Genomic DNA, 112,334 nt, shown 5'->3' with positions numbered 1-112,334 from the left:
GAAAGCGCTGCGAGAACTCCTCCAGCAGCACGCCGAGCGTTTCCTCGGGATAGAGCTCGTCCACCGCCAGCGTCAGGCGCGACTCCACGCCCTCCCCCAGGCTCTTGGCCACGCCGCGAAAATGTTCGCAGCGCTCCAGGATCACGCGCGCTTCCACCAGCAGGCGCTCGCCGGCCGGCGTCAGCACCGGGTAGCGGGCACTGCGGTCGAACAGCGCGTTGTCGAGGTCGATCTCCAGGTTGGCCACGGCGGCGCTGATCACCGATTGCGCCTTGCCGAGCTGCCGGGCGGCGGCGGAAAACGAACCGCTCTCGGCGGCCGCCACAAAGGCTTGCAGCTGATCGATAGACAGGCTCATGTGCGCACTCCTTTGCATTTCCCGCAAACCATCGGTTTTGGCGATGGTATCCAACTTGTGTCCAGCTGTCTCGCCGATAGAATGGCACCCATTGTTTGACGTTCCATGCCACCCCGCTTTAACGCCGTAATCGGCAGGAGAGATCCATGCGCACCACCGGAGACCGGATTCGCCACACCATTGGCTTCGAGCTGATCGGGCTGATGGCCTTCGCCCCGCTGGCCAGCTGGGTGTTCGGCTTCGCGCTGCACCAGATGGGCCTGATCGGCGCCGTGGCGTCGCTGATCGCCGCAATCTGGAACTACGTCTACAACCTGATGTTCGACAAGGCGATGCTGCGCGTCACCGGCCAGCTCAGGAAGACGCCAGCCATCCGCGTGTTGCACGCGATCCTGTTCGAAGGCGGCCTGCTGCTGGTGTTCCTGCCGGGGGTGGCCTGGTACCTCGACATCAGCCTGATCGATGCCTTCATCATGGACATCGCAGTGGCCGGCTTCTACATGGTCTACGCGCTGATCTACAACTGGGTCTACGACGCGATCTTCCCGATCCCGAACGCCACGCCGCGCGACTGCCAGTCGGTCAGCTAGGCATCCGCGCCGCGCGGCGCGGCGTGTGGCCGACTTCGTTGTCGAATTGAACCGCGAAGCCCCCGTATTACGTCATCCGCGCGGCACGAGGCATGCGTTAACATGCTCGCCATGCCAAATCGCCCGTCCTTGTTCCGCCGCAGCCTGACGCCCGTCGTCACGGCCACCCTGCTGCTCGCCTTCGGCCTCTCCGCCGCGCAAGCCAAGCCTCCCGCCCACGCCGTCAAGGCCTCCGCCACCGCCAAGTCCGCATCCGTCCAGCGCGTCAGCGCCACCGAAGCCGCCGATCCGGCGGCCTCGCGGACCGGCCTGCCCGCTGCGGTCACTGCCGGGCTGCGCCGTGCCCACGTGCCGCTGTCGGCCGCCAGCTTCTACGTCGTCAAGGTCGGCGCGCCGCAGGCGCGGGTGAGCTGGAATGCGGAAACGCCGATGAATCCGGCCTCGACGATGAAGCTGGTCACGACGTTCGCCGGCCTGCAGTTGCTGGGGCCCGACTACCGCTGGCTGACCTCGCTGTATGCCGACAACCAGCCGGGGGCCGACGGCACCGTCAACGGCAACGTCTACCTGCGCGGTCGTGGCGACCCGAAGCTCGTGCCGGAAGAAATGGCCAAGCTGGTGACCACCGCGCGCAATGCCGGCGCGACGACCATCAATGGCGACCTCGTGCTGGACCGCAGCTTCTTTGCCGATGGCACTGACGGCACGTACACCATCGACGGCGAGACCCAGCGCGCCTACAACGTCAATCCGGACGCGCTGCTGTACGCCTTCAAGACGCTCTCCTTCACGATTACGCCCGACGCGGCCAATCGCACGGTCGATGTCGCGGTCACGCCGGCACTCGCGCAACTGCGCGTCGACAATCGCCTGACGCTGACCAATGGGCGTTGCGGCGACTGGCGCACGCGCGCCAACCCGAATATCACGCCGCAGCCGGACGGCTCCATCGTCGCCGCGTTTGACGGCAGCTACTCGACGGACTGCGGCGAGCACATCATCAACCTAGCCACGCTGTCGCACAGCGACTTTATCTGGGGCGGATTCGTGGCCGAATGGCAGCAGGCCGGCGGCCGCTTCACGCACCAGCCGGCGCTGCGCAGCGGCGCGGTGCCGCGCAACGCCTTCCTGCTGGCCCGCCACTACGGGCTGCCGCTGGGCGATATCGTCCGCGACATCAACAAGTACTCGAACAACGTGATGGCGCGCCAGCTGTTCCTGACCATCGGCGCGGAGATCGATCGCAGCGGCCCGGCCAGCACGGCGCGTTCTTCACGCGTGATCCAGCGCTGGCTGACGCGGCAGGGACTGGACATGCCGGGACTGGTGCTGGAAAACGGCTCGGGCCTGTCGCGCGAGGAACGGATCAGCGCCTACGACATGGCGCGCCTGCTGCAGCAGGCGCTGGCCAGCAACGTCGGCCCGACACTGCTGGATTCCCTGCCGATCCTCGGCGTGGATGGCACGCTGCGCAACCGCCTGACGCGCGCCAATGCGGCCGGCAATGCCTACCTGAAGACCGGCACGCTGCAGGACGTGCGCGCGCTGGCCGGATATGTCGACGCACTGAACGGGGAACGCTACGTGGTGGTGGCCTACATCAACCACCCGAACGCCTCGGCCGCGCAGGAAGCGCATGATGCGTTGATGCAGTGGGTGTATCGCGGCGCGCCCTGAGGGCGGGGAGAAGTCGGGCCGGCGGCAGCGGCGATCCGCTGCGCCAGCCCGGGCGAGGCGATTACGCCTCGAACGCCGCCGCGGCGCGGCCCAGCCGGTCGCGCACGCCATCCCATTCGGGCGTATCGGGCAGCGGCTCGAATACCAGGCGGTTGAATCCTTCCTTGTCGAGCCGGCGTAGCAGGCGGTAGAGCTCATGCGCGTAGGCGTCCGGCGTGGCCGGTGCCTGCACGAACACGCAGCGCGCATCGTCGCTGGCCGCCGCGCGGCCCACCCAGGCCAGGCGGCCATCGGCGGGTAGCGCGTGCAGGTAGTCGGGCAGCGATGTGGCCTGCGCCAGCGTCAGCGTGGTGCGCGGCGCGTAGTGGGCCTTGAGCGTGCCCGATGCGCGCGGCGCGGCGGCATCGGGCGGCAACGGCAACGTGCCGAGCACCTCGGCCATCATCGCCGCCGTGATCGCGCCGGGACGCAGCAAGACCGGCCCCACCTCGTCCAGACGCGACAGGTCGACGATCGACGATTCGATCCCGACATCCACGCCGTCCCCTTCCAGCACATAGACCGTACCGGCGAATTCATCACGCACGTGCTCGGCCGTGGTTGGGCTGACCTGGCCGAACTTGTTGGCGGACGGCGCCGCAATGCCGCCGCGGCCACGGCGAAAGCGCGACAGCAGGGCCTGCGCGACCGGATGCGACGGGCAGCGCAGCCCCAGGCTGTCCTGGCCGCCAGCCACCGCCGCGGGGATGTGCGCGGCGCGCTTGAGGATGATCGTCAGCGGACCGGGCCAGAAGGCATCGATCAGCTTTTGCGCGGCCTCGGGCACGACTTCGGCCCAGTAGCCCACGTCGGCGCCATCCACCACGTGCACGATGACGGGATGGTTGGACGGCCGGCCCTTTGCGGCAAAAATGCGCGCCACGGCCTCGGGGTTCTCGGCATCAGCGCCGAGCCCGTAGACGGTTTCGGTCGGAAAGGCGACCAGCTGGCCCGCCTCGAGCAGGCGGACGGCTTCGTCCAGCTCGGCGGCCGTGGGCATGCGTGAAGACATCGAAAGCTCTCAGAGCGGAATATGAAGTGCCTGCGCGGCGGCGGCGAAGGCCAGCTCCGCCGCTTCGGCATGATCGCCCACGCAGTTCACATGGCCCATCTTGCGCGACGGGCGCGCATCGTTCTTGCCGTACAGGTGCAGCTTGGTGCCCGGCTTGGCCACCACTTCGTCCCAGGCGGGCGTGCGCTCCAGGCCAAACTCGAACCACGCATCGCCCAGCAGGTTCAGCATCTTGCCGGACGAGTGCTGGCGCGTGCTGCCCAGCGGCAGGCGGGCCATCGCGCGGACCTGCTGCTCGAACTGGCTGGTCTCGCAGGCATCCATGGTGATGTGCCCCGAGTTGTGCGGGCGCGGGGCCATCTCGTTGGCCACCAGCGTGCCATCGGTCAGCACGAAGAATTCGATGCAGAGCACGCCGACGTAACCCATTTCCGAAGCGATCGTCGCGGCAGCCGCGCGCGCGCGGGTCGCGATGTCGGCGGAGACGCTCTCGGACGGCATCGTCGTCGAGAACAGGATGCCGTCGCGGTGCACGTTCTCGGCCAGCGGCCAGGTCGCGGTCGTGCCGTCGGCAGCGCGCGCGGCCAGCACCGACACCTCGTAGGCCAGCGGCAGCATCTGCTCCAGCACGCACGGCACGTGCTGCATGGCATTCCATGCGGCGCGCACGTCCTCGCGCGTCTTCACGCGGGCCTGGCCCTTGCCGTCGTAACCCATGCGCGCGGTCTTCAGGATGCCGGGCAGCACGTGGTCGGGCACCTGGTCCACATCGGCATCATGCTGGATGACCCAGTGCGGGGCCGGCGGCACGCCGGTGCGGTCCGCGCACGCCGCGAAGAACTTCTTTTCGCCGATGCGGTTCTGCGCGATCGACACGCAATAGCCGCGCGGCGCCACGAACGCACCCAACTGCTCGAGCCGGTCCAGCGACAGCGACGGCACGTTCTCGAACTCCGTGCTCACCGCCTGGCACAGCTTCCCCATCTCCGCCAGCGCGGCCTCGTCGGTATAGGTGGCGCAGATATGACGGTCGGCCACTGCGCCGGCCGGGCTGTCCTGGTCCGGATCGAGCACGCAGACGCGATAGCCCATCGCCTGCGCCGCATGCGTGAACATGCGGCCAAGCTGGCCGCCGCCGAGCATGCCGAGCCAGGCACCCGGCAGGATCGGCGCGCTCGGGTTATCGACACCGAATTCGGCGCGCGACTCCGGCGTGTGGGCTTCGGACAGGTAGGGATGGATATCGGTCGGCATGCGGATAACTTCCGGCGGCGGTGAATACGGGAAAAATCAGACGGGCAGCGTCATGGCGCGCGCGGCCTCGGTCTGCTTCGCGCGGAACGCTTCGAGTGCGGTGGCCAGTGCCTCGTCGGTCGTGGCCAGCGTGGCGATGGCGTGCAGCGCCGCGTTGGCCGCGCCGGCTTCACCAATCGCGAACGTGGCCACCGGCACACCCTTGGGCATCTGCACGATCGACAGCAGCGAATCCTCGCCGCGCAGGTACTTCGACGGCACGGGCACGCCGAACACCGGCACGATCGTCTTGGCGGCGATCATGCCCGGCAGGTGCGCGGCACCGCCGGCACCGGCGATGATCGCGCGGATGCCGCGGCTGCGCGCCGATTCGGCGTAGCGGAACATGTCGTCGGCCATGCGATGCGCGGAGACCACCTGGGCCTCGAACGGCACGCCAAAGTCCTTGAGCATGGCCACGGCGTGCTGCATGACGTCCCAGTCGGAACTGCTGCCCATCACCACGCCGACCACCGGCTTCGATACATTGCTCACTTCGGTCTTCCTTACTGGAGTTCTTCGCCGGTCAGGCGCGTCAGCGCCTCGCGGTACTTGTCGGCGGTCTTCTGCACCACGTCTTCCGGCAGCTTGGGCGCCGGGGCGGTCTTCGGCCAGGGCTTGCCGTCGATGCGCACGGCCTCGAGCCAGTCGCGCACGAACTGCTTGTCGAACGACGGCGGGTTGGTGCCCACCTGATACGAATCCGCCGGCCAGAAGCGCGACGAATCGGCAGTCAGCACTTCATCCATCAGCGTCAGCGTGCCGTTCTCGTCCAGGCCGAACTCGAACTTGGTGTCGGCGATGATGATGCCGCGCGTGGCGGCGTAGTCGGCTGCTTCCTTGTACAGGCGGATCGAGATGTCGCGCATCTGCGCCGCCAGGTCCTTGCCGATACGGGCTTCGACTTCGGCGTACGAGATGTTCTCGTCGTGCTCGCCCATCTCGGCCTTGGCCGCCGGCGTGAAAATCGGTTCGGGCAGCTTCTGCGCGTTCTGCAGGCCGGCTGGCAGTTCGATGCCGCAGACCTTGCCCGTGGCCTGGTAATCCTTCCAGCCGCTGCCGGCCAGGTAGCCGCGCACCACGGCTTCCACCAGGATCGGCTTCAGGCGCTTGACCACCACGGCGCGGCCTTCCACCTGGGCCACCTCGCCCGGCGCCACCACGCTCTCGGCGCTGATCCCGGTCTCGTGGTTCGGCACGATATGCGCCAGCTTCCGGAACCAGAAGTTCGCCATCTGGTTCAGCACACGGCCCTTGGCCGGGATCGGCTCGCCCAGGATGACGTCGAAGGCCGACAGGCGATCGGTCGTGACGATCAGCAGCTTGTCATCGCCGACGGCGTAGTTGTCGCGGACCTTGCCGTGGCCGAGCAGCGGCAGGGACTTGATGGAGGATTCGTAGAGGGCGTCGGACATGATGAGAGTGCGGCAGCGGCTGAAAACAAGCGGGGCTTCGTGCGCGATGCGAAGCCCCATGAAGAACGATCGCCCCGTGCGCGAACGACGCGCAACGGGGCGGCACTACGATTACTGCACGACCTGGGCGAGCTTGCCGGCCTTGTACTGGCCAGCGACATCGACCAGCGTCACCGGCTTGATCTTGCTGGCCTGGCCTTCGCAGCCGAATGCCACGTAGCGGGCCTTGCACACCAGCTTGGCGGCTTCGCGGGCCGGCTTCAGGAACTCGCGCGGGTCGAACTTGCTCGGGTTTTCCGCGAAGAAGCGGCGGACCGCGCCGGTCATCGCCAGACGGATATCCGTGTCGATGTTGATCTTGCGGACGCCGTACTTGATGGCTTCCTGGATCTCTTCCACGGGCACGCCGTACGTTTCCTTCATGTCGCCACCGAACTTGCGGATTTCTTCCAGCAGTTCCTGCGGCACCGACGACGAACCGTGCATCACCAGATGGGTGTTGGGGATGCGGGCGTGGATTTCCTTGATGCGGCTGATCGCCAGGATGTCGCCCGTGGGCTTGCGCGTGAACTTGTAGGCGCCGTGCGACGTGCCGATGGCGATGGCGAGAGCGTCCAGCTGGGTGGCCTTGACGAAGTCGGCGGCCTGCTCCGGGTCCGTCAGCAGCATGGAGTGGTCCAGCTTGCCTTCGGCGCCGATGCCGTCTTCCTCGCCGGCTTCACCGGTTTCCAGCGAGCCCAGGCAGCCCAGTTCGCCTTCCACGGTCACGCCCACGGCGTGGGCCAGTTGCACGACCTTGCGGGTCACGTCCACGTTGTAGTCGTAGTCGGCCGGGGTCTTGCCGTCTTCGCGCAGCGATCCATCCATCATCACCGACGAGAAGCCCAGGTCGATGGCGCCCTGGCAGATGGCCGGCGACTGGCCGTGATCCTGGTGCATGACCACCGGGATGTGCGGGTAGGCTTCCACGGCGGCTTCGATCAGGTGGCGCAGGAAATGCTCGCCGGCGTATTTGCGCGCGCCAGCCGAGGCCTGCATGATCACCGGGGCATTGACCTCGTCGGCGGCCTGCATGATGGCCTGCACCTGCTCGAGGTTGTTCACGTTGAACGCCGGCAGCGCGTAGTTGTTCTCGGCAGCATGGTCCAGTAGCTGGCGCATGGAAACGAGTGGCATGTCAAACTCCTGAATAAAAAATTGGGGTGTCTCGGTATTCTTCTGGATGCGGTTTTCGTGTGCTGCGCCAGCAGGTTCGCGCACACCCGTGCGCCGCGTCTGTCCGGCGCACCACATCGGGCGGCCGGTGCCTAGCTTCCCACCCTCACGATCTTGAGGGTGTTGGTGCCGCCCGGCTGGCCCATCGGCTCGCCGATCGTCAGCACGATGAAATCGCCGCGCTGCACCACGCCTTGCGCCAGCAGCAGTTCCTCGGCCTGTTCCAGCGCCACGTCGCGGTCCGAGCTGGACTGCAGCGGCAGCGGCACCACATTGCGGTACAGCTGCATCTTGCGTTGCGAGGCCAAGTTCGGCGTCATCGCGTAGATCGGCACGTGGATACGGTGGCGGCTCATCCAAAGGGCGGTCGCGCCGGAATCGGTCAGCGCCGCAATCGCCTTCACTCCCAAATGATAGGCGGTGAACAGCGCACCCATGGCGATCGACTGGTCGATGCGCGAGAAGGTCTGGTTGAGGAAGTCGGTATCGAGCTGCACGACTTCGGATTTTTCCGCCTCCAGGCAGATGGCGGCCATGGCCTCCACCGTTTCGATCGGATAGCGGCCCGCGGCGGTCTCGGCCGACGTCATCACGGCATCGGTGCCGTCCAGCACGGCGTTGGCCACGTCGGACACCTCGGCGCGCGTCGGCACCGGGTTCACGATCATGCTCTCCATCATCTGCGTGGCGGTGATCGTCAGCTTGTTGGCCTCGCGCGCCAGCCGGATCATGCGCTTCTGCAGAGCGGGCACGGCGGCATTGCCGACTTCCACCGCCAGGTCGCCGCGCGCCACCATGATGCCGTCGGACGCCTGCAGGATCTCTTCCAGCACGCCCGGGCGGATGGCCTCTGCGCGCTCGATCTTGGCGATCATGCGCGCCCTGTGCCCATGCGGCTGGCCGGCCACGGCGGCCAGCTGGCGCGCCATTTCCATGTCGGTGGCGTTCTTCGGGAAGCTGACGGCGACGTAGTCGGCGCCCAGGGCCATGGCGGTCTTGATGTCCTCCATGTCCTTGGCGGTCAGCGCCGGCGCGGACAGGCCGCCGCCCTGGCGGTTGATGCCCTTGTTGTTGGACAGGTCGCCGCCCACACGCACCGTGGTGAATATCTCGGTGCCGATCACGCGGTCCACCACCAGCACGATCAGGCCGTCATTGAGCAACAGCACATCGCCGGGGCCCACGTCGCGCGGCAGGTCCTCGTAGTCGAGGCCCGCACGCTCCTGATTGCCCATCGTGCAGGAGGAGTCGAGGACGAAGGGGTCCCCGGGCTTCAGCGTGACCTTGCCGTTCTCGAACTTGCCCACGCGGATCTTGGGACCCTGCAGATCGGCCATGATGGCCACCTCGCGCCCACACGCCCGGGCTGCCTCGCGCACCATGCTGGCGCGATCGATATGGTCCTGCGCGGTGCCGTGGGAGAAATTCAGGCGCACCACGTCGACACCGGCCGCGATCATGCGGGTCAGTACATCCAGCGTGCTGGAGGCGGGTCCGATGGTGGCGACGATCTTGGTGGAGCGGGTCATGCGTGCGGTTTCCTTCAGTCGGTGGGCGTACTCGGGACTTCGCTGTCATTCGGGCCGGCCGGGTCGCACCCGCAGGCCCCTTGGGGCATCAGGCTGCGGCGCGCTGTTCCAGCACTTCGAACGCGGGCAGCTTCTTGCCTTCCAGGAATTCCAGGAAAGCGCCGCCGCCGGTGGAGATGTAGCCCACGCGGTCGGCAATGCCGTACTTGGCGATGGCGGCCAGCGTGTCGCCGCCACCGGCGATCGAGAATGCATTGGAATCGGCAATCGCCTGGGCCAGCACCTTGGTGCCATTGCCAAACTGGTCGAATTCGAACACGCCCACGGGGCCGTTCCAGACGATGGTGCCGGCGGCCTTGAGCTGCTCGGCCAGTTGCGCGGCGGTCTTCGGGCCGATGTCCAGGATCATGTCGTCGTCGGTCACATCCTTGACGTCCTTGACGGTCGCGGCGGCGTTGGCGCTGAATTCCTTGGCGCACACCACGTCCACGGGAATGGGCACCGAGGCGCCGCGGGCGGCCATGATGTCGATGATGCTGCGGGCGTCGGCCACGAGGTCGGCCTCCGCCAGCGACTTGCCGATCTTCAGGCCGGCGGCCAGCATGAACGTGTTGGCAATGCCGCCGCCGACGATCAGTTGGTCGACCTTGTCAGCCAGCGACTTCAGGATGGTCAGCTTGGTCGACACCTTGGAGCCGGCCACGATGGCCACCAGCGGACGAGCCGGCTGGCCCAGGGACTTGCCGAGCGCGTCGATTTCGGCGGCCAGCAACGGGCCGGCGCAGGCAACCGGGGCGTATTTGGCGATGCCGTGCGTGGTGGCTTCCGCGCGGTGGGCGGTGCCGAACGCGTCGTTGACATAGACATCGCACAGCCTGGCCATCTTTTGCGCCAGTTCGTCGCTGTTCTTCTTCTCGCCCTTGTTCACGCGGCAGTTTTCCAGAAGCACGACCTGGCCCGGCGCCACGTCCACGTCATCCACCCAGTTCTGCACCAGCCGCACGGGCTTGCCCAGCAGTTCGGACAGGCGCGTCGCGATCGGCGCCAGCGAGTCTTCCGGCTTGAATTCGCCTTCGGTCGGGCGACCCAGGTGCGACGTCACCATCACGGCGGCGCCAGCGTCCAGGCAGGCCTGGATGGCCGGCACGGAGGCGCGGATACGGGTGTCTTCGGTGATGTTGCCCGCGTCATCCTGCGGCACGTTCAGGTCGGCACGGATAAACACGCGTTTGCCGGAGATTTTGCCTTGGGAGATGAGATCGGTAAGACGCAGGACAGAGGTCATGGCGATAAGAGCGAGACGAGGACGACAGAAAGCCGTCGGGAAATTCGGGGAAGCCGGCATTTTACCTGATCGCCGTCACGGTTTTACGCGATCCCGCCCTGAAATGCCGGAAACGTCACTACCGCCCAAAAACGTGGCAGACGACGTTTCCCCGAAGCGTTGCAACCTGGCCAGACTCCACCGAAGCGGGGTGCAGGGAAGTGCGCACCCGCCGTGGCTTGGGTTAATGTACGCACCAATGTACTAAACGTATGCATGGCCAGACACTTGAGTGCGTTTTGGCGTTTTTAGTACAGGACGACGAAAGCCGGCAACGATCGGCGATAAAAAAATCACTTCCCGGCCAGGGCAACCGGCACGGCAAGGAAAAACGTTGTCGCGAATGCAAAGGGGTAGTCATGAATCAGGCGAGCATGCACGGGGTCATCCGTGGCTTGTACGAAGGCATACTGGATCCCGGCGCCTGGCAGCACAGCCTGCGCGCGCTCACGGAAATGGCTGGGACCGCGCACGCGTCCATGATGGTGTGGGATACCGTTCGCGACCAGGTCACCGTCAACGAAATCGTCAATCCGGTGGAAGAATTGTTTTCCACCTACGAGAACGATTTCCAGGCCATCGACCCGGCCAAGGCCTTCGCACCGCGCCTGGTGCCCGGCGCCTGGTATATCGACGCGCGCGACCTCGGCCCGCAGGCCATGGCACGGCACCCGTTCTACTGCGACTTCTTCAACCGCTTCGAATTGCGCTCCTACGTGGCATGCCTGGTCGAGCGCCAGCCGCACTACGAGGTCTATTTCTCGATGCAGCGCGCGCTATCGCAGGAAGCCTTTTCCGGCGAGGACACCCGCGCGCTGGACTGGGTGATCCCGCACATGCGCAGCGCCATCGCCATGCGCGACCGCACGCTTGGCCTGTCCACGCTGGCCGCCCTGTCGGCGCGACTGCTGGAACGACTGGCCTTCGCGGTGGCCGTCTACACGCCGGACCGCCGCATGCTGCTGGCCAATACCGCCGGCGAACGCTGGGCGCGCCGGCTCGATCCCGCCGGCAAGACCGGCGACTGGCACCTGTCGCGCGGCTTTGCCGATATGCTCCAGGCCGCCTGCAACCCCGGGCGCCCCGTGGCCGCGCAGGCCGCGCGCGCCACGGACGCCGGCGGCGCCCAGGCGCAGGTCCTGGTGCTGCCGCTGCCGCCCACCCACATCCTGGCATCGCACTGGCAGCAGCCCGCGGCGGTCGTCGTGGTCCATGAGGCCGATGCCCCCTCCATCCTGCTCGAGACGGTCCTACGCGACCTGTACGCGCTGACGCCGGCCGAAACGCGCCTGGCGACGCGACTGGCCACGGGAGAAGGCCTGCCAGATGCCAGCCGGCAGCTGCGCATCCGGCACGAGACCGCGCGCACCCAGCTCAAATCCATCTTCCTGAAGACCGGCTGTGGCAGCCAGGCGCAACTCACGCACCTGCTGTCGCGGCTGGCCGCCACGCTCGAGGGAAACTGACAACAACAGCCTCCCCGAGGCGTTCCATAAAGAGCCTGCGGTTCACCACACGACTTGCAGGCAAGCGACCCGGCTCGCCACGGCTATCCGCCGTGCGCGCGCACGAGAGAACACGCAAGAAGGAAGACCAGGTCATGAACGACAGTGAGATGCACGAGACCATTCGCGGTCTCTATCAAGGCATTTTCGAACCCGATGCATGGCAACGCAGCCTGGCCGCGCTCCGCGACGTCAGCGGCAGCGCGCACGCCGCGTTGCTGGTCCTCGACACCGAGCAAGACAGGGTGCTGGTCAGCCAGGCCGCCCATCCCGCCACGAATGAAGCGGCTGCACATGACGCGCGCCCCCATCGCCCGGACCCTGGCCTGCCGTTTGCCGAACGCCTGGCCGTGGGCGACTGGTATATCGACCGGCGCGATGCGGGCGAGGCCGGCACGCGCCGGCCGGCCTACGGCGAGTTCTTCCACGATTTCGAGTTGTCGTCGATCATGGCCTGCCTGATCGACCGCCGCCCGACCTACGAAGTCTACCTGTCGCTGCAACGGCCCGCCGGGCGCGAAGGCTACTCCGAGGCGGATGCGCGCGCGCTGGACTGGGCCATCCCGCACCTGCGCGAAGCCATCGCCCTGCGCGAGCGGACGCATGCCGTGGCGGCACATGGCCATGTCTCGGCGGATCTGCTGAACCGGCTGCCGTTTGGCGTGGTGGTGTTTTCCCAGTCGGGCAAGGCCATGCTGACCAATCCCGCGGGCGAACCGTGGGTGCGCCGCCTGGTGCCGGTGGCAGGCGCCGGCGCGGCGGACACGCCGCCGCTGAATGGCAACGGCTGGCGGCTGTCGCGCCCGTTCGCCGAGGTCATCCGCAGCGTTTGCGATGCGGCCACCTCGCAATCGGTGCAGGCGATCCAGGCGTTCGGCACGGATGGGCGCAGCGTCCAGATCGTGGCCATGGCGCTGACCCCCGCCCTCCGACTCGACGCCGACTGGCACGGGCAGGCGGTGCTGGTGGCGATCCATGAAGGCGCTGGCACGCCGCGTGCGATCACCGCGGTGCTGCGCGACCTCTACGGGCTCACACCGGCGGAGACACGCCTGGCGATGCTGCTGACCACGGGCATGGGCCTGCCCGATGCCTGCGCGCAGCTTGGCATCAAACGCGAAACCAGCCGCACCCAGCTCAAGTCCGTCTTCACGAAGACCAACACCGGCACGCAGGCCCAGCTCGCCCACCTGCTGACGCGGCTGGGCACCGTGCTGACGGAATCGGCCCGCTTCTGACTTGCTGACTTGCTGACTTGCTGACTGCTGACTTGCTGACTTGCTGATGCGCTGACGTATCGACGTGCCGACGTGCTCTCCGGGCTGGACTCAGCCCAGGAAACGCAGCGCGGTGTAGACCGCCATCCCCGCCAGGATCATGCCGACCATGCGGCGCGTGAGCAGGTAGAACACCGTGGCCGCGATACCCGCCATCAGCTTGTCGTTGACCGGGGAGAGCGTGAAATGCCCCTGCCAGGTCAGGAAGTCCGGCAGGATGATCGCCGCCAGCGCGGCGGCCGGCGCGTAGCGCAGCGCGCGCTGGATGCGGTCCGGCACCGTGACGCGCTCGCCCGCCATCAGGAACAGCGCGCGGCTGAAGATGGTCACCACGGCCATGCCGACGATGGCGATCCAGGTTTCGAGGTGGCTCATGCCCGGTCTCCCGTCTGCGGATGCGTGGCCTTGCGGGCGCGGATCGCGCGCAGCGTGGCGCGCGCGGCCAGCTCGTCGCTGGCCATGCCGGCGGCAATGGCCCCCACCACGGCCACCACCAGACTGAGCCGGTACGGCAGGTCGAAGCACAACAGCGCCAGCACCGCGGACACCACCACCGCCATCAGCGTCGAGCGCGAATTGATGGTGGCGATCATCACCGGGATCAGCGCCATCGTTCCCGCCAGGCCCAGGCCCCAGCTATCGGGGAAGAGGCTGGCCAGCACGATGCCGATGATCGACGACACCTGCCACGTCATGGCGTTGATCAGCGCCATGCCCCAGAAATAGCCTTCCTTGCCGGGCGCGTAGCCGGGCTCGGTGTAGCGCTGCATGAAGTAGACGAAGTGCAGGTCGCCGTTGAAGAACCCCAGCGCGGTGCGCCGCCATAGCGGCAGGTAGCTGAAGTGCGGCTGCAGCGCCGCGCTGAAGATCACGAAGCGCAGGTTGACCACGGCGGCGGTGAGCCACACGGTCCAGATCGGCAGCCCGGCGGCGAACAGCGGCAGCACCGCCAGTTGCGCGGAGCCCGCATAGACCAGCAGCGACATGCCGATGGCCTCCGGCACGGTCAGCGCCGATTTGCTCATGGCCACCCCGGTGACCAGCCCCCACGAAAACACGGCGGGCAGGGAAGGCGCGAAAAAGCGCGCGCCGGCGAGAAAGCTGTTGCGCTCCACCTCGGCAAAGCGATGCCAGAGGCGCAACCACACCGGGGACGACTGTCGGGGAGTCATGTCGAAGAACAAAAAACGCTGAATGAGGGGGCAAGGCTACGGCGGCGCCACGTTTGTACGGTTCGCGTGTGTATCGAACGTATCGTGCGTATCGTGCAAAAGGGCCAGGCCGTCGGGGGGCACCTTCGGCCGCGCGGGCGCGCGTCCGAAGGCAAAGCAGCCATTATAGGCGTGGGAGGGTCGCTGGTAAGCGACGACTTAAAAGTGTTGTTTCGCGGTAAATCGACTCATGAATCGGCACACGGATCGACCCACTGATCGGCACATCAACGCCGCCTGAGGGCGATTGACTCGACGGAAAGCCGGAACGCCCACGCAGGGCGTCCGCGCGGGAACCCTCCTCAGGCCGGACGCCCCGTCGGCGTCAGGGTGGCCGGCTCCGCCGTCACTTCCGGCACCTTGTGTTCGTCGCCGCCGCCAGCCTCGCCCAGGTCGATGCCCGAGGTCTCCGGCAGCAACGCGGCCGACACCATCACCACGGCGTAGCCGACCCCTGCCACCATCGCGATGGCCAGCGCCAGCGACGTCCGCCCGCTGTTGAGCCAGCCCACCGCCAGCGGGAAGAACGACCCGATCACCCGGCCCAGGTTGTACGACACGCCGTAGCCCGTGGCGCGGACGCTGCTCGGGTAGGACTCCGAGATCGTGGCGCCGATCCCCGCGAACACGCCCTGCATCAGCACGCCCAGCGGAAAGCCCAGGAACAGCATCGACGTGTTGGACACCGGGATCACCATGTAGACCATCGCCATGACGAAGGCGCCCGCCGCGAACACGATGTACGTCAGGCGGCGCCCCCAGCGGTCCGTCGCGTAGGCACCGGCCACGTAGCCGACCAGCGAACCGAGGATCGTCACGGCCAGGTAGGAACTCGTGCCAAACACCGACAGGCCGCGTTCGGTCTTGAGAAAGGTCGGCAACCAGGTGGCAATCGCGTAGTAGGCGCCCAGCATCCCGCCCGACAGCAGGCTGCACAGCACGGTCTTGCGCAGCAGCGGGCGGCGGAACACGCGCGCGAGATCGGCGCCGGGCGAGACCTTGCCACGCTCGGCCCGGCTCTTCAGGAACACCTCCGGCTCCTGCAGGTTGCGGCGCAGGTAGACCACCGCCAGCGCCGGCAGGATGCCCAGGAAGAAGCAGACGCGCCACGCCACCTCCGGCTCGAACAGGTTGAACGTGATCGCGTACGCGATGGCCGCGCCGCCCCAGCCGAACGAATAGCTGCTGGCGGTAAAGCCCGAGTACTTGCCGCGATGCGCCGGATTGCGGATCAGCTCCGTCACCAGCACCATGCACAGCGACGACTCGCCGCCAAACCCGAGCCCCTGCAGCATCCGGAACGCCATCAGCTGCTCCGGCGAATTGGCCATGCCGCACAGGAAGCACGACACCGCGAACACCAGAATCGTCCAGCGCAGCACACGCACGCGGCCGAAGCGGTCGGCCAGCAGCCCGGCGCCGATCGCGCCCACCAGAGACGACACCAGCGTCCACGTGACGATGGCGCCGGCCATCGACTTGCTCATGCCCCATTGCGCCAGCAACGTGGAAATGAGGAACGAATAGATCATGAAGTCGAACACGTCGACCGCATGGCCGAGGAACGCTCCATAGAACCCCTTGCGCTCGGCGCGCGACAGCTCCCTGAACCAGCTCAGCATGATCCCCTCCTCCTGTCAGACGTCGTGATGGTGATTGGTCGTGGGCGGCGTGCCAGGTGCGCCCTTTGACGGGCGGCCCGGTCGGTGACGCAGCGGCTCACCCGGCGGCTGAAACGCGTAGCCGGCGTCTTCCAGCCGTTGCGCGAAGCCGAGCGAGGTCAGGTCGCCGTGGCGGCGCGCGACGATCTGCACGCCAACCGGCAGGCCGTCGCACGCGGGGCCGATCGGGGCCACCGTCGATGGCAGTCCGCACAGGCCGGAATGGCCGGCCCAGAACAACTGCGACGTCAGCGGCCACGGGCGTCCGTTGACCTGCAACGTGCGCTGCCAGGGCTCGCCGGTTTCGTCGATCGGGAACGCCGTCGTTGTGGCGGCCGGGCACAGCAGCACGTCGTAATCGGCAAAGAAGCGCTGCCACGCTCGCGCGAACTGTTCGCGGGCCGTTTGCAGGCGCAGCCAGTCGCGGTGCGTGAGCACGGCACCTTCGAACTGGAGCGACGCGTAGTCGTCACTGCCGCCACTCGCTTGCGCACGCGACAGGGCGTCGGCGAACGCGGCGTCATCCATGTGGAGCGATGTCGTCGCGCGCAGCAGCAGCACGTAGACGCGCCACAGCGCCGCGGGATCGAAGTCGGGGCGCACGCTCCAGCTGACCTGCGCACCCTGCGCCTCGAGCCAGTGCCCCAGCCGTTCGATCTCGCCGCTCACGGCCGCGTCGGCCTCCGCCAGCGGGTGGGTCGGCAGCACCGCCACGCGGAAGTCGGACAGGCGCGCGGGACCGCACGGCGGCAGATCGAGCCGCCATGCCGACGCCTCGTCGCCAACCGGCCCCGCAATGGCGCGCAGCACCAGCTCCAGGTCATGCGCGCTGCGCGCCACCGGCCCCGCCACATTGATGTCCTGCGCGACAAACCCGGCCTCGGCATTGCCATGCCCGCGCAGCGGCACCAGCCCGTGGCTGCTCTTGTGCGAGAAGACGCCGCAGTAGTGCGCGGGATTGCGCAGCGACGAGCCGATGTCCGAGCCGATGTCGAAGAAACTCATGCCGGCGCAGACCGCCGCCGCGCTCCCGCCCGACGATCCGCCCGGGGTACGGGCGAGGTCGCGCGGATTGCGCGTGGTGCCGTAGATCGCGTTGTAGCTCTGCCAGTCGCGCAGGCCGAGTGGCACGTTGGTCTTGTCGAGCAGCACGGCGCCTTGCGCGCGCAGCCGCGCCACGACCACGGCATCGGCCGCCGCCCGATGGTCACGCCGCGCGGGACTGCCGCACGTGGTGGGCCAGCCGGCCACATCGAACGACTCCTTGACCGAGAACGGGATGCCATCGAGCGCGCCACGTGCGCATCCGGAGAGGCGGCGCTGGTCGCTCTGCCGCGCCGCCTCGCGCGCGGCCTCGAAGTCGGCCAGCACCATCGCATTGATCTCGCCGTTATGCGCGGACCAGGCGGTCTGGCAGGCATCGACCAGCGCCATGGCGGTGGTTTCGCCGCGGGCGAGTTGCCCGGCGGCTTGCCAGAGCAGCAAAAAGGGCGCCTCCGGCCGAGGAGTGTCGGCCGGCATGAGGTCGGGCAGGGTCACAGTCGCTCCGTATTGTCGTGGGCCGGCAGTTGGCTCGGGCCGGCCTGTGGGGGGCTATCGGGAAGCAGTATTCGGTATACTATATTCACAAATCCGCGAAGTACAAGGCAGCATTTGTGCCAGCTTGAATGCACTGCAACAAGGCAAAATTAGGGAAAGTGCTGCTTTCAGGCGGCCCGAGCGCGGCAGTGCGCACCATCTGCGGGACGCATTTGGTATACCGTTTGGTGCAACACCGCTCAGCGGCGCAGCAAACCCACGAGTTCGTCGATATCCGGCAGCGGCACGTCGCGGCCAGTCACCTCGCCGTCCGTGGCGTCCAGCACGCCATCAGCCAGCGCGCGCTTGCCCTGATGGAGCTCGACGATCCGCTCCTCGATCGTTCCGGCCGCGATCAATCGGTAGACCGTGACCGGGCGCTGCTGGCCGATCCGGTGCGCACGGCCCATCGCCTGATCCTCGGCGGCGGGATTCCACCACGGGTCGGCGATCACGATGTAGTCGGCGGCGGTCAGGTTCAGGCCGAAACCGCCGGCCTTGAGGCTGATCAGGAAGACATCGCCCTCCCCCGCCTGGAACGCCGCCACGCGACGCGTGCGTTCGCCGGCCGGCGTGGCGCCGTCCAGGTATTGATATGTCAGGCCGGTATCGTCCAGCGCCTGCCGCAGCAATCGCAGGAAATCGACAAACTGGCTGAAGACCAGCGTCTTGTGACCATTGGCCGCCAGCGTGGCGGCCAGCTCGGCGAACGCGCGGACCTTGGCCCCGGGCTGGCCGACTTCCGGCGTGACCAGGCGCGGATCGCAGGCCGCGCGACGCATGCGCATCAGTTGGGCCAGCACATGGATGCGCGCCTCGGGCTCCACCGGCTTCGGGCGCCCCTTCTTGCCCCGGGCCGGCCGCAGCAGGGCGCGTTCGGCCTCGGACAGCGCCTGGCGGCGCAGCGCTTCGTAGTGCGCGGCCTCCGTGGGTTCCGGTTCCACGCGGATGACCAGCTCGGTGCGCGGCGGCAGCTCGTCCAGCACCTGCGCCTTGGTCCGGCGCAGCACGAAGGGCGCGATCATGCGCCGCAGCCGCAGGCGCGGGTCCCGCGCGCCGTTGCGCTCGATCGGGTTCGCGAAATGCTCGTTGAAGCGGACCAGCGACCCGAGCAGCCCCGGATTGCAGAAGCGCATCACGGCCCAGAGTTCGGCCAGCCGGTTTTCCACCGGCGTGCCCGACAGCGCCAGCCGGCCATCGGCCTGCAGCGCGAACATCGCCTGGGCACGCCGTGACGACGGATTCTTGAACGACTGCGCCTCGTCAGCGACCACGGTATGCCAGTGCCGGCCGCAGAAATCCTTGCGCGCCTGTTGCAGCAGGTTGTACGACACGATGACCAGATCGTGCGCGCCCGCCTGCCCGACGATGGCCTCGCGGTCCCCCTCGGCATAGACATGCACGCGCAGCGATGGCGCGAAGCGACGGGCCTCGGCCGCCCAGTTGCCGCAGACGGAAGTCGGGGCGACCACCAGCGCGGCCCCGCCCGCCGCGCGCGCCAGCATCACGGCCAGCGACTGCAGCGTCTTGCCGAGCCCCATGTCATCGGCCAGGCAGGCGCCGAAGCCGGCCTCGACCAGCGCCATCATCCAGCGGTAGCCCTCTTCCTGATACGGGCGAAGATCGGCCGCCAGCGTGGCCGGAACCGCAGCATCGACGTCGCGCGCGGCACGCAGGCGCGCCACGCGCGTGCGGAAGTGCGCATCGGGATCGACACCCACGCCGGCCAGCACGTCGTCCAGCCACGGCGCAGCCACCAGCGGCACGCGGATGCCGTCGCGCAGACCGTCTCCCACGCCGGCCAGGTCACGCAGCCGCCCGCGCAACTGGCGCGTCAGCGCCACGTAGACGCCCTGCCCCATCGGCATGAAGCGGCCGGCGTGCCCGTGCGCCCATGCCACGAGCTTTTCCAGCGACATCACCAGCCCCTCGGCCACGCGCAGTTCGCCGACGAGCTTGAACCACTCGCTGCCCGTCTCCACGCTGACGGCCAGTTGCGGGATATCGGCTGCAATCAGGCGGATCTCGCGGCCGCGCGGCCATTCGAGGTCGATCACACCGGCGAGCCCGGGCAGCACCTCCACGGCCGTCAGCGCGTCTTCGGGATCGTCGAGCGTCCATGTGTATTCGCCGCTGGCCGGTGCCTGCTCCACGAGGAACGGCAGGGCCTGGAACACCTCGGCCATGTGAGCCAGCTCAGCGTCGACATCGCGATGCGTGACGAGGGTCTCGCCGCCGACCGTCGCCATCAACCGGGCCCGGCCGCTGCCCGGCGCCAGACGGGGACCGAGCGGCCCCAGCGGCGTGACCACCAGCCGCAGGCTGATGCCGCGACCGACCGGCGCCACCTCGGCGCGCAACCGGCCCTCGGGCGCGCGCTCACGCGCTTCGCCCGATGCATCGGCATGGATCTGGAAATGGCCGGCAAGCGCCCGCAGCGTGCTGTCCAGTCTGGCCTGGGCATTGGCCGGCACGGCCAGCCCGTCGGCGATCAGGCGCGCGGCGCCCTGCTGGGCCGGCGTGAAGCGGATCACCCGCAGGCGGCGCGGGCCGTCCTGCAGGACGGAAATCTGGCGCAGTGCCTCGGCTTCCAGCCGGGCAGCGGCGGGCAGGAAGTCCTCCATCGCCGGCGCCTCGCGCAGCGGCGGCACGATGCGCAACACGTAGCGGTCCCCTTCGCGCACGGCTTCCAGCGTCGGCGCCGCCTCCACCACCTCCATCGGAACCGTGGGTGCATGGGACAGGACCACGCCCGGATGGCCGACCAGCGCCATCACGGCGGCGGCACGATCGATCACGTGGCGGCGATTGCGCGACTGGTCGCGGCGGATGGCGCGCGCCACGCGGGCATCCCACGGCGCCAGCGTGTCGTCGTCGGCCACACGCGCCAGCGGCAGCGGACGCGGCTTGCTCCAGCCGCGCGGGCCGTGGGTCTGCTCCATCGCCTCGACCGTCCCGACCACGCCGTCCGCGTCGATCGTCAGCGCCCAGAGCAGACGCCGGCCATCGACAGCGCCCGTGGCCTCGCCGCCGGCAAGCGCCGCCAGCGCGCCTAGCGCGTCCTGCCAGCGGTCGTCGTCGGGAACATCCCCGTCTTCAGCGGGGTGGATTGCGGGCACGGGCGAGAGATTGAAGTCGAAGGGTGGGTCGGAGGTGCGATTGTAGAACGCGGCGGCGCCCAAGCCACCCGCCGCGCGTTGGCACGTCAGGGCGCGCGGCTTACAATGGCGTCTTTGCGACTTTTCTTGGTGCACAGGGAGACAACCATGTCGATGGCGGATCGCGACGGCAAGATCTGGATGGACGGCAAGCTCATTGAGTGGCGCGATGCCAAGATTCACGTACTGACGCACACCCTGCACTACGGCATGGGCGTATTCGAAGGTGTGCGCGCCTACAAGACGCCGGACGGCACCGCGATTTTCCGCCTGAAAGAGCACACGCGCCGCCTGTTCAATTCGGCCAAGATCTTCCAGATGGCCATGCCGTTCGATGAAGCCACGCTCGAGGCCGCCCAGCGCGAAGTCGTGCGGGCCAACAACCTCGAATCGTGCTACATCCGCCCGCTGGTGTGGATCGGCTCGGAAAAGCTCGGCGTTTCCGCCCGGGGCAACACGATCCACGTGGCCATCGCCGCCTGGCCGTGGGGCGCCTACCTGGGCGAGGAAGGCATGGAACGCGGCATCCGTGTGAAGACGTCGTCGTTCACGCGCCACCATGTCAACGTGTCGCTGGTGCGTGCCAAGGCCAGCGGCTACTACATCAACTCGATCCTGGCCAACCAGGAGGCCACCGGCCTCGGCTACGACGAAGCGCTGCTGCTGGACACCGACGGCTACGTGAGCGAAGGCTCCGGCGAGAACGTGTTCATCGTGCGCAATGGCGTGATCTACACGCCAGACCTGGCCTCGTGCCTGGACGGCATCACGCGCGACGCCACGCTGACGATCGCCCGCGACCTCGGCATCGAGGTGCGCGAAAAGCGCATCACGCGCGACGAGATGTACTGCGCCGACGAAGCGTTCTTCACCGGCACCGCCGCCGAAGTGACCCCGATCCGCGAGCTGGACGACCGCGTGATTGGCGAAGGCCGCCGTGGCCCGATCACCAAGCGCATCCAGGACACGTTCTTTGCCGCCGTGGGCGGCACGGACGAGAAGTACAAGAAATGGCTGACGCCGGTCTGAGCGACGGCGCCATCCCGCATTACCCATAAATCACCCGCAAGACAACGCAACACCATGACCCAAACCGCATCCGTCGTCGAAATCGGCGCAGAAGACATTCCGCTGCATTGCCCCACGGGCAACACGCCCGCCTGGAACTACCACCCCCGCGTCTTCCTGGACGTCGTGGACACCGGCGAGGTCAAGTGCCCATACTGCGGCACCGTGTACAAGCTCAAGCCGGGCACCGTGCTCAAGGGTCACCACTGACACACCCGGCCCAAGCCACTTTCCGTCGGATCATCAAGACGCCCCGGGCCGCCCCGCGCCCCGGGGCGTTGGCATACGCGGCGTCCGCCTGTGACGCCGGCCCCGCTCCGGGCACCGTACTACAGGGCCACGCAACACCCACAATATGAAAAAAGCCCTCGTCATCGCCCCCAACTGGATCGGCGACGCCCTGATGGCGCAGCCGCTGTTCGCGCTGCTCAAGGCTCGCAACCCTCGACTGGTCATCGACGCCCTGGCGCCCAAGTGGGTCGCCCCGGTGCTGGCGCGCATGCCGGAAATCAGCACTGTGTTCCCGAGCGAGCTCGCGCACGGCAAGCTGCAACTGTCCGCCCGGCTGTTGTTCGCGCAACAGCTCAAGCATGAAGGCTACGACGTGGCCTACGTGCTGCCGAATTCGCTGAAATCGTCGCTGATTCCGTTCCTCGCTGGCATTCCGCTGCGCGTCGGCTATCGCGGCGAAGCGCGCTTCGGCATGCTCAATGTGCGCCACGCCAATCCGCCGCGCGACAAGCGCCCGCCGATGGTGGAGCACTACGCCCGGCTGGCGGTGAAGCCGGGTGGCAGGCTGCCGGAGTCGATCCCCGACCCGAAGCTCAAGACCGATCCGGTACGCATGGCCGCCACCGCGGAACGCTTCGGCATCCCGCCGCAGACGCGCGTGATCGCGTTTTGCCCGGGCGCCGAATTCGGCCCGGCCAAGCGCTGGCCCGCTGCGCACTTTGCCGAACTGGCGCAAATGCTGCGGCGTTCGTTCCCCTACGCACAGATCATCGCGCTGGGGTCGGGCAAGGATGCCGAGATCGCCGACGAGATCGTCAAGGGGGCACCGTTCGTGCGCAACCTGTGCGGCCAGACCTCGCTGGACGACGCCGTGGACCTGCTGGCGCTGTCCGAGGCCGCGGTCTGCAACGATTCCGGCCTGATGCACGTGACCGCCGCGCTGAACCGGCCCCAGGTGGCCGTCTTCGGTTCGAGTGATCCCCGCCACACGCCCCCGCTGTCACAGGCAGCGAGTATCATGTGGCTGCAACTCGAGTGCAGTCCCTGCTTCAAGCGGGAGTGCCCGCTCGGCCACCTGCGCTGCCTGAAGGAAATCGAACCCGAAATGGTGTTCGTCGAGTTGCGCCAGCTTCTGCACCGTCCCTGACCACGCCAACATGCCTCGTTTCGCCCGCCTGTTCGATTCCGCCGAAGACATCGTCGATGCCTTCCGTGAAGCCATGAAGTTGCGTGACGCCGACGGCGCGCTGCGGCTGTGGCTGGACGAAGACTCGGTCACCTGCGTGATGCCTGACGGCCAGCGCCTGATCGGACACGAGCACCTGCGCCAGGCCTTTGCGCAACTGCTGGAAGAGCAGCCGGTGCTGATCGACGCCATCGAGACCAGCAGCCACGCCACGCTTGGCGTGTCGATCTTCGACGTCACCGAGGCCCTGCGCTTTGGCGACGATCGCGTGGAAGCCGATCTCTACGTGCACACCACCTACGTGCTGATGCAGAACCACGAGGGCTGGCGCCTTGCCCACATCCACTGCAGCCCGGCCAACGCGGTGCAGGTGGCCGCCGTGGCCGCCGCACCGGGCCAGGCGCTGCACTGACTGGCCGCACCGCCATGCTGTTCGGCGAGGCCTTCCACACCCCGTGGTGGCTGCGCGGCGGCCATGCGCAAACCATCCTTGCCGCACGCTTCACGCGATACCGCCGCGTCACCTTCCGGCGGGAACGCTGGGATACGCCGGACGGCGATTTCATCGACCTGGACTGGACCACGCACCCGGTTGCGCCCGGCGCACCGCTGGTCATCATGTTCCACGGCCTGGAAGGCGACTCCCGCAGCCACTACGCGCAGACGCTGATGCACGCGTTGCGCGAGCGCGGCTGGCAAGGCGTGATTCCACATTTCCGTGGCTGCTCGGGCGAACTGAACCGCGCGCCGCGCTTCTATCATTCAGGCGATTCGGCCGAGATCCGCTGGGTGCTGGAGCGCCTGCGCAAGCAGGTCCACGCCGCGGAACCGGATCGGCATATGCTGGCGGTAGGCATCTCGCTGGGTGGCAATGCGCTGCTGCGCTACCTGGGCGAGGAAGGCCGCGGTGCGGGCTTCCTGTCCGCCGCGGCAGCGATCTCCGCCCCGGTGGACCTGGCTGCCGGTGGCGCGGCGCTATCGAGCGGTTTCAACCTGATCTATACGCGGATGTTCCTGCAGACGCTCAAGCGCAAGTCGCTGGCCAAGCTGGATCAGTTTCCGAACCTGTTCGACCGCGCCACGATGCTGGCCAGCCGCGACCTGTACGCATTCGACAACGTCGTGACCGCACCGCTGCATGGCTTTCGCGATACCGACGACTACTGGGCCCGCGCGGCCAGCAAACCCATCCTCGGCGAAATCCGCATTCCCACGCTGGTGCTGAACGCGCGCAACGACCCGTTCCTGCCGGAACATCACCTGCCGGGCCCCGCCGACGTCAGTACGGACGTGTTGCTGGAGCAGCCCGAACACGGCGGCCACGTCGGCTTCATGACGCCGCGCGGCGGCATGCTGGGGCAGATGCCGCTGCTGCCGGTGGCGGGCCACATCGAATGGCTGCCCGCGCGCATCCTCGATTTCTTCGACAGCGTGGGCTGACCCCGCGCGCGGCATAAAGCGCGGGATGCCGCGTGACGGAAGGAGACAACGACCATGGACGAGATCGTCAAGCAAGCGATGGCCCGCTGGCCCAACGTGCCCAACTGCTACGGCTGGCTGGCATTGGACCGGCGCGGGCAATGGCGCATGCGCAATGAATTCGCGCAGCAGCATGGCCTGTCCGGCGACCCGATCCGGCATGACGCCCTGGTCGGTTTTATCGAGCGCAACTATGTGCAGGATGCGCGCGGCGGATGGTTCTTCCAGAACGGGCCGCAACGCGTGTTCGTCTCGCTGGCCTATGCGCCATGGATCGTGCGGTTGCACGAGGGGCGGCTGACCACCACCACGCAACGGCCGTTCGCGCTGGAGGCCTGCCATGCCGACGAGCACGGCAACGTGGTGCTGGCGGGCAAGGTTGAGGGCCTGAGCGGCGATGCGGCACGGACGCAGGCCGCGCTGCTGCACGACCATGATCTCGATGCCTTCAGCAGCGCCTGCACATGGCACGGCGAGGCATGCGGCGCCGTGCTCGGCGTGTTCCATCACGCAGGGCGCGACATCGATATCGAACCGATCGTGGAAGACGAGGTGCCGAAGCGTTTCGGCTTTGTCCGGATGCCGGAGCCCGAACCGGGCTGATCCCCGCTGGCGTGCCCCGGGGACATGCCAGCCTAGTTCGGCATCCCCTTGTTGTCCTGCCGCTCCTCGCGGTACTGCAGCTGCAACTGGTGCAGCCGCGCATCGACCTCGGACAACGTATAGAAGTCGCCATCGCCGGCCTTGCGGGCGATCTGCAGTTGCTCGATGGCGGCCTGGTACGAGCCATCCATCGCATATTTCTCAGCCAGCGCCTGGTGTTGCTTCAGGCGCTTGCCCTGCGCCGCATACGCGCGCGCCAGCAAATCCCACCATTCACTGCGCGCGGTTTCCTCGCGCGTCCGGGAACGCAGGAAGGTGACGGCGTCGTCGAGCTTGCCCGCCGCCACCAGCGAATCGGCATAGGTCAGCGCCACGGCGTGCGACAGCGGAAACGCGCGCAGCGATGCCGTGGCCTGGGCCAGCGCATCCTGCGGGCGGCCTTCGGCGCGCGCCAGCTCGATCGCCATGACGTCGAGCATCGGGCTGCCCGACGACGCGCCAGGAATATTGCCGTAGAGGCGGCGCGCCTCCGCCAGCGCCTGGTCGGCCGCCGGGTAACGGCCCAGCCGCTGGTTGGCGAACGCGATGCCGTAGTACACCGCCGGCAGGCGCATGGCCGGCGCCCCGTTCAACTGGGCCTGGAGGGCCGCCAGCGCATCGCGTTGATCGTTTGGCGTGGTCGCCTGGATGACCCGCGCCCGCACCCGGGCAAATTCATATTCGGGTGTGTTGGCGACCTTGCGCGCCATCACGTGACGCACACGGTCCTGCATGTCTGCGATTCGCTCCGACGTCAGCGGGTGCGTCCGCACGTAGGTCGGCACCGAGTTGTCCGAGATACCCGTCACGCGCTGCAGGCGCGAGAAGAAATCGGGCATGCCCTGCGGATCAAACCCGGCCGCCGTCATGATCTGGAAGCCGACGCGGTCCGCCTCGCGTTCCGCGCCGCGCGAAAACGACAACTGGTTGGCCGCCGCCGCGCCCTGCCCGCCCATCGCCAGCGCCGCCGCGGCATCGCCGCTCTTGGTCGCGGCCAGTCCGGCCAGCACCATCGAGGCCAGCGCGATCCACATCGACTGGTCCTGATTGGTGATGCCGCGCGCGATGTGACGCTGCATCACGTGGCCGATTTCATGGCCGAGCACCGAGGCCAGTTCTGATTCGGTGTCGGACTGGACCAGCAGGCCGGTATGCACACCGATATAGCCGCCGGGCAGCGCGAATGCGTTGATCGACCGGTCGCGCACGCCGAATAGTTCGAAACCGGTGGCAAAGGTGCCCGAGCCGTTGGAACCCGAAATGTTCTGCTTGCGAGCCGCCTGCACCAGGCGATAGCCCAGCATATTGAGATAGTCGTTCAGCAACGCATCGGACACGAAATCCGGATCGCGCCGGATATCGCGCATGATGCGGTCGCCCAGGCGCTTTTCCATGTCCGGCGACAACGCCGCGGTGGACGGGTCGCCGAGATCCGGCAACTGGACGCCGCCGCCTTCCACCACCGCATTGTTGGTGCGCAAGCCAAATTCGGACTTCTGGCCAGCCTTCACGCTACGGTTGAGGTTGTCGTAGACCTGGTCGCTGGCGTCACCGGACAGCGTCGGGACCGGTGCCGCGCCGAGTGCCGGGCTGGAGATGGCGGTCGGCGTCGCGCTGGATGTCGGGCTGGATGTCGGGCTGGCGGATTTCAGCCGCGCGGGCGGCACGCCCTGCGGCCAGGCCGGTGCTGCCAACGTCAGCACGAGCACGGCCGCCAGCAGCCGCGCGCAATGTGACGCTCGGACGGCGGGAATTCCGGGATCGGTATCGCGGGCACTTGCCGGATCGGGCAGGCGGCGAGGCCATGATGTCTTGGGCATATTGCTATGATAGCGGCCTCCGGAACAGCTTCCCATCGGGCGCGCCCCGGCCCCTGCCGGCCAACGCGATTTCGCAACTCCGAACGCCCATCAGCCGCAAATTGCCATGAGCCAGTTCACCCACTTCGACAACGCCGGACAAGCCCACATGGTGGATGTCGGCAACAAGGCCAGCACCCACCGCGTGGCGGTAGCCACGGGCACGATCACGATGCAGCCCGCCACCTTCGCGCTGGTCCGTGACGGCAACGCCAAGAAAGGCGATGTACTCGGCATTGCCCGCGTGGCCGCCATCATGGCCACCAAGCGCACATCCGACCTGATCCCGCTCTGCCACCCAATCGGCCTGACCAAGGTGGCCGTCGACTTCACGCTGGACGCACCGAGCTCCACCATCGCCTGCGTGGTCCGCACCGAGACCCACGGCCAGACCGGCGTGGAAATGGAGGCGCTGACCGGCGTACAGGTCGCCCTGCTGACCATCTACGACATGTGCAAGGCGGTAGATCGGGGGATGGTGATGGGGAATGTGAAGCTGCTGGAAAAGCATGGGGGGAAGTCGGGGGATTGGGTGGCGGAGTAATAGCTGGCCCGAGGCCAGGTAAGCGGGCCAGATAAGCGAATCCTCACCCGGCGTTACCGCCCGCGACACAGAAGCGCCCCCGCCTTGTCCCGCCCGTAATAAAGGTAACGCCACATTTCCAAGTCCCCCGCGCCGGCGCCGCTTGCGGCAAATTGGTATTGAATACCAGTCAAGGCCGCACGCGGTGCACGGGTTCGCCGCGCGAGCCGTTAATCCAGACGGGTTCGGTAACAGGATGCCAGCGCGACGTTTCACGTGACGCGTCCGGCATGTAGGCAGTAACTTGGGGTACACATCATGAACGGGCGCAAGCTCTGCCAGATCGCCCTGGCATTCACCGCGCTGGCCGCGACCGTCGCCAGCACATCCGCGTTGGCAGGCGGCCACGGCGGCTACTATCACTCGCGGGCCCGTGTGGGCGTGGGCGTCTATGTCGGTCCCGGCTGGGGCTGGGGCCCCGGTTGGGGTCCGGGGTGGGGCTACCCATATGGCTACGGCCCCTACTACCCCGGCTATCCCGGCTACTATCCGGCGCCGGCGGTGGTTAGCGTGCCGTCCGATCCGCCGCAGTACATCGAGCAAGGTTCGGATGGCAATCCAGCCATGACGGACGGTTCCTCGCCCAATGCCTGGTGGTATCACTGCGACCGTCCAGAGGGCTACTACCCATATGTCAAGAACTGCCCGGGCGGCTGGCAACGCGTGCCGGCGCAGCCGCCGTCGTCGTGATGCAGGAGCAGACGCCATGAAGTTCCGATCCCTACCCCTCCTGCTGACCTGCGCCACCCTGGGCGCCTGCGCCGTGATGCCGTCCGGCCCCAGCGTGATGGTGCTGCCGGGCACCAACAAGACCTTCGACCAGTTTCGTGGCGACGACTACAACTGCCGCCAGTTCGCGTTCGGCCAGGTGGGCGGCGTGAGCGCCCAGCAGGCTTCCAACGCGTCCGCGGTGGGTAGCGCGGCCGTCGGCACGGCCCTCGGCGCGGCCGCAGGCGCGGCATTCGATGGCGGTGCGGGCGCGGCAGTCGGTGCGGGCGTCGGCCTGCTGACCGGTGCGGCCGTCGGCGCGGGCAATTCGTATAACGCAGGCTACGGTACGCAACGGCAGTACGACGCCGCGTACATCCAATGCATGTATGCCAGCGGCAACCGCGTGCCCGTCTATGGGCAGATGACATCGTCGCCGCCGCGCTCCTCCGCCTCGGCGCCGCCGTCCAACTATCAGCCTTACTACCCACCGCCCCCGCCGCCGGGATACGTGCGCTGAGGGTAGCGCTGAGGTAGCGATGATCGTGGGCTAGCGCAGGGGGACTTAGCTGTGCCCCCGTCGCGCGCGCATGCGGACCCATGCGCAGAACTCGTGCGGACGAATGTCCGGCTCGACTTCATCGCAATCGCGGTCCAGCGCGTTGAACTGCGCCACTTCGTCACCCTGATAGTAGTAACGCAGGCGCTCCATCCACAGCCGCGCGCGGGCGGGCTCATCCGTCAGCGCCAGCAGCCATGCGGTGCGACGGATCAGGTTCGGCGTCGGCAGCAGGTGCAGTGCGGCGATATGCTCCGGCAGCAGGCCGGCGGCATTGTCGGGCGTGATGACGGCGCGCTCGGTGACGTCCGACGCGGCATGCTGGCGGAACCAGTGTTCCGGTAGCGGCAGGCTGTCGCGACGTTCGTCGCTCGCGTATTCGCGCGCCTCCACCCGGCGGTAGTCTTGCCAAAGTGTGACCAGCACGAATCCGGAAAGGACGACGAACGCGGTACCCACCGCCACCGACAACGTCTTCGGCCATCGCACCTTGCCAAAGCCCGCCGGTTCCAGCCATGCCAGCAGGAAACAGAACGGCAGGAAGAAATACAGGTAGTGCAGCGGGTACTCAAGCATCGAGTGGGCGCCGATCATCGCCAGCCAGACCAGCACGAGCACTGTTTGCGCGCGATCCGCATGGGTGGCATGCCAGAGTCGCGCACGGGCGACGCGCCAGAACCACCCTGCCAGCACCAGCGCGACACCCCCTGCCCCCACTACGCCAGTCTTGGCCAGCAGATCGAGGATGGCGTTGTGTGAGTGGAGCGACATCTCCGTCGTCACGCGCAGTTGCGACATCTGCTGGAACTGGGCCCAGCCAAATTCTCCATAGCCGACGCCGAGCAAGGGATGCGTGCGGAACATCGCCAGCGCATGGGCCCAGAGCGCGCCGCGCGCCGAGACCTGATCACCCGCCTTCAGTTGCGCGACGGTATCGAACAAATGCCAATCGAAGGCCTGCCCGGCAGCCTTGATCGCCGGCTGGAGGAAGACGATACCGACCACCATCACCACTGCCGCTACGATCAGCGCGGGCGCGCGCTGCATCGTGCTGTGCATCGACCTGGCGCCGCGTGACGCATTCCGAGCCATGAAGGCAGCGATCAACGTATAGATCGCTGCCAATCCAACATGGACCAGTCCCGTGCGCGAGCCCGACAGCACGATGCCCGACTCCAGCAGTAACGCGGCGGTCAGCCATGCCGGAAATCGCAGCCGGCCGCGCGACGCCAGCCAGACGCTGGCCGCCAGCGCCAGCCCTTGCACCGTTGCCTGATGGTTGGGCTGATTCAAATTGCCCCAGAGCCGCCGGTTGTCGTCGTAGAAGTAGGCTGACACCAACCCGAACGCTTGGTCTTCCATGTGGAAAACCTGGATCCATTGCGCGAGCGTGCCCAACAGGCCGGCGACGACGAAGGCAATCGCCAGGGCGTCGACAACATCGACGCGCTCATCGGTGGAGAGACCCTGCCCGGTCCGCCATGCGGCGAACATCATGGCGGCGCCGAGGGCCAGGACGATCTGGGTGGTAAAGCGGCTGCCGGAGACGTCTTCCATGCCGGTGGCCGCCTGCAGGATCGTCGTGGCAATCAGCCACAACGGCAGGAGCGCGATCCACGGGAGGAAGCGTGAGCTATCGGATGGTGGCGCGGATCGGTGGAAAGCGAGGAGAAGGACAAGCGCCGCGCCGAGCATACCAGCAGTCCATTCGCCATAGAAGGTGGCGAGGGGAAGCGTGTGCTTCGAGACCAGCAGCGGGAGAGTGAAGGCTACGACAATCGCCGTCGCCGGGAGCGAGACCCTGGATGGCGGCATGCACGCAGGAAGTGGGACAAAGGCGCCATCATAGCGTGGAGCACATGCAAAGAAAAAGGCCCTGCGGAAAGTTCAGGGCCTCTTCACAAAACGCTCAGGCTAAATTACAGGCAGCCGGCAGGCTTGTAGCTGGCCTTCCAGGCGGCATTCGCTGCGCCGTTGACCGTGCAAGTCCACGTACCGGCCGCGTCACGGGCGATGTTAATGGTCGCACCTGCGACTGCCGCGGTGGCGTTCTTGGGCGGGTTCGCACCGGCGTTGCTCGTCAAGGTGGCGGTATAGCTGACCACGCCACCAGCAGCGACGGCAGTAGGCGTAGCGGGATCGGCGTACAGGTTCGATGCCACAAAGCCCAGTTCGGCGTTGGTGATGCTGGTCGAGCCCTGGTTGATGCGGTCTTCAAAGGCCGTCTTGTATGCCGAGATTTCGCCCACAGCACGTGCCACCTGCGACTTGGCCACGTAATCTTGATACTGCGGAATGGCGATAGCTGCCAGGATACCGATGATCGCGACCACGATCATCAGTTCGATCAGCGTGAAGCCCTTTTGGACTTGACGGCCCATTTTCTTGATTTGTTGTACCCGTTGCATAAGGATTGACCCCTCGATGAGATTTTCGTTACAGAAAGAAACATCTTGTAGCATGTGATGCATTACCCCTAAAGCAGGGAGCGTGCCAGGCACAAGATGGCCGTAAATCTCGTCGGGACATGACAATTTTTGCCAGCAATTACGCAATTGCCGGGGGTCGTAGGGCAGAAATTGTCACTTAGGTGTGGCGAAGTTCGTCAGTTTGTTGCATTGAGGGCCTCCTCTCTTGCGGCCAACAAAAAAGCGCCCAATCGGGCGCTTTTTTGTAGCTGGTTTGTACCTTGCCGTTGCCTTAGCTCTTTTTGGCGTACCCGCAAGACTGAGGCAGATACTTGGCCAACGCCGACGACGTGCAATTCCAGCCCACAGACCCCTTGTCAGCATTGACCATGGTGAGCACCACATTCTGATTGATCAGGCCCTTCGCGATGCCTGTCGATCTGAAGTTGGTCGTAATGGTGCAGCCGCCACGATCGTTGGACACCCCACCCGTCACCACGCTGGCGACATAGTTACCGGTAATTTCGCCGCTCGCCGGAATGCAGGAGCCAGCGCCTGCATTGCTAGGGGGGCAGATGCCCGAATTGGCATACACCTCGGTGACGGCAATCTTCTGCCCTGACGCCAGGCTCAACGCTTCCGAAAACTGCGCGCGCGCCACGTAGTCCTGATATTGCGGAATCGCGATACCCGCCAGAATGCCGATGATCGCCACCACAATCATCAGTTCGATCAACGTAAAGCCATCCCTGCGGGATATCCGGTGGAGCGAAACCCGGTCGGACGACGGGCAGCGATGTTTGCGTTGCATATGACCCCCTTGAATCGATATTGGAAATGGATGCTGCGGCGCCCAGCAAAGACACTGTGGTCGCCAAGCAAGGGGGCATCATCGGGGCCGTGTTCCACTCCAAATTTGATGCCGCGCAACCCGCCAAAATTTGGCGCAATTCGGGGTAAATCGCCCGAAATTCCGACGTTTTCCGGCTCCTCGGAACCTTCGCGGAAGCGGACCAGAGTTTTCCGGTCCGCCCCACTACGCTTCGGTCATCACGCCCGCGGGGCTAGCCTGCCGCCCCAAGTTGCTCACAGGCTTTCGGCAAGTACTTCCTGTCGGCGGACGACTGGCAGCGCCACGTGACTGAGCCCTTGTCCGCATTGCCCATCGTCAGCTTCAGGGTCCGGCCGACCAGACCCTTGGCGATGCCGCTGTCCTTGAAGTTGGCCGTGATCGTGCGGCCCCCCTCGGCCCACGCCGTGCCGCCCACGACCACGCTCTTGATGTAGCTGCCGTTGATGGCGGTCGACACAGGAATACCTTCGGCCGCTGCGCTCGCGTTATCCGGGCAGTTGCCCGAATGCGAGAACGATTCAGTGACCATCGGCTTCTGCCCGGAAGCCAGACTGAGCCCCTCCGAGAACTGCGACCGCGCCACGTAGTCCTGGTACTGCGGAATCGCGATGCCGGCCAGGATGCCGATGATCGCCACCACGATCATCAGCTCGATTAGCGTAAAGCCGTGCGCTTTGGCGGAGACGGGAGCCGTCCCTGCGAGAGGCGCCCGGCACGAAGGCTGGCAGATGGATCGGCGGCAGGACGGCCGGCGATCCCTGTCAGATGACCCCGAAGCCGACTCGAAATCCGGCGAGCACGACGACTCGCAGGATGCGCCACAGGACGGCCCGCAAGGCTCGCCGTTGGTTTGATGTCTGGTTTGCATATGGACCCCTTCATTCATTGAGATGGAAGCAATGCGTGCCGCGCGACGAGAGATCGCAGGCACGGGGGTCATCATCGGAATGCAGGCACGAGGTCGCGATTGACCTCGGACAATTCCGATCGGCTTGTCGGAATTGCTTGGAAAACGGCAGGAATCCGTTGCGTGGCCGCGCCAGGGCGACTGTTGCGGCAATGCTACGGACGAAAAAAGGGCGGCCAAGCGGCCGCCCTTCCTGATGCTCTTGATGCAGACAATCTTCTCGCAACCAGCAGGTTCTGAAAAACCTGCCCGCCGCTTGCAATCCGGCTATCGCAGATCCCTGGCGGGACCGTTCAGGCCGTCTGTGCGGTACGTCGCGACAACATCTTGCCGACCAGCACCACCAGCACGGCGCCCACAACGCCAAACACCAGATGGGCATGCGGCACATGCACCTGGAACCACTCGGCATCCACAGGATCGCTCACCAACATTTCGCCGGCCAGATAGCCCAGCAGCGCAGCACCCAGCACGATGATGATCGGGAAGCGCTCCATGACCTTCAGCAGGATGGTGCTGCCGAACACGATCAGCGGAATCGACAGGCCCAGGCCCAGGACCAGCAGCATCAGTTGGCTACCCTCGGGGCCCTTCTGGGCGGCGGCGGCGACGGCCACCACGTTGTCCAGCGACATCACCAGGTCGGCAATCAGGATGGTACGGATGGCCGCCCAGATGTTTTCCTTGGCGTCATGGCCTTCCTCGTCGTCGTCGCCGGTCAGCAATTGCACGCCGATGTAGACGAGCAGCAAGGCGCCCACGATCTTGAGGTAAGGCAGGGTCAGCAGCTTGACGGCTGCTACGGTCAGCACCACCCGCATGATGATGGCGGCGGCGCTGCCCCAGAAAATGGCTTTCTTCTGCTGGGCAGGGGGCAGGTTGCGCGATGCAAGGGCGATCACGACCGCGTTGTCGCCCGACAGGACGATATTGGTCAGGATGATCGATCCCAGCGCGATCCAGAATGCGCTGCTGGACAACAATTCCACGGCAAGACTCCTCGAATTTCTAGGTGATGTTTCAGGCCTGCGGTGCTCACCACTGCGGGCTTTTGGATGTCTGAATTTCCAGACATGAAGATTTATCGTACGAACCTTTCGATTCGGTTTCAATCTCCCTGTCCAACGCCTTGGGACATACCCTAAGGGGCGCGTCACCAGAATGACGATGCCCCCGCACACGGACGGGGGCAACGAGATTGCGGCGATTCGCGCCAGAGAAGGCCGCTCGCCGCGGGTACAGCCGCCGTGGCGTGCTGTATGCCGATCAGGGCACACTCACGCCGCGGCGTATGCAGCACTACTTACAGCATGGCCTTCAACAGACGGGCCATTTCCGACGGGTTCTTGGTAACCGTGATACCGCAGGCTTCCATGATTTCCAGCTTGGCCTGGGCGGTATCGGCACCGCCCGAGATCAGCGCTCCAGCGTGGCCCATGCGCTTGCCCGGAGGCGCCGTCACGCCGGCGATGAAGCCAACCACCGGCTTCTTCATGTTTTCCTTGATCCAGTAAGCCGCGTTGGCTTCGTCCGGACCGCCGATTTCACCGATCATTACCACGGCGTCCGTATCCGGATCGTCGTTGAACATCTTCATCACGTCGATGTGCTTCAGGCCGTTGATGGGGTCGCCACCAATGCCGACTGCCGACGACTGGCCCAGGCCCAGCGCCGTCAGCTGGCCCACGGCTTCGTACGTCAGGGTGCCCGAACGCGACACCACGCCGATGCGGCCCTTGCGGTGGATGTGACCCGGCATGATGCCGATCTTGATTTCGTCCGGCGTGATCAGGCCCGGGCAGTTCGGTCCCAGCAGCAGAGTCTTCTTGTTCTGCTTACGCATCTTGTCCTTGACTTCCATCATGTCGCGGACGGGGATGCCTTCGGTGATGCAGACCACCAGGTCTAGGTCAGCGTCGACGGCTTCCCAGATGGCGGCAGCGGCGCCGGCGGGCGGCACGTAGATCACGGAAACGGTGGCGCCGGTTTGTTCCTTGGCGTCCTTCACGCTGGCGTAGATGGGAATGCCCTCGAAGTCCTCGCCGGCCTTCTTCGGGTTCACGCCCGCCACGTAGGCGTTCTTGCCGTTGGCGTAGTCGCGGCAGCCACGGGTGTGGAACTGGCCGGTCTTGCCGGTAATGCCCTGGGTGATGACTTTGGTGTCTTTGTTAATCAGAATCGACATGCTGTAATCCTTTGCTTGGCGTCGCGCAGCGCGGGCAACACCCACGCGCTGCGTGCACGCATGTGTTTGCGTATCGGCTTACTTGCCAGCGGCAGCGGCCACGACCTTCTGGGCGGCCTCTTCCATCGTGTCTGCCGAGATGATCGGCAGGCCCGATTCGGCCAGCATCTTCTTGCCCAGGTCTTCGTTGGTGCCCTTCATGCGGACCACCAGCGGCACGCCCAGCTTCACGGCCTTCGACGCCGAGATCACGCCTTCGGCGATCACGTCGCAACGCATGATGCCGCCGAAGATGTTGACCAGGATGGCCTGCACGTTCGGGTTCTTCAGCATCAGCTTGAAGGCTTCGGTCACCTTCTCGGTGGTGGCACCGCCGCCCACGTCCAGGAAGTTGGCCGGCTCGCCGCCGAACAGCTTGATGGTGTCCATGGTGGCCATGGCCAGGCCGGCGCCGTTCACCAGGCAGCCGATGTTGCCGTCCAGCGAGATGTAGGCCAGGTCGAACTTCGAGGCTTCGATTTCGTTGGCGTCTTCTTCATCCAGGTCGCGGTAGGCCACGATTTCCGGGTGACGGAACAGCGCGTTGGAGTCGAAGTTGAACTTGGCGTCCAGCGCGATCACCTTGCCGTCGCCGGTCAGGATCAGCGGGTTGATTTCGGCCAGCGAAGCGTCGGTTTCCCAGAACGCCTTGTACAGGCCTTGCAGGGCCTGGCGGGCTTGTGCAACGCTCGCGTCGGGCACGCCGATCTTGCGGGCGATGTCGTCGGCGTCAGCGTCCTTCAGGCCTTCGGCCGGATCGACGATCAGCGTGTGGATCTTTTCCGGGCTATGGGCAGCGACTTCTTCGATGTCCATGCCGCCTTCGCTGGAGGCCATCAGGGCCACCTTCTGCGAAACGCGGTCCACCACCAGCGAAACGTACAGTTCCTTCTTGATGTCGGCGCCTTCTTCGATCAGCAGGCGGTTGACCTTCTTGCCTTCCGGACCGGTCTGGTGCGTGACGAGCTGCATGCCCAGGATGTTGGTGGCGTAGGTCTTCACCTCGTCGATGCTCTTGGCCACCTTCACGCCGCCGCCCTTGCCGCGGCCACCTGCGTGGATCTGTGCCTTGACGACCCACACCGGACCGCCGAGCTGTTCTGCAGCCTTCAGGGCTTCTTCAACCGAGAAAGCCGGGATGCCGCGCGGAACCGGCACATTGTATTTGCGCAGGATTTCCTTGCCTTGGTACTCATGGATATTCATGCGTGTTTCCTTTCGGGTAGGCGTAAAGGGGATGGGAAAAATTTGGGGGAGACGAACTCTCGCCTGTTCCTGTGGGCCGGCCGTGACGGTCAGCCCGAGGTACCGTTGGGCCGGTCGGCCAGGGTGTCTTCGCCACCTGATGCCAGGGCATCGGCGCGTGACGCGGTCTGGGGGGACGACGCCCGTGCGCCGGCTTTGGGTTTCGGCTGGTGACCATACCAGCGCGGGTAAAACTGGCGAACCACCTCGCCCTCGAAATGGAGCGCATGGCATCCATGGAGTTGGTAGGGTGGTTCGGGATTGGGATCGTCGGCGGCGCCTTCGCGCACCTTGAAGACATCGCCCGCAAAGGCCTGGATCGCCGTGGTTGGCAGCACGCCGGCCAGTTCGGTCAGGTGGGTGCATCCCGCCACGCCGGACAGCCGCTCTCGTACGGCCTTGCGGAATCCCTTCATCAGGTTCAGGCCGATCAGCGCCTTGTAGGCCGGGCCGATGGTGTCGCAATGCGTCGGGTACGGCACCCAGTCGGAGCAGGCTTCGGCGTCCACGATGTTCATGCGCAGATCGATCGTCACTCGCAGCCACAGGTCATGCAATGGCTGGCCGATCGACCGGACGCCACCGCCAGCCAGCGGAATCTCGCGTGGCTTGGTGTCGGTCAGGCGCGCCTCGATGTCCCACAGGCCATCTTCCCGCAAATACGCTTCCGCCGTAATGGCACGGCGATGACGCAAGGCACGGTTGACGGGCGGGGAGAGTGGCATGACACCAGGGGCAGACGCGGCAGGAAGTTGAGGCTGTAACCGGGGGCAAAATGTCGCGGCGCGGGCGGGTCGGCGGATCGCCGCACGGCCACCTTGGCCGGAAAACCCGAAGAGTTTAACATGCCGCGCCGCTTTGACCGGGAACATACTGTGTCCACAACTGTCGGGGTCGAATTGTTGCAGCGGCAACAACAGCAAACCCAGACCCGACAAGGGCTGCACGGCAGCCGCACGGCACGCTGCTGCAGCGCAGCCAAGGGGGACGCGGCCCGAAATCCCCTCCTGCGCACGCAGGTATACAGATGTCTGCATCACATCCGGATTTGGGCGTTGGCGAGCTCGGCGGCGTTACCCTGCGGGATCAACCCTCGCTGCCATCCCCATCACCGAAGTCATCGTCCTCCGCGCCACGGATGATCCTGCCGACCACGGCCCGGGAGAAGCCTCGCGCGACCATGAAGCGGATCTGCTTCGCCCGCGCCTCCGGCGATTCGGGGGCGGTGCCGAAGCGCTTGCGCCAGACTTCGCGCGCGCGCTCGAACTCGGATTCGCGCAAGCGGTCCTGCAGCGCATGCAGTTGATCGTTGGCCAGTTGATGCGTCTTGGCCTCCTGCATCACACGCGCCGCGCCATAGCGGCTGGCGCGCCGGTGGACAAGGCTGTCGACAAAACGCGCGTTGGACAGCCAGTTTTCCCGTTCCAGCGCATCCAGCAACGTCTCGACTTCCTCGGCCGACTCGGCATGTGGCGCCAGCTTGCGCGCCAGTTCCGCGCGGCTGTGCTCGCGCCGGGAGAGGTAGCCAACGGCGCGGGCCTTCAGGGAAAGAGGAGGACGTGAGCCAGCCATCGGGAGTCGTCAGGAAGTCGTCAAAAAGAAAAAAAGCCGCCGCACTGTCATGCGACGGCCTTTGGTCACCGGGGAAGCGTGTCTCAGCCTTCGATCTCAGCCGGGGCGGCACTTGCGGTGTTGTTCAGCAGGGCCACGCCCAGCGCCGCGCGGACCTTGTTTTCGATCTCGTCGGCGATATCCGGGTTCTCGCGCAGGTACTCGCGGGCGTTGTCCTTGCCCTGGCCGATCTTCTCGCCGTTGTAGCTGTACCACGCGCCGGCCTTCTCGACGATCTTGGCGTCCACGCCGAGGTCGATGATCTCGCCCTGGCGAGAGATGCCCTGGCCGTACAGGATGTCGAAGAACGCCTCGCGGAACGGGGGCGATACCTTGTTCTTCACCACCTTGACCTTGGTCTCGTTGCCGACCACCTCGTCGCCCTTCTTGATCGAGCCGATGCGGCGGATGTCCAGTCGGACCGAAGCGTAGAACTTCAGCGCGTTACCGCCGGTGGTGGTTTCGGGTGAACCAAACATCACGCCGATCTTCATGCGGATCTGGTTGATGAAGATCACCAGGCAGTTGGTGCGCTTGATCGTGCCGGTCAGCTTGCGCAGCGCCTGGCTCATCAGGCGGGCCTGCAGGCCGGGCAGCGAATCGCCCATTTCGCCTTCGATTTCAGCCTTCGGCACCAGCGCGGCCACGGAGTCGATCACGATCATGTCGATCGAACCCGAGCGCACCAGCGCGTCGGTGATCTCCAGCGCCTGCTCGCCCGTGTCCGGCTGCGAAATCAGCAGGTCGTTGACGTTCACGCCCAGCTTGCCGGCGTAGTTGACGTCCAGCGCATGCTCGGCGTCGATGAAGGCGCAGGTGCCGCCCAGCTTCTGCATCTCGGCCACCACCTGCAGTGTCAGCGTGGTCTTGCCAGACGATTCCGGACCGTAGATCTCGACCACGCGGCCGCGCGGCAGGCCGCCGACGCCCAATGCGATATCCAGGCCCAGCGAGCCGGTGGAGACCACCTGGATGTCCTGCTCGATGTCCCCATCGCCCAGGCGCATGATCGAACCCTTGCCGAACTGCTTCTCGATCTGGGAGAGCGCGGCGGCAAGCGCCTTCTGCTTCTCAGCGCTCACGCCGGCGCCGGCCTTCTTGTCGTCCATGGTCGTCCTTGAGTCAATGGTGTATAAATAGGCCGCATATGCGGCGCGTGCCTGATTTTTAAGCATTTTCCGAGATCAGGCGAGATCGGACGAGCTTTGATACGGGATCCCGGAGGGACTCCGGCGATCTCTGGTACGCGACCCGGCGCCTGCGCAAACTGCCTTCTGCGGCAGCGCCTGCGGAATGTCGGGTACTGTATAAAAAAACAGTATGCTTGGCAAGCCCCACCGGCACCGCGGCCGGCGGGCGGCGATGCCGGCCACGGGTGGAGACAACCATGCGGATTCTGATCGCCGAAGACGACGATGTGCTGGCAGACGGCCTCACGCGTTCCCTGCGCCATTCCGGCTATGCCGTCGACCACGTCGCCAATGGCGTGGAGGCCGATTCGGCCCTGTCGACCCAGAATTTCGATCTGCTGATCCTGGATCTGGGTCTGCCGCGCATGCCCGGACTGGAAGTGCTCAAGCGGCTGCGCGCCCGGGGCGCCATGCTCCCGGTGATGATACTGACCGCAGCCGACGGCGTGGATGAACGCGTCAAGGGCCTGGATCTTGGCGCCGACGACTATATGGCCAAGCCCTTTGCCCTGTCGGAACTCGAGGCGCGCGTGCGCGCGCTCGTCCGGCGCGGCGCGGGCGGCGGCGCCACGCTGATGCGCCACGGTCCGCTGGCGTTCGACCAGGTCGGCCGCATCGCCTACCTGAACGAGCAGTTACTGGACCTGTCGGCACGCGAGATCGGCCTGCTGGAGATCCTGCTCACGCGCTGCGGGCGGCTGGTGTCCAAGGAACAGTTGGTGGACCACCTGTGCGAATGGGGCGAGGAAGTCAGCAACAACGCGATCGAGGTCTATGTGCACCGCCTGCGCAAGAAGATCGAGATCGGCGGCATCCGTATTGCCACCGTGCGCGGACTGGGCTACTGCCTCGAGAAATTCCAGCCGGCGGTGGCGACGCATGGATAAGCCGGGGGCGGCATGAGCCTGCTGCGATTGCCCTGGCGGCGCCACGCCGCCGGTGCTGCCCGTCCAGTCGAACCGCCACGGCCCACGCTGGCCGATGCGGCGGCGGAAGATGCGGCGCTGGCCGACGCGCTTCCCCACCTGGAAGAGTCGGCCGCGCATCCGGCGCCACGCTCGCTGTTCGGCGAGATCCTGGACTGGATGCTCGCGCCGCTGCTGCTGCTCTGGCCGATGAGCATCGCAGTCACCTACCTGGTCGCCAAATCCATTGCCAACGGCCCCTTCGACCGTTCGCTGGAAGCCAGCGCCATCGTGCTGTCGCAACAGGTACGCGAGGTCAACGGCCGCGTGACGCTGCAACTGCCGCTGTCCGCGCGCGAGATCCTGCGTGCCGACGAAACCGACAATATCTACTACCAGGTCGTCGGCAAGCACGGCGAATATGTGGCGGGCGATCACGACCTGCCGCTGCCGTCCGAGGAAGATCAGGGCCACGCCGGCCTGGTGTCCCTGCGCGACGAGCGCGTCGCCGGCAACGACGTGCGCGTGGCCTACACCTACGTGGACCTGAAGAATGTGGGCGGCACGCAGCCAGTGCTGGTGCAGGTGGCCGAAACGCTCGACAAGCGCGCGCGGCTGGCCAACGAAATCATCAAAGGCGTGATCCTGCCGCAGTTCGTGATCCTGCCGCTGGCCGTGGTGCTGGTGTGGTTCGGACTCACGCGGGGGCTGGCACCGCTTACCGCGATCCAGCAGCGCATTCGCGCACGCAACCCCGGCGACACCAGCCCCATCGACGAAAGTGCCGCGCCGCAAGAAATCACGCCGCTGGTGGCCTCGTTCAATGACCTGCTCGCGCAGCTCGACCTGTCCGTGCAGACCCAGAAGCGATTCATCGCCGATGCAGCGCACCAGATGAAGACGCCGCTGGCCGGCCTGCGCATGCAGGCCGAACTGGCCCAGCGCGAACAATCGCCCGAGGAATTGCGCAGGTCGCTGGCGCAGATCGCCGGCAGTTCGGAGCGCACCGCGCACCTGGTCACGCAGCTGCTGTCACTGGCACGCATGGAGAATCTGGCCGGCGCGGGCGGCATGGCGTCGCTGGACCTGGCGGCGCTGGCGCGCGAGGTGGTCAAGGACTGGCTGCCGCAGGCGTGGGCGCGCAAGATCGACCTGGGGCTGGAGGCGGACGATCACCCGGTGATGGTGACCGGCAACCGCCTGATGCTGACCGAGATGTTGAACAACCTCGTCGACAACGCCATTCGCTACACACCGACCGGCGGCCATGCCACGGTACGCGTCGTCGCGGATGCCTTCGAGCCGTTCGCCTATCTGGACGTGGAAGACACCGGGCCCGGCATCGCGCCCGCGGAGCGCGAGCGCGTGATGGAACGCTTCTATCGCGTGCTGGGCACCAACACCGAGGGCAGCGGCCTTGGCCTGGCCATCGTCCGGGAAATCGTCCAGCAACATGGGGGCGAAGTGCGCATCGACGACCACGTCTACCAGGCGTCGCCGCGCCTGGCCGGTACGCGCCTGCGCGTGACGCTGCGCCGCACCACCGAGGAATTGCCGGCATGAAGGCCACGTCGAACCGCATGACGCCGCAGGAGCGCCGCGCGTGGCACCACAACCTGCGCTGGATTGTCGGCCTGCTGGCGGTCTGGTTCGGGGTGACGTTCGTCATCGCCTGGTTTGCGCGGGAGCTGCGCTTCGATTTCTTTGGCTGGCCGTTTTCGTTCTGGGTGGGCGCGCAGGGCGCGCTGATCATCTACGTGCTGATGGCCGCGCTCTACGCCTGGCGCATGAACCGCGCGGACCGGGAAGCCGAACCTGACGCGCACCCCGTGCCGCCCATCGGGGTCGACCACGGCGGGGACCACGGCACCTCAGGCCCGGCCACCACCGATGCTGCATAGCAAGAATCGCGCGCATCCGCCTGGCGCGGCGCCGCGTACGCTCGCTGACGCGGCATCGCAGCATTTTCCGGGCCGGATTTCACCCGGGCCGGCTAGCGTATACCCCGACGGTTTCAGGCCGTTCCGCAGGGAATCTGTCAGAACGCAGTAAGTTTCGCCACCCACAATCGTCTCCAACTTCGGTGCACAGGTCCGCACGCGCACGGCTATAGGTTGCGCATGACGTGGCCAGACATCGGGGGCCCTTTCGACAGACGGAGGAGACAATAATGGGTAACGCGCAAAACGTGGCAATGCCGGGAGGCACTGCCCACAACGCGCCGATGACGCGCGAGGAAAAAAAGGTCATCTTTGCCTCTTCACTCGGCACAGTGTTCGAGTGGTATGACTTTTATCTCTACGGTTCGCTGGCGGCAGTAATCGCCAAACAGTTCTTTGCGGGCCTGGATCCGACGTCCGCCTTCATCTTCGCCCTGCTGGCGTTCGCCGCCGGCTTCATCGTGCGCCCGTTCGGCGCGCTGGTGTTTGGCCGCCTGGGCGACATGATCGGCCGCAAGTACACCTTCCTGGTGACGATCCTGATCATGGGCATGTCGACGTTCATCGTCGGCCTGCTGCCCGGCTACGCCACCATTGGCTGGGCCGCGCCGATCATCCTGATCGCGCTGCGCATGCTGCAGGGCCTGGCGCTCGGCGGCGAGTACGGCGGTGCCGCCACGTACGTGGCCGAGCACTCGCCGCACGGCAGGCGCGGTGCCTACACGGCGTGGATCCAGACCACGGCCACGCTGGGCCTGTTCCTGTCGCTGATCGTGATCCTGCTGTGCCGCGAGCTCACGGGCCCGAACTTCGACACCTGGGGCTGGCGCATCCCGTTCCTGGTCTCGATCCTGCTGCTGGCCATGTCCGTCTACATCCGCCTGTCGATGAGCGAATCGCCGGCGTTCCAGCGCATGAAGGCCGAGGGCAAGACCTCCAAGGCCCCGCTGACCGAAGCCTTCGGCCAGTGGCGCAACCTGAAGATCGTGATCCTGGCGCTGCTGGGCCTGACCGCCGGCCAGGCCGTGGTCTGGTACACGGGCCAGTTCTACTCGCTGTTCTTCCTGACGCAGGTGCTGAAGGTGGACGCGAAGACGGCCAACCTGCTGATCGCCGGCGCACTGGTGATCGGCACGCCGTTCTTCATCTTCTTCGGTTCGCTGTCGGACAAGATCGGCCGCAAGTGGATCATCATGCTGGGCTGCGCGCTGGCCGTGCTGACCTACTTCCCGCTGTTCAAGGCGCTGACGCACTACGCCAACCCGGCGCTGGAGCGTGCGCAGCAGACCGCGCAGATCGTCGTCACCGCCGACCCGAAGACCTGCTCGTTCCAGGGCAGCCCGATCGCCCGCGAGATCGACTTCCGCAGCTCGTGCGACATCGTCAAGCGTACCCTGGCGCAGGCCTCGGCCAGCTATGAAGTGGTGGAAGCTGCGGCCGGCACCGTCGCATCGGTGAAGATCGGCGACAAGGAGATCAAGGCATTCAACGCGACGGTCACCGGCGGCCACAGCTTCGACGACGCGAGCAAGAAGCAGATCGCCGCGTTCAAGAAGGAGGTGGGCGAGTCGATGGCCTCCGCCGGCTACCCGACCAAGGCCGACCCGGCCCAGATGAACACGATCATGGTGCTGGTGGTCCTGGTCATCCTGGTGATCTACGTGACGATGGTCTACGGCCCGATTGCCGCCATGCTGGTGGAACTGTTCCCGACGCGCATCCGCTACTCGTCGATGTCGCTGCCGTATCACATCGGCAACGGCTGGTTTGGCGGCCTGCTGCCGACGATCTCGTTCGCCCTGGTGGCTCAGAACGGCAACATCTACTACGGCCTCTGGTACCCGATCATCATCGCCGCCTTCACCTTCGTGATTGGCGCGCTGTTTGTCCGGGAAACCAAGGACGTTGACATCTACGCCAACGACTAAGGCAACCTCGCTCAGGAAAGACCGATCCGGTAATGTCGGTCGCTCCTTCTCACGGCAGGCCCCAGGGCCTGCCTTTTTTTCGGGCACCGCGAAAGCGTGCACAAGGCTGTCACAAAGGTGTTGACAGGTCCCAAACGGTAGGTATAATTGCGGTCTTCGTTGGCGAATTAGCTCAGTCGGTTAGAGCGACGGAATCATAATCCGCAGGTCCGGGGTTCGAGTCCCTGATTCGCCACCATCTATTTGAAAAGCCGCGATCCCGCAAGGGTTCGCGGCTTTTTGCTTTGGGGCATCGGGCCGTCACGTCCTTGTACGCGCCCTCCCCCATCAACTTGCCAATAATGGGTTCCTGCGCCTTGCAGGTCGGGCACCAGCTCGCGTGAACCGCGACCAGTACAGGCTTCCCTTCATGCGTGAGCTTGTCGAACTGGGCCTGACTGTAGGGCTTGATCTCGCCCGCCATCGACAGGGAGACAAAGGTGGAGAGGACGAACAACTGACGAACTTCATGGCGGATCCTTTTCAGAGAGAGTCCTGGTTAGCTACCAGCAGCCGCCTGCACATCGGGACGATGGTCAGCGCGGCAGTCTCTTGGTCGGGGCCAAGCGCTTTTCCTTACACTCGCTTCTGATCTTTTCAATCCCACCCGCCAATCCATCCGAATTGGCGATTCAGCCTGTCGCGCAGCCGCTCACCAGCGCAGCAGTCGTGGCCCGAGGAGGGCTCCGGCGATGGCCGGGACCATCATGCCGAGCACGTACCAGACGCCCCAGAAGGCAACCCCCATTTCCGGACAATGCAGACAGTAGGCGAGCGTTGCGATGGCGCCGGACAGCAAGCCGCCGGCGGCGCCAGTCAACACCAGGCGCGTGGGCGCCAGGCCGCGAAGCGCCCAGAAGACCGCAATGAACACGGGCACCGACAGCACCGCGATGTTGAGAGGACAAACCCGCCACGTCTGCCCCAGCACCGCCGCAAGCCGGTCAACCGATGGTGTTTGTGCGAGGGTGTAGAGCGCCGCGAACCAGACTGCGCCCAGTGGCAGGGCGATGCCCAGCCAACTCATGCCGGGCCCGACGCCCGGACGCGCGAGCCGCGCCGTCATCCACAGGCTGCCCAGCATCAGCGTCAATGGCAGCGCCACCTTGCCCCAGAACAGCGGGGTCGATGCGACCACGGCCAGATCGGCACGGAACCGCAGCATGACGATCATCAACGCTGTCGCGGCCAGCGCACCAGTCAGTCCCGCGATCCCAATGCGCCTGCCGATGGCGTGTCGATCCACGGGGGTCTCGCCAGCGGCCAGCAGGGAAATCAGCTCATCCGTTCTCATCGCGATCCTCGCATCTTTGCCGCCAGCGCCTTCAATCCGCGATGCACACCAATCTTCACTGCCGATTCCGACAGCCCGGTAATCCGCGCAGTCTCCGAAACAGAGAGACCTTCCAGCTTTACATGCACAATCGGCAGGCGCTGACGATCGGGCAGTTGTTCGAGTAGCAACGCCAGGTCGCGTCGAGCCTGTGCGGGCTCAAGATCGGACGATGCAAGCAGTTCCCACTCATCGTCCAGCGGGTCGTTCATGCCGTCGTGCCGCGCGTACGCCCGGAAATGATCCGCGAGCTTATAGCGGGCAATGGCGTGGACCCATGCTGTCAGCGGCTGGCCCGGCAGATAGGTATGCCGCGCGTTGTGCACCGCCAGCAAGACTTCCTGTGTCAGATCCTCGACATCGCCAGCCTGCCATTGCAGCCGCTTGCGAAAAAAACCGCGTAGCAACGCACCCAACTCGGTCAGGAAGCGCCGGTATGCCGCCTGATCACCAGCCAGGCTGCGCGTCATCAGGTCATGCAGCTGCGCCTCCCGAGTTTGCAGTGCGTCCTGATCGGGAATTCGGTCCATCGCTCGCGTCGGTTACACCCCGCCCCAATTTCATTTGCGCGGATTCTACGCCGACACCTCCGGTGTGTGTAGTTCTGGCAACTCCGCCTCCGCGGCCGGAGGATTGCCGCAGGAAGTGCCGCTATTACATTGTCACCGACAAAAAAACCGGCTGGCTGTAACCAGTTTGCCGTCGATGGCGAATTCCCGATCAGACACGCACAAACGGGGTGTCAGACCGGCGCTCGCCGACCACGGCCAGCCGCGACGTTCGAAGCCCGGAAGTCTCCGGGCAATCTCATAGTCAACAAGGAGTCACAATGAAACAAATCGCAATCGCCGCGCTTGCTGCCGCTGCCCTGGTATGTGGAACCTCGGCGTTCGCGCAGACGAACAGCGGCATGGCAAAGGATTCGATGTCCAAGGACGCCATGACCAAGGATGCAATGTCCAAGGACGGCATGCACAAGGACAAGATGGGCAAGGACGCGATGTCCAAGGATGGCATGCACAAGGACAAGATGAGCAAGGACGCGATGTCCAAGGACAAGATGGGTAAGGACGCAATGTCCGACGGCATGAAGAAGTAATCGCGTACCAGGATGGTGGCGGCATGGCACATCGGGACTTTCCGGTAGCCGGTAGCCGCCATCCGTGCCGGCTGTATTCCGATCACTGGCACGCCAATGGCAACCTATTTGCGGATCGCAAGGTCCAGTCGATGGCCATTGGCACATTTGCAATATGGGGGTTGAGATGGAAACAACTCAGGGTGCCGCGGCGCCCCGCGCGACCAAGCGTGCAATTCAACCCGCCTGGGTGCGGATCTCCCACTGGCTCAATGCACTGGCAGCAATAGTGCTGATGCTGTCGGGCTGGCGCATCTACAACGCGTCCCCGGTCTTTTCCGGCCTCGTCATTCCGCGCGACATCACCTTGGGCGGGTGGCTCGGCGGCGCCTTGCAGTGGCATTTCGCCGCCATGTGGCTGCTGTTTTTCAACGGCCTGTTCTATCTGGCGATGAATATCGTCACCGGCCGCATCGCTTCCAAGTTCTTTCCGCTTGGCCCTCGCGCGGTGATACGCGATCTGGCCGATGCCCTGAGGGGGCGTCTGCAACATGCTGATCTCAGCCGCTACAACGCGGTGCAGAAGTTCGCCTATCTGTTCGTGATACTCGATCTCATCGTGCTGGTGCTGTCAGGTATCGCCATCTGGAAGTCGGTGCAGTTTCCGTTAGTGCGAACGCTGATGGGCGGCTACGATTTCGCGCGCGTTGTCCACTTCTTCGCGATGTCTCTGCTGGCAGCATTCATCGTTGTTCATCTGGTGATGGTCGCGCTGGTTCCACGTAGCCTGCTAACCATGATTCGCGGGCGTTAGTACGCGGCCAACCACACTGGAGACTGATCGTGAACCCGAAATCTCCCAAGCGCATCGCCGTCGATCGCGCATCCCTCATCATCGACGTACGTCGCGAACTCGACCTGCCTTCGCGCCGTCTGTTCGGCAAACGCATCCTCACCCTCGGCGGCCTGGCGATGCTCACCGGTTGCAGCCTGACCGATGATTCATCAGTCGAAACCTTCCTGGGTCGTGTATCGCAGATGAATGACCGGGTGCAGGCCTGGCTGTTCGATCCGAACCGGCTTGCACCGACGTACACGCAAGCGGAGATCACGCGTCCGTTTCCGTTCAATGCCTTCTATGGCCTCGACGAAGTGCCTGCGGTCAATGGCGACGACTTCAGGCTCGAGGTTGGCGGGCTGGTGCGTGACAAGCAAAGCTGGACGCTCGATGCGCTTTACGCGCTGCCGCAGGCGGAGCAGATCACCCGGCATATCTGCGTGGAAGGCTGGAGCGCGATCGGACGCTGGGGCGGAACGCCTTTCGCCGAATTCCTCCGGCGAATCGGCGCGGACACCACCGCAAAATACGTGGGGTTCAAGTGTGCCGACGACTACTACGAAAGCATCGACATGCCGACGGCGCTACACCCGCAGACCTTGCTGACATTCACCTATGACGGTCAGCGCCTGCCGCCGAAGTATGGCTATCCCATGAAGCTCCGGATGCCCACCAAGCTTGGCTACAAGAATCCCAAGCACATCATGGAGATCTTCGTGACCAACTCGTACCCCGGTGGCTATTGGGTGGATCAGGGATACAACTGGTTTGGCGGTTCGTGACAAACGCGGAGCGACCAACTGCGCGAGCAGCCAGCCAGAGGTTCACATCGGAGATTCGGTTGGATCGCGTCGTTGTTGGCGTAGCCGGCGCGCACGCGTATCAGGCCACACTGGCGTCTTCCGGCGCTGCCTCCCCCTTCACCATTCGTCGAATCGCCTGCGGCGGCTGCCCGAACGCCCGCAAGAACGCTCGCCGCATCCGCTCCCGATCACCAAAGCCCGTGTCCCGCGCCACGATGTCGATCGGATGCCGGCTTGACTCCATCATCAGTCGCGCAGCCTCCACGCGCAGATGCTCAACCGCCTTGGCCGGTGTCTGGCCCGTCTCCTCGCGAAACGCCCGCGCAAACTGGCGCGGGCTAAGGTGTGCCGCGTCGGCCAGCTGATCTACCGAGAGTTCCAGCTGCAAGTTCTGGCGAGCAAAATCCAATGCCGCCTGGATGCGGTCCGAGCGTGGCTCCAGTTCCAGCAGCGCGGAGAACTGCGACTGCCCACCCGCGCGCCGGTGGTACACCACCAGCTTCTTGGCCACGTCGCGCGCCACTGCCGCACCGACGTCCTTTTCCACCAACGCCAGCGTCAGGTCGATGCAAGCCGTCATCCCCGCTGACGTCCACACCGGGCCGTCGATGATGAAGATGCGATCCTCCTCCATCGTCACGCCGGGATAGCGCCGACGAAACTGCGCCGCGTGATACCAGTGGGTCGTGGCCCGTCGCCCCTCGAGCACGCCAGCTTCCGCCAGATTGAAGGCCCCCGTGCACGTCGCGCCGATCCGCCGCGACGTGCGGGCGGCACGCCGCACAAAGTCCACCAGCGCAGGCGGCGTGGGCATCACGTTGTTGTCCCCCACCACGAGCACCGTATCGAAGCGGCGCTTGCCGAATGCCTCGGTGCTCACGGCAAAGCCACCCGAACACATGATCGGCCCGCCATGTTCGGACAGCAGATGCACCTGATACAGGGGCGCATCAAGTGTCTGGTTGGCGAATTCCAGCACCGTCGTGACCGCAAGGTTCAGGACCTGGAAGCCCGGGTAGAGGGCAAGGGCGACATGCAGCATTTCAATCACTTTCCTGACGCTGCCAGTGGATGGCAGAAAAGGTGGCATCTACGACATAGGCGCCATCGCATTGTGCCCCTAATCTTCGTTTCATGCAGTCGGCAATGTTGATGTGATGCCCGCCGGCGGCAAGGCATTCCCCTCCCCGAATCCAACGTCTCGAAACGGAGTATCGACATGAACACCACCACACACCCGGGCACGGCCCTGATTACCGGTGCTTCCTCCGGCATCGGCGCCATCTATGCCGACCGTCTGGCACGCCGTGGCTACGACCTGATCCTTGTGGCACGCAATCGCCAGCGACTGGAAACGCTAGCCCGCGGCATCACTGACAAGACCGGCCGGTCGGTCGAGATCGTGACGGCCGATCTTGGCCAGCCCGCGGATGTGCAGCGGATTGAAGCGCTGCTGCGCAGCGATGCAAGCATCACGATGCTCGTCAATAACGCCGGTGTCGGTGGTGCTGCGCCGCTGCTGCAATCGGACGTCGACAAGATGCAGGCAATGATCGAACTCAACGTCACCGCACTGACGCGCCTGACTTATGCCGTTGCGCCAGCCTTCGTCGCTCGCGGCCACGGCACCATCATCAACATTGCCTCCATCGTCGCCGTGGCGCCCACGCTGCTGAACGGTGTGTATGGCGCCTCCAAGGCATTCGTGCTCGCGTTCACGCAAACGCTGCAGCACGAACTTGCCGACAAGGGCGTACGCGTGCAGGCCGTATTGCCGGGCGCGACGCGTACCGAGTTCTGGGATATCGCCGGCCACTCGGTGGACAACCTGCCCCAGGCGTGGGTAATGAGCGGCGATGATCTTGTCGACGCCGCACTGGCCGGCCTCGACAAGGGCGAGGTGATCACGCTGCCATCGTTGCCGGACGCGGCGGACTGGCACGCCTTCGAGTCCGCACGCGCGGCGCTGGGGCCCAATCTGTCGCATGACCGCCCCGCAGCGCGATTTGGCGTGGCGCGCTGATCATCGCCACCCGATGCGCCGGCGGCCTCAGCTCAGCAGCTGATGCCGCCGCGCAAACTCGCCCAGGTCGATCAGGGAACCAAAGCCAAGCTTGGCCATGATGCTGGTCTTGTGCGAGCTGACCGTCTTGTTGCTGATGCACAGCACATCGGAGATGGTCTTGTTCGAATAGCCGGATGTCAGGAAACGCAGTACCGTGAGTTCACGCTTGCTCAAGAGGCTCAACAGGTCGCCTTGCGTAGCCGTCTGGCGGATCGACTGAAGCAGCTTCACCGGGAATACCGCATAGCCGGCCATGACCGCACGTATCGCGTGCATCAGTTCCTGGAGCCCCTCCTGCTTGGCCACGTAGCCATGGGCACTGCCGTGCATGGCGCGCTCGCCCGCGCCGGGCATCGCCGACAGCACCAGCACGCGTGCGGCGGGATAGCGTGATGCCGCCTCTTCGAGCACGGCATCGCCGGCAACACCCGGCAGATCCAGATCCACGATGATCAGGTCCGTCACACCTCGTCGCAAAACCTGCAGCGCATCGGGGCCGTTGGAGGCTTCCCGGATCTCGTCGAAGCCCAGGTCACACATCAGCTGATTGCCGACGGCGAGCCGGATGGCGGGGTGGTCGTCGACGACGAGGGCTGTGGGCATGGCAAGACTCCGACGCAATGATGATGAGCCGAGAATAGGCCGTCCGATACTTCCCGGGATACAGAAATGGCTGGGAAAGTCATGCGAATCTTCCGGCGTTTCAGCGGAAAATTCAGCTGTTGCGAATATGTGTCCGCCAGGATGCGTTCGATGGATGACGGCCGCACCACGCCCAATCACATTTGTCGCAACATGACAATCATGCAATCACGAAATACTTTGGGTCGATTTGATTTAAGTTTCGGTATGGGCACCGGAGACCTGCCATGATCACCGGTATCCCTCTCGCAGTTTCCAACCGGAGATCGAAGCCATGCCCCATATCGTCCTTCCCACCGACGGTTCCAGCTTCAGCGATGCCGCCGCCCGTTTCCTGACCGAAGGCAAGCTGCTGCAACCCGGCTTTACTGTCCATGTGCTGCACGTCACGCCCGAACTGACCGGCCAGGTCCGGGCCTTCGTCAGCAAGGAAACCATCGACGCGTGGCACAACGAGGCCAGCGAAAAAGCCATGGCATCGGTCTGCGACATCCTGGCAACGGCCAATGTGCCGTTTGAGCGCCACGCGCAGCACGGTTTTGCGCCGGAGAAGATCGTGAGTTATGCGAAGTCGGTGAATGCCGGCGCCATCGTGATGGGCACACACGGCCGCGGGGCGTTTTTCGACGCGGTGATCGGATCGGTGGCCGGCCGCGTGCTGGCGCAGGCGGAATGCCCGGTGATCATGGTCAAGGCGGAGAAGGCTGCCTGATGCGCCGGCGGATCGCCAGGCGCTGACCTGGATTGAACGGCAGCCGGCGCGACGCGCCGGCCCTCAGCCCCAGAGCGGCGGCTCGTCCATGAGCGCGATCTGCTCGCGCAACTCCAGGATGCGGTCCTGCCAGTAGCGTGCGCCCCCGAACCACGGGAAGGCGGCCGGGAAGGCGGGATCACCCCAGCGGCTGGCCAGCCACGCGCTGTAGTGCAGCAGGCGCAGCGTACGCAGCGCCTCCACCAGCCAGAGTTCGCGCGTCTCGAACGCTACAAAATCTTCATAGCCCGCGACGATGTCGGCCAGCTGGTCCTGCATCGCCGCGCGGTCTCCCTCCAGCAACATCCAGAGATCCTGCACCGCCGGACCCATGCGGCTGTCGTCGAAGTCCACGAAATGCGGACCCGGCGCGCCGCGGCCTCGCGCATCATCCTCGTCGATCCACAGTACGTTGCCGCGATGGCAATCGCCATGCAGGCGCAACAGACGGATATCGCCGGCCCGGTCGTAGCAGCGACGCACGCCGTCGAGGGCGAGATCGACCGCCGCGCGCCACGGCGCCAGCAGGTCGGCGGGGATGCAGTCGTTTGCCAGCAGCCAATCGCGCGCGGCGACGCCGAATGTTTCCACGTCGAGCGTCGGACGAGCCTGGTACGGCACCACGGCCCCCACGGCATGGATCCGGCCAATGAATCGGCCAAGCCAGGTCAGGGTATCTGACTTGTCGAGTGCCGGTTCGCGGCCGCCGCAGCGCGGAAAAACGGCAAAACGGAAACCTTCGTGCGCAAGCAGTGTGCTGGGTTGCGTGCCGATCGACGCAGTCATTGCCGGCACGGCGGGAATCTCCGCGTCGGCAAGCTGTTGCACGAACGCGTGCTCTTCAAGAATGGCCGCATCGGTCCATCGGCCAGGCCGATAGAACTTGGCGATGACCGGAGACGCGTCCTCGATGCCCACCTGCCAGACGCGGTTCTCGTAGCTATTGAGCGCCAGCAGGCGCCCGTCCGGACGAAATCCCGCAGCCTCCAGCGCATCGAGGATGCGCTCCGGCGTCAGGCCGGCGTAGGGCACGTCATCCGACGATGCCGTGCCGGGGAGGTCTTGGGACGGGGCCATGGCCGCGTGGATCCGGTTCGGTCAGGGCGTAGGCTTGCGGCTGCCGCCAAGCAGCGCCGCCTGCGGAGCCGGGCGACGATTGCGCGCGGGCGACGCGCCCGCCGCATCCTGTGCCGGCCGCGCTTGCGCAGCGCGCCCGTTGTTGCCATTGGCATTGCCATTGCCTGCGGCATTGCCGCCGGTTTTGCCGGCACCGTTGCCACCCCGGCTCCGGTTACCGTTGCCGTTGGCATTGCCGCCGGCTCCGTTTGCACCATTCGCGCCGTTGCCGCGTGCTTCGCCGCGCGCGGGCTGGGCCGGACGATTGCGCGGAGCTTCCTGGCGCTGGCCGTCCGGACGCGGACCGGTCGGGCGCGCCGTTTGAGGTGCGCGTTCCTGGCGACGCTCGCCGCCATTGCCGCCATTCCCGCCGTTGCCACGTGCCTGACCCTGGGCCGGCGCGCGACCGCCACGGCCGCCGCCTTGCCCGCCACCCTGGCCGCCGCGCTGCTGGCGTCCCTTCTGGATCGGTTCGGCAACGATGCTCGGGTCCACTTCAAACCCGGGAAGAATCGTTTGTTCGATCTGGCGCTTGATCAGGCGCTCGATGTCGCGCAACAACGCATGTTCGTCGACGCACACCAGCGAAATCGCCTCGCCCTCGGCCCCGGCACGACCCGTCCGGCCGATGCGGTGCACATAGTCCTCCGGCACGTTGGGCAGGTCGAAATTCACCACATGGGGCAGCTGGTCGATGTCGATGCCGCGTGCGGCGATATCGGTCGCCACCAGCAGGCGCAGCGTGCCAGCCTTGAACTCGGTCAGCGCGCGTGTGCGGGCCGACTGGCTCTTGTTGCCGTGAATCGCCAGCGCGGACAGGCCGTCCTTGGCCAATTGCTCGGCCAGGCGGTTGGCGCCGTGCTTGGTGCGCGTGAACACCAGCACCTGGTGCCAGTCGTGCTGGCGCACCAGGTGAGCCAGCAGTTCGCGCTTGCGTTCGCGGTCCACCGGGTACACGCGCTGCGCCACGGTCTCGGCCGTGGTGTTGCGCCGTGCCACCTCGATCGATGCCGGGTTGTTCAGCAGGCGGTCCGCCAGCGCGCGGATATCGTCCGAGAACGTCGCCGAGAACAACAGGTTCTGGCGCTTGGCCGGCAGGATGTTCAGGATCTTGCGGATATCGTGGATGAAGCCCATGTCCAGCATGCGGTCGGCTTCATCCAGTACCAGCATTTCCACCTGCGACAGGTCGATCGTGCGCTGCGAGACATGGTCCAGCAGGCGGCCCGGCGTGGCCACGACGATGTCGACGCCGCGCTTCAACGCTTCGATCTGCGGGTTGATGCCAACCCCGCCGAACATCACCATCGAGCGGAGCTTCAGGTACTTGCCGTAGTTGCGGACGCTTTCCTCGACCTGGGCCGCGAGTTCGCGGGTCGGTGTCAGAACGAGGGCGCGCACCGGCTGGCGTGGGCCGCGCGGCGCGCTGTTGCGGGCAGCGGATTCCGCCAGCAGTTGCAGCATCGGCAATGTAAAGCCGGCTGTCTTGCCGGTGCCGGTCTGGGCGCCGGCGAGAAGATCGCCACCTTTGAGAATTGCAGGAATTGCCTGCGCTTGAATCGGGGTCGGCGTGGAGTAGCCCTGTTCGGCCACGGCGCGCACCAGCTTGTCGGACAAGCCGAGTTCGGAAAAAGACATGAAATGACGCTTCGGCCGCCCGTCGCGCAAGATGTGCGCCAATCGTGGGGCAGGCTCGGGTAGAGGACCGGACCCCGAGGGGATCGGAGCCGGCGGGACGGGTCGATTGCCCCCATCGCCGATGGAAAGGCCCGTAGTGTACCAGTCCGGCGACGACCCCATACCCATGCGGTCGCGGGGTGGCGCTGCGCTATCATGGCGTCCAGTCCGCCCCGGCACCCCCAGCCTTGTCCCACCATGCGTTTGCGCTTTCTCGAAGATCAGGAAGTCACGCTCTTTGCGGCCATTCCGGTCGGGATCCTAGCCGGCATCGTCACCACGCTATTCAAGGAGGCGCTGGAAGCCAGCGGCCTGGTCATGTTCGGCAGCCATACGGACGTCGTCATGATATTTGCCGGACTCGCGCTGCTCTGGCGCGTCGTGATCCCGGCACTCGGCGGCGCGCTGGCCGGGGCACTTCTGATGCTGGCCAGCCGGCTGGCGGCGGCGCAGCCCGGGCCCACCGACTATATGGAAGCGGTGTCACGCGGCACCGGCCGGCTGCCGCTGGCGATCACGCTGCTGCGGTCGCTATCGTCGTTCTGCTCGATCGTCTCCGGCAGTTCCGTCGGCAAAGAAGGCGCGATGATCCAGTTGGCGGCGCTGTGCGGGTCGCTGTTTCCGTCTTCTCGCGCCGACAACGCGACGGGCGACTCCAACATGCGCCGGATGCTGACCGCCTGCGGCGCGGCGGCCGGGCTGGCCACGGTCTATCACACGCCACTGTCCGCCGCGGTATTCGTGGCCGAAGTGGTGTTCGGGGCCCTGGCCGTTCAGCGCCTGATGCCGCTCTTCCTGGCCTCTGTGGCTGGCGCAATGGTCAGCCAGTGGCATGGGGGACTGCAGCCGCTCTACCCCGACCTGCATATCGCGCCCGACCTCCGCCCCCACATCCTGCTGGCTGCCGCGGCGCTTGGCGTGCTGGCGGGCGCGGCCGGGGCCCTGTTCATGCGCGCCGCCACGCTGGCGCGCAACGCCTTTACCCATGTGCCGGGCGGCCCAGTCGCGAGGCTGGCGATCGGCGGCGCGCTGGTCGGCGCACTGGCCATGGCGGTGCCCGAAGTCGTCGGCAACGGCTTTTTCACGATCCAGACCATCCTGCATGGCGACCCCCTCTCGGTGCCCGTCTGGGGCGTGCTGGTGGCCAAGCTCGTGGCAACCGTGGCGAGCATGGGTTCTGGCGCGGTGGGTGGCGTGTTCACGCCGTCGCTGTTCGTGGGCGCGGCGCTGGGCCAGATGCTGGCCATCATGATTCCGGGCGGGACGGTGTCGCCGGTCCTGCCACTGGTCGGCATGAGCGCATTCCTGGCCGCCACCAGCCAGGCGCCGCTGATGTCGGTGCTGATGGTCTTTGAAATGACCCTGGCACCCGCACTGCTGCTGCCGTCGATGATCGGCGCGGTGGCGGCGTACTACACGGCGTCGCGCTGCCAGACGATGTCCCTCTACAGCGTGGTGGTGGAGCGCGCGCAGGCCTCCGCGGCCGTGGAACGCGCGCGGGCGCTGCGTCTGGCCGGCCTGTGCGACCCCACCGACACGGTGATCGACCCCGATGCCACCGTGGCCGCCACCGCCGACAAATTCGCCGAAACCGGCACCCGCTATCTTTATCTCGTCACCCCGGCCGGCACGTTGCTGGGCGCCATCTCGATCCACGCGATCCAGCGTGCCCAGCGGGAGCGGCCCGATGCCAGCCTGCTGGCGCTGGCCGAGCGCGACTTCCCCTCCCTGACGCCGGATTCGCGGCTGCGAGACGCCCTCGCGCTGTTCTCGGAGCACGGCATCAACCGCATCCCACTGATTCGCGACACCGTCAGCCGCGAACTGCTGGGCACCGTATCCAAACAACGGGTGCTGCAGGAAGCGTCCTGCCTGTTCTGATCTCGCCACAAACACCGGCGCCGGGCGCCGCATCCCCCGCCAAAGGGGTAAAATGCCGGGTTGCCCTGCCTGCTCGATGCCGGCTGTCATGATGGCGTCCGGCGCCGGCTGTACCCACCATCCATTTCTTGCCGGAGTCTTCATGTCCCTGCGCATCCTGCTTTCGCGCCAGTCGCTGGCCGTGGCCGCCTTCGCCGCCGTCCTGCTGCCCATGGCACCCGTCATGGCACAGGAGACGCTGCCGGTCGCCGGCACGCCGATCCGCGTGATTCCCGCCGATGCCCCGATGGCGCGACTGCAACTGGCCACGCCAACGGCGTCGGAACCGCTGACCGCAAAGCTCGACGGCAAGACTGTCGGCGTGGCCCCGGGTCTGCGGATCTTCAGCACGGAAACGCAGTTGCTGAGCCCGGTCGCGGTGGCCGGCCAGAAGCTCCAGGTGCGCTACAAGCTGGACCTCTATGGCCAGTTGCTGAGCGCCTGGGTGCTGACCGATGCCGAAGTCAAGGCATGGAAGGCGTCGCACTGAACCGATCAGGCGCCCGGCAGGCGCAAGAAGCACGCGGCCACGGAAACCGGGCCGCTTTGTCGTAACCCCCCTGATGCCCCCAGGTAAACCACTGAGACCGGCACCATGAAGAAAGTATTTGTGAAGACGTACGGCTGCCAGATGAACGAGTACGACTCGGACAAGATGGTGGACGTACTGCACGCCACGCAAGGCCTTGAACCCACGGACAATGTCGAGGACGCCGACGTCATCCTGTTCAACACGTGCTCCGTGCGCGAGAAGGCCCAGGAGAAAGTTTTCTCCGAGCTGGGCCGCATGAAGGCCCTGAAGGCTGCCAAGCCGGACCTCGTGATCGGCGTGGGCGGCTGCGTGGCCAGCCAAGAAGGCGCGACCATCGTGTCGCGCGCCCCGTATGTGGACGTGGTGTTTGGCCCGCAGACGCTGCACCGCCTGCCCGACCTGATCAACCGCCGTCGCCAGACCGGCCTGTCGCAGGTCGATATCTCCTTCCCCGAGATCGAGAAGTTCGATCACCTGCCGCCAGCCCGCGTTGACGGCCCGAGCGCGTTCGTGTCGATCATGGAAGGCTGCTCGAAGTACTGCAGCTACTGCGTGGTGCCCTACACGCGCGGCGAGGAAGTTTCCCGCCCGTTCGAGGACGTGCTGGCCGAAGTGGCGGGCCTGGCCGAGCAAGGCGTGCGCGAAATCACGCTGCTGGGCCAGAACGTCAACGCCTATCGCGGCGCGATGGGCGGCACCAGCGAGATCGCGGACTTCGCGCTCCTGATCGAATACGTGGCGGAAATCCCCGGCATCGAGCGCATCCGCTACACCACGAGCCATCCGAAGGAATTCACGTCGCGGCTGATCGAACTCTACGAGCGGTGCGACAAACTCGTGAACCATCTTCACCTGCCGGTGCAGCATGCGTCGGACCGCGTGCTGATGGCGATGAAGCGCGGATACAGCGTGCTGGAATACAAGAGCATCATCCGCCGGCTGCGCGCGATCCGCCCGAACATGTCGATGTCGTCGGACTTCATCGTCGGCTTCCCCGGCGAGACCGATGCCGATTTCGACAAGCTGATGGCGATGATCGAGGAAGTCGGCTACGACACGTCGTTCTCTTTCATCTTCAGCCCGCGGCCCGGAACGCCGGCCGCCAACCTGGCCGACGACACGCCGCACGAGGTGAAGCTGCGCCGCCTGCAACACCTGCAGGCCACCATCGAGGAGAACGTGCAGCGTATCAGCCGCAACATGGTCGGCACCGTGCAGCGCATCCTGGTGGAAGGTCCGGCCCGCAAGGACCCGACCGAGCTGCATGGCCGCACCGAGAACAACCGCGTGGTCAACTTTGCGCTGCCGGGCGTACCGCAGGCCCAGCGCGACCGCATGATCGGCCAGATGGTCGACGTGAGCATCACGCAGGCGTTCCCGCACTCGCTGCGCGGCGAGATCGTGGTGCGTCAATAAGAACGGTATGAAGATTCCTTCAGCAGAATTCGTCGCCCCCAAGGACGACAACACGCGCCTGCAGAACCTGTGCGGGCCGCTCGACGAAAACCTGCGCCAGATCGAGCAGGCGCTTGACGTGACCATCCAGCGCCGCGGCCATCGCATGACCGTGCGCGGCACACGCGCGCAGGACGCCGCACTGGCGCTGGAACGCTTCTACAACGACGCCCGCGTGGCGCTGTCCATCGACGACGTGCAACTGGGCCTGGTGGAATCGCGCCAGGTGGCCGCGCACGGCGCCTACCTGCCGGACCCCGCCGGCAACGGCGAGGGCGGGCGCAGCGTGGACGACGAGTCCCCAGTGCTGCACACGCGCCGCGTCGGCCTGCAGGGCCGCACGGTTGCCCAGCGCGACTACCTGCGCAACATCCTGTCGCACGACCTGACCATGGGCATCGGGCCGGCGGGTACGGGCAAGACCTACCTGGCCGTGGCCTGCGCCGTGGATGCGCTCGAGCGCGACGCGGTGAAGCGCATCGTGCTGACGCGCCCGGCCGTGGAAGCGGGCGAACGCCTGGGCTTCCTGCCCGGGGACCTGGCCCAGAAAGTCGATCCGTACCTGCGCCCGCTCTATGACGCGCTGTACGACCTGCTCGGTTTTGATCGCACCCAGAAGATGTTCGAGCGCCAGATGATCGAGATCGCGCCGCTCGCCTATATGCGCGGTCGCACGCTGAACCACGCGTTCATCATCCTCGACGAAGCCCAGAACACCACGCCGGAACAGATGAAGATGTTCCTGACCCGGATCGGCTTCGGCTCCAGGGCCGTGATCACCGGCGACATCACGCAGATCGACCTGCCACGCGGCCAGAAGAGCGGCCTGGTGGAATCGCAGCACGTGCTGCGCGAAGTCCGCGGCGTTGCGTTCACCCGCTTCACCAGTATCGACGTCGTGCGCCACCCGCTGGTGGCTCGCATCGTCGATGCCTATGACGAATACCACGCCCAGCATAAGGACGCCTGATCTTGACCAAGAAGTCTCCCGCCGCCAGCCTGACCCTGTTTGACGCGGACGGCCGCGCCCGCAAGAGCGCCGCCCACGCGCTGCGCGTGCAACTGCCCGATGGCCGCAGCCTGACCGTGGACTTGTCCCAGGCCGCCGACGGCGTGGTCGCCTTGCTGGCGGAACACACCGACACCCGCCAGCAAGCCGGCCTGCTGGTGCGCCCCGACAACCACGACGCGCTGTCCGTGGCGGTCACGGCGACGCCAGTCACCACCACCACCGGAACGCCGGCCACGCCGCCGGACGTCGAGCTCGACATCCAGCACGGCGATGGCGTGGACAAGCGCCGCGGCCTGCCCGGCAACAAGCAGATCGAAAAGTGGGTGAAATCGGCGCTGTACGCCGATGCCGCGCTGACCGTGCGCTTTGTCGGCGAAGAGGAAGGTCGCACGCTGAACCGCACCTATCGCGGCAAGGACTACGCCACCAACGTGCTGACGTTTGCCTACGCCGAGCACGCCGATGACCCCGTGACCGGCGACATCGTGCTGTGCTGCCCGGTGGTGGAAGCCGAGGCGACGGAACAGAAGAAGCCGCTGGAGGCGCACTATGCGCACCTGATCGTGCACGGCGTGCTGCACGCGCAGGGATACGAACACGAGGACGACGCCGAGGCGGAAGAGATGGAAGCGATCGAGACCGAGACGCTGCACGCACTCGGATTCGCCGATCCGTATCAGCCAGTGCGCGAAGATCGCTGACGCCTCCTGAGGCCTCTTCTAAAGAGGTTGTTTCAGAATGAAGCGAAGCGGTCCTGTTTTGAAGCAACCTCCAAGTGCCGCGGGCAGCACGCTGCGGCACGTCATCCGGCCCCGTCACGGGGCTGGAATGCTTTTAGTGTATGCTTCAGACGATCTCCACCACGCGCTCGCCGCGACATGAACGACCCCTATCCCAGTTCGAAACCTGCCAATCACAAGCAGGCGGATCGCCCCAGATCCCTTCTCGAACGCCTTTCAGATTTCATCTCTCCCGAGCCGGACACCCGAGCCGAGCTGCTCGAAGTGCTGCAGGACGCGCACGAGCGCAACCTGATCGATGCCGAATCGCTCTCGATGATCGAGGGCGTGTTCCAGGTCTCGGAACTCACCGCGCGCGACATCATGGTGCCGCGCGCCCAGATGGACGCCGTCAACATCGCCGACGCGCCCGAGGCCTTCATCCCCTACATGCAGCAGACGGCGCATTCGCGCTTTCCGGTCTACGAGGGCAGCCGCGACAACATCATCGGCATCCTGCTCGCCAAGGATCTGCTGCGCTATTACACCGACGAGAATTTCGACCTGCGTGAAACGCTGCGCCCGGCGGTGTTCATCCCGGAATCCAAGCGTCTGAACATCCTGCTGCGCGAGTTCCGCATCAACCGCAACCACATTGCCATCGTGGTGGACGAATACGGCGGCGTGGCCGGCCTGTTGACGATCGAGGATGTGCTGGAACAGATCGTCGGCGACATTGAGGACGAATTCGACCTCGATGAAGATCAGGACAACATCCTGCCCACCACCGATGGTGCGTGGCGCGTGCACGGCCTGACCGAGATCGGACAGTTCAACGAGTCCTTCGGCACCGCGTTTTCCGATCACGATGTCGACACCGTGGGCGGCCTGCTGACCAACCACGTGGGCCACGTGCCGCATCGTGGCGAGATCATCACGCTGCCGCCGATCCGTTTCGAGGTCCTGCGCGCGGATGCGCGGCAGGTGCACCTGCTACTGGTGCGCCGCGAGGCACCCGTCGAACCTCCGGCAACGGCCGACGCATGAAGCGTGTCGATCAATCGGGCGCCACGGGCGTCCGCCGTACCGATGGCAGTGTCGGTACCGCCACCCCCTTCCCTTCTGAATCGCTGCGTCCTGCATCGCGCGCCAATACGGTATTCCGGCTGCTGATCGCCGCCGTGCTGGGCGTGGCGCACACGCAGGCCTACGCCCCGCACGACTGGTGGTGGCTGCAACTGCTGTCGCTGGCCGGACTGGTGGCGCTGGTGGCCGGCGCCCCGCGGCCACGCGCGGCCGCCACCACGGCCTATGCGTTCGGCCTCGGCTGGTTCCTGTCAGGCATCTGGTGGCTCTATATCAGCATGCACGTCTACGGCGAAATGCCGGCGTGGATGGCGGCACTGGCCGTCGTGCTGTTTGCGGCCTACCTGTCGATCTGGCCCGCGCTGGCCAGCGCCACGTGGCACTGGCTGACCGGTCGCGGCCGGGACGGCGTGTTGCCGGCCCTGGCGTTCGGCGCCGTGTGGGCGTTGTCCGAATGGCTGCGCGGCGTGATTTTCACGGGCTTTCCGTGGCTCGGTAGCGGCTATCCCCATACGGACGGCCCGCTGGCCGGCTTTGCGCCGCTGATCGGCGTCTACGGCATCGCCGCGCTGGCGGGCACAATCGCCGCGCTGCTGGTGTCCGGCGTGCGCGCCGCCTGCCAGCGCGGACAGCCTGGCGCTGCGCGCACGACCGCGCTGACACTCGGGCTGGCCGTGGCACTGCCGCTGGCCGGCGCCGTACTGGCGCCGATCAACTGGACTTCGCCCGTCGGCCAACCCGTCTCCGTTCGGCTGCTGCAAGGGAATGTGGCCCAGGACATCAAGTTCGAGCCCATCGGCATCCAGCGCTCGCTGGAGCTCTATCGTGACCTGATCACGGCGGCGCCGGCGGACCTGGTGGTCACGCCCGAGACGGCGTTCCCGGTCATCCTGCAGGAACTGCCCGTCGATATCGCCCAGGCCGTGCGCAAGTACATGGAGTCGACTGGCAGCACAGTGCTGTTTGGCGCAGCGGGTGCCGACTCGCCGGTGGACTTCACCAACAGCGTGTTTGCGATCGGGCCGGAACAGCCCAGGCTGTACCGCTACAACAAGCACCATCTGGTGCCGTTTGGCGAGTTCATCCCGTTCGGCTTCCACTGGTTCGTGAACATGATGAAGATGCCGCTGGGCGATTTCCGCCGCGGCGGGCTGGACCAGCCGGCGGTGCCGGTGCGCGGCATCCGGGTGGCGCCCAATATCTGCTACGAGGATCTGTTCGGCGAGGAAATCGCCGAGACCCTTCGCCAGCAGGACACGCCGGCCAATATGCTGGCCAACGTGACCAACCTGGCCTGGTTTGGCGACACCATCGCACTGGACCAGCATTTGCAGATTTCGCGGATGCGCGCGCTGGAAACCCGCCGCCCGATGCTGCGGGCCACCAACACCGGCATGACGGCGGTGGTAAAGCCCGATGGCACGGTGCAGGCGCGGCTGCCGACGTTCCAGGTGGGCACGCTGGCGGCGTCCGTGCAGGGCACGCAGGGGCTGACGCCCTATGTCCGCTGGGGGAATGCGCCGGTGCTGCTTGGCAGCCTGCTGGTGCTGCTGCTGGCGGTTCAGGTGCGGCGCGCACGCCGCTAGGGCCCACCGGGTCCGGCGCCGGCTGGCGCCAATGCGGTAGGCGAGGTAAACGAAAAAACGGGCCGGTTGGGCCCGTTTTTTAATGCGTCCCGGGGGCTTAACCCAGAAGCGATGTCGCGACGGAAACCGCTGCTGCGGCGGCCATCACGGCCAGGGCGACAAGATATGGTTTGCGAGAAAGCAGCGTCATGACCAATCCCCAAAAGTGTTATCGAATTCCCGGACACCTGTTTTGAGCGGTTGTCCCCCCGAAAGGGGTTGTCCGGACGCCGCCACCGTTTGAAGCAGCTGCGTAGTTCCACTGTATACAAAAATGGTATCGGCACCTATCAGCCGACTCTGAAACCCATGTCAGGATTTACCCGACCCGTTGCGAAAGCCCGACACCGGCCGACAGCACCTCCGAGCGGTCGATCCGCGGTCCAAGCGACCCATTCCCGGCCATTTCCGGGCGGGTGACGCCCAAAAACCCGATAGAATCCAAGGTTTGGCAAACCCGGCGCGAGACGCCTCGCGCACTTGCCCGCCAGCTTCTTTTTTCGTCTTCCTATGCTGACCTTCCAACAAATGATTCTCACCTTGCAGGCCTACTGGGACCGGCAAGGGTGCGCACTGCTGCAACCGATCGATCTGGAGGTCGGCGCGGGGACGTCGCACGTGCACACGTTCCTGCGCGCGATCGGCCCGGAGCCGTGGCGGGCAGCCTACGTGCAGCCGTCGCGCCGCCCCAAGGACGGCCGCTACGGCGAGAACCCGAACCGTCTGCAGCACTACTACCAATACCAGGTGGTGCTGAAGCCCGCCCCCGAGAACATCCTGGAGCTCTACCTGGGTTCGCTGGAGGCGCTGGGCCTGGACCTGAAGCAGAACGACATCCGCTTCGTCGAGGACGACTGGGAGAACCCCACGCTCGGCGCCTGGGGCCTGGGCTGGGAGGTCTGGCTGAACGGCATGGAAGTCACGCAGTTCACGTACTTCCAGCAGGTCGGCGGCATCGACTGCAAGCCCATCACCGGCGAAATCACCTACGGCATCGAGCGGCTGGCGATGTACCTGCAGAAGGTGGAAAACGTCTATGACCTGGTCTGGACCGAGTGGCAGGAGAACGGCGAGACCCGCCGCCTGACCTACGGCGACGTCTATCACCAGAACGAGGTGGAGCAGTCCACCTACAACTTCGAGCACAGCAACACGGAAATCCTGTTCCGTCATTTCTCCGAGCACGAGGGCGAAGCCCGGCGCCTGATGGGCGATACCGGCGAGAAGGCCGAGGGCGACGAGGTTGCGAAGGACAAGGCGGCCGGCACGCGCCTGGCCCTGCCCGCCTACGAGCAGGTGCTCAAGGCCGCGCACACGTTCAACCTGCTCGATGCCCGTGGGGCCATTTCGGTTACGGAGCGCGCCGCCTACATCGGCCGCATCCGCAACCTGTCCCGCCAGGTGGCGCAGGCCTACTACGATTCGCGTGAAGCGCTGGGCTTTCCGATGTGCAACACCGGGGCTCGCGCATGATGCCCCGCGTGCGCGGCGTGCTCGCGTTCGCCGCGCTGGCCTCGTTGCCGTTTGCCGGCATTGCCGCCGCGGCGCGTACCGCAACGCCGCCCACCCCGCAGGCGCTGTACCTGCCCGCGGAACTGTCCAATATCTGCGAGGCCGATCCGCAGGCGCTGCAGCAGGCCATCGCGCGCCACTGGCGCCCGTCGCTCAATGCCGTGGACCAGTGGACGCAGCTGGTGCGCTCTTTCTCGTGCGACCTGTCCGGATCGCGTGATCTGGGCTGGCATCGCGTGCCGTTGCGCGCCTATGAAAGCGCCATCCGCTATCCGCTGCAGTGGGCCGAGTGGGAAGACCGCAACGGCCGCTCGCGCCGCACGGTGCGCATGTACTACTCGGCCAACCAGTTGCCGCCGAAGATCGATTTCTGGATCGGCGGCCGCATCGACGAGATCCGCTATGACCGTCGTGCGCAGCGGATCGACGCGCGCTTCCCGGCCGCAGGCAGCCGCGGCGCCTCCGGCGTGGCGGCGCAATGCGCCTACACCACGCTGCAATTCCGCCAGCAGAACGGCCTGTGGCTGCTGTCTGGCGTAGAACCCAATCTCGCGCCGCGCTGCTGACAGCGCGCGCACTCATACCTGCTGGATACGATTCATGTCGCAACCCATCACCGACTCGCTGCTGATCGAACTGTTCACCGAAGAGCTGCCGCCCAAGGCCCTCGCCCGCCTGGGCGAGTCCTTCGCGCAGGGCCTCCTTGACGGCCTCGGCGCCCGCGACCTGCTGGACGCCGGCGCGACGGTGACGCCGTTCGCCACGCCGCGCCGCCTGGCCGCGCTGGTGACCGGCGTGCGCCACGGCGCACCGGACCGCGAGCAGCGCGAGAAGGTCCTGCCCCTGACCGTCGCCCTGGACGCCAACGGCGCCCCGACCGCTCCGCTGGCCAAGAAGCTGGCCGCGCTGGCCAAGTCCGTCGGCGTGACCGAGATCGACTGGCAGACGCTGGAGCGTGCCTCCGATGGCAAGGCCGACGCGTTCTTCTATCGCTACACCGCCCGCGGCGCCACCCTGGCCGACGGCCTGCAGGCCGCGCTGGATGACACGCTGGCAAAGCTGCCGATCCCGAAGCTGATGAGCTACCAGCGGCCGGACGGCACCACAGTGCACTTCGTGCGCCCGGCGCACAGCCTGATCGCGCTGCACGGCGCGGAGATCGTGCCGGTATCCGTGCTGGGCCTTGCGGCCAGCAACGTGACGCAGGGTCACCGTTTCCTGTCGCACGGCACGATCGAGGTGCCGCATGCCACCGAATACGCCAGCCTGCTCGAAAGCCAGGGCCGCGTCATCACGAGCTATGCGGAACGCCGCGAGCGCATCCGCGCCGCGCTGCTCCGGGAAGCGGGCGCCGATCAGGTCGTCATGCCGGACGCGCTGCTCGACGAAGTGAACTCGCTGGTGGAATGGCCCGTGGTCTATGCCTGCCACTTCGAGGAAGCGTTCCTGGCCGTCCCGCAGGAGTGCCTGATCCTGACGATGCAGACCAACCAGAAGTACTTCGCGCTGACCGACTCCGCCGGCCACCTGCGCAACCGCTTCCTGATCGTCTCGAACCTGGCCACCGACACGCCGCAGTCGATCATCACCGGCAACGAGCGCGTGGTGCGCCCGCGCCTGGCCGACGCCAAGTTCTTCTTCGACCAGGACCGCAAGAAGACGCTGGCCTCGCGCGTGCCGCAACTGGGCAACGTGGTCTACCACAACAAGATTGGCAGCCAGCTTGACCGCGTGCAGCGCCTGCAGCAGATCGCCGGCCATATCGCCGACGCGATGAACGCCGCCGGCGTGTCCGTCGACAAGGCCGCCGCAATGCGCGGTGCCGAACTGGCCAAGGCCGACCTGCTGACCGACATGGTCGGCGAGTTTCCCGAACTGCAGGGCACGATGGGCACGTACTACGCCCGTCATGACGATGAAGCCGACGACGTCGCGCTGGCCTGTTCCGAGCACTACCGCCCCCGCTTTGCCGGCGACGCGCTGCCTGAAGGCGCCGTGAGCACCGCCGTGGCGCTGGCCGACAAGCTGGAAACGCTGGTCGGCATCTGGGGCATCGGCCTGCAGCCGACCGGCGAAAAGGACCCGTTTGCGCTGCGCCGCCATGCGCTGGGCATCCTGCGCATGTTGATCGAAAAGCCGCTGGCGCTGTCGCTGGACACGTTGCTGGCCCTGACCGGGCGGGCATTCGCCGGCATTGCCGCCGTCAAGCCGTCGCAGGAGGCCATCACCGACTTCCTGTACGACCGCGTGCGCGGCTACCTGAAGGACAAGGGCTATACGACCAATGAAGTCGAGGCCGTGGTCAGCCTGCGCCCGCAGACGCTGCACGACATCCTGGGTCGCATGGAAGCCGTGCGCACGTTTGCCGCGCTGCCCGAGGCCGAGGCCCTCGCCGCCGCCAACAAGCGCATCACTAACATCCTGCGCAAGACCGACGAGGCCATCGGCAACGTCGATCCGGCACTGTTCCAGGAAGCGGCGGAAAGCACGCTGCACGGTGCCATCGAGCGCGTACGGCCGGGCGTGGAAGCTGCCTTCTCCGGCGGCGATTTCACCGGCGCGCTGCGCGACCTGGCACAACTGCGCGACGCCGTGGACCAGTTCTTCAACGACGTGATGGTGATGGCCGAGGACGCGCGGCTGCGCGCCAACCGCCTGGCCCTGCTGTCCACGCTGCACGGCCTGGCCAACCGCGTCGCGGACATCTCCAAGCTGGCGGCGTAGTCAACAGCCTGCCCGAACCGGAGCGCCCCCATGCCACAGTCCCAGCCCAAGTTTGTCATCCTCGATCGCGACGGGGTGGTTAACCTCGACAGCGACCACTTCATCAAGACGCCCGATGAATGGGTGCCCATCACCGGCAGCCTGGAGGCCATCGCCACGCTGAATCAGGCCGGCTACCGCGTGGTGATCGCCAGCAACCAGTCGGGCATCGGCCGCGGCCTGTTCGAGATGAGCGCGCTCAACGCCATGCACGAGAAGATGTACAAGGCGCTGGCCAACCTGGGCGGCCGTGTGGAAGCGGTGTTCTTCTGCCCCCACACGGCGGCGGACAACTGCGACTGCCGCAAGCCGAAGCCGGGCCTGTTCGAGCAGATCGGCGAACGCTTCGGTGTCGAACTGCGTAACGTGCCGGTCGTCGGCGATTCGCTGCGCGACCTGGAGGCAGGTGTGGCGGTGGGCTGCATTCCGCACCTGGTCCGCACCGGCAAGGGCGCAAAGACGCTGGCGAAAGGCGGCCTGCCCGCCGGCACACGCGTCCACGACGACCTGGCCGCATTTGCACAATGGCTGATTGCAGGCGATCACGCGCACAAGTCGCCCGCCCCCTGATTTACCTGTCGCCCCCGATGACTTTTATCCGTTCCCTGCTGCTCTCGCTATACCTGCTGGTTCTGACGCCGCCGTACGCGTGCGCCTGCTTTATCGTCTTTCCATTCATGAGCGCCGAGCGCCGTTTCCGCTTCGTGCGCGGCTGGACCCGACTCGTGATCTGGGCGGCGCGCGGGATCTGCGGCATCCGCTACCGCATCGAAGGGGCCGAACACTTCGACGGCATGTTCGACAAGCCGGTGGTGCTGCTCTCCAAGCACCAGTCTGCATGGGAAACCGTCGCCTACGTGGCGCTGATGCCCAAGCCGCTGTGCTTCGTGTTCAAGCGCGAGCTGCTCCTGGTGCCGTTCTTCGGCTGGGCACTGGGCATGCTCAAGATGGTCCACATCAACCGCAAGGAAGGCACGCGGGCGTTTGCGTCGGCCGCGCGCCAGGGCCGTGAACGCCTGGCCGAAGGCGCATGGATCATCATGTTCCCCGAAGGCACCCGCACGCCGTCCGGCCTGGAACACCCCCGCTACAAGAGCGGCGGTGCGCGCCTGGCCGTCGAGACGGGCGCCTGGGTCATCCCCATGGCCGTCAACTCGGGCCGCCTCTGGCCGCGCAACTCATTCATGAAGTATCCGGGCATGGTGACGATTTCGATCGGCCAGCCGGTTTCGTCGGCCAACAAGACCGCCGACCAGCTGAACCAAGAAGTTGCCATCTGGATCGAGGCCGAAATGCGCCGCATCGACCCGGACAGCTATCGCAGCACAGCACACCGGGCCACGGCATGAAGCTGCTGCGTCCCGTCCCCGACACGCCCGGTGCCCAGTTGGAGCTGCCGCTGGCGGAGTCATCCGCCGCGGCCGCCGAGTCCCCCAAGGACGCGGCCCTGCTGGCGCCTCCCGCCGAGACACTGTCACCGGAGATCCTGGCATGGCCGCCCGCGCAGCCCAATGCCCGAGCCCTGCACGTAGGGGAGCGCACGCTGCACTACACACTCAAGCGGTCGTCGCGGCGGACCATCGGCTTTACCGTCGATGACCGCGGCCTGTCCATTACCGCGCCGCGCTGGGTGACGCTGGCCGATGTCGAAGCGGCCATCCTCGAAAAACAGCGCTGGATCTTCAACAAGCTGGGCGAGTGGCGGCACCGCGAAGCGCGTCGGGTACTGCCCACCGTGCAGTGGCGCGAAGGCGCAAGCCTGCCGTTCCTGGGCAAGCCGATCACGCTCCAGCTGGAATCGCCCGCCGGCGCGCTGCTGTTCGATGCCGACACGCGCGTGCTGCACCTGGCGCTGCCCACGCACGCCGACGAGCAGCAGATCAAGGATCGCGTGCAGGGCTGGCTGCAGTACCAGGCCCGCCGCCTGCTGGTCGAGCGGCTCGAGATCTATGCCGACAAGCTGGGCGTGCGGCACACCGGCTTTGCACTGACCTCCGCCGCCACGCGCTGGGGCAGTTGCACGGCCGACGGCAAGATCCGCCTGAACTGGCGGCTGATGCATTTCCCGCTGTCGATGATCGACTATGTGGCCGCGCATGAGCTGGCCCACCTGAAGGAAATGAACCACGGCCCGCGCTTCTGGGAAACCGTGGAGTCAATCTTCCCCGAGTTCCGCGATGCCCGCGCGCAACTGCGCGCGCATCCGCCCGAGCTGCTGCCGACGTTCTAGCCGGCGCGGTCCTGGCCACGCCTGTCGGCACTGGTCCGGCGCTGGCCGGGCGCGTTTGCGGCGCGTTTTCGGAATGAGGGAGGCGTGTGGGTGGCATGCGAGCGGCGCATGTCCGGCAAGAGGTCTAAAATGGCGGCCTCTGCAGTGACAACATCCACGAGAAGAAGGCCCCATGCGACTCCTCCACACCATGCTCCGCGTTGGCGACTACCAGCGCTCCATCGACTTCTACACGCGCGTGCTGGGCATGACGCTGCTGCGCGAGAGCGACAATCCCGAATACAAGTACCGCCTGGCCTTTGTCGGCTATGGCCCCGAGAGCGAGACCGCGGTCCTCGAACTCACCTACAACTACGGCGTGGACCAATACGACCTGGGCACTGCCTATGGTCACATCGCACTGGAAACGGACAATGCAGCCGCGGCCTGCGACCGTATCCGCGCCGCCGGCGGCAAGGTCACACGCGAGGCCGGCCCGGTCAAGGGCGGCACCACGGTGATTGCATTCGTCGAAGACCCGGACGGCTACAAGATCGAACTCATCGAGCGCCACACCACGCGCGACGCCGCGCGTCCGTAAGCGACGCAGCGATGAGCGCGCAAAGCATCACGCGGCGTCCGCTGGACGGTACCGCCATCGGCCTGATGGTGTTGCTGTGCGCCGCGTGGGGACTCCAGCAGGTGGTCATCAAGGTCACCGCGCCGCTGATGGGCGCGGTGCTGCAGGCGGGCGTCCGCTCCGCCGTGGCGGCATTGCTCGTCTTTGGCTTTGCCGCGTGGCGCGGCACCCCGCTATGGCAGCGCGACGGAACGTTGCGCCCGGGCCTCGTGGCCGGACTGCTGTTCGGTGCCGAATTCTTCTGCATCTTTGTCGGGCTCGGCCACACCACCGCATCGCGCATGGCGGTGTTTCTCTACACGGCGCCGATCTTCACGGCACTGGGCCTGCACGTATTCGTGCCGGGCGAGCATCTGCAACGCGGCCAGTGGTTCGGCGTGGTGCTGGCTTTCTGCGGCATGGCGCTGGCGTTCGCGGATGGCATCGTGTCGCCGTCCGCGCATGGCAGCACGCTGGTGGGCGATGGCCTCGGCATCCTGGCGGGCGCGCTGTGGGCGGCCACGACGATTGTGGTGCGCGGCAGCAAGCTGTCGAGTGCGCCGGCCAGCAAGACCCTGCTCTATCAACTGGCGGTGTCGGCGGTATTGCTGCTGGCGATGGCGCTGGCTGCCGGCCAGGCCGCACGCGTGGAAGTGAACGGCCTGGTGCTCGCGAGCCTGTTCTACCAGTCCGTGCTGATCGCATTTGCCAGCTACCTGACGTGGTTCTGGCTGCTGCGTCAGTACCTGGCGTCGCGCCTGTCGGTGTTTTCGTTCCTGACGCCGCTGTTCGGCGTGGCCTTTGGCGTGGCGCTGATGCACGATGCCGTCGGCATGCGGTTTGCCGTGGCGGCCGTGCTGGTGCTGCTGGGGATTGTGCTGGTGAATCGCAAGGCCTGAGAGGCCTTGCGTCGTCCGCCCCGTCCGGGGCGGCGCCTGCTTGCCGCCAGCTACCTCGCCCGCGCTCGGGAGAGGAAAGCCGGCGTGGCGTCTTACTGGCGTGCCTCGAACGAGAACATGCCCAGCGCCGCGCGCACTTCCTCCAGCGTCTGCTGGGTGATCTCGCGCGCCTCGGCGGTGCCCTTCTTCAGGATGTCGAACACATAGCCCGGGTCCTTCGCCAGTTGCTCGCGGCGCTCGCGGATCGGCTGCAGCAGATCCTGCAGGAGCCCTTCCACACGACGCTTGAGCACCATGTCGCCCAGGCCGCCACGGCGATAGTGTTCCTTCAACGCCGTCACTTCCTCCACGTTCGGATCGAACGCATCCAGGTAAGTGAACACCATGTTGCCCTCCACCTGCCCCGGGTCGGACACCTTGAGGTGGTTCGGATCGGTGTACATGCTGTGCACCGCCGCCTTGATCTGCTCCGGCGAAGCGCCCAGCGAAATCGCGTTGCCCTGCGACTTGCTCATCTTGGCCTTGCCATCCACGCCGGGCAGGCGGCCATGCTTCGGGATCAGCGCGGTGGCCTCCGGCAGCACGTCACGGCCCACCTGGTGGTTGATACGGCGCACGATCTCATTCGTCTGTTCGATCAGGGGCGCCTGATCCTCGCCTACCGGCACCAGCACGGCCTTGAAGGCGGTGATGTCCGCGGCCTGCGACGCCGGGTAGCACAGGAAGCCAGCCGGGATGTCGCGGCCAAAGCCGCGCGCCTGGATCTCTTCCTTGATCGTCGGGTTGCGCTCCAGGCGCGACACCGTGACGAAGTTCAGATACATCAGCGTCAGCTCCGCCAGCGCCGGCAGGTGCGACTGCACGGTGATGGTGGTCTTGGCGGGGTCGATGCCCACGGCGAGGTAGTCCAGCGCCACTTCCAGCACGTTGCGGCGGACCTTGTCCGGATCGTGCGCGTTGTCGGTCATGGCCTGCGTGTCCGCCAGCAGCAGATATTGCTTGTGCGAGTCCTGCAGGGATACGCGGCTCTTGAGCGAGCCGACGTAATGGCCCAGGTGGAGCGGGCCGGTGGGACGGTCACCCGTCAGGATGACGGGACGCGTATCGGTTTGCGTATTGGCGGTCATGTGCGTCACTGAGACTTCAGGATACTTCGGAATAAGGTTGGTGCGGTCAGGCTGTGCCGCGCGCACGCGGCGCGGCGCCTTCGCCGACCAGTCGGGCGAGTTCGACATATTCGGCCACGGGGACTTCCTCCGCGCGGCGGCCCAGGTCAAACCCAAGGGCGTCGAAATCGACCTGGTCGCGCAGGAACGACAAGGTGTTGCGGAGCACCTTGCGGCGCTGCGAAAACGCGGCTGCCACCACGTCGCCCAGCACGCCGGTATCGCAGCCGGGATACGGCGAGCGCAGGCGGCCATCCTCGGTGCGCGGCCACGGGATCATGCGCACGACTGCGGAATCCACCTTCGGCGGCGGGTTGAACGAACCCGGCGGCACGTCCAGCACGTGCTCCATGTGGTAGCGGACCTGCAGCATGATCGACAGTCGCCCGAACGCCTTGCTGCCAGGCTCGGCCACCATGCGTTCCACCACTTCCTTCTGCAGCATGAAGTGCTGGTCGCGCACATGGTCTGCGAACGCCATCAGGTGGAACAGCAGCGGGCTGGAAATGTTGTAGGGCAGGTTGCCGACGATGCGCAGCGCACGGCCGGACTCCTGCAGCTTGCCGAAGTCGAACGCGAGGGCGTCGCCGGCATGCACGATCAGGCGGTCGCTGTAGCGGCGGCGCAGCCGTTCCACGAGATCGCGGTCCAGCTCCACCACCTGCATCTGCGGCAGGCGCTCCAGCAGCGGATCGGTCAACGCCCCGAGGCCCGGGCCGATCTCGACCAGGATGTCGTCAGGCTGCGGATCGATGGCATTGACGATGCCGTGGATGATGCTGTCGTCGACCAGAAAATTCTGACCGAATCGTTTGCGGGCCACATGGCCCTGATGTACGTTTGAACTCATGGTGTCTGCGCTGGCCGTCAGCGGGTTGCGGGCCGCACGCCGGCGTTGCCGTCGTCGTGGCGCCCGTTGGCATGGCCAGCCATGGTAATGGCGCACCGAATGGCCTCGATCATGCTGCCGTGCTCGGCGCGGCCGGTGCCGGCCAGGTCGAGTGCGGTGCCGTGGTCCACCGATGTGCGAATAAAGGGCAGCCCCAGCGTGACATTGACGCCATGGCCGAAGGTGCCGTACTTCAGCGGCGCCAGCCCCTGGTCATGGTACATCGCCAGCACGCAGTCGGCGTCGCGCAGGTGGCGGGGCTGAAACAGGGTGTCGGCCGGGTACGGCCCGCGCGCATCAATGCCGGCATCGCAGGCCTTGGCCAGCGCGGGCGCGATGACGTCGATTTCCTCGCGGCCCATGTGACCGGCCTCGCCGGCATGCGGGTTCAGCCCAGTCACCAGGATGCGCGGCCGCGCGATGCCGAAGTGGCGCCTCAGGTCGTCATCGACGATCGTCAGCGTTTCCACCAGCAGGGGAATCGTGAGGGCGTCGGGCACTGCGCGCAGCGGCAGGTGAGTGGTCGCCAGGGCCACACGCAGCATGGCGTTGTCATGCGCCGGCTGCGGGCCGGCCAGCATCATCACCACGCGCGGCACGGCGGCGCGCGCCGCCAGGTATTCGGTATGGCCGGTAAAGGGCACGCCGGCATCGTTGATCGTGCTCTTCTGCACCGGCGCGGTGACCATGGCCGCATAGCGGCCGGCCTCCAGGCCATCCACCGCGGCATCGAGCAGCGCCAGCACATACCGGCCGTTGCGGGCATCCAGCCGGCCAGGCTCGGCCTGCACACCCAGCGGGATGTCTTCCACCACCACCGCGGCCTCGGCGATCAGGCGCGCCCAGGCGTGGGCCACGCCCAGCGCCGCAGCCCGGTCGGCCAGCAGCCGGGCATCGCCCAGCACATGGAAGCGATAGTGCCCGTTGCGCTTGCCATTGCCACCCGCAAGCTGCAGCAGTGCCCCGATGGTGATATCGGGGCCGATGCCGGCAGGTTCGCCGGTGGAGATGGCTAGCGCGAGAGGGGCGAGCATGGTCCTGGAGCCGCGCGTCAGCGCTGGCGGTTGATCCGATATTCCACGTACGCCGCACTGCGCAGCTGGCGCACCCAGTCATCATAGGCCGAGCGCAGCTTCTGCTCGCGCACTTCCGCACGGGCGAAATCGCGCTGCTTCTCGGGCGACACTTCGGTCTCGCGGCGGTTCATGACCTGAATCAGGTGCACGCCGAACTGCGAGACGACGGGATCGGAAATCTCGCCCGGACGCAGGCGGTTCATCGCCTGTTCGAACTCGGGCACCAGTTCGCCCGGCGACACCCAGCCGAGGTCGCCGCCCTGGGCCGCCGAACCGTCCTGCGAGAAGCGGCGCGCCGCGTCGGCAAAATCGCCGCCGTGCGTGACGCGGTCGCGGATCGTCGACATCTGGCGCCTGGCTTCCGCTTCCGGCATGTTGGGGCCGGTGCGGATCAGGATGTGGCGCACCTGCGTCTGGGTGATGCGGTCGCTTGCCTGCGGCTGCTGCGCCGGTGCCGTGCGCTTGGCGCTCAGCTTGACCACGTGGAAGCCGTTTGCGGACTCCACCAGCTCGGGTGCCACGGCGCCCGGCTGCAGGTCGACCACGGCGTTGGCGAACACGGCCGGCAGACGGCCGATCTCGCGGAAGCCCAGCGCGCCGCCTTGCGACGCTTCGGGCGCCTCGGAATTGGCCTTGGCCAGCTCGGCAAAGTCGGCACCGCCTAGCGCCTGCTTCAGCAAGCCCTCGGCCTTGGTCTTGAGCTGGGCCTTCTGGGCGTCGGACGCGTCCTCGGGCACGCGCACCAGGATCTGGGCGACGTTGAATTCGGTCGGGCCGGTGGCGGTGCCCTTGCCGCTGCGTGCGGCAATGTAGTTGTCGATCTCGCCGTCGTAGACCTGGACCTTGGAATCGACCTCGCGCTCGCGCAGACGGATCACCTGCACCTGCTTGCGCAGCTCGTCGCGGTACTTGGTCCAGCTCATGCCAGTGGCTTCCACCCGTCGGCGCAGGTCGGTGGCGGACAGGCGGTTCTGCTGCGCCACGGATTCGATGGCACGGTCCACTTCCTGGTCCGTCACGCGGATGCCGGCATCCTGGGCAGCCTGCGTCTGCACGCGCTCCATCACCAGGCGCTCCAGCACTTCACCGAGCAGGTCGGCGCGTGGCGGCACTTCGCGATTCGCGGTACGCAACTGGCTTTCGATCTCGTCGGCACGGTCAAGCAGTTCGCGGCGCGTGATCACGCTGTTGTTGACGATGGCCACCACCTCGTCCACCAGTTGCGATCGCTTCTGCGTGGGTTGCGGCACGCCAAGCTGCGGCTGGCTCGACGGCACCGCGGTTTCCTGGCCGGCCTGCGGCAGGAAGATGCCGCTGGTCCGTCCGGCGGCACCGGAGGCACCGGGGGCACGGAGCTGGGCCGCGGCCGGCAATGCCAGCGTGGCGAGCACCGTGGACAGCAACAGGCGGTGCCAGGGGTTCATGCGGGACAACGCGGAGAAAGCTTGACGTTTCATCTTGGTCCGTCATTCATAGTGATCGTACTGGGACGTCGGCACCGGACGTGCGGTGACGGGCTCGTAGCCCGGCACGTTCAGGCGCAGCATGTCCAGCGGGTTCGAGCCGATTTTCGACAGTCCGCGGAATTCCACCTGCAGGAAGATCCGGCCGGTGTAGCCCTGCGTGGTGTTGCGGAAACGCTGGTAGACCACGCGGCCCACCCAGCAGTCGGCGGCATATTCGATGCCGGCCAGCGCATCGACGAGCTGATTCGCCTCTTTGTCGAACGCCACGCGGCCAACGCCGTAGGTGCGGCGTGTCAGCGGCCACTGGCCGGACACTTCGAGCTGGTCGATGGCGGAATTGTCCGTCACCGACGTCGGACGCCGGTAGCGGTAGCCGAAGTTCACCAGCTTGCGCGACTCCGGGCGCCACGAGAACGCCACGTTCGAGTAGTTCATGCGGTTGTCTTCGGGGCTGTACTGGATACCCGCATCGAGATAGTAGCCGCGAAACAGCTGGATTGTCGTGGCGGCCAGCAGGTCGGAATAGCTCGGCTTGGTGTCCTGCGTGGTGCCGCTGATCTGCACGCGCTGGCCCGTGAAATCGAAGCGCTGCGCGATCGTGCCGCGGAAGCGCTCGATGCCGGTGTCGGATTCGATCAGGCGCGTGGTCACACCCGCCGTCAGCTTGTTGTTGTCCGCGACCCGGTCATTACCGGTGAAGGGATTCTCGCTGAAGATCTGCCCGTAGCCAAAGTCCGACTGCACGGTATCGAACAGCGGGAAGGCGCTCTGGTCGCGGAACGGCGTATAGACGTAGAACAGGCGCGGCTCCAGCGTCTGCGTGTAGTTCACGCCGAACAGCTTGCTCACGCTCGGCGCCGAGCGGTCGAACGTCATCCCCGTGTCCAGGCTCACAGTCGGCACCGTCCGGTTCAGCGTATTGGACGCACCAGTCGTATTGGTGCCCTGGTCCATGTTGTACTGCGCCGCGTTGAAGATGACCTTCGGCGTCACGAACCAGCCCGGACGGATGATCGGGTAGCTGATCACCGGCTGGATAAACGCGCGGCTGCCTTCTGGCTGCTGGATGCCAGTACTGGTCAGCGGAATGCGGAAGCGCGTGTAGTCCGCTTCCACCGAGATATCGAAGCCATGGAAGTCATAGCGCGTGTAGCGGCCGTTCAACTGCGGCTCACGCTCGTACGACGGCTCGCTGGGCCGCAGCGTCTGGAACTTCTGCACCCGGGCGAGGAACACGAAGTCCTGCCAGGCGTAGACGACGCCACCTTCCTGCGTGTACTGGCGCAGCGTCGATTGCGACACCGAGCGCGTCAGATCGTCCGGGTACTGATCGTCCGAAACCTTGCTGACGTTGGCGTAGGCCGTCAGGCCCGGGATGATCCGCTGGGTGTGCTGGATCGAGTAGGCCCAGCGGTCGCGGCCCGCCTTCTTGTCGTCCGGCAGGAACTCGCCCCGGATACGGCCGCTGTAGCCGTCGCCGAGGTAGCGGAAGTCTTCGCCCAGCTGCACGCCGCGCGAAGACAGCAGGCGCGGATAGAGCGTCAGGTCCCGGTTCGGCGCGAGGTTGAAGTAGTACGGGACGGTCAGGTCCAGGCCCGATTTCGAGCTGTAGCCGAACAGCGGCGCCAGCACGCCGCTGCGGCGCTCGTCATTGAGCGGGAACGTGAACGCGGGTGCACCGGCAATCGGCACATCGAAGAAACGCAGCACACCGCCATAGGCGGTGCCCACCTGGCGGTCGTTGTCGATATCCAGCTTGTTGGCGCTGAAATACCAGTCCGCATTATCCGGCGAGCAGGTCGTGTACGACGCCTTCTTCAGCGTGCTCCGGTCCGGATCGATGAAGTCGATCCGCTCCGCACTGCCCGCGCCGCCGGTCTGCCTGAAGTAGTAGTCCGGCGACAGCATATAGCCTTCGTTGGCTTCCACGCGCATGCGGGCCTCGGGGCCCACGGCCAGCGTGCCGCCCTTGGACATGCGGACATTGCCGGTGGCGAATGCCTCATCGGTGTCCTGGTCGTAGGTCAGCTTGTCGCCCTTGATCACGGCGCCGTCTCGACGCAGTTCCGCATTGCCTTCCAGCGCCACGCCCTTTTCGCTGTAGCCGTCAAGACGATCGCCGGACACATAGGCGGGCGCGTTGGGGTTGGATGGCGCGGACGGCGTGACGCTGATGCTGCTTCCGGTCGGCGCGGCCCGGCCGCCCGGCTCGGCCAGCTGCGGCACCAGTTCGCCGGATTCCGGCGGTGGCGGAGGAGGCTCGGGCGTTTGCGTGACGGTCGGCTCCGCCACATCGATACCGGGAATGGCAGAGCCGGCGTTGTACTGGGCGTGCACGCTCACCGACAGGCCAGCCATGGCCAGCACGAGCGGGCGCAGCGCGCTGGCGGGCGGCAGGACGGCGCGCACGCGCCGGAGCCGGCCCGGTGGCTCAGGCGGTCGGGTGGCCGGATGATGCGGTGATCGTTCTTGTTCGGTCATTCGAGCGGTTGTCGGTCGGCTCGGCGTCGGGCGCTGCTGACGGACCGCGGACGGTCCATATCTCCCGCCAGCCCTTGCCGGAGCGGGCTGCGGGGCAACATAGGCCCCTCCCGGGGGCCACCCGGCGCCCGGGTCTGGTCGGGTATTATACGGGGCATCGTATCCTCCCTTTCCGGCATGGCAGCACTTCTTCACGACCCGGGCCACGACCCGCGCATCACACAACTCAAATCCTGGGTTGCCGGACTTGGCGCCGCATGGTCCATCGACCCTGATTCCTGCGCCCCGGCATCCGCCGACGCCAGCTTCCGGCGCTACTTCCGCGTCCGCACCGGCCACGCGGCCCATCCCACCGCCATCGTGATGGATGCGCCACCGACGCATGAGGACTGTGGGCCCTTCATCCATGTGGCCGCGCTCTTCGGCGAGGCCGGCGTGACCGTGCCGACCGTGCTGGCGCAGGACCTGGCGCAGGGATTCCTGCTGCTGGCCGACCTGGGCAGCCAGACGTACCTGTCCCGGCTGGACGAAACGTCGGCCAACGGCCTGTATGGCGACGCCGCCGCCGCGCTGGTGAAGATCCAGGCCGGCACGCGCCCAGGCACCCTGCCCGCCTACGACCGCGCGCTGCTGCAGCGGGAGCTGGACCTCTTCCCGCAGTGGTATGTGGCAAAGCATCTTGGCGCCACGCTCACGGAGGCCCAGCAGGCGGACCTGCACGAGGTCTTCGGCAGCATCCTGGCCAACAACCTGGCCCAGCCGCAGGTCTATGTGCACCGCGACTATCACTCGCGCAACCTGATGGTGATGCCGGATGGCGCCAACCCCGGCATCCTGGACTTCCAGGACGCGGTGATCGGCCCGATCACCTATGACGTGGTGTCGCTGTGGCGCGACGCCTATATCGAGTGGGACGAGGAACAGCAGCTCGACTGGCTGATCCGCTACTGGGAACGCGCACGCAAGGCCGGCCTGCCCGTGGCTGCTGATTTTGGCGATTTCTACCGCGACTACGAGTGGATGGGCCTGCAACGCCACCTGAAGGTCCTGGGCATCTTCGCCCGCCTGTACCACCGCGACGGCAAGGACGGCTACCTGGCCAACCTGCCGCTGGTGCTCAAGTACACGCGTAACGTCGCCGGCCGCTACAGCGAACTTCGCAAGCTCATGCGACTGCTGGATGCGCTGGAAGGCGCCGAGCGCCCGGCCGGCTACACGTTCTGAGCGTGCCGCTCCCCTCGCCGCCCCCACCTCACCTGTCGCCGACCGCCCCCCTGCCGCCCACCCGCGGCGGCGAGTGGTGGGCCGGCGTGCGCGCGCTGGCGCCCATGTTGCTGGGCGTGGTGCCGTTCGGCCTGATCTATGGCGTGCTGGCGGTCAACGCGGGCATGCCGGCGTGGCTCGCCTGCGCGATGAGCGCGATCGTGTTCGGCGGCGCCTCGCAGATGATCCTCACGCAACTGTGGTCGGCGGGCACGCCCGCGCTCGTGATCGCCTTCACGGTGGCAATGGTGAACCTGCGCCACGCGCTGTACTCCGCCACGATCGCCGCCTCGCTGGCACCACTGCCGCGCCGGTGGAAAGCGCTGATCGCCTATCTGCTGACCGACGAGGCCTTTGCCGCGATGACGCGCCGCCTGGGCGACACCGGTGACCACCAGCGCTACCGCCACTGGTTCTATTTCGGCGCGGGCTTCGCGTTGTGGTCCAGCTGGCAGCTCTCCACGCTGGCTGGCGTACTGGTGGGCGCGCAGGTGCCCCGCGACTGGCCGCTCGATTTCTTCCTGCCGCTGACCTTCATCGCGATCATCGCGCCCAACCTGAAGCATCGTGCCCAGGTGGCGGCGGCGCTGGCGGCCACGGCCCTAGCGGTGGTCTGCTTCAGCCTGCCGCACAAGCTGGGCATCATGGTGGCGGCACTCGGCGGGATCGCCGTGGGCATGCTGCTGCTCGGCCGCGGTCATGCCGCGCCGGGCCGCACGGAGCGCAAGGAGCCCGCCGCATGAGCCCGATGACGCTGCTCTGGGTGTTCCTTGGCGCCGGAATGGCCACGTTCCTGATCCGCCTGTCCTTTATTGCCATCGAAGGCCGCGTGCGGTTGCCGGCATGGTTTCGGGTCGCACTGCAGTTCGTGCCGGCCGCGATGCTTTCGGCGCTAATCGCGCCCGACCTGCTGATGCGGGACGGCACCCTCTATCTGAGCCCGCATAACACGCGGCTGCTGGCCGGGCTGGTGGCCATCGTCATCGCGGCCCGCACGCGCAGCGTCGGCTGGACGATCGCCGGCGGCATGGCCACCCTGATTGCACTGGAGTTCCTGCTGTGAAAGCGATGATTTTTGCCGCCGGCCGCGGCGACCGCATGCGGCCGCTGACCGACACCTGCCCCAAGCCGTTGCTTCCGGTGGGTGGCAAGCCGCTGATCGTCTGGAAGATCGAAGCGCTGGCCCGCGCCGGCTTCACCGATATCGTCATCAATCATGCGTGGCTGGGCGAGCAACTGGAAGCCGCGCTTGGCGATGGCGCGCGCTTCGGCGTGCGCATCCATTGGTCGGCCGAGGGCAGCGCGCTGGAGACTGCCGGCGGGATTGCCCGGGCGTTGCCACTGCTGACGGCCGGTCCCGCGGATGGCGGCATCTTCCTGGCGGTTTCGGGCGACATTTTCTGCGATTTCGACTTCCGCACGCTGCTGCCCCGCGCCCGTGAAATGGCCTGCGCCGCGCGCCCGCGCATGCACCTGGTCATGGTGCCGAATCCGCCGTTTCATCCGCGCGGCGACTTTGCGCTGGGCCCGGACGGGCGGCTGCACATGCCCGATACCGCGAACCCCGGCGAGGCGCTGACCTTTGGCAATATCGGCCTGTACGACACCCGCCTGTTCCGCGACATCGAGCCCGGCGAGAAGGTGGCGATGTCGCCGTATTACCGCGCGGCGATTGCCGACGGCACAGCCACCGGCGAGCGCTTCGACGGTCGCTGGGAGAACGTTGGCACCCCGGCGCAGCTGGCCGCACTGGACGCGGCACTGACCGCCCCCGCCACCGGTACGCGCGGGGCCTGAGCGCCCCGCTCCCCGCGCCCGCGTGCCATCCCGGGCCGCGGGCAGCCCGCATCACGCGCCGACGGGTTTAGAATCGGCACATTCCCCCTCACCGCTTTCATCCCATGTCCGCACCCGACTCCGCTCTCCTTGGCGCGTGCCGCGACCGCCGCGCCCGTGTGCTGCAACACCTGCGTGCCAGCGGTGGCGGCGTGGCCATCGTGCCCACCGCGGCCGAAGCCATGCGCAATCGCGACAGCGACTACCCGTACCGGCACGACAGCTATTTCTATTACCTGACCGGCTTCACGGAACCCGAGGCTGTGCTGGTGCTCGTGGCCGGCGGGCCCGGCGACGGCGCCGACCGCAGCATCCTGTTCTGCCGGCCCAAGCATGAGGAGCGCGAGATCTGGGACGGTTTCCGCTACGGCCCGGAAGGCGCGCGCGCCACATTCGGCTTCGACGACGCGTACTCCGTCGAGGACATCGACTCGCAACTGCCGCCGCTGCTGGCAAACCGGGCCCAGGTGGCCTACCCGCTGGCCGCGTCGGCGGAAACGGACCTCAAGGTGCGCCGCTGGCTCGAGGCCGTGCGCACGCAAGGCCGGGCTGGCGTGGCCGCCCCGCCCGTGGCGCTGGACGTGCGCACACTGCTGGACGAGATGCGCCTGTTCAAGGATGCCGGCGAGATCGCCACCATGCGCCGCGCCGGCGAGATCTCGGCCCAGGCCCACGTCCGCGCGATGCGCACGTCGCGCCAGGGTCTGCGCGAGTACCACCTGGAGGCGGAGCTGCTCTATGAGTTCCGTCGCCACGGCGCGCAAAGCGTGGCCTACAACTCGATCGTCGCCACTGGCGCCAACGCCTGCGTGCTGCACTACCGCGCCGGCCCCGCCGAACTGCGTGACGGCGATCTCTGCCTGATCGATGCCGGCTGCGAACTGGACGGCTACGCGTCGGACATCACGCGCACCTTCCCGGTCTCCGGCCGCTTCTCGCCGGCGCAACGCGAGCTCTATGACCTGGTGCTGGCCGCGCAGGAAGCCGCCATTGCCGAGACGCGTGCCGGCGTGCCCTACAACGTGCCGCATGACGCCGCCGTGCGCGTGCTGGCGCAGGGCATGCTCGATACCGGCCTGCTGGACCGCAACAAGGAAGGCTCGCTGGACGATGTGCTCGCCAGCGGCAGCTACCGCCGTTTCTACATGCACCGCACGGGCCACTGGCTCGGCATGGACGTGCACGATGTGGGCGAGTACCGCGTGCCGGGCCCGCTGCCCGCGGGGCACGAAGGCGAGCGCCCGTGGCGGCCGCTGCAGCCGGGCATGGTCCTGACCGTGGAACCCGGCATCTATGTGCGTCCGTCGGAAGACGTACCTGAACGCTACTGGCATATCGGCATTCGCATCGAGGACGACGCCGTGGTCACCGCAGGCGACTGCGAGATCCTGACGCGCGGCGTGCCGGTGAAGGCCGACGAGATCGAAGCGCTGATGCGCGACAAGGAGGGAGCATTGCAATGATGGATTGGCTGCGCAACCGGTTTTTCAATGCGGGCGGTGGAACGCCCGCGGCACGGCGCGTCGACCCGAACGTGCCGTTCGTGATCAATATGTTTGACGACCATGTGGTCGTGCATCGCCCTGACGGCCAGCGCGAGGAAATCTCGTGGGATGCGCTCGAACGCGTGGTCGTGCGCGTGTCCGACCGCGCGCCGTGGGCCGGCACCGCCTGGCTGATCCTCGCCGGCGACGCCGCCAGCCAGCAGGGTTGCGTGGTGCCGCTCGATGCCGCCAACCACGATTCGCTCGTGGAACGGCTGCAGGCGCTGCCCGATTTCAACCAGCAGAAACTGGACAACGCGATGCGCGACGCCGCCGCCGGCAGGTCGCGCTCGGACGCGATCCTGTGGAAGCGCGCCGCCGCCAGCACGGAAGCCGCGACGCCCGCCCCTGGCGCGCGCGAGGAGCCCAGCCATGACTCAGCCGGACAGCACTGAACCCCGCGACATCGCCATCGTCGGCGGCGGCCCCGTCGGCCTGGCGCTGGCCAGCCAGTTGCTGCGCACCACGCCGTGGCGCATTACGCTAATCGATGCCGCCACGCCCGCGCGGGCCGCACGCGATCCGCGCGCGATTGCGCTGTCCCATGGCAGCCGCCAGTTGCTGGAGCAGATCGGCGCGTGGCCCATGCCAATGCAGCCGATCGGGCATATCCACGTGTCGCAGCGCGGCCGTTTCGGCCACGTGAAATTGCACCATGACGACTACGGCGTGCCCGCGCTGGGCTACGTCGTGAAATACGGCGACCTGTGCCAGACGCTTGAGCGCGCACTGGCACGCGCGGCGGAAGCCGCACCCGGACGACTCGAACGCGCGTTCGAAACGCGCATCGACGAGATCGTCGAGAGTGACCCGCGCAACAAGCTCGAGAGCGCCGGCGTGCGGCTGACCGGAACTTCGCACGCCGACCACGACGGCCTGCCCGCCAACTTCGCGGCGAGCATCGCCGTGCAGGCCGAAGGCGGCCTCTTCCATCAGCAGGTCCAGCGCCTGTCGGGTGCAGCGGAATCGACACGGCGCCGCGACTACCAGCAGACCGCGATCATCGGCCATGTGACCTGTACGCAACCACAACCCGGCTGGGCATGGGAGCGCTTCACCGAGGAAGGTCCGCTGGCGCTGCTGCCCCATGACGAACACGGCACGCCGGGCTATGCGCTGGTGTGGTGCTGTGCACCCGAGCAGGCCGTGCGCCGGCTGGCACTGCCGGAGGCCGCCTTTGCCGAGGAACTCGGCGAGGCATTCGGCACGCGGCTGGGCCGGTTCACCCTGATCGGCAAGCGCCACGCGTTTCCGCTCGGGCTCAATGCCGCGCCGGTGACCGTGAAGGGCCGTATCGCCGCCGTGGGCAACGCGGCCCAGACGCTGCACCCGGTGGCCGGCCAAGGACTGAACCTCGGTCTGCGCGATGCCTTTGCGCTGGCGGATTCGCTGCGCGGCGGCTGCACGCCGCAGGCGCTGCAGGCATTTGCCAGCCGCCACCGCGTGGATCGCGCGATGACCATCGGCGTGACCGACCTGCTGCCGCGCGTGTTTGGCATCGGCGGACCGCTGGCTGCCCATGCGCGAGGCGCGTCGCTGGCGGCGCTCGCCTGCATCGCCCCGCTCAAGGACGCCCTCGCGCGCCAGATGATGTACGGCGCACGCCGGTAGCGCGCACGTCGCCCCGCCGCGCGCGGCGGTGGCGACAACGGTTCGGGTTTCGGCCCGGTAATTGTTGCCGGCACGCGTACCCGGCCATCGGCACGAGCAGCTCTCGTCTCCAGCCGTCGATGGTCGCCGGTCCCGTGGCCCGCAACCAGCGGGTCCGGGCCAGTCCATGATATTTGCTCATTTCTTGAGCAACCCGTCCGGTTTGGCGGTAAAATCCCGCCCTCGCACATGACCCGACTCACGCCGACCGCAAGCTCGGCCGGGGCATGTCTTTGCATACCGCCGCCCATCCCGGGGCTTCTCCTATCGTGCAGATCGGTCCGCATCGCCTTCGCAACAACCTGTTTGTCGCCCCCATGGCCGGGGTGACGGACCGGCCGTTCCGCCAGCTCTGCAAGCAGCTGGGGGCGGGCTATGCGGTGTCGGAAATGGTGGCGTCCAACGCCCAGCTCTGGAAGAGCGAGAAGACCATGCGCCGTGCCAATCATGCCGGCGAGGTGGAACCCATCTCGGTGCAGATCGCCGGTGCCGAGCCCGGCATGATGGCCGAGGCGGCCCGCTACAACGTGGACCGCGGCGCACAGATCATCGACATCAACATGGGTTGCCCGGCCAAGAAGGTCTGCAATGTCGCGGCCGGGTCGGCGCTGCTGCAGAACGAGCCGCTCGTGGTGCGCATCGTCGAGGCCGTGGTGGCTGCCGTGGGCGATCGCGTCCCGGTGACGCTGAAGATCCGCACGGGCTGGGACCGCGAGCACAAGAATGCGCTGCGCGTGGCGCGCCTGGTGGAAGACGCCGGCATCAGCATGCTGACGATCCACGGCCGCACGCGCGCGGACCTGTATCACGGCGAGGCCGAGTACGAGACGATCGCCGCGGTCAAGGCATCGATCCGCATTCCGGTGGTCGCCAACGGCGACATCGCCACGCCGCAGAAGGCGAAGCACGTGCTGGCGGTGACCGGCGCGGATGCGATCATGATCGGCCGCGCGGCGCAGGGCCGGCCGTGGCTGTTCCGCGAGATCGAACACTTCCTGGCGACCGGCGAGATGCTGCCGCCGCCCGAGGTGGCCGAGATCCGCGCGATCATGAACCACCACCTGGCCGATCACTACGACTTCTACGGCGAATTCACCGGGGTGCGCACCGCGCGCAAGCACATCGCGTGGTACACCCGCGGGCTCAAGGGCGCCAACCTGTTCCGGCATCGCATGAACACGCTGGAATCGACCGACGCGCAGCTGGAAGCGGTCAATGCGTTCTTTGACGAACAGGCGATGATTTCCGATCGCCTGGTCTATGTCGACGAGAACGCCGCAGTAACGGACGACGCCGAAGGCGCGCCGGATAAAAACAAATCTGAAAACAACAAGAAACGGGAACTGCTTGCCGCATGAGCCGCAACGCCATCGACCAATGCATCCGGGACAGCCTGGATACCTACTTTCGCGACCTGGACGGCGAAGAGCCGTCCAACATGTACAACATGGTGCTGGAGGCCGTGGAGCGCCCCCTGCTGGAAGCCGTGATGGTGCGCGCCGAGCGCAACCAGTCACTGGCGGCCGCGTATCTCGGCATCAATCGCAACACGCTGCGCAAGAAGCTGCAGCAACACGGTTTACTTTGAAGCGTTCCCCCAAGCCATGATCAAGCAAGCCCTTCTCTCCGTTTCTGACAAGACCGGCATCGTCGATTTCGCGCGCGAACTGAACGCGCTCGGCGTGGTGCTGCTTTCCACCGGCGGCACCGCCAAGCTGCTGGCCGACGCCGGCCTGCCCGTGACGGAAGTGGCCGACTACACCGGCTTCCCCGAAATGCTGGACGGCCGCGTGAAAACGCTGCACCCCAAGGTGCACGGCGGCATCCTGGCGCGCCGCGACCTGCCCGAGCACATGGCCGCGCTGGCCGAGCACAACATCCCGACGATCGACCTGCTGGTGGTGAACCTGTACCCGTTCCAGCAGACCGTGGCTAAGGATGACTGCACGCTGCCGGACGCCATCGAGAACATCGACATCGGCGGCCCGACCATGCTGCGCTCGGCCGCCAAGAACCACCGCGACGTGACCGTGATCGTCGATCCGGCCGACTACGCCGTGGTGCTGGACGAAATGCGCGCCAGCGGCAACACCGTCGGCTACGACACGAATTTCCGCCTGGCGACCAAGGTGTTCGCGCACACCGCGCAATACGACGGCGCGATCACCAACTACCTCACCAGCCTGGGCGCGGACAAGTCGCACCAGGCGCGCAGCGCCTTCCCACAGACGCTGAACCTGGCCTTCGACAAGGTGCAGGAAATGCGTTATGGCGAGAATCCGCACCAGTCGGCGGCGTTCTACCGCGACCTGAAGACCGTGGACGGCGCGCTGGCCAACTACGTGCAACTGCAAGGCAAGGAACTGTCGTACAACAACATCGCCGACGCGGACGCCGCGTGGGAATGCGTGAAGTCGTTCGACGCCGCCGCCGGCGCCGCCTGCGTGATCATCAAGCACGCCAACCCGTGCGGCGTGGCCGTGGGCGTGAACGCGCAGGAAGCCTACGACAAGGCGTTCAAGACCGATTCGACCTCGGCATTCGGCGGCATCATCGCCTTCAACGTGGAACTGGACGAAGCCGCGGCGCAGGCCGTGGCCAAGCAGTTCGTGGAAGTGCTGATCGCGCCGTCGTTCAGCGCCGCGGCGCGCAATGTGTTTGCCGCCAAGCAGAACGTGCGCCTGCTGGAAATCCCGCTGGGCAAGGCCGTGAACCAGTACGACCTGAAGCGCGTGGGCGGCGGCCTGCTGGTGCAGAGCCCGGATGCCAAGAACGTCCAGCCGGGCGAGCTGCGCGTGGTGACCAAGCGCCACCCGACCCCGAAGGAAATGGACGACCTGATGTTCGCGTGGCGCGTGGCCAAGTTCGTGAAGTCGAACGCCATCGTGTTCTGTGGTGGCGGCATGACGCTGGGCGTCGGCGCCGGCCAGATGAGCCGCGTGGATTCGGCCCGCATCGCCAGCATCAAGGCGCAGAACGCCGGGCTGACCCTGGCCGGTTCCGCGGTGGCTTCGGACGCTTTCTTCCCGTTCCGCGACGGTCTGGACGTGGTGGTGGACGCCGGCGCGAGCTGCGTGATCCAGCCGGGCGGATCGGTCCGTGACGACGAGGTGATCGCCGCCGCCGACGAGCGGAGCATCGCGATGGTGCTGACCGGCACGCGCCACTTCCGCCACTGATCAGCGTCTCGTTTTTGCACGAAGGCCTTCGATGTCCGCATCGAAGGCCTTTTTGTTTTGGGGATTGCCGTTACACTACGCCCGCCAACTCCCTCTGAATTCATGCGCATCCTTGGCATCGACCCCGGTCTGCGGACCACCGGCTTCGGCGTGTTGGAAAAACACGGCAGCAAGCTCGCCTACGTGGCCTCCGGCACGATCAGGAGCGACGGCAACTCCAGCCTGCCCGAACGGCTGAAGACGCTCTTTGACGGGATCTCCGAGGTGGCGCGGACCTATGCGCCCGACTGCGCGGCCATCGAAAAGGTCTTCGTCAACGTCAACCCGCAATCCACGCTGTTGCTCGGCCAGGCACGCGGCGCCGCCATCTGCGGGCTGGTTGGCCAGGGCCTGCCCGTGTTCGAGTACACCGCGCTGCAGCTGAAGGTGGCGGTGGTCGGATATGGCCGCGCCAACAAGGAGCAGGTGCAGGAGATGGTCATGCGGTTGCTGTCGCTGTCGGGGCGGCCCAGCTCCGATGCGGCCGATGCGCTCGGCGTGGCGATCTGCCACGCGAACGGCGGCGACACGCTCGGCACGCTGGCCGGCATGGCGCCCGAGCTGGCCCGCAAGGGATTGCGCGTCCGCCGTGGCCGCCTGATTGGCTGATTGGTTGATCGGCGGCTGATCCGCCCGATCCGGTCACCTGATCCGTCGCCTGCGGGCCGGCTGATCCGTTTGACCGACCTGCCCGGCTGCGCATTGGGGTCCGGTTTCCCGCGTCGGCCAGCGCCCGACAGGCCCGCACCTGCTTCGTCTCTTACAATCGGCGTTCGTCCACGAGGAACGTCCCGATGCGCCATCCGATCGTTATCCGTCTTGCCGTCGCCGCCGCCACCACCACGCTGTTCGCCGGCTGCGTGACGCCGCCCCGGGCCCCTACCGCCGCGACGCCTGCTCACCCGGTCGCCCCGCCCGCCACGCCGGCGCCCAAGGCGCTGGTGATCGGCCACCGGGGCGCCAGCGCCCTGCGGCCCGAGCACACGCTCGCGTCCTACGCCAAGGCCATCGAAGACGGCGCCGACATCATCGAGCCGGACCTGGTGCCAACCCGGGACGGCGTGCTGGTGGCGCGGCACGAAAACGACATCACGGGCACCACCAATGTCGCCGAGCTGCCGCAGTTTGCCGACCGCAAGCGCATCAAGGTCATCGACGGAGAGCGGCTGACGGGCTGGTTCACCGAGGACTTCACCCTGGCCGAGCTCAAGACGCTGCGCGCTCGCGAGCGGATTCCCAAGCTGCGCCCCGCCAACGCCAAGCTGAACGATCAGTTCGAGGTGCCCACGTTCGACGAAATCCTGAAGCTCGCCGAACAGGCCGCGCAAAAGCGTGGGCGGCCCGTCGGCCTCTATCCGGAACTGAAGCACCCGAGCTACTTCCGCGGCATTGGCCTGCCTCTCGAGGAAAAGGTCGTAGCCACGCTGCAAGGCAACTTCTACGCCCGCACGGCACCGGTTTACGTGCAATCGTTCGAGGTCGGGCCGCTGCGCACCGTGAAGCGGCTGCTGGGCACGTCGATGCCAAACGTGAAGATCATCCAGCTCATCGGCAACCCGCGCAACCGGCCCGCCGACTGGCGCCTGGCCGGCGACACCCGCACCTATGCGGACATGCTGACACCGCTGGGCCTGCGCGAAGTGGCCGCCTATGCCAACGGCATCGGCCCGGAGAAGAACAGCGTCGTGCCGCGTGACGCGCAGGGCGGGCTGGCCTCGCCCACCGCGCTTGTGGCCAATGCCCACGCTGCCGGGCTCGTCGTCCATCCGTACACGTTCCGGCCCGAGAACAGTTTCCTGCCGACGCCCCTGCGCGCCGCCGGCGACGACGCCACGCGTAGTCCGTCCGGGATGATCCGCGAGATCCAGGCCTTCGTCGCCGCCGGCGTGGACGGCGTCTTCACGGACGATCCGGCATTGGGACGTCGCGCCGTGGACACACCCGTCACCGCCGCCCAATAAACACGATCCAGCAATACGGCTGGCCGCGCTACACTTGCGGCCACTTTCGCCTTCCCCATTCGCTTCATCATGATCGGACGCATCGCCGGCACCCTGCTCGAGAAGAACCCCCCGCATCTGCTGGTCGACTGCCACGGCGTCGGCTATGAGATCGATGTGCCGATGAGCACGTTCTACAACCTGCCTGCGGTCGGCCAGCCCGTGACGCTGCTCACGCAGCAGATCGTGCGCGAGGACGCGCACCTGCTGTACGGCTTCGGCTCCGCGTCGGAGCGCAACACGTTCCGCGAACTGATCAAGATCACCGGCATCGGCGCCCGCATGGCCCTGGCCGTCCTGTCGGGGCTCTCGGTCTCCGAACTGGCGCAGGCCATCACGCTGCAGGAGGCCGGCCGGCTGACGCGTATTCCCGGCATCGGCAAGAAGACCGCGGAGCGGCTGCTGCTGGAGCTCAAGGGCAAGCTGGGCGCCGAACTGGGTCACGCACCGGGCGGCACGCCGGTGCACGACAGCGCGGTGGACATCCTCAACGCGCTGCTGGCACTGGGTTACTCCGAAAAGGAAGCCGCGCTGGCCATCAAGCAGGTGCCGGCCGGCACCGGCGTGTCCGACGGCATCAAGCTGGCCCTCAAGGCGCTCTCCAAGGGCTGACGCCGTGCGGCCACCAAGGGCGGCCAGCGTAGAATGGCGGCATATCGTATTCCACTGCCATGATTGAAACCGACAAGCTGACCGGCGCCGACCGCATTCCCGACCGCGTGATTTCGGCCACGCCCGCCTCCACCCACGAGGAGGCCTTCGAGCGCGCCCTCCGGCCCAAGCTGCTGGACGAGTATGTCGGCCAGGAAAAGGTGCGCGGACAGCTGGACATCTTCATGCATGCGGCCCGCAACCGCCGCGAGGCGCTCGACCACGTGCTGCTGTTTGGCCCGCCGGGCCTGGGCAAGACCACGCTGGCCCACATCATCGCGCGCGAGATGGGTGTCAACCTGCGCCAGACGTCGGGGCCCGTGCTCGAGCGCCCGGGCGACCTGGCCGCGCTGCTGACGAACCTGGAAGCCAACGACGTCCTGTTCATCGATGAAATCCATCGGCTGTCGCCGGTTGTCGAGGAAATCCTGTACCCGGCGCTGGAGGACTACCAGATCGACATCATGATCGGCGAAGGGCCGGCGGCCCGGTCCGTGAAACTGGACCTGCAGCCATTTACGCTGGTGGGCGCCACCACGCGGGCCGGCATGCTGACCAATCCGCTGCGGGACCGCTTCGGCATCGTGGCCCGGCTGGAGTTCTATACCGCGGAGGAACTCGCGCGCATCGTCACGCGCTCCGCGCAGCTGCTCAATGCCACCATCGACGCGAAAGGCGCGCTCGAGATCGCGCGCCGCGCGCGCGGCACGCCCCGGATCGCCAACCGCCTGCTGCGCCGCGTGCGCGACTATGCCGAGGTCAAGAGCGACGGCACGATTACCCGCGATCTGGCCGACGCCGCACTGGCCATGCTCGACGTGGACCGCGTGGGCTTCGACCTGATGGACCGCAAGCTGCTGGAAGCCGTGCTGCACAAATTTGGCGGCGGCCCGGTCGGCGTGGACAACCTGGCCGCGGCGATCGGCGAGGAGCGCGACACGATCGAAGACGTGCTGGAGCCGTACCTGATCCAGCAGGGCTACCTGCAGCGCACGCCGCGCGGTCGCGTGGCCACGGCCGCCGCATACCTGCATTTCGGCCTGGCCTCGCCGCAGGGCGAAACCGGCGGCGCGCAGTCCGACGCACCCTGATTCCTCCTCGCCCCCGGGCGCCAGACCCGGGGCAACCGATACCTGCTGCGGTGCGCCAGCAGCAACATGCCGCAGCGCACGCGCCTCAATTAAACGTTTTCAAGCACCATCCCAAATTTTTTCGAAGTGGATTGCTTGGCCCACGGCCTGTTGTCCACAATGGCTGCATCAAATCCGACGATCACGCCTGCGGGCGACAAGGACAGCCATGACCATTCGCGTAAGCCCGACCTCCGCCCTTGCAGCCGCCGTAGCCAGCCTGGCCTTTGCCACCGCCGGTACTGTGCATGCGCAAAAGACGCCGGCGCCAATCGGCGTGGCGGAGGAAGCCGTGATCAGCGGCAGGGTCGTGGAGGTCAATCCCGACACCAAGGCCGTCATCATCCAGGGTCCGCGGGGCAACGTGGTGGAAATGGTGGCCGGTGACGAAGCCAAGAATATCGGCAACGTGCGCAAGGGCGATATTGTCACGCTCACACGCAGCGCCGCCATCGTGGCGTCGCTGGAGCCGGTGGGCAGCAAGGACACCGCCCTGGTGGAGCAGGTGGAACGCACCTCCCGCGCGGCCGAAGGCGGCAAACCCGGCGTGATGCGGGAAATCACCACCACGATCACCGCCGAGATCACCAAGGTGGATACTGCCAAGCGCACCATCACCTTCCGCGGTCCGCGCGAGACGCTGCGGACGGTGAAAGTCAACGACCCCAATATCGACCTGTCCAACATCAAGCAGGGACAGATGGCCAAGATCGTGGTCCGCGAAATCGTGGCCATCACGGTGAAGTCGCCGAGCGCGGGCTGAGTCCGGGTTCTCCGAAAAAGAGTCGAATGCAGTACTTTTCCCCATCAGGAGGTTGCATATGAATCGACGCCACTTTGTGACCCGGGTTGCCGGGTCTGGCCTGGTAGTGGCCACGGCCTTCGCTGCCGGTTGCACCACCACTGGCACCAGCTCGCCGACGGACTCCGCCGCGAAGAAACAGGAGATCGACGCAGGCGTGGATGGCGCGCTGAATCGGCTCTATGCATCCGTGGACGGCTCGCGTGAACTGGCCAGCCGCGCCCAGGGCATCCTCGTTTTCCCGCGCGTGATTGGCGGTGGCCTGGTGGTGGGGGCCGAATATGGCGATGGTGCGCTGCGTTCGAAGGGCGCCACGGTCGGCTACTACCGCACCATCTCCGGATCGTTCGGGCTGATCGCGGGCGGCCAGTCCAAGGCCATGATCATCATGTTCATGACGCCGGAGGCGTACAACAAGTTCGTCCAGTCCAGCGGCTGGACGGCCGGCGTGGACGCCAGCGTGGCGCTGGCCAAGGTCGGTGCCAACGGCAAGCTGGATACGGTCACGGGCCAGCAGCCGGTGGTCGGCTTCGTGCAGACCAATGCCGGCCTGATGTTCGATGTCTCGCTGGACGGATCCAAGATCAGCAAGCTGTCGCTCTGAGTTTTTTCCCTGTCGTCGCAGGCTCATTGCTCCCGGCCCCGGCCGGGAGTTTTCTTTTGGCCACAGCCTCCGGCGCGTCAGGCGCCTCGCTGGCATAATCGCGCGAAACCGCCGCGCCGTCGCTTGTCGCGGACCGACAAGACCGTGTCGACGACCGGAACCTGACAATGCCCGAGCCCCACGCCGCCGCCGCGCACGCGCCCACGCCCCCCTCCACACATACCGGACGCGTCTATCGCTACTACGACCTCGTGATGGTGGCATTCGTCACGGTGCTGCTCTGCTCCAACCTGATTGGCGCCGCCAAGGCGGCACAGGTCGACCTGCCGCTGCTGGGGCCGGTCGTCTTTGGCGCCGGCGTGCTGTTCTTCCCGATCTCCTACATCTTCGGCGACGTGCTGACCGAGGTTTACGGCTATGGGCGCGATCGTCGCGTGGTCTGGGCTGGTTTCGCGGCGCTGGCCTTCGCCACGTTCATGAGCCTGGTGGTGCTGAAGATGCCGGTGGCGCCGTTCATGGCGGACTATCAGAAGAGCCTGGAGGAGGTGTTCGGCAACACATGGCGGATTGCACTGGGGTCGCTGATCGCCTTCTGCTGCGGTAGCTTTGCCAACAGCTACGTGCTGGCCAAGATGAAGCTATGGACGGGTGGCCGCTGGCTGTGGACACGCACGATCGGCTCGACGCTGGCGGGCGAGCTCGTCGACTCGTCGTTGTTCTACGTGATTGYGTTCTATGGCATCTGGCCGCTGGAAAAGGTGATCCAGGTGGCGGTAGCCCAGTACGTGCTGAAAACCGGCTGGGAGGTCGTGATGACGCCCGTGACCTACAAGGTGGTCGGCTTCCTGAAGCGGGCGGAGAATGAGGACTGGTTCGATCGCCACACCAACTTCACGCCGTTCCGGCTGAAGGTCTGAACGGGCCGGGGCTGGACGCGGGCGGGTCTAGGCAGGCTCAGGGCACCCGCTTGTCCACCTCATCCAGCGCCAGCGCCTCCAGATGGGCCACGTCGGCCCACTGCAGCAGCGTCAGGTGCGTGCTGTCGCTACGCAGCCGGTTGACACTGGCGTTGAGAAGTTCGTGCTGGCGTGGCGCCTCCAGCGTCATGCCGGTGGCCTCGCGATAGAGGCAGTCGAGCACGCCGCCATGGGCGACCAGCGCGATGCGCTCGCCCGGATGCCGGCGCGACAGCGACAGCGCAATCTCGACGGCACGCTCATGAAAGGTGAGCAAGGATTCACCTGCCGGTGGCGCGTAGTCCGGTACGCGTGCCTGCCAGCGCGCGAAATCCTCCGGGCGCTTTTCCGCCACCTCCGCGTACGTCATGCCTTGCAGGTCGCCATAGCAGCGCTCGCGCAGGCGCGGCTCCGGACGCACCGGCAACCCCAGCGTCCCGGCCAGCGGCGCGGCGGTTTCCATCGCACGGCCGAGGTCGCTCGAATAGACCGCGTCGATCGGCTCGCCAGCCAGCGCTTCGGCCAGCGCGCGCGCCTGCGCGCGGCCCGTGTCGTTCAGCGGGATATCGATCTGGCCTTGCAGGCGCCGTTCCTTGTTCCAGGCCGTCTCGCCATGGCGGATCACGATCAGGTGGGTGAAGGCCAGCGACTGCGGCCCGGTGCTTTGCGACATGCCGGTTCCTTGGGGCGACGTCCGCGCCGGGTCTCTCGCCCGGCGACGGTTGAATTACCTGGCGACTTTGGGGTTGAGCGTGTACGTGCCGGTCACGCTGGCTTGCGCCAGCACGTGGCCCTGGATGGCGCGGCGAGCGTCGGCGCCCGTGAAGTTGCCTTCGACGGGCAGGCGGTCGATATCGAGCGCATACACGGTGAACACATAGTGGTGGACGATCGAGTCGTTCCACGGCGGGCACGGGCCGTCATAGCCGAAGTAGTCGCCCTTCATGTCCGGATCGTTCGCAAACCAGCCCGTGTAGTCATTCAGGCCGTGACGCAGGCCGCCAGCCGTGGCGGTGCCCACCAGCGCCTCCGGCCCCGGCTTGCCGCGCGCGATCACGCCGTCGCTGTGCGAGCCTGCCGAGATCGTGTTCAGGCCGGGCGGGATATCGACCAGCACCCAGTGGAAGAAATCCACGCGCGGCAGCGACGCCGGCACTTCACGGCCTTCCTGGTTCACATCGTCGCCCTTGCTGGGCACATCGGGATCATGGCAGATCAGCGCGAACGACCGCGTGCCAGCCGGCACGTCGTCCCAATGCAGGTCCGGGTTGCGGTTGTTCGACAACGCCACGTGGTTCGCCGCGTCGGGCACGCAGAAGGCAAACTCGCCGGGGATCGGCGCGTTGTCGGCAAAGGCCTTGCTCCAGAGTTTCATGGGGATCTCCTTCAAGGTATCGATGGCCGTGGCGTCATGCCGTGCCGGCCGGCGCTACGCGCAGCCAGAACGTCACCGGGCCATCGTTGGTCAGGCTGACCTGCATCATCGCGCCGAATTCGCCGGTCTGGACCGACGGATGCGCGGCGCGGGCGCGGGTCACGAAGTGGTCGTACAGCCGGCGGCCGTCCTCGGGGGACGCCGCCGGTGTAAAGCTGGGCCGCGTGCCGCTGTTGGTATCGGCCGCGAGCGTGAATTGCGACACCACCAGCAGGCCGCCGGCGGTCCCATTGCCGTCGATGTTCTGCACGGGCAGGTTCATCTTGCCGTCGGCATCCGAGAACACGCGGTAAGAGAGCATCTTGGCCAACAGGCGCTCGGCCTGGGCCTCGGTGTCGCCGCGTTCGGCGCAGACCAGCGCCAGCAGCCCCGCGCCGATCTCGCCGGTGGTACGGCCCTCCACGGTGACGCGGGCCTGGGCCACGCGCTGGATCAAGGCAATCATCGCGCCATCAGGCCAGGGTCACGCGCGCAAAGCGGCGCTTGCCCACCTGGACCACGTAGGTGCCGGCCGCCACCTTGGTCGCCTTGTCGCCGACCACGGCGCCGTCAATCTTCACGCCGCCCTGCTCGATGTTGCGGTTGGCCTCGGAGGTCGAGGGCACCAGGTTGGCCTGCTTGAGCAGCTGGGCGATGCCCAGCGGCGCGCCGGCGAGGCTCACCGAGGGAATGTCGTCCGGCACGCCACCGCGCGCGCGGTGGTTGAAGTCTTCCAGGGCTTTCTCGGCATCGGCGGCGCTGTGGAAGCGCGTGACGATCTCCTGCGCCAGCGCCACCTTGCAGTCGCGCGGATTGCGGCCCAGCGCGATCTCTTCCTTCATCAGGTCGATCTCGCTCATCGGGCGGAACGACAGCAGCGTGAAGTACTGCCACATCAGGTCGTCCGAGATGCTCATCAGCTTGCCGAACATGTCGTTCGGGGCTTCCGTCACGCCGATGTAGTTGTTCTTGGACTTCGACATCTTTTCCACGCCGTCCAGGCCCACCAGCAGCGGCATGGTCAGGATGCACTGCGGCTCCTGCCCGTATTCCTTCTGCAGTTCGCGGCCGACCAGCAGGTTGAACTTCTGGTCGGTGCCGCCGAGCTCAAGGTCCGACTTCAGCGCGACGGAATCGTAGCCCTGCATGAGCGGATAAAGGAACTCATGGACCGAAATCGGAATCCCAGACCGGAACCGTTTGGTGAAGTCGTCGCGCTCCATCATCCGCGCGACCGTGTATTTGGCCGCCAGCTGGATCATGCCGCGCGCGCCGAGGGGGTCGCTCCACTCGCTGTTGTAGCGGATCTCGGTCTTCGACGGGTCGAGCACCAGGCTGGCCTGGCGGTAGTAGGTCTGGGCGTTGGCCTCGATCTGCTCGCGCGTGAGCGGAGGACGCGTGGCGTTGCGGCCCGAGGGATCGCCGATGGTGGACGTGAAGTCGCCGATCAGGAAGATGACCTGGTGGCCAAGGTCCTGCAGTTGGCGCAGCTTGTTGAGGACCACGGTGTGGCCGAGGTGGATGTCGGGCGCGGTCGGATCCAGGCCGAGCTTGATCCGCAGGGGCACGCCGGTAGCTTCGCTGCGGGCCAGCTTCTGCAGCCATTCGGATTCGATCAGCAGCTCGTCGCAGCCACGTCTCGTCACCTCAAGTGCGCGCATCACCGACGGCGTAAGTGGATATTTGGCCGCGGCGGCCGGGGACACTTCAGTCATGACGTAAGTCGTTGAAATAAATAGGAAATCTTCGAAGTATGGCTGGCAGCGTTCTGGTATAATTCGCGCTTTGCGCCTGGTGGGACTACCCGCCGGCCAACCGCCAAACCGTCATTGTAGGCGGCAACGCAGGCGGCAAACCAACACGGCCCGCGCCGCACCTCGGGGGAGGAAGGCAGGCGATACACATCGTCGCGGCAGCGGAGCCCGAATTTAAGGCTGAATTTTACGTGATGTGGTCCAGACTCCGCGAAGTTTTCGCGCGCGAGCTGGTGGTGCTTGTCGACCCGACCAACCCCCAGCATGCCCGGCGCCGGAAGCAACTGACCGTTGCGGTCGGTACGGTTTTCACGCTCGGCATGGCAGCGGCGATGGGCGTCGCCCCCCGCAACGCCTATATAGATCCCCAGGCACCCCGCGTGCTGCAACCCCTGCGCATGCCAGACCTGCGCGCACAGCTGGATCAGCTGACCGAGACCGACTCCAGCATTTACGTCCGGCAGGATCGCATGCAACGCGGCGACACCATCGCCACCGTGCTGCGCCGCCTGGGCGTCGACGATCCCGATGCGCAGGCCTTCATCCTCAAGAACCCCACCGCCCGCGGCCTGTTCAACCTGAACCCGGGCCAGGCCTTGCAGGCGGAAATCGACGACAGCAACCTGCTGGTGTCGTTGCAGGCCAATCTGGGGGGCGATGCCGCCGCTTCCCGCGAACTGGTGATCGAGCGCGTGGCGCCGAAGACCGAAGGCGGCGATTACACCTACAAGGCCCGCATCCAGACCGTCGACAATGACGTGCACTATGAGATGGCGTCCGGCGCCATCGATGCGGCAGGCTTCTTCAAGTCGATGGACGCGGCCAACGTCCCGGACGAAATCGTCGAACAGATGATCTCGATCTTCTCGGGTGTCATCGACTTCCATCACGACATTGCACGCGGCGACCGCTTCCGCATCATCTACGAAGCTGGCTTCCTCGATGGCAGCTTCGTGCGCAACGGCCGCGTGGTGGCCGTGGAACTGATCAACCGCAACGCCCTGCACCAGGCGCTCTGGTACGCGCCGGAAGATGGCGAGGCGGGCGCCTACTACACGTTCGACGGCCGCAGCATGAAGCGCCCGTTCCTGCGATCGCCGGTGGAATTCTCACGCGTGTCGTCGGGCTTCGGCGGCCGCGATCATCCGTTGCACCACAGGTGGGCGCAGCACAAGGGCGTGGACTTTGCCGCGCCGCAAGGCACCAAGGTCTTTGCGTCCGGTGACGGCACCGTGGAGTTCGTTGGTCAGCAGAACGGCTACGGCAATATCATCGTGCTGCAACATGCCGGCGGCTATTCGACCTACTACGCCCACCTGTCCGGCTTTTCCGGCGTTCGCCAGGGTCAGCACGTGAACCAGGGTCAGGTGATCGGGTTCGTCGGCTCCACGGGCTGGGCAACAGGCCCGCACCTGCACTACGAGTTCCGCTTCAACGACGTGCCGCAGAACCCGCTCACCATCACGCTGATGGAAGCGCCGACGTTGACCGGCAAGTCGCGCGCGCAGTTCCTGACCTATACCAGCGCCATGCTGAGCCGCATCAACATGCTGCGCACCTACAACGTCCTGACCGCCAGCAACTGACCATGTCCGTGCCCCCGGTGCCCAGCGAGCGATTCATCGGCCTGATGTCGGGCACCAGCATGGACGGCGCGGACGGCGTGCTCGTCGATTTCTCGGGTGAGCAGCCCGTGGTGCTGGCAGCGGCCCACGAGCCGTTTCCGGCAGCGGTGCGCGAGGCATTTGGCGCGCTCCAGCAGCCCGGCGACGATGAGATCCACCGCGAGGCGATGGCAGCCAACGCCCTGGCACGCGTCTATGCCGATTGCGTGGCCACGCTGCTGCGGCTGTCCGGCGTCTCAGCCTCGACTGTGGCCGCGATCGGCGCGCATGGCCAGACTATCCGCCACCGGCCCGGTCAATACGACAACATCGGCTACACACGGCAGAGCCAGCATCCGGCATTGCTGGCAGAGCTCACGCGAATCGACGTGGTGGCGGACTTCCGCAGCCGCGATATCGCCGCCGGGGGCCAGGGCGCACCATTGGTACCTGCGGTGCATGCGGCGCTGTTCGGCGCGCCTGACGAGACGCGAGTGGTCTGCAACATCGGCGGCATCTCCAACATCAGCATCCTGCCGGCGGCCAGCACGCGCCGTCCGGTGACCGGCTTCGACTGCGGCCCCGGCAATGCGCTGCTCGACGACTGGATCCTTCGCCATCGCGGCCTGCCATACGACGACAACGGTGCGTGGGCGGCCAGCGGCAAGGTCGACGCGACACTCCTTGAACAATGCCTGGCGGAGCCGTATTTCCGCGCGGTGCCACCCAAGAGCACCGGACGCGATCTCTTTCATCCCGGATGGTTGCAGGCATTACTCGCGCCACTCGGCGAACAGCAACCAACGACCAGGGACATCCAGGCCACGCTGGCCACGCTGACAGCCACGGCCATCGCACGCGATGTGCAGGCGTACGCCGCCGATGCAAGTCGATTGATCGTCTGTGGTGGCGGCGCGCGCAACAGCTTCGTCATGGCAACGTTGGCGCGACTGCTGCCGGGCGTCAGCGTACAAACGACGGATGACTTTGGCGTGCCGGTATCGCAGGTGGAGGCCCTCGCCTTCGCCTGGCTGGCGCGCCAGTGCCTGCTTCGGGCACCGGGCAACGTCCCCACGGTCACCGGTGCCACGGGCCCGCGCGTACTCGGGGCGATTTACCCGCGTTGAACCGAACGCGCGAAGCGCTGCACATGGGTCTGCGTGCGGTGCCTGCCTGGCTGAGTGCCAGCCCCTCAGGGCCCCGTCAGCACCCAGAAACAAAAAAGCGCACCGAAGTGCGCTTTTTTGCTGAGCAAGGCTGCGGTCTCAGACCGAGAACGACGAGCCGCAACCACAGGTGGTCGAAGCGTTCGGGTTCTTGATCACAAACTGGGCGCCGTTGATGTCTTCCTTGTAGTCGATCTCCGCGCCTACCAGGTACTGATAGCTCATCGAGTCGATCAGCAGCGTGACGCCGTTCTTGACCATCGTGGTGTCGTCTTCGTTGACGTCTTCGTCAAACGTGAAGCCGTATTGGAAGCCAGAGCAGCCGCCGCCCTGCACAAACACGCGCAGCTTCAGCTCGGCATTGCCCTCTTCCTCGATCAACTGCTTGACCTTGTCGGCGGCGCTGTCGGTAAAGACGAACGGTGCCGGCACGTCCTCGGTTACGGGTGCCTCTGCGACTGCGTTCATGGGGGATCTCCTGTTTAGATACGCTCGTATTCTAAGCGCTACTCACAAATCGTGCCGAAGCCCTTTGTTTTCAAGGGGCTCTGGGCGCTAACGCCACATGCTCATGCGGGCACGCCCGCGCGTTCAGGGGCGTTGTCGTCGTCCTGCACCGTTGCTGCGTCGGGGGATTGATCCGTTGCCTTGTCAGTTGCCTTGACTGTCTTGGTCTCGGCGGAGCCGGAGAAGTTCGGCAGCGCCTTCACTTCGCCCTGGACCAGCGGCACCAGACGACCTTCGACGATGGCACCCTGGTGCATCTCAAGCGCAGCATAGTGCACCTCACCATGGACACGCGCATGCGGTTGCAGTTCGAGCAACTCACCAGCATGGACAGGGCCCGTTACGGTGCCATTGAGGATCAGGTGGCCAACGCGGACCTCCCCTTCGACGATCCCTTTTTCGCTGATGACGAGCATGCTGGGCTTGCCGTCGGCGGCAACCACGTTGCCACGCACGCGACCATCCAGCCGCAGCCCGCCGGAAAACGTCACATCGCCTTCGATGGCGGCATCCTGGCCCACGAGCGTATCGATGGACAGGCCTTTTTTCTTCGAAAACAGCATGTTCTTCTCCTTGTTCTCGCGAACTACGGCGTTACCGACTGTGTCGCGCGCACCTGCCCGTTCTGAAGAACGCGGACTGACACGGCGCGGACTTCGGCATCCTGGGGAATCCCCAGATCGCCTTCGATGCGCTGGTAATGCGTGAGCCGAACCGCCGGCAAGGGCGGATCGCTCGGCTGGGGCACCGTGAGCGTTAACGGCTTCCCACTCCGAATTGCTGAAATTATGAACTGCAATTCACCCCGAAATTCCGGCTGCTCGACAAAAGCCTTGGAGCCACCCTGCATCACGAGCAAACGATAGTGCATGGCATGCGGTCGAGTTTCATCCATCGCGACCCGGAAACTCCGGACGTGAATGCCCGAGGTATCGCCGGACGTAGGCAGGAGTGTCTCGAAAAATCCCAGGTCCTCCTTCAACTGCCCGGCCTCCGCTTCCGCGGTCTTCAACTGCCGGGCAAGCTGATCCTGCGCCGCATGCGCCATCTCCAGCTGCGCCTCCGCCGTGTCCGCACCCGCCCGCAACCGGTCGCGCTCGGCCGTCACTTCCGCCAGTTGCGTGCGCAGTTGCGCATTGATCGCGGCCAGCTCCTGTCCGCCAGTCATTCGGCTGTTGGCGGTGTAGACCCAGAGGGCCAGACACGTACCGACGAACAGCAACAGCGCAACGCTCAGCGCCCATGTGCGCCACGAACGATGCCCGCGAAGCATCGCGCGCGACGACCGCAAACCCTTGCGAGGCCGCAACGGCCGGTACTTCAGGCCCATCTGGCTACCCGGCTCGACGCGCGGTGGCCGCCAAACTGCCCGGCAATCCAGTGCTCCATGATTTGCCTCTCCATTCGCAGGCCCGTGATTGTATCTCCGGACGGTCATTGTGCGAATGACAAGTATGACAACTGGAACACTTACCCCATCTCTGCAACGTAGAGAGTCGAATACACAGCGCGAGTCGGGGCAAAAAAAAACCGCACGACGAATCGTGCGGTTTTTCCGGATTCGCAAGGCCCGCCAGAGCGAACCTGCGAATGCGCATCAGCGCTTCGAGAACTGCTTCCGGCGACGTGCCTTGTGCAGACCGACCTTCTTACGTTCCACTTCACGTGCATCGCGCGTGACGTAGCCAGCCTTCGACAGCGCCGACTTCAGCGTGGCGTCATAGTCGATCAGGGCGCGGGTGATGCCGTGACGGACAGCACCGGCCTGGCCGGTTTCGCCACCACCGGTGACGTTGACCTTGATGTCGAACGTCTCGGCGTGAGCCGTCAGTTCCAGCGGCTGGCGCACGATCATCAGCGAGGTTTCGCGAGCGAAGTACTCATTGATGGGCTTGCCATTGACGACGATGTCGCCCTTGCCCGACTTGATGAAGACACGTGCCACAGCGCTCTTGCGGCGGCCAGTACCGTAATTCCAGTTACCGATCATGGATTGGCCCCCTTAGATTTCCAGCACCTTGGGCTGCTGCGCTTCATGCGGATGCTCGGCTTCGGCGTAAACCTTCAGCTTCTTGATCATCGCATAGCCCAGCGGACCCTTCGGCAGCATGCCCTTCACAGCCTTTTCCAGGGCGCGGCCCGGGAAACGTTGCTGCATCTTGCCGAACGTCGTTTCGTAGATACCGCCCGGGTAACCCGAGTGGCGGTAATACTTCTTGTCCGTTTCTTTGGTACCCGTGACGCGCAGCTTTGCTGCGTTGACGATGATGATGTAATCACCGGTGTCGACGTGCGGAGTAAATTCCGGCTTGTGCTTGCCGCGCAGTCGGCGTGCCACTTCGCTGGCAACACGGCCGAGGACCTTGTCCGTCGCGTCAATCACGTACCAGTCGCGCTTTACCTCATGAGGCTTGGCGGAAAAGGTCTTCATGATTTTTCCTGACTATTGAATACTGCCCGATTTGACGGTCGCCGTTTTAGCGTCCTGTCGATCGGCCGGCCCTTTGGACCTGACCTTCCTGCTTGTATTTGCAGGCTCTCCCTGACTTCTTTCCCGGGGGCAATGACCGGAAAAGCCGTCGATTATACTGGCGGACGACTGGAACGCACAAGCAAAGTCGTGGCTTTTCGTCAAGATGTCCAGGCCGATGCCGTGCAACCCGCGCAAGCATGCGACTCCGGCGCCACGCGAAGCGCACCGGGCCTGGATAATTGGCTCCGCGAGCCCTGTCTTCGAGATCAGGCACCGCTTGCCACCGATGAAAGCATGGACAAAAGCACGGACGAAAAAAAACCCAAGTCGGTTGGACTTGGGTTTGAATCCACCAAAGGAGGAGGGTGGAGGAGACACTGGGTGATCGACGGAGCCGGTCGTGGCGGGCGGTGCGGCGAGCGATGGAGGTGTTGATTACCTGACTTTCGCTTTCGCACTCTGGCGCGCTGCATGCGCCGTCGTTCAATGACTGGAATTATACATGCAGGTCCCACGGATGCAAGAAAATTTGCACTACGAAATCGTATTGCATATTACGAAATGCGTTTCACGACACACGCAAGAGCACAATATTCTTTAAAAACAACCGCTTGAGTAAAATCATCGGATGACTGCCAGGCGCCCGCCTAGAGGAAACCCTCGGATTTCTGCGGGAAATCCCTTGGCCGCGACGCCACACCCCAATGTCATATACTCATCAAATGCAAGATTCGTGATCACGCGGACGTGAGCGAAAACACACAATCAGGAACCAAGGAACGAACAAAATGGAATGCAAAGTGACATGGATGGGCCCCGAGGGCATGAGCTTTGTGGCCCAGACCGGTAGCGGTCACATCGTTGCGATGGACGGCGCACCCGATGGCGGCGGCAACAACCTTGCACCGCGTCCCATGGAAATGGTGCTGCTCGGCACGGGCGGCTGCACGGCCTATGACGTGGTACTGATCCTCAAGCGCGGCCGCCAGGACGTGCGCGGCTGCTCGGTCAGGCTCGAAGCCGAGCGCGCCGACGCCGATCCGAAGGTCTTCACGAAGATCAATTTCCACTTCACGGTAACCGGCCGCGGCCTGGACCCCGTCAAGGTGGAACGCGCGATCGAGCTGTCGCACGAAAAGTATTGCTCGGCCTCGATCATGCTGGCCAAGACCGCCGAGATCACGCACACGATGGAAATCGTCGAAGGCTGAACGCCCCGACCGAAGACGCCGCCCGGCCGCGCCGGGTGGCTTGAGAAACAGAAGCAAAGCAGGCCGATAAGCCGGATTCTGTGCACCCCGCCCACCTTGCGGCGGACGACGCGTGACAACCATTCCTCTAGGCCGACCGTTACCGGCCGGCTCCAGCTCCCTACCCGCAGGCTCAGCGGGCCGCTTCAGCGCCTGCCTATTTGGGATTGCTCCAGGTGGAGGTTACCGCGTTTCACCCTTCCCGCCAGGCGAACCCGGCGGCAAGACTCGTCTCTGTGGCCCTATTCCGCACGTTGCCGTGGATGGCTGTTAGCCAACACCCTGCCCTGTGGAGTCCGGACTTTCCTCCCCTTGCGCCTTGCGACGCAAGCAGCGGTTGTCTGGCCTGCTTTGCGGGCCGCAGTCTAACACCGATGGACCGGCAGGTCAGCCCGTCACTGCAGCCGCCCCGCGCCGGCCCGGGCGAAACACGGAGACGTCGTCATAGAACGCCGAATCAGCGTTTTCGTCACACCAGTCCGGAATGCCCAGCACTGGGAGCGGCGCGAAGCAGCGCCCGCCCCGCAATGCCTCCTGATCCGCCGCGGTGGCGAGCGACCGCGCCAGCAGCCGGTCCAGTTCCTCTCGCGGGGTATTCGGGGGCGCCGCGATCCACCAGGCATGAGCCGTCACGGCTTTGTACGGCCGCACGAGCTTTTCCAGCAACGCATGGCCGAACGGCACTACGGTGACGGCTTCGGGCCAGGCCGCCCGGTGGTCGATAAAAAGGCTGCGCCATGCAAATCCGCGCAATGCCGCTACCAGGCCGGCGTCCTCTGTGACCAGGACCACCGCGTTCTCGTCGAACAGCGTCGCCGCATCACGCACTCCTCCGCGCACGGGTTGGATGCCGTCTCGATCGATCGCGTCGGCCTGCAGCCGGTTCAGCAGCGATTTGGTCTCGGGAAAATGCAGCCAGACGAGCGCATTGAATGCGTCGTGGAGATTGTCGCGCGTCGGCACCTCACCGGTCGCGAAGATGTGGGATTCGTAGGCCCGACCGTCTGGCAGCGCGGCCTGCGGCACGAACCGCAGGGGCAGCCCCCGGGCATTGGTCAGGCCATCGGCTTGCCGGCTGAGTGCCTGCCGGACATCGCCGCCGTCCAGTGCGATGCCGGACGCGGCAAATGGCCGGAACCACGGCCGCGTCCAATCGATGCAGTCAAACAATGCGCTCAGCGCGCCTTCCAGCGCAGCGTTTCGCCGCCACGCAGCGGCACCAGCGTGGTGTCGCCAAACGGCAGTTCCGCCGGCAGCTCCCAGTCCTCGCGCGTCAGCGTGAGCGTGCCCGTGTTGCGCGGCAGGCCGTAGAACGCCGGGCCGTTGAAGCTGGAGAACGCCTCAAGCTTGTCCAGCGCGCCGGCGATGTCAAACGCCTCGGCATACAGCTCCATCGCGTGCAGGGCCGTATAGCAACCGGCGCAGCCGCACGCATGCTCCTTCAGGCCACGCGCATGCGGCGCGCTATCGGTGCCAAGGAAGAAACGCGCATCGCCCGACGTGGCCGCCTTGACCAGCGCCTCGCGGTGGATTTCGCGCTTGAGCACCGGCAGGCAGTAGTAGTGCGGACGAATCCCGCCGGTAAAGATCGCGTTGCGGTTGTATAGCAGGTGGTGGGCGGTGATCGTCGCGCCGACCGGACCTTCGGCCTCGGCGACATATTCCGCCGCGTCCTTCGTGGTGATGTGCTCGAACACCACCTTCAGCTCCGGAAGATCCTTGCGCAGCGGGCGCATCACGCGGTCGATGAACACCGCCTCGCGGTCGAAGATATCGATGTCGCCATCGGTCACCTCCCCATGCACCAGCAGCGGCAAGCCTTCGCGCTGCATGGCTTCCAGGGTGGCGTAGCACCGGCGGATATCGGTCACGCCGGCATCGCTGTTGGTCGTGGCGCCGGCCGGATACAGCTTCACCGCATGGATAAAGCCGCTGGCCCTGGCGGCCGCGATTTCCTCGGGCGGCGTGTTGTCGGTCAGGTATAGCGTCATCAGCGGCTCGAACGTCATGCCGGTCGGCAGCGCGGCCAGGATGCGGGCGCGGTAGGCACGGGCTTGCTCCACCGTGGTCACGGGCGGCTTCAGGTTCGGCATGATGATCGCGCGGGCAAACTGGCGCGCGGTGTCAGGCAGCACGGCGGCCAGCGCCGCGCCGTCGCGCAGGTGGAGGTGCCAGTCGTCCGGGCGGGTGATCGTGAGCTTCTGGGTCATTGCTGGTATGCGTCCCGTAACCGCGAGGGCAGCGACGGGACTGTGCGAAGTTAGAGAATCAGGATGGCGCGGTAATCGTTCACATTGGTGCGTGTCGGGCCGGTCACGACGAGATCGCCGATCGCGTCGAAGAACCCCCAGGCGTCGTGCGCATCGAGCTGGCGCCGGGCCGAGATGCCCGCGGCCTCGGCGCGCGACAGCGAATCCGGCGCCGCCAGGGCACCGGCATTGTCCTCGGAGCCATCGATGCCGTCAGTGTCGGCCGCGATTGCATGGACATTTTCCGCCCCCGCCAGCTCGATGACCAGCGACAGCAGGAATTCGGAACAACGCCCGCCGCGGGCCTTGTCCGCGCCTTCGCCCGGCAATGTGACCGTGCATTCGCCCCCGGAAATCAGCGCCACCGGCGCGGCGAACGGCGCATTGTACGCGCGAATCTCACGCACCAGCGCGGCGTAGACGCGAGCAACTTCCTGGGCTTCACCGGTGACGGTATCGCCTAGAACCACTGGCTGGATGCCTTGTTCGCGGAACAGCGCCGCGGCCGCGTCCAGACTCCCGTGCGCCGTGGCGATCATGCGATTGTCCACGCGGGCGAACAACGGGTCGCCAGGCTTTGGCGTTTCGTCGATCTCGCCGCGCGCACCGCGCTCCAGGTGCGACTGCACCGTGGCCGGCACGGTGGCGCCATAACGCTTCAGGATGGCGAGTGCGTCACCATAGGTGCTCGGATCGGCCACCGTCGGGCCCGAGGCGATCGCACTCGGGTCGTCGCCAGCCACATCGGAGACGATCAGCGTCGTCACCGGCGCGCGGCTGGCCTGTGCCAGGCGTCCACCCTGGATCCGCGAAATGTGCTTGCGCACGATGTTCATTTCGGTGATCGGCGCGCCGCAGCGCAGCAATTCGCGCGTAGTGGCCTTCAGGTCCGCCATCGGAATGCCGTCGGCCGGCAGCGACAGCAGGCTGGACCCGCCGCCGGAAACCAGCACGATCAGCCGGTCATCGGGCCCCAGGGCCTGGACGCGCGCGAGAATCTCCGCGGCAGCCTGCTCTCCCGCCTCGTCCGGAACCGGATGGCCGGCCTCGATCACGCGGATATGCGCGGTCGGCAATCCGTGGGCATAGCGCGTGACGACGATGCCTTCCAGCGTGGCGCGGCCCGCGTAGGCCTGTTCCACGGCCAGCGCCATCGACGCCGCGGCCTTGCCTGCGCCGACCACCAGCGTCCGGCCACCCGCATGGGGTTCCGGCAGATGATCAGCCACGATCTGGAGCGGATCGGCGGCGGCAACCGCTGCGCGAAAGCTCTCGAGCAGCAACGTACGGGGATCGATATGCAGGCTCACAGCGCCTCCGCAATCGCGCGGCCCAGGTCGGCGGTACTGGCCGTGCCGCCAATATCCCGCGTCAACGGGGCGTGGCCCGGGCCCGCGGCCAGGACCTTTTCGATCGCGGTCAGCACCGCCGCACCCGCTTCGGCATGGCCAAGATGTTCGAGCATCATCGCGCCGCACCAGATCTGGCCGATCGGGTTGGCCACGCCGCGCCCGGCGATGTCCGGTGCCGAGCCGTGCACCGGCTCGAACAGGCTCGGATAGGTCCGGTCCGGGTTGATGTTGCCGGACGGCGCCACGCCGATCGTGCCCGTGCAGGCCGGTCCCAAGTCCGAAAGAATGTCGCCAAACAGGTTGCTGGCCACCACCACATCGAACCAGTCCGGGTGCTGCACGAAGTGTGCAGTCAGGATGTCGATGTGGTACTTGTCCACCTTCAGGCCCGGATAGTTGGCGGCCATGGCCTCCACGCGCTCATCCCAGTAGGGCATCGTGATCGAGATGCCGTTGGACTTGGTGGCCGATGTCAGGTGCTTCTTCGGGCGTTTCTGCGCCAGTTCAAACGCAAACTTGAGAATCCGATCCACGCCGGTGCGGCTCATGACCGTTTCCTGGACCACGATTTCCCGCTCCGTGCCCGGGAACATGCGGCCGCCAATACTGGAGTACTCGCCCTCGGTGTTTTCCCGCACGACGTAGAAGTCGATATCTCCGGGCTTGCGATCGGCCAGCGGGCTCTTGATACCAGGCATCAGCCGCACGGGACGCAGGTTCACATATTGGTCGAACGAGCGGCGGAACTGCAGCAGCGAACCCCACAGCGACACGTGGTCGGGGATCTTTTCCGGCCAGCCCACGGCCCCGAAGTAGATGGCGTCGTACTTCGTCAGCGTATCGAACCAGTCGTCCGGCAGCATCTTGCCGTGGCGCTCATAGTAGGCGTAGCTGGAAAAATCGAAGTGGTCCCACTGGAAGTCGATGCCAAAGCGGCGCGCGGCGGCGTCCATGACACGGATGCCTTCGGGCATCACTTCCGTTCCAATTCCGTCTCCGGGAATGACAGCGATCTTGTATTGGCTCATGGCTGGGAAGGGTCGGGGCTGAACAGCTTGAGGGGGCGCCCGGGCGCCGCGCTTGGCAGCGTCCCGCACGCGCGGGATAATGTCCGCATTCTATTGCAAAGCGGCAGCCCCCTGCCGCACCGGTGCCCGCCATGTGCCAGCTGCTAGGCATGAACTGCGCCACGCCTACCGACGTGACGTTCTCCTTCACCGGCTTCGCCGCCCGCGGCGGCGTGACCGACCATCACTCCGACGGCTTCGGCGTGGCGTTCTTCGAAGACAAGGCCTGCCGGCTGTTCATCGACAACCAGTCGGCCGGCACGTCGCCCGTGGCGGATCTGATCAAGAAATATCCGATCAAATCCAAGAACGTCATCTCGCATATCCGCAAGGCCACGCAGGGCACGGTCCTGCTGGAGAACTGCCACCCGTTCATGCGCGAACTCTGGGGCCGGCACTGGATCTTTGCCCACAACGGCGACCTGAAGAACTTTGCGCCGTTCCTCTCCGGGGTCTACCAGCCCGTGGGCGACACCGACAGCGAACTGGCGTTCTGCACGCTGATGCAGGGCCTGCGCAAGCGGTTTCCGGGATCCCAGCCGCCGCTGAACGAACTGGGCCATGCGCTGGCGGACATCACGCGCGATATCACGCTGCACGGCGTCTTCAATTTCCTGCTCTGCAACGGTCAGGCGCTCTTCGCGCACTGCTCCACGCACCTGTATTACATCGTGCGGCAGTGGCCGTTCTCCAAGGCGCACCTGATCGATGCCGACCTGTCGATCGACTTCGCCCAGGTGACCACGCCCGACGACCGCGTGGCGGTGATCGCCACCGCGCCGCTGACGGACAACGAGACCTGGACGCGCTTTGCGCCGGGCGAGCTGATCATGTTCGAGAACGGCCTGCCGACGATGACGCTGACCGTGCCGATTCCGCCTGAGGTGCAGGCGAAGAACGCGGCGAACACCGCCTGCACCTGATCCCGCGCCGCGGCGGATGCGGGTGTCGGAATGAATAAAGGGACGCCATCAGGCGTCCCTTCTTGCTTCCAGGCCTTGCAGGCCGGCCGTCGATCAGTGATGCAGGATCTTCGACAGGAATTGCCTGGCGCGGTCCGAGCGCGCGTCGATGTTGCCGAAGAACTCTTCCTTCGCGCAGTCCTCGACGATCTTGCCGGCGTCCATGAAGATCACGCGGTTGGCCACCTTGCGTGCAAAACCCATTTCGTGGGTCACGCACATCATGGTCATGCCTTCCTGCGCCAGCTGCACCATCACGTCCAGCACCTCGTTGACCATTTCCGGGTCCAGCGCCGACGTCGGTTCGTCGAACAGCATGCAGATCGGGTCCATCGACAGCGCACGGGCGATGGCCACGCGCTGCTGCTGGCCGCCCGACAGCTGGCCGGGGAACTTGGCCGCCTGGCTCTTCAGGCCCACGCGCTCCAGGTACTTCAGGCCCTTGGCGGTGGCTTCCTCCTTCGAACGGCCGAGCACCTTCATCTGGGCGATGGTCAGGTTCTCGGTGATTGACAGGTGCGGGAACAGCTCGAAGTTCTGGAACACCATGCCCACGCGCGAACGCAGCTTGGGCAGGTTGGTCTTCGGATTGCCCACCGAGGTGCCATCGACCAGGATGTCGCCCTTCTGGAACGGCTCCAGCGCGTTGACGGTCTTGATCAGCGTGGACTTGCCCGAACCCGACGGGCCGCACACCACCACCACTTCACCCTTGGCGACCTTGGTGGTGCAGTCGGTCAGCACCTGGAAGGCGCCGTACCACTTGGAAACGTCATTAATTTCGATCATACAGCCACCTTTTTCTGGTAACGCTTGACCAGCAGCGAAGCGGAGAAGCAGATAAGGAAGTACACGAGACCGGCGAACAGCAGCATTTCCACGATGCGGCCGTCGCGCTCGCCAATGCCATAGGCCTGGCCGAAGAAGTCAGCCAGCGCGCTCACGTACACCAGCGACGTATCCTGGAACAGGATGATGCCCTGGGTCAGCAGCAGCGGAACCATGTTGCGGAACGCCTGCGGCAGGACCACCAGCCGCATGGTCTGGCCGTAGGTCATGCCCAGCGCCTGTGCGGCGAACATCTGGCCGCGCGACACGCTCTGGATACCGGCACGGATGATTTCCGAGTAGTACGCGGCCTCGAACAGTGCAAACGCCACCAGCGCGGAGGTCATCCGCAAATCGGCTGCGGGAGACAGGTTGAACACCTTCTGCAGCAACTGCGGAATGATCAGGAAGAACCACAGCAGCACCATCACCAGCGGAATGGAGCGGAAGATAGTCACGTACCCCTGCGCAAACCAGTTCAGCGGCTTGATGGAGGACAGGCGCATCATCGCGAGGATGGTGCCCCAGACGATGCCGACGACCACCGCGGTGACGGTGATCTTGAGCGACACCAGCATGCCCTCGCCCAGCACGTGCAGCGTGGAGGGATTGATGGAGGTGAAATCGAATTCGTATGCCATGATCGTCCCCTTACTTGCCGCCAATGAAGCCCGGCACGCGGGTACGGCGTTCCACCCAGCGCATGATCAGCATCACCGTCACATTGATCAGCGCATACATCAGCGTGACCGCAATGAACGACTCGTACGGGCGCGCCGTGTAGTCCACCAGCTGGCGACCCTGCGCGGCCAGCTCCAGCAGACCGATCGTCGACGCGACCGCGGAGTTCTTGAAGATGTTCAGGAACTCGGAGGTCAGCGGCGGCACGATCACGCGGAACGACATCGGCAGCAGCACGTAGCGATACGTCTGCGCCAGCGAGAAGCCCATCGCCAGGCCTGCATTGCGCTGGCCTGGCGGCAGCGAATTGATACCCGATCGCACCTGCTCGCAAACCCGCGCGGCGGTAAACGTGCCCAGGCAGAGCATGGCAGCGACGAACTGCTGCGCGAACGGGTTCATCTGCTTGATCGTCTCGCCGCCGGGCAACAGCTCCGGCATCACGAAATACCAGATGAACAACTGCACGAGCAGCGGAATATTCCGGAAGATTTCGACGTAGGTGGCTGCCAGCCCCGACAGCCACTTATTCGGCACGGTGCGCAGCACGCCAAGCACCGACCCGATGACAAGGGCGATCACCCACGAGGACAGGCCCAGCGCGACCGTGACCTTGAGACCGGAGATCATCCAGTCCAGGTACGTTTCGTTCTGCGCCGCCTGCTCGAGGAAGACTCCCCAGTGAAAGATGTAATCCATGTTGCGTCCTCAAAAAGAAACGGAAGGACTTCTCCTTCCGTTTCGCACTGCCCTGATCACGGAGATCAGTCGAGTGCCTTGTCGTTCGGGGTCTTGAAGAGCGCCTTCATGTCTTCGGACAGCGGGAAGTCCAGGTTCAGGCCCTTCGGCGGCACCGGTTGCATGAACCACTTGGCATACATCGTGTTGATCGAGCCGTCCTTCATCAGGCCGGTGATCACGTTGTCAGACAGCTTCTTGAACGGTGCGTCATCCTTGCGGATCATGCAGCCGTACGACTCGCGCGACTGCGCCTTGCCCACGACGATCCAGTCGGCCGGGTTCTTGGCCTTGGCGCGCTCGCCGTAGAGCAGCGCGTCGTCCATCATGAACGCCACGGCACGGCCCGATTCCAGCGTCAGGAACGACTGGCCATGGTCCTTGGTGCTGATGATGTTGAGGCCCAGCTTCTGGTCATCGTTCATCTTGCGCAGCAGGCGCTCGGACGTGGTACCGGCGGTGGTCACCACGTTCTTGCCCTTCAGGTCGGCCCAGT

At 66.0% G+C, this 112,334-nt stretch carries 110 protein-coding genes, 1 tRNA gene, 1 other RNA gene and 1 pseudogene (2 of these 113 only partly in view); 59 read left to right on the top strand and 54 right to left on the bottom strand.

What is annotated here, in order from left to right:
* Positions 1–358, bottom strand: the 5' portion of a protein-coding gene (locus AC1DOX_RS15675) for a LysR family transcriptional regulator (protein WP_441619175.1). Its footprint begins 542 nt before the window's first position; only the first 358 of its 900 coding nucleotides appear in the window; the start codon lies at positions 356–358; its stop codon lies off the left edge, out of view.
* Between the two features lie 146 nt (positions 359–504).
* Here AC1DOX_RS15675 and AC1DOX_RS15670 point away from each other — a divergent pair, with 146 nt between their 5' ends.
* A complete protein-coding gene (locus tag AC1DOX_RS15670; RefSeq protein ID WP_092136106.1) occupies positions 505–948 on the top strand; it encodes a PACE efflux transporter in 444 nt (147 codons plus the stop codon).
* Positions 949–1,050: 102 nt separating this feature from the next.
* Complete coding sequence (gene dacB / locus AC1DOX_RS15665) at positions 1,051–2,625, top strand: D-alanyl-D-alanine carboxypeptidase/D-alanyl-D-alanine endopeptidase (RefSeq protein ID WP_441619172.1); 1,575 nt, start codon at positions 1,051–1,053, stop codon at positions 2,623–2,625.
* 61 nt (positions 2,626–2,686) lie between these two features.
* Here the strand turns inward: dacB and AC1DOX_RS15660 are convergent, their stop codons facing one another.
* From AC1DOX_RS15660 to AC1DOX_RS15630, 7 genes are all read right to left on the bottom strand, one after another.
* Positions 2,687–3,676, bottom strand: a complete 990-nt coding sequence (locus tag AC1DOX_RS15660; protein ID WP_441619170.1) for an L-threonylcarbamoyladenylate synthase — start codon at positions 3,674–3,676, stop codon at positions 2,687–2,689.
* Between the two features lie 9 nt (positions 3,677–3,685).
* Positions 3,686–4,930, bottom strand: coding sequence for a 5-(carboxyamino)imidazole ribonucleotide synthase (locus AC1DOX_RS15655; protein ID WP_092136101.1), 1,245 nt, complete (start codon positions 4,928–4,930; stop codon positions 3,686–3,688).
* Between the two features lie 36 nt (positions 4,931–4,966).
* Positions 4,967–5,464 (bottom strand): 5-(carboxyamino)imidazole ribonucleotide mutase, encoded by a 498-nt coding sequence (gene purE, locus AC1DOX_RS15650; RefSeq protein WP_441619168.1) that lies wholly within the window; start codon positions 5,462–5,464, stop codon positions 4,967–4,969.
* A gap of 11 nt (positions 5,465–5,475) precedes the next feature.
* Positions 5,476–6,384, bottom strand: coding sequence for a phosphoribosylaminoimidazolesuccinocarboxamide synthase (locus AC1DOX_RS15645; protein ID WP_441619166.1), 909 nt, complete (start codon positions 6,382–6,384; stop codon positions 5,476–5,478).
* A gap of 111 nt (positions 6,385–6,495) precedes the next feature.
* Positions 6,496–7,560 carry a class II fructose-bisphosphate aldolase gene (fba, locus tag AC1DOX_RS15640; RefSeq protein ID WP_092136097.1) on the bottom strand — a complete coding sequence of 355 codons (1,065 nt, stop codon included), beginning with the start codon at positions 7,558–7,560 and terminating at the stop codon, positions 6,496–6,498.
* A 131-nt stretch (positions 7,561–7,691) separates the two neighbouring features.
* Positions 7,692–9,128: a pyruvate kinase gene (gene pyk / locus AC1DOX_RS15635; protein ID WP_441619163.1), complete on the bottom strand. Its 1,437-nt coding sequence runs from the start codon at positions 9,126–9,128 to the stop codon at positions 7,692–7,694.
* 88 nt (positions 9,129–9,216) lie between these two features.
* On the bottom strand, positions 9,217–10,413 hold the full coding sequence (locus tag AC1DOX_RS15630) for a phosphoglycerate kinase (RefSeq protein WP_441619161.1): 1,197 nt from the start codon (positions 10,411–10,413) through the stop codon (positions 9,217–9,219).
* A 398-nt stretch (positions 10,414–10,811) separates the two neighbouring features.
* On the opposite strand from AC1DOX_RS15630, the gene AC1DOX_RS15625 reads away from it, so the two are divergent.
* Together AC1DOX_RS15625 and AC1DOX_RS15620 are read left to right on the top strand one after the other, a co-directional pair.
* Positions 10,812–11,918 carry a helix-turn-helix transcriptional regulator gene (locus AC1DOX_RS15625; RefSeq protein ID WP_441619159.1) on the top strand — a complete coding sequence of 369 codons (1,107 nt, stop codon included), beginning with the start codon at positions 10,812–10,814 and terminating at the stop codon, positions 11,916–11,918.
* A 134-nt stretch (positions 11,919–12,052) separates the two neighbouring features.
* Positions 12,053–13,195 (top strand): helix-turn-helix transcriptional regulator, encoded by a 1,143-nt coding sequence (locus tag AC1DOX_RS15620; protein WP_441619157.1) that lies wholly within the window; start codon positions 12,053–12,055, stop codon positions 13,193–13,195.
* A 90-nt stretch (positions 13,196–13,285) separates the two neighbouring features.
* Here AC1DOX_RS15620 and AC1DOX_RS15615 read toward each other — a convergent pair whose 3' ends face one another.
* The 5 genes from AC1DOX_RS15615 to AC1DOX_RS15595 form a co-directional block, all read right to left on the bottom strand.
* Positions 13,286–13,609, bottom strand: coding sequence for an AzlD domain-containing protein (locus AC1DOX_RS15615; RefSeq protein WP_441619155.1), 324 nt, complete (start codon positions 13,607–13,609; stop codon positions 13,286–13,288).
* Positions 13,606–14,406 carry an AzlC family ABC transporter permease gene (locus AC1DOX_RS15610; RefSeq protein ID WP_092136684.1) on the bottom strand — a complete coding sequence of 267 codons (801 nt, stop codon included), beginning with the start codon at positions 14,404–14,406 and terminating at the stop codon, positions 13,606–13,608. The genes AC1DOX_RS15615 and AC1DOX_RS15610 overlap by 4 nt, the downstream gene beginning before the upstream one ends.
* Before the next feature lie 341 nt (positions 14,407–14,747).
* On the bottom strand, positions 14,748–16,067 hold the full coding sequence (locus AC1DOX_RS15605; RefSeq protein WP_441619153.1) for an MFS transporter: 1,320 nt from the start codon (positions 16,065–16,067) through the stop codon (positions 14,748–14,750).
* Between the two features lie 15 nt (positions 16,068–16,082).
* A complete protein-coding gene (locus AC1DOX_RS15600; protein WP_477114043.1) occupies positions 16,083–17,627 on the bottom strand; it encodes an amidase in 1,545 nt (514 codons plus the stop codon).
* Between the two features lie 257 nt (positions 17,628–17,884).
* The gene (locus AC1DOX_RS15595; RefSeq protein ID WP_441619198.1) at positions 17,885–20,803 is read right to left on the bottom strand and encodes a DEAD/DEAH box helicase; all 2,919 of its coding nucleotides are present in this window, start codon (positions 20,801–20,803) and stop codon (positions 17,885–17,887) included.
* 147 nt (positions 20,804–20,950) lie between these two features.
* On the opposite strand from AC1DOX_RS15595, the gene AC1DOX_RS15590 reads away from it, so the two are divergent.
* From AC1DOX_RS15590 to AC1DOX_RS15565, 6 genes are all read left to right on the top strand, one after another.
* Positions 20,951–21,871 carry a branched-chain amino acid transaminase gene (locus tag AC1DOX_RS15590; RefSeq protein ID WP_441619151.1) on the top strand — a complete coding sequence of 307 codons (921 nt, stop codon included), beginning with the start codon at positions 20,951–20,953 and terminating at the stop codon, positions 21,869–21,871.
* 54 nt (positions 21,872–21,925) lie between these two features.
* Positions 21,926–22,120: a zinc-finger domain-containing protein gene (locus tag AC1DOX_RS15585; RefSeq protein WP_092136082.1), complete on the top strand. Its 195-nt coding sequence runs from the start codon at positions 21,926–21,928 to the stop codon at positions 22,118–22,120.
* A gap of 145 nt (positions 22,121–22,265) precedes the next feature.
* A complete protein-coding gene (gene waaF, locus AC1DOX_RS15580) occupies positions 22,266–23,288 on the top strand; it encodes a lipopolysaccharide heptosyltransferase II (protein ID WP_092136081.1) in 1,023 nt (340 codons plus the stop codon).
* Positions 23,289–23,298: 10 nt separating this feature from the next.
* Positions 23,299–23,739, top strand: a complete 441-nt coding sequence (locus AC1DOX_RS15575) for a YybH family protein (protein WP_441619148.1) — start codon at positions 23,299–23,301, stop codon at positions 23,737–23,739.
* Positions 23,740–23,753: 14 nt separating this feature from the next.
* Complete coding sequence (locus AC1DOX_RS15570; protein ID WP_441619146.1) at positions 23,754–24,767, top strand: YheT family hydrolase; 1,014 nt, start codon at positions 23,754–23,756, stop codon at positions 24,765–24,767.
* Positions 24,768–24,821: 54 nt separating this feature from the next.
* Positions 24,822–25,409: a DUF2946 family protein gene (locus AC1DOX_RS15565; protein ID WP_441619144.1), complete on the top strand. Its 588-nt coding sequence runs from the start codon at positions 24,822–24,824 to the stop codon at positions 25,407–25,409.
* Between the two features lie 32 nt (positions 25,410–25,441).
* On the opposite strand, the gene AC1DOX_RS15560 is transcribed toward AC1DOX_RS15565, so the two are convergent.
* Positions 25,442–27,268 (bottom strand): beta-barrel assembly-enhancing protease, encoded by a 1,827-nt coding sequence (locus AC1DOX_RS15560; RefSeq protein ID WP_441619142.1) that lies wholly within the window; start codon positions 27,266–27,268, stop codon positions 25,442–25,444.
* Between the two features lie 106 nt (positions 27,269–27,374).
* On the opposite strand from AC1DOX_RS15560, the gene moaC reads away from it, so the two are divergent.
* The 3 genes from moaC (at position 27,375) to AC1DOX_RS15545 (ending at position 29,118) form a co-directional block, all read left to right on the top strand.
* A complete protein-coding gene (gene moaC, locus AC1DOX_RS15555; protein WP_441619140.1) occupies positions 27,375–27,851 on the top strand; it encodes a cyclic pyranopterin monophosphate synthase MoaC in 477 nt (158 codons plus the stop codon).
* A gap of 297 nt (positions 27,852–28,148) precedes the next feature.
* The gene (locus tag AC1DOX_RS15550) at positions 28,149–28,580 is read left to right on the top strand and encodes a hypothetical protein (protein ID WP_441619138.1); all 432 of its coding nucleotides are present in this window, start codon (positions 28,149–28,151) and stop codon (positions 28,578–28,580) included.
* Positions 28,581–28,596: 16 nt separating this feature from the next.
* Positions 28,597–29,118 (top strand): hypothetical protein, encoded by a 522-nt coding sequence (locus tag AC1DOX_RS15545; RefSeq protein WP_441619136.1) that lies wholly within the window; start codon positions 28,597–28,599, stop codon positions 29,116–29,118.
* 45 nt (positions 29,119–29,163) lie between these two features.
* On the opposite strand, the gene AC1DOX_RS15540 is transcribed toward AC1DOX_RS15545, so the two are convergent.
* From AC1DOX_RS15540 to recA, 10 genes are all read right to left on the bottom strand, one after another.
* Positions 29,164–30,972, bottom strand: a complete 1,809-nt coding sequence (locus tag AC1DOX_RS15540) for a PglL family O-oligosaccharyltransferase (protein ID WP_441619134.1) — start codon at positions 30,970–30,972, stop codon at positions 29,164–29,166.
* A 104-nt stretch (positions 30,973–31,076) separates the two neighbouring features.
* Positions 31,077–31,565: a pilin gene (locus AC1DOX_RS15535; protein ID WP_441619196.1), complete on the bottom strand. Its 489-nt coding sequence runs from the start codon at positions 31,563–31,565 to the stop codon at positions 31,077–31,079.
* A 292-nt stretch (positions 31,566–31,857) separates the two neighbouring features.
* Positions 31,858–32,289 (bottom strand): pilin, encoded by a 432-nt coding sequence (locus tag AC1DOX_RS15530; RefSeq protein ID WP_441619194.1) that lies wholly within the window; start codon positions 32,287–32,289, stop codon positions 31,858–31,860.
* Between the two features lie 340 nt (positions 32,290–32,629).
* Positions 32,630–33,148, bottom strand: coding sequence for a pilin (locus AC1DOX_RS15525; protein WP_441619192.1), 519 nt, complete (start codon positions 33,146–33,148; stop codon positions 32,630–32,632).
* 470 nt (positions 33,149–33,618) lie between these two features.
* Entirely contained in the window at positions 33,619–34,314 is a 696-nt protein-coding gene (locus AC1DOX_RS15520; RefSeq protein WP_092136058.1) for a TerC family protein, read from the bottom strand.
* A gap of 314 nt (positions 34,315–34,628) precedes the next feature.
* Complete coding sequence (sucD, locus tag AC1DOX_RS15515; RefSeq protein WP_092136056.1) at positions 34,629–35,510, bottom strand: succinate--CoA ligase subunit alpha; 882 nt, start codon at positions 35,508–35,510, stop codon at positions 34,629–34,631.
* A gap of 78 nt (positions 35,511–35,588) precedes the next feature.
* Positions 35,589–36,755, bottom strand: coding sequence for an ADP-forming succinate--CoA ligase subunit beta (gene sucC / locus AC1DOX_RS15510; protein ID WP_441619131.1), 1,167 nt, complete (start codon positions 36,753–36,755; stop codon positions 35,589–35,591).
* Between the two features lie 89 nt (positions 36,756–36,844).
* On the bottom strand, positions 36,845–37,519 hold the full coding sequence (locus tag AC1DOX_RS15505; protein WP_092136052.1) for a DUF2889 domain-containing protein: 675 nt from the start codon (positions 37,517–37,519) through the stop codon (positions 36,845–36,847).
* Positions 37,520–37,880: 361 nt separating this feature from the next.
* On the bottom strand, positions 37,881–38,366 hold the full coding sequence (gene recX, locus AC1DOX_RS15500) for a recombination regulator RecX (RefSeq protein ID WP_441619129.1): 486 nt from the start codon (positions 38,364–38,366) through the stop codon (positions 37,881–37,883).
* 83 nt (positions 38,367–38,449) lie between these two features.
* Positions 38,450–39,514 carry a recombinase RecA gene (gene recA, locus AC1DOX_RS15495; protein ID WP_092136048.1) on the bottom strand — a complete coding sequence of 355 codons (1,065 nt, stop codon included), beginning with the start codon at positions 39,512–39,514 and terminating at the stop codon, positions 38,450–38,452.
* Positions 39,515–39,792: 278 nt separating this feature from the next.
* Here recA and AC1DOX_RS15490 point away from each other — a divergent pair, with 278 nt between their 5' ends.
* The 5 genes from AC1DOX_RS15490 to AC1DOX_RS15470 all read left to right on the top strand — a co-directional run bounded on the left by AC1DOX_RS15490 (position 39,793) and on the right by AC1DOX_RS15470 (position 44,606).
* On the top strand, positions 39,793–40,482 hold the full coding sequence (locus AC1DOX_RS15490) for a response regulator (RefSeq protein WP_092136046.1): 690 nt from the start codon (positions 39,793–39,795) through the stop codon (positions 40,480–40,482).
* A gap of 12 nt (positions 40,483–40,494) precedes the next feature.
* Complete coding sequence (locus tag AC1DOX_RS15485; protein WP_441619126.1) at positions 40,495–42,063, top strand: sensor histidine kinase; 1,569 nt, start codon at positions 40,495–40,497, stop codon at positions 42,061–42,063.
* Complete coding sequence (locus tag AC1DOX_RS15480) at positions 42,060–42,401, top strand: DUF4212 domain-containing protein (protein ID WP_441619124.1); 342 nt, start codon at positions 42,060–42,062, stop codon at positions 42,399–42,401. Before AC1DOX_RS15485 ends, AC1DOX_RS15480 begins: the two co-directional genes overlap by 4 nt.
* Positions 42,402–42,670: 269 nt before the next feature.
* Positions 42,671–44,368 carry an MFS transporter gene (locus AC1DOX_RS15475; protein ID WP_441619122.1) on the top strand — a complete coding sequence of 566 codons (1,698 nt, stop codon included), beginning with the start codon at positions 42,671–42,673 and terminating at the stop codon, positions 44,366–44,368.
* 161 nt (positions 44,369–44,529) lie between these two features.
* Positions 44,530–44,606 (top strand) — tRNA-Met (locus AC1DOX_RS15470).
* A gap of 93 nt (positions 44,607–44,699) precedes the next feature.
* Here AC1DOX_RS15470 and AC1DOX_RS15465 read toward each other — a convergent pair.
* The 3 genes and pseudogenes from AC1DOX_RS15465 to AC1DOX_RS15455 form a co-directional block, all read right to left on the bottom strand.
* A pseudogene (locus AC1DOX_RS15465) lies at positions 44,700–44,831 on the bottom strand (thioredoxin family protein); the annotation flags it as partial.
* A gap of 228 nt (positions 44,832–45,059) precedes the next feature.
* Positions 45,060–45,701 carry a DUF1109 domain-containing protein gene (locus AC1DOX_RS15460; RefSeq protein ID WP_441619120.1) on the bottom strand — a complete coding sequence of 214 codons (642 nt, stop codon included), beginning with the start codon at positions 45,699–45,701 and terminating at the stop codon, positions 45,060–45,062.
* Complete coding sequence (locus AC1DOX_RS15455; RefSeq protein ID WP_441619118.1) at positions 45,698–46,270, bottom strand: sigma-70 family RNA polymerase sigma factor; 573 nt, start codon at positions 46,268–46,270, stop codon at positions 45,698–45,700. Before AC1DOX_RS15455 ends, AC1DOX_RS15460 begins: the two co-directional genes overlap by 4 nt.
* 299 nt (positions 46,271–46,569) lie before the next feature.
* Between AC1DOX_RS15455 and AC1DOX_RS15450 the strand changes: the two genes are divergently transcribed.
* The 3 genes from AC1DOX_RS15450 to AC1DOX_RS15440 all read left to right on the top strand — a co-directional run bounded on the left by AC1DOX_RS15450 (position 46,570) and on the right by AC1DOX_RS15440 (position 48,438).
* Positions 46,570–46,839, top strand: a complete 270-nt coding sequence (locus AC1DOX_RS15450) for a pentapeptide MXKDX repeat protein (protein WP_441619116.1) — start codon at positions 46,570–46,572, stop codon at positions 46,837–46,839.
* Positions 46,840–47,005: 166 nt separating this feature from the next.
* Entirely contained in the window at positions 47,006–47,632 is a 627-nt protein-coding gene (locus AC1DOX_RS15445) for a cytochrome b/b6 domain-containing protein (protein ID WP_441619114.1), read from the top strand.
* Positions 47,633–47,661: 29 nt separating this feature from the next.
* The gene (locus AC1DOX_RS15440) at positions 47,662–48,438 is read left to right on the top strand and encodes a molybdopterin-binding protein (RefSeq protein ID WP_441619112.1); all 777 of its coding nucleotides are present in this window, start codon (positions 47,662–47,664) and stop codon (positions 48,436–48,438) included.
* A gap of 100 nt (positions 48,439–48,538) precedes the next feature.
* Here AC1DOX_RS15440 and AC1DOX_RS15435 read toward each other — a convergent pair whose 3' ends face one another.
* On the bottom strand, positions 48,539–49,501 hold the full coding sequence (locus tag AC1DOX_RS15435; protein ID WP_092136018.1) for a GlxA family transcriptional regulator: 963 nt from the start codon (positions 49,499–49,501) through the stop codon (positions 48,539–48,541).
* A gap of 177 nt (positions 49,502–49,678) precedes the next feature.
* Between AC1DOX_RS15435 and AC1DOX_RS15430 the strand changes: the two genes are divergently transcribed.
* Positions 49,679–50,482, top strand: a complete 804-nt coding sequence (locus tag AC1DOX_RS15430) for an SDR family NAD(P)-dependent oxidoreductase (protein ID WP_441619109.1) — start codon at positions 49,679–49,681, stop codon at positions 50,480–50,482.
* A 27-nt stretch (positions 50,483–50,509) separates the two neighbouring features.
* On the opposite strand, the gene AC1DOX_RS15425 is transcribed toward AC1DOX_RS15430, so the two are convergent.
* Positions 50,510–51,127 carry a response regulator gene (locus tag AC1DOX_RS15425; RefSeq protein ID WP_441619107.1) on the bottom strand — a complete coding sequence of 206 codons (618 nt, stop codon included), beginning with the start codon at positions 51,125–51,127 and terminating at the stop codon, positions 50,510–50,512.
* Between the two features lie 313 nt (positions 51,128–51,440).
* Here AC1DOX_RS15425 and AC1DOX_RS15420 point away from each other — a divergent pair, with 313 nt between their 5' ends.
* Positions 51,441–51,878, top strand: coding sequence for a universal stress protein (locus AC1DOX_RS15420; RefSeq protein ID WP_092136012.1), 438 nt, complete (start codon positions 51,441–51,443; stop codon positions 51,876–51,878).
* Positions 51,879–51,941: 63 nt separating this feature from the next.
* Here AC1DOX_RS15420 and AC1DOX_RS15415 read toward each other — a convergent pair whose 3' ends face one another.
* Together AC1DOX_RS15415 and AC1DOX_RS15410 are read right to left on the bottom strand one after the other, a co-directional pair.
* Positions 51,942–52,994, bottom strand: a complete 1,053-nt coding sequence (locus AC1DOX_RS15415) for a serine/threonine protein kinase (RefSeq protein ID WP_441619105.1) — start codon at positions 52,992–52,994, stop codon at positions 51,942–51,944.
* 21 nt (positions 52,995–53,015) lie between these two features.
* Positions 53,016–54,671, bottom strand: coding sequence for a DEAD/DEAH box helicase (locus AC1DOX_RS15410; RefSeq protein ID WP_441619103.1), 1,656 nt, complete (start codon positions 54,669–54,671; stop codon positions 53,016–53,018).
* Between the two features lie 237 nt (positions 54,672–54,908).
* Here AC1DOX_RS15410 and AC1DOX_RS15405 point away from each other — a divergent pair, with 237 nt between their 5' ends.
* The 15 genes from AC1DOX_RS15405 to AC1DOX_RS15335 all read left to right on the top strand — a co-directional run bounded on the left by AC1DOX_RS15405 (position 54,909) and on the right by AC1DOX_RS15335 (position 71,061).
* Positions 54,909–56,591 carry a ClcB-like voltage-gated chloride channel protein gene (locus AC1DOX_RS15405; RefSeq protein ID WP_441619101.1) on the top strand — a complete coding sequence of 561 codons (1,683 nt, stop codon included), beginning with the start codon at positions 54,909–54,911 and terminating at the stop codon, positions 56,589–56,591.
* Between the two features lie 142 nt (positions 56,592–56,733).
* On the top strand, positions 56,734–57,120 hold the full coding sequence (locus AC1DOX_RS15400) for a hypothetical protein (RefSeq protein ID WP_092136007.1): 387 nt from the start codon (positions 56,734–56,736) through the stop codon (positions 57,118–57,120).
* Positions 57,121–57,225: 105 nt separating this feature from the next.
* Positions 57,226–58,578, top strand: a complete 1,353-nt coding sequence (miaB, locus tag AC1DOX_RS15395) for a tRNA (N6-isopentenyl adenosine(37)-C2)-methylthiotransferase MiaB (RefSeq protein ID WP_441619098.1) — start codon at positions 57,226–57,228, stop codon at positions 58,576–58,578.
* 7 nt (positions 58,579–58,585) lie between these two features.
* The gene (locus AC1DOX_RS15390; RefSeq protein ID WP_092136004.1) at positions 58,586–59,587 is read left to right on the top strand and encodes a PhoH family protein; all 1,002 of its coding nucleotides are present in this window, start codon (positions 58,586–58,588) and stop codon (positions 59,585–59,587) included.
* A 2-nt stretch (positions 59,588–59,589) separates the two neighbouring features.
* Positions 59,590–60,330 carry an rRNA maturation RNase YbeY gene (gene ybeY / locus AC1DOX_RS15385; RefSeq protein ID WP_092136002.1) on the top strand — a complete coding sequence of 247 codons (741 nt, stop codon included), beginning with the start codon at positions 59,590–59,592 and terminating at the stop codon, positions 60,328–60,330.
* A gap of 177 nt (positions 60,331–60,507) precedes the next feature.
* Positions 60,508–61,395 (top strand): HlyC/CorC family transporter, encoded by an 888-nt coding sequence (locus tag AC1DOX_RS15380; protein WP_441619096.1) that lies wholly within the window; start codon positions 60,508–60,510, stop codon positions 61,393–61,395.
* Positions 61,392–63,020, top strand: coding sequence for an apolipoprotein N-acyltransferase (gene lnt / locus AC1DOX_RS15375; protein WP_477114042.1), 1,629 nt, complete (start codon positions 61,392–61,394; stop codon positions 63,018–63,020). The genes AC1DOX_RS15380 and lnt overlap by 4 nt, the downstream gene beginning before the upstream one ends.
* 549 nt (positions 63,021–63,569) lie before the next feature.
* Complete coding sequence (glyQ, locus tag AC1DOX_RS15370) at positions 63,570–64,532, top strand: glycine--tRNA ligase subunit alpha (RefSeq protein ID WP_441619092.1); 963 nt, start codon at positions 63,570–63,572, stop codon at positions 64,530–64,532.
* Positions 64,529–65,137 (top strand): hypothetical protein, encoded by a 609-nt coding sequence (locus AC1DOX_RS15365; protein ID WP_441619090.1) that lies wholly within the window; start codon positions 64,529–64,531, stop codon positions 65,135–65,137. Before glyQ ends, AC1DOX_RS15365 begins: the two co-directional genes overlap by 4 nt.
* Positions 65,138–65,171: 34 nt before the next feature.
* Entirely contained in the window at positions 65,172–67,295 is a 2,124-nt protein-coding gene (glyS, locus tag AC1DOX_RS15360; RefSeq protein ID WP_441619088.1) for a glycine--tRNA ligase subunit beta, read from the top strand.
* 30 nt (positions 67,296–67,325) lie between these two features.
* Positions 67,326–67,904 (top strand): D-glycero-beta-D-manno-heptose 1,7-bisphosphate 7-phosphatase, encoded by a 579-nt coding sequence (gene gmhB / locus AC1DOX_RS15355; protein WP_441619086.1) that lies wholly within the window; start codon positions 67,326–67,328, stop codon positions 67,902–67,904.
* A 17-nt stretch (positions 67,905–67,921) separates the two neighbouring features.
* Entirely contained in the window at positions 67,922–68,683 is a 762-nt protein-coding gene (locus AC1DOX_RS15350; protein WP_441619084.1) for a lysophospholipid acyltransferase family protein, read from the top strand.
* Positions 68,680–69,564: a M48 family metallopeptidase gene (locus AC1DOX_RS15345; protein WP_441619082.1), complete on the top strand. Its 885-nt coding sequence runs from the start codon at positions 68,680–68,682 to the stop codon at positions 69,562–69,564. The genes AC1DOX_RS15350 and AC1DOX_RS15345 overlap by 4 nt, the downstream gene beginning before the upstream one ends.
* Positions 69,565–69,736: 172 nt before the next feature.
* On the top strand, positions 69,737–70,144 hold the full coding sequence (gene gloA / locus AC1DOX_RS15340; RefSeq protein ID WP_092135988.1) for a lactoylglutathione lyase: 408 nt from the start codon (positions 69,737–69,739) through the stop codon (positions 70,142–70,144).
* Positions 70,145–70,155: 11 nt separating this feature from the next.
* Positions 70,156–71,061 (top strand): DMT family transporter, encoded by a 906-nt coding sequence (locus AC1DOX_RS15335; protein ID WP_441619080.1) that lies wholly within the window; start codon positions 70,156–70,158, stop codon positions 71,059–71,061.
* Between the two features lie 92 nt (positions 71,062–71,153).
* Here the strand turns inward: AC1DOX_RS15335 and trpS are convergent, their stop codons facing one another.
* Genes trpS through AC1DOX_RS15310 form a run of 5 tightly spaced genes read right to left on the bottom strand, consistent with a single transcriptional unit; the run spans position 71,154 to position 78,139 of the window.
* Positions 71,154–72,188, bottom strand: a complete 1,035-nt coding sequence (gene trpS, locus AC1DOX_RS15330) for a tryptophan--tRNA ligase (protein WP_092136675.1) — start codon at positions 72,186–72,188, stop codon at positions 71,154–71,156.
* Positions 72,189–72,234: 46 nt separating this feature from the next.
* On the bottom strand, positions 72,235–73,077 hold the full coding sequence (gene rsmA / locus AC1DOX_RS15325) for a 16S rRNA (adenine(1518)-N(6)/adenine(1519)-N(6))-dimethyltransferase RsmA (protein WP_441619078.1): 843 nt from the start codon (positions 73,075–73,077) through the stop codon (positions 72,235–72,237).
* A 17-nt stretch (positions 73,078–73,094) separates the two neighbouring features.
* Positions 73,095–74,150 carry a 4-hydroxythreonine-4-phosphate dehydrogenase PdxA gene (pdxA, locus tag AC1DOX_RS15320; RefSeq protein WP_441619076.1) on the bottom strand — a complete coding sequence of 352 codons (1,056 nt, stop codon included), beginning with the start codon at positions 74,148–74,150 and terminating at the stop codon, positions 73,095–73,097.
* Between the two features lie 17 nt (positions 74,151–74,167).
* Entirely contained in the window at positions 74,168–75,649 is a 1,482-nt protein-coding gene (locus AC1DOX_RS15315) for a peptidylprolyl isomerase (RefSeq protein ID WP_441619074.1), read from the bottom strand.
* 9 nt (positions 75,650–75,658) lie between these two features.
* The gene (locus AC1DOX_RS15310; protein WP_441619072.1) at positions 75,659–78,139 is read right to left on the bottom strand and encodes an LPS-assembly protein LptD; all 2,481 of its coding nucleotides are present in this window, start codon (positions 78,137–78,139) and stop codon (positions 75,659–75,661) included.
* 177 nt (positions 78,140–78,316) lie between these two features.
* Between AC1DOX_RS15310 and AC1DOX_RS15305 the strand changes: the two genes are divergently transcribed.
* The 17 genes from AC1DOX_RS15305 to AC1DOX_RS15225 all read left to right on the top strand — a co-directional run bounded on the left by AC1DOX_RS15305 (position 78,317) and on the right by AC1DOX_RS15225 (position 93,754).
* On the top strand, positions 78,317–79,363 hold the full coding sequence (locus AC1DOX_RS15305; protein WP_441619070.1) for an aminoglycoside phosphotransferase family protein: 1,047 nt from the start codon (positions 78,317–78,319) through the stop codon (positions 79,361–79,363).
* Positions 79,364–79,467: 104 nt separating this feature from the next.
* A complete protein-coding gene (locus tag AC1DOX_RS15300) occupies positions 79,468–80,145 on the top strand; it encodes an AzlC family ABC transporter permease (RefSeq protein ID WP_441619189.1) in 678 nt (225 codons plus the stop codon).
* A complete protein-coding gene (locus tag AC1DOX_RS15295; RefSeq protein WP_092135977.1) occupies positions 80,142–80,465 on the top strand; it encodes an AzlD domain-containing protein in 324 nt (107 codons plus the stop codon). The genes AC1DOX_RS15300 and AC1DOX_RS15295 overlap by 4 nt, the downstream gene beginning before the upstream one ends.
* Positions 80,462–81,199 carry an N-acetylmuramate alpha-1-phosphate uridylyltransferase MurU gene (gene murU, locus AC1DOX_RS15290; protein WP_441619068.1) on the top strand — a complete coding sequence of 246 codons (738 nt, stop codon included), beginning with the start codon at positions 80,462–80,464 and terminating at the stop codon, positions 81,197–81,199. Before AC1DOX_RS15295 ends, murU begins: the two co-directional genes overlap by 4 nt.
* A 104-nt stretch (positions 81,200–81,303) precedes the next feature.
* Positions 81,304–82,701: an aminopeptidase P N-terminal domain-containing protein gene (locus tag AC1DOX_RS15285; protein WP_441619066.1), complete on the top strand. Its 1,398-nt coding sequence runs from the start codon at positions 81,304–81,306 to the stop codon at positions 82,699–82,701.
* Positions 82,698–83,177 carry a hypothetical protein gene (locus AC1DOX_RS15280; protein ID WP_441619064.1) on the top strand — a complete coding sequence of 160 codons (480 nt, stop codon included), beginning with the start codon at positions 82,698–82,700 and terminating at the stop codon, positions 83,175–83,177. The genes AC1DOX_RS15285 and AC1DOX_RS15280 overlap by 4 nt, the downstream gene beginning before the upstream one ends.
* Entirely contained in the window at positions 83,155–84,393 is a 1,239-nt protein-coding gene (locus AC1DOX_RS15275; RefSeq protein WP_441619062.1) for a UbiH/UbiF/VisC/COQ6 family ubiquinone biosynthesis hydroxylase, read from the top strand. Before AC1DOX_RS15280 ends, AC1DOX_RS15275 begins: the two co-directional genes overlap by 23 nt.
* Positions 84,394–84,701: 308 nt before the next feature.
* Positions 84,702–85,790, top strand: coding sequence for a tRNA dihydrouridine synthase DusB (gene dusB / locus AC1DOX_RS15270; RefSeq protein ID WP_092135969.1), 1,089 nt, complete (start codon positions 84,702–84,704; stop codon positions 85,788–85,790).
* A complete protein-coding gene (locus AC1DOX_RS15265) occupies positions 85,787–86,020 on the top strand; it encodes a Fis family transcriptional regulator (RefSeq protein WP_019447044.1) in 234 nt (77 codons plus the stop codon). Before dusB ends, AC1DOX_RS15265 begins: the two co-directional genes overlap by 4 nt.
* A gap of 16 nt (positions 86,021–86,036) precedes the next feature.
* On the top strand, positions 86,037–87,611 hold the full coding sequence (gene purH / locus AC1DOX_RS15260) for a bifunctional phosphoribosylaminoimidazolecarboxamide formyltransferase/IMP cyclohydrolase (protein ID WP_441619059.1): 1,575 nt from the start codon (positions 86,037–86,039) through the stop codon (positions 87,609–87,611).
* A 102-nt stretch (positions 87,612–87,713) separates the two neighbouring features.
* On the top strand, positions 87,714–88,259 hold the full coding sequence (ruvC, locus tag AC1DOX_RS15255; protein WP_092135966.1) for a crossover junction endodeoxyribonuclease RuvC: 546 nt from the start codon (positions 87,714–87,716) through the stop codon (positions 88,257–88,259).
* Positions 88,260–88,444: 185 nt separating this feature from the next.
* Complete coding sequence (locus AC1DOX_RS15250; protein ID WP_441619057.1) at positions 88,445–89,611, top strand: glycerophosphodiester phosphodiesterase; 1,167 nt, start codon at positions 88,445–88,447, stop codon at positions 89,609–89,611.
* A gap of 69 nt (positions 89,612–89,680) precedes the next feature.
* Positions 89,681–90,262, top strand: a complete 582-nt coding sequence (ruvA, locus tag AC1DOX_RS15245) for a Holliday junction branch migration protein RuvA (RefSeq protein WP_092135963.1) — start codon at positions 89,681–89,683, stop codon at positions 90,260–90,262.
* A 59-nt stretch (positions 90,263–90,321) separates the two neighbouring features.
* Positions 90,322–91,392 carry a Holliday junction branch migration DNA helicase RuvB gene (gene ruvB, locus AC1DOX_RS15240; protein ID WP_441619055.1) on the top strand — a complete coding sequence of 357 codons (1,071 nt, stop codon included), beginning with the start codon at positions 90,322–90,324 and terminating at the stop codon, positions 91,390–91,392.
* 208 nt (positions 91,393–91,600) lie between these two features.
* The gene (locus tag AC1DOX_RS15235) at positions 91,601–92,194 is read left to right on the top strand and encodes a hypothetical protein (RefSeq protein ID WP_441619053.1); all 594 of its coding nucleotides are present in this window, start codon (positions 91,601–91,603) and stop codon (positions 92,192–92,194) included.
* Positions 92,195–92,252: 58 nt separating this feature from the next.
* Positions 92,253–92,837 (top strand): BPSL1445 family SYLF domain-containing lipoprotein, encoded by a 585-nt coding sequence (locus tag AC1DOX_RS15230; RefSeq protein ID WP_441619051.1) that lies wholly within the window; start codon positions 92,253–92,255, stop codon positions 92,835–92,837.
* A gap of 167 nt (positions 92,838–93,004) precedes the next feature.
* Positions 93,005–93,754 (top strand): queuosine precursor transporter, encoded by a 750-nt coding sequence (locus tag AC1DOX_RS15225; protein WP_477114041.1) that lies wholly within the window; start codon positions 93,005–93,007, stop codon positions 93,752–93,754.
* Positions 93,755–93,791: 37 nt separating this feature from the next.
* On the opposite strand, the gene AC1DOX_RS15220 is transcribed toward AC1DOX_RS15225, so the two are convergent.
* Genes AC1DOX_RS15220 through tyrS form a run of 4 tightly spaced genes read right to left on the bottom strand, consistent with a single transcriptional unit; the run spans position 93,792 to position 96,922 of the window.
* Positions 93,792–94,466: a histidine phosphatase family protein gene (locus AC1DOX_RS15220; RefSeq protein ID WP_092135956.1), complete on the bottom strand. Its 675-nt coding sequence runs from the start codon at positions 94,464–94,466 to the stop codon at positions 93,792–93,794.
* 54 nt (positions 94,467–94,520) lie between these two features.
* Entirely contained in the window at positions 94,521–95,168 is a 648-nt protein-coding gene (locus AC1DOX_RS15215) for a YbhB/YbcL family Raf kinase inhibitor-like protein (protein WP_441619047.1), read from the bottom strand.
* A 34-nt stretch (positions 95,169–95,202) separates the two neighbouring features.
* On the bottom strand, positions 95,203–95,673 hold the full coding sequence (gene dtd, locus AC1DOX_RS15210; RefSeq protein WP_441619045.1) for a D-aminoacyl-tRNA deacylase: 471 nt from the start codon (positions 95,671–95,673) through the stop codon (positions 95,203–95,205).
* Between the two features lie 7 nt (positions 95,674–95,680).
* The gene (tyrS, locus tag AC1DOX_RS15205) at positions 95,681–96,922 is read right to left on the bottom strand and encodes a tyrosine--tRNA ligase (protein ID WP_092135951.1); all 1,242 of its coding nucleotides are present in this window, start codon (positions 96,920–96,922) and stop codon (positions 95,681–95,683) included.
* 233 nt (positions 96,923–97,155) lie between these two features.
* Between tyrS and AC1DOX_RS15200 the strand changes: the two genes are divergently transcribed.
* Together AC1DOX_RS15200 and AC1DOX_RS15195 are read left to right on the top strand one after the other, a co-directional pair.
* Positions 97,156–98,547: a M23 family metallopeptidase gene (locus AC1DOX_RS15200; protein ID WP_441619042.1), complete on the top strand. Its 1,392-nt coding sequence runs from the start codon at positions 97,156–97,158 to the stop codon at positions 98,545–98,547.
* Between the two features lie 2 nt (positions 98,548–98,549).
* Entirely contained in the window at positions 98,550–99,692 is a 1,143-nt protein-coding gene (locus AC1DOX_RS15195) for an anhydro-N-acetylmuramic acid kinase (protein ID WP_441619040.1), read from the top strand.
* Positions 99,693–99,830: 138 nt separating this feature from the next.
* On the opposite strand, the gene erpA is transcribed toward AC1DOX_RS15195, so the two are convergent.
* The 5 genes from erpA to rplM form a co-directional block, all read right to left on the bottom strand.
* Positions 99,831–100,199 (bottom strand): iron-sulfur cluster insertion protein ErpA, encoded by a 369-nt coding sequence (erpA, locus tag AC1DOX_RS15190; protein ID WP_092135946.1) that lies wholly within the window; start codon positions 100,197–100,199, stop codon positions 99,831–99,833.
* 101 nt (positions 100,200–100,300) lie between these two features.
* Positions 100,301–100,801 (bottom strand): bactofilin family protein, encoded by a 501-nt coding sequence (locus AC1DOX_RS15185; protein WP_441619038.1) that lies wholly within the window; start codon positions 100,799–100,801, stop codon positions 100,301–100,303.
* Between the two features lie 23 nt (positions 100,802–100,824).
* A complete protein-coding gene (locus AC1DOX_RS15180) occupies positions 100,825–101,568 on the bottom strand; it encodes a DUF6776 family protein (RefSeq protein WP_441619036.1) in 744 nt (247 codons plus the stop codon).
* 267 nt (positions 101,569–101,835) lie between these two features.
* Positions 101,836–102,228: a 30S ribosomal protein S9 gene (rpsI, locus tag AC1DOX_RS15175; protein ID WP_092135941.1), complete on the bottom strand. Its 393-nt coding sequence runs from the start codon at positions 102,226–102,228 to the stop codon at positions 101,836–101,838.
* A 12-nt stretch (positions 102,229–102,240) separates the two neighbouring features.
* Entirely contained in the window at positions 102,241–102,669 is a 429-nt protein-coding gene (gene rplM / locus AC1DOX_RS15170; protein ID WP_092135939.1) for a 50S ribosomal protein L13, read from the bottom strand.
* Between the two features lie 830 nt (positions 102,670–103,499).
* On the opposite strand from rplM, the gene AC1DOX_RS15165 reads away from it, so the two are divergent.
* Complete coding sequence (locus tag AC1DOX_RS15165) at positions 103,500–103,922, top strand: OsmC family protein (RefSeq protein ID WP_092135938.1); 423 nt, start codon at positions 103,500–103,502, stop codon at positions 103,920–103,922.
* 51 nt (positions 103,923–103,973) lie between these two features.
* On the opposite strand, the gene rnpB is transcribed toward AC1DOX_RS15165, so the two are convergent.
* The 5 genes from rnpB to AC1DOX_RS15140 form a co-directional block, all read right to left on the bottom strand.
* Positions 103,974–104,314, bottom strand: an RNA gene (gene rnpB / locus AC1DOX_RS15160) — RNase P RNA component class A.
* A gap of 34 nt (positions 104,315–104,348) precedes the next feature.
* Positions 104,349–105,131, bottom strand: a complete 783-nt coding sequence (locus AC1DOX_RS15155; protein WP_441619033.1) for a DUF3025 domain-containing protein — start codon at positions 105,129–105,131, stop codon at positions 104,349–104,351.
* Positions 105,132–105,136: 5 nt separating this feature from the next.
* Positions 105,137–106,171 (bottom strand): dihydroorotase, encoded by a 1,035-nt coding sequence (gene pyrC, locus AC1DOX_RS15150; RefSeq protein ID WP_441619031.1) that lies wholly within the window; start codon positions 106,169–106,171, stop codon positions 105,137–105,139.
* Positions 106,172–106,221: 50 nt separating this feature from the next.
* Complete coding sequence (locus AC1DOX_RS15145) at positions 106,222–107,520, bottom strand: glycerate kinase type-2 family protein (protein WP_441619029.1); 1,299 nt, start codon at positions 107,518–107,520, stop codon at positions 106,222–106,224.
* Positions 107,517–108,590, bottom strand: coding sequence for a tartrate dehydrogenase (locus AC1DOX_RS15140; protein ID WP_441619027.1), 1,074 nt, complete (start codon positions 108,588–108,590; stop codon positions 107,517–107,519). Before AC1DOX_RS15140 ends, AC1DOX_RS15145 begins: the two co-directional genes overlap by 4 nt.
* Positions 108,591–108,721: 131 nt before the next feature.
* On the opposite strand from AC1DOX_RS15140, the gene AC1DOX_RS15135 reads away from it, so the two are divergent.
* On the top strand, positions 108,722–109,552 hold the full coding sequence (locus AC1DOX_RS15135; protein WP_092135930.1) for a class II glutamine amidotransferase: 831 nt from the start codon (positions 108,722–108,724) through the stop codon (positions 109,550–109,552).
* A gap of 93 nt (positions 109,553–109,645) precedes the next feature.
* On the opposite strand, the gene AC1DOX_RS15130 is transcribed toward AC1DOX_RS15135, so the two are convergent.
* The 4 genes from AC1DOX_RS15130 to AC1DOX_RS15115 form a co-directional block, all read right to left on the bottom strand.
* Positions 109,646–110,380, bottom strand: coding sequence for an amino acid ABC transporter ATP-binding protein (locus AC1DOX_RS15130; protein WP_092135929.1), 735 nt, complete (start codon positions 110,378–110,380; stop codon positions 109,646–109,648).
* Positions 110,377–111,060 carry a glutamate/aspartate ABC transporter permease GltK gene (gene gltK, locus AC1DOX_RS15125; RefSeq protein WP_092135928.1) on the bottom strand — a complete coding sequence of 228 codons (684 nt, stop codon included), beginning with the start codon at positions 111,058–111,060 and terminating at the stop codon, positions 110,377–110,379. Before gltK ends, AC1DOX_RS15130 begins: the two co-directional genes overlap by 4 nt.
* 10 nt (positions 111,061–111,070) lie before the next feature.
* On the bottom strand, positions 111,071–111,799 hold the full coding sequence (locus tag AC1DOX_RS15120) for an amino acid ABC transporter permease (RefSeq protein WP_441619023.1): 729 nt from the start codon (positions 111,797–111,799) through the stop codon (positions 111,071–111,073).
* Between the two features lie 65 nt (positions 111,800–111,864).
* Positions 111,865–112,334: the 3' portion of a glutamate/aspartate ABC transporter substrate-binding protein gene (locus AC1DOX_RS15115; protein WP_092135925.1), read on the bottom strand. 430 nt of this gene lie beyond the right edge of the window; 470 of the gene's 900 nt are visible here — the last part of the coding sequence; its start codon lies beyond the right edge, outside the window; it ends in the stop codon at positions 111,865–111,867.

The organism is Cupriavidus sp. 01L415 (assembly GCF_056400065.1).
This window is presented reverse-complemented; position numbering and strand designations above follow the sequence as displayed.

Excerpts from the sequence above, each read along its gene's own strand:
- AC1DOX_RS15670 (WP_092136106.1), top strand. The coding sequence starts at position 505 with ATGCGCACCACCGGAGACCGGATTCGCCACACCATTGGCTTCGAGCTG.
- dacB (WP_441619172.1), top strand. The coding sequence starts at position 1,051 with ATGCTCGCCATGCCAAATCGCCCGTCCTTGTTCCGCCGCAGCCTGACG.
- AC1DOX_RS15660 (WP_441619170.1), bottom strand. The coding sequence starts at position 3,676 with ATGTCTTCACGCATGCCCACGGCCGCCGAGCTGGACGAAGCCGTCCGC.
- AC1DOX_RS15655 (WP_092136101.1), bottom strand. The coding sequence starts at position 4,930 with ATGCCGACCGATATCCATCCCTACCTGTCCGAAGCCCACACGCCGGAG.
- AC1DOX_RS15645 (WP_441619166.1), bottom strand. The coding sequence starts at position 6,384 with ATGTCCGACGCCCTCTACGAATCCTCCATCAAGTCCCTGCCGCTGCTC.
- fba (WP_092136097.1), bottom strand. The coding sequence starts at position 7,560 with ATGCCACTCGTTTCCATGCGCCAGCTACTGGACCATGCTGCCGAGAAC.
- pyk (WP_441619163.1), bottom strand. The coding sequence starts at position 9,128 with ATGACCCGCTCCACCAAGATCGTCGCCACCATCGGACCCGCCTCCAGC.
- AC1DOX_RS15630 (WP_441619161.1), bottom strand. The coding sequence starts at position 10,413 with ATGACCTCTGTCCTGCGTCTTACCGATCTCATCTCCCAAGGCAAAATC.
- AC1DOX_RS15625 (WP_441619159.1), top strand. The coding sequence starts at position 10,812 with ATGAATCAGGCGAGCATGCACGGGGTCATCCGTGGCTTGTACGAAGGC.
- AC1DOX_RS15620 (WP_441619157.1), top strand. The coding sequence starts at position 12,053 with ATGAACGACAGTGAGATGCACGAGACCATTCGCGGTCTCTATCAAGGC.
- AC1DOX_RS15615 (WP_441619155.1), bottom strand. The coding sequence starts at position 13,609 with ATGAGCCACCTCGAAACCTGGATCGCCATCGTCGGCATGGCCGTGGTG.
- AC1DOX_RS15610 (WP_092136684.1), bottom strand. The coding sequence starts at position 14,406 with ATGACTCCCCGACAGTCGTCCCCGGTGTGGTTGCGCCTCTGGCATCGC.
- AC1DOX_RS15605 (WP_441619153.1), bottom strand. The coding sequence starts at position 16,067 with ATGCTGAGCTGGTTCAGGGAGCTGTCGCGCGCCGAGCGCAAGGGGTTC.
- AC1DOX_RS15600 (WP_477114043.1), bottom strand. The coding sequence starts at position 17,627 with ATGCCGGCCGACACTCCTCGGCCGGAGGCGCCCTTTTTGCTGCTCTGG.
- AC1DOX_RS15590 (WP_441619151.1), top strand. The coding sequence starts at position 20,951 with ATGTCGATGGCGGATCGCGACGGCAAGATCTGGATGGACGGCAAGCTC.
- AC1DOX_RS15585 (WP_092136082.1), top strand. The coding sequence starts at position 21,926 with ATGACCCAAACCGCATCCGTCGTCGAAATCGGCGCAGAAGACATTCCG.
- waaF (WP_092136081.1), top strand. The coding sequence starts at position 22,266 with ATGAAAAAAGCCCTCGTCATCGCCCCCAACTGGATCGGCGACGCCCTG.
- AC1DOX_RS15575 (WP_441619148.1), top strand. The coding sequence starts at position 23,299 with ATGCCTCGTTTCGCCCGCCTGTTCGATTCCGCCGAAGACATCGTCGAT.
- AC1DOX_RS15570 (WP_441619146.1), top strand. The coding sequence starts at position 23,754 with ATGCTGTTCGGCGAGGCCTTCCACACCCCGTGGTGGCTGCGCGGCGGC.
- AC1DOX_RS15565 (WP_441619144.1), top strand. The coding sequence starts at position 24,822 with ATGGACGAGATCGTCAAGCAAGCGATGGCCCGCTGGCCCAACGTGCCC.
- AC1DOX_RS15560 (WP_441619142.1), bottom strand. The coding sequence starts at position 27,268 with ATGCCCAAGACATCATGGCCTCGCCGCCTGCCCGATCCGGCAAGTGCC.
- moaC (WP_441619140.1), top strand. The coding sequence starts at position 27,375 with ATGAGCCAGTTCACCCACTTCGACAACGCCGGACAAGCCCACATGGTG.
- AC1DOX_RS15550 (WP_441619138.1), top strand. The coding sequence starts at position 28,149 with ATGAACGGGCGCAAGCTCTGCCAGATCGCCCTGGCATTCACCGCGCTG.
- AC1DOX_RS15545 (WP_441619136.1), top strand. The coding sequence starts at position 28,597 with ATGAAGTTCCGATCCCTACCCCTCCTGCTGACCTGCGCCACCCTGGGC.
- AC1DOX_RS15540 (WP_441619134.1), bottom strand. The coding sequence starts at position 30,972 with ATGCCGCCATCCAGGGTCTCGCTCCCGGCGACGGCGATTGTCGTAGCC.
- AC1DOX_RS15535 (WP_441619196.1), bottom strand. The coding sequence starts at position 31,565 with ATGCAACGGGTACAACAAATCAAGAAAATGGGCCGTCAAGTCCAAAAG.
- AC1DOX_RS15530 (WP_441619194.1), bottom strand. The coding sequence starts at position 32,289 with ATGATTGTGGTGGCGATCATCGGCATTCTGGCGGGTATCGCGATTCCG.
- sucD (WP_092136056.1), bottom strand. The coding sequence starts at position 35,510 with ATGTCGATTCTGATTAACAAAGACACCAAAGTCATCACCCAGGGCATT.
- sucC (WP_441619131.1), bottom strand. The coding sequence starts at position 36,755 with ATGAATATCCATGAGTACCAAGGCAAGGAAATCCTGCGCAAATACAAT.
- AC1DOX_RS15505 (WP_092136052.1), bottom strand. The coding sequence starts at position 37,519 with ATGCCACTCTCCCCGCCCGTCAACCGTGCCTTGCGTCATCGCCGTGCC.
- recX (WP_441619129.1), bottom strand. The coding sequence starts at position 38,366 with ATGGCTGGCTCACGTCCTCCTCTTTCCCTGAAGGCCCGCGCCGTTGGC.
- recA (WP_092136048.1), bottom strand. The coding sequence starts at position 39,514 with ATGGACGACAAGAAGGCCGGCGCCGGCGTGAGCGCTGAGAAGCAGAAG.
- AC1DOX_RS15490 (WP_092136046.1), top strand. The coding sequence starts at position 39,793 with ATGCGGATTCTGATCGCCGAAGACGACGATGTGCTGGCAGACGGCCTC.
- AC1DOX_RS15485 (WP_441619126.1), top strand. The coding sequence starts at position 40,495 with ATGAGCCTGCTGCGATTGCCCTGGCGGCGCCACGCCGCCGGTGCTGCC.
- AC1DOX_RS15480 (WP_441619124.1), top strand. The coding sequence starts at position 42,060 with ATGAAGGCCACGTCGAACCGCATGACGCCGCAGGAGCGCCGCGCGTGG.
- AC1DOX_RS15475 (WP_441619122.1), top strand. The coding sequence starts at position 42,671 with ATGGGTAACGCGCAAAACGTGGCAATGCCGGGAGGCACTGCCCACAAC.
- AC1DOX_RS15460 (WP_441619120.1), bottom strand. The coding sequence starts at position 45,701 with ATGAGAACGGATGAGCTGATTTCCCTGCTGGCCGCTGGCGAGACCCCC.
- AC1DOX_RS15455 (WP_441619118.1), bottom strand. The coding sequence starts at position 46,270 with ATGGACCGAATTCCCGATCAGGACGCACTGCAAACTCGGGAGGCGCAG.
- AC1DOX_RS15450 (WP_441619116.1), top strand. The coding sequence starts at position 46,570 with ATGAAACAAATCGCAATCGCCGCGCTTGCTGCCGCTGCCCTGGTATGT.
- AC1DOX_RS15445 (WP_441619114.1), top strand. The coding sequence starts at position 47,006 with ATGGAAACAACTCAGGGTGCCGCGGCGCCCCGCGCGACCAAGCGTGCA.
- AC1DOX_RS15435 (WP_092136018.1), bottom strand. The coding sequence starts at position 49,501 with ATGCTGCATGTCGCCCTTGCCCTCTACCCGGGCTTCCAGGTCCTGAAC.
- AC1DOX_RS15430 (WP_441619109.1), top strand. The coding sequence starts at position 49,679 with ATGAACACCACCACACACCCGGGCACGGCCCTGATTACCGGTGCTTCC.
- AC1DOX_RS15425 (WP_441619107.1), bottom strand. The coding sequence starts at position 51,127 with ATGCCCACAGCCCTCGTCGTCGACGACCACCCCGCCATCCGGCTCGCC.
- AC1DOX_RS15420 (WP_092136012.1), top strand. The coding sequence starts at position 51,441 with ATGCCCCATATCGTCCTTCCCACCGACGGTTCCAGCTTCAGCGATGCC.
- AC1DOX_RS15415 (WP_441619105.1), bottom strand. The coding sequence starts at position 52,994 with ATGGCCCCGTCCCAAGACCTCCCCGGCACGGCATCGTCGGATGACGTG.
- AC1DOX_RS15410 (WP_441619103.1), bottom strand. The coding sequence starts at position 54,671 with ATGTCTTTTTCCGAACTCGGCTTGTCCGACAAGCTGGTGCGCGCCGTG.
- AC1DOX_RS15405 (WP_441619101.1), top strand. The coding sequence starts at position 54,909 with ATGCGTTTGCGCTTTCTCGAAGATCAGGAAGTCACGCTCTTTGCGGCC.
- AC1DOX_RS15400 (WP_092136007.1), top strand. The coding sequence starts at position 56,734 with ATGTCCCTGCGCATCCTGCTTTCGCGCCAGTCGCTGGCCGTGGCCGCC.
- miaB (WP_441619098.1), top strand. The coding sequence starts at position 57,226 with ATGAAGAAAGTATTTGTGAAGACGTACGGCTGCCAGATGAACGAGTAC.
- AC1DOX_RS15390 (WP_092136004.1), top strand. The coding sequence starts at position 58,586 with ATGAAGATTCCTTCAGCAGAATTCGTCGCCCCCAAGGACGACAACACG.
- AC1DOX_RS15380 (WP_441619096.1), top strand. The coding sequence starts at position 60,508 with ATGAACGACCCCTATCCCAGTTCGAAACCTGCCAATCACAAGCAGGCG.
- lnt (WP_477114042.1), top strand. The coding sequence starts at position 61,392 with ATGAAGCGTGTCGATCAATCGGGCGCCACGGGCGTCCGCCGTACCGAT.
- glyQ (WP_441619092.1), top strand. The coding sequence starts at position 63,570 with ATGCTGACCTTCCAACAAATGATTCTCACCTTGCAGGCCTACTGGGAC.
- AC1DOX_RS15365 (WP_441619090.1), top strand. The coding sequence starts at position 64,529 with ATGATGCCCCGCGTGCGCGGCGTGCTCGCGTTCGCCGCGCTGGCCTCG.
- glyS (WP_441619088.1), top strand. The coding sequence starts at position 65,172 with ATGTCGCAACCCATCACCGACTCGCTGCTGATCGAACTGTTCACCGAA.
- gmhB (WP_441619086.1), top strand. The coding sequence starts at position 67,326 with ATGCCACAGTCCCAGCCCAAGTTTGTCATCCTCGATCGCGACGGGGTG.
- AC1DOX_RS15350 (WP_441619084.1), top strand. The coding sequence starts at position 67,922 with ATGACTTTTATCCGTTCCCTGCTGCTCTCGCTATACCTGCTGGTTCTG.
- AC1DOX_RS15345 (WP_441619082.1), top strand. The coding sequence starts at position 68,680 with ATGAAGCTGCTGCGTCCCGTCCCCGACACGCCCGGTGCCCAGTTGGAG.
- gloA (WP_092135988.1), top strand. The coding sequence starts at position 69,737 with ATGCGACTCCTCCACACCATGCTCCGCGTTGGCGACTACCAGCGCTCC.
- AC1DOX_RS15335 (WP_441619080.1), top strand. The coding sequence starts at position 70,156 with ATGAGCGCGCAAAGCATCACGCGGCGTCCGCTGGACGGTACCGCCATC.
- trpS (WP_092136675.1), bottom strand. The coding sequence starts at position 72,188 with ATGACCGCCAATACGCAAACCGATACGCGTCCCGTCATCCTGACGGGT.
- rsmA (WP_441619078.1), bottom strand. The coding sequence starts at position 73,077 with ATGAGTTCAAACGTACATCAGGGCCATGTGGCCCGCAAACGATTCGGT.
- pdxA (WP_441619076.1), bottom strand. The coding sequence starts at position 74,150 with ATGCTCGCCCCTCTCGCGCTAGCCATCTCCACCGGCGAACCTGCCGGC.
- AC1DOX_RS15315 (WP_441619074.1), bottom strand. The coding sequence starts at position 75,649 with ATGAAACGTCAAGCTTTCTCCGCGTTGTCCCGCATGAACCCCTGGCAC.
- AC1DOX_RS15310 (WP_441619072.1), bottom strand. The coding sequence starts at position 78,139 with ATGACCGAACAAGAACGATCACCGCATCATCCGGCCACCCGACCGCCT.
- AC1DOX_RS15305 (WP_441619070.1), top strand. The coding sequence starts at position 78,317 with ATGGCAGCACTTCTTCACGACCCGGGCCACGACCCGCGCATCACACAA.
- AC1DOX_RS15300 (WP_441619189.1), top strand. The coding sequence starts at position 79,468 with ATGTTGCTGGGCGTGGTGCCGTTCGGCCTGATCTATGGCGTGCTGGCG.
- AC1DOX_RS15295 (WP_092135977.1), top strand. The coding sequence starts at position 80,142 with ATGAGCCCGATGACGCTGCTCTGGGTGTTCCTTGGCGCCGGAATGGCC.
- AC1DOX_RS15285 (WP_441619066.1), top strand. The coding sequence starts at position 81,304 with ATGTCCGCACCCGACTCCGCTCTCCTTGGCGCGTGCCGCGACCGCCGC.
- AC1DOX_RS15280 (WP_441619064.1), top strand. The coding sequence starts at position 82,698 with ATGATGGATTGGCTGCGCAACCGGTTTTTCAATGCGGGCGGTGGAACG.
- AC1DOX_RS15275 (WP_441619062.1), top strand. The coding sequence starts at position 83,155 with ATGACTCAGCCGGACAGCACTGAACCCCGCGACATCGCCATCGTCGGC.
- AC1DOX_RS15265 (WP_019447044.1), top strand. The coding sequence starts at position 85,787 with ATGAGCCGCAACGCCATCGACCAATGCATCCGGGACAGCCTGGATACC.
- purH (WP_441619059.1), top strand. The coding sequence starts at position 86,037 with ATGATCAAGCAAGCCCTTCTCTCCGTTTCTGACAAGACCGGCATCGTC.
- ruvC (WP_092135966.1), top strand. The coding sequence starts at position 87,714 with ATGCGCATCCTTGGCATCGACCCCGGTCTGCGGACCACCGGCTTCGGC.
- AC1DOX_RS15250 (WP_441619057.1), top strand. The coding sequence starts at position 88,445 with ATGCGCCATCCGATCGTTATCCGTCTTGCCGTCGCCGCCGCCACCACC.
- ruvA (WP_092135963.1), top strand. The coding sequence starts at position 89,681 with ATGATCGGACGCATCGCCGGCACCCTGCTCGAGAAGAACCCCCCGCAT.
- ruvB (WP_441619055.1), top strand. The coding sequence starts at position 90,322 with ATGATTGAAACCGACAAGCTGACCGGCGCCGACCGCATTCCCGACCGC.
- AC1DOX_RS15235 (WP_441619053.1), top strand. The coding sequence starts at position 91,601 with ATGACCATTCGCGTAAGCCCGACCTCCGCCCTTGCAGCCGCCGTAGCC.
- AC1DOX_RS15230 (WP_441619051.1), top strand. The coding sequence starts at position 92,253 with ATGAATCGACGCCACTTTGTGACCCGGGTTGCCGGGTCTGGCCTGGTA.
- AC1DOX_RS15220 (WP_092135956.1), bottom strand. The coding sequence starts at position 94,466 with ATGTCGCAAAGCACCGGGCCGCAGTCGCTGGCCTTCACCCACCTGATC.
- AC1DOX_RS15215 (WP_441619047.1), bottom strand. The coding sequence starts at position 95,168 with ATGAAACTCTGGAGCAAGGCCTTTGCCGACAACGCGCCGATCCCCGGC.
- dtd (WP_441619045.1), bottom strand. The coding sequence starts at position 95,673 with ATGATTGCCTTGATCCAGCGCGTGGCCCAGGCCCGCGTCACCGTGGAG.
- tyrS (WP_092135951.1), bottom strand. The coding sequence starts at position 96,922 with ATGACTGAAGTGTCCCCGGCCGCCGCGGCCAAATATCCACTTACGCCG.
- AC1DOX_RS15200 (WP_441619042.1), top strand. The coding sequence starts at position 97,156 with ATGTGGTCCAGACTCCGCGAAGTTTTCGCGCGCGAGCTGGTGGTGCTT.
- AC1DOX_RS15195 (WP_441619040.1), top strand. The coding sequence starts at position 98,550 with ATGTCCGTGCCCCCGGTGCCCAGCGAGCGATTCATCGGCCTGATGTCG.
- erpA (WP_092135946.1), bottom strand. The coding sequence starts at position 100,199 with ATGAACGCAGTCGCAGAGGCACCCGTAACCGAGGACGTGCCGGCACCG.
- AC1DOX_RS15185 (WP_441619038.1), bottom strand. The coding sequence starts at position 100,801 with ATGCTGTTTTCGAAGAAAAAAGGCCTGTCCATCGATACGCTCGTGGGC.
- AC1DOX_RS15180 (WP_441619036.1), bottom strand. The coding sequence starts at position 101,568 with ATGGGCCTGAAGTACCGGCCGTTGCGGCCTCGCAAGGGTTTGCGGTCG.
- rpsI (WP_092135941.1), bottom strand. The coding sequence starts at position 102,228 with ATGATCGGTAACTGGAATTACGGTACTGGCCGCCGCAAGAGCGCTGTG.
- rplM (WP_092135939.1), bottom strand. The coding sequence starts at position 102,669 with ATGAAGACCTTTTCCGCCAAGCCTCATGAGGTAAAGCGCGACTGGTAC.
- AC1DOX_RS15165 (WP_092135938.1), top strand. The coding sequence starts at position 103,500 with ATGGAATGCAAAGTGACATGGATGGGCCCCGAGGGCATGAGCTTTGTG.
- pyrC (WP_441619031.1), bottom strand. The coding sequence starts at position 106,171 with ATGACCCAGAAGCTCACGATCACCCGCCCGGACGACTGGCACCTCCAC.
- AC1DOX_RS15140 (WP_441619027.1), bottom strand. The coding sequence starts at position 108,590 with ATGAGCCAATACAAGATCGCTGTCATTCCCGGAGACGGAATTGGAACG.
- AC1DOX_RS15135 (WP_092135930.1), top strand. The coding sequence starts at position 108,722 with ATGTGCCAGCTGCTAGGCATGAACTGCGCCACGCCTACCGACGTGACG.
- AC1DOX_RS15130 (WP_092135929.1), bottom strand. The coding sequence starts at position 110,380 with ATGATCGAAATTAATGACGTTTCCAAGTGGTACGGCGCCTTCCAGGTG.
- gltK (WP_092135928.1), bottom strand. The coding sequence starts at position 111,060 with ATGGCATACGAATTCGATTTCACCTCCATCAATCCCTCCACGCTGCAC.
- AC1DOX_RS15120 (WP_441619023.1), bottom strand. The coding sequence starts at position 111,799 with ATGGATTACATCTTTCACTGGGGAGTCTTCCTCGAGCAGGCGGCGCAG.